Below are 111,704 nucleotides of genomic sequence, written 5' to 3'. Positions count from 1 at the left end.
GCGTAACTTGGTTTGTGAGATTGAAGTAAGGCCCTCGTTGCACTGGTTTCGACAGGGCCTTGGAACTTTCAGGAAACCAAGGGGATTTATCATGGGTAAACTCAAGTCTTATCAGGAACAGCTCCAGGAAATCGTGGACAAGGGTATCAACGCCGCTGAAGAGCAGCAGAAGAAGCTGGCTTCCAAGCCGTTCGATTACGCCGAGAAGCTCGAGTCTGAAGCGCGCGAATACAGCGTAAAGACCCTGCGCAAGCGTTACAACGGCTACAGTGACAGCCTGTTCGATCAGCTGCGCAACCTGAACAGCCGTTTTGGTAGCTTTGCTGGTGACCTGGTTGCCAAGCTGGAAAAAGAAGCAGCCGAAGGTGCTGACGCAGTCGCAGAAGTCGCAGAAGACGTGTCTGACGCAGCGCAGGATGTGAAGAAATCTGTTGAGCCGAAGAAGCCGGCTGCACGCAAGACTACTGCGCGCAAGACCACTTCTACTGCCAAGAAGACGACTGCTTCCGCCTGAATTGCGGATAGCGTCTCACCGATTGGTGAGTGAAACGAAAAGGCCGCTGGGTAACACCAGCGGCCTTTTTTTGCCTTAGGATTTCAGAGAAGAATTAATTTTCGGCCTCGGTGTGATCGAGTGGCAGGGTCCGTGCCTCGCCGGTAACCTCTTCCAGGCGCTCAATGTCGGCCTCGAAGGCCTTGCGCAGTTCTTCGATTTCCTGGGTCTGTGAGGTGATTTCCCGCTCAATGTCCCGTATCTGGGATTCCAGTCGCCGGATTTTTTCCAGCGTGCCCTCTGGAATCTCGCGGCCGGCCCGTTCCATGTTGGCGGCACGGCTCTGTTCGTTATCCAACTGGCTGGATATCACCGAGATGTTGCCTCGCTTGAGCTGTATCAGGCCCTCAAGCTCTCGGATTTTCCGGTGCATGGCTCTCACGGCCTGATCAGGATGGCTGAAGCGTTTCAGCAGCGCCCGGTCTTGCTCGCGCTGTTCTGCGAGTTCCTTCTGGCGCTGTTTTTCCGCTTCCCGGGCCGCAATTTCTTCTTCGGTGGGTGCCGGCGGAATGGTGTCAATCACGCGGCCGTTGTCGTTCAGGATGTCATAGCCACGTTTGGTGGCCTCCTGAGGAATAGTGCTGCTGATTACGATCTGACCGTTCTCATCCGTGTAACGGTACATATTGGCGGCGGCCTGGGCAGAAAACCCCAGGGCAAGCGCCAGCGCCGTTGTTTTAACAGAAAGTGCGGTCAGACGATTGGCCATCAATCAGACTCCGTAACGATCCCGATAACTGGCTACCTTTTCGGCATGCCCGGCAAACTCCGGGTTGGCTTTAAGATAGTCCAAAACCTGCTCGAGACGAATAATGCTCACCACCGGAATACCGAATTCCTTTTCCACTTCCTGGATGGCAGACAGTTCGCCATTGCCTTTTTCCTGGCGATCCAGAGCAATCAGCACGCCTGCGGGTTCAGCCCCGGCGGCCCGGATGATATCGATGGATTCCCGGATCGCGGTACCGGCGGTGATCACATCATCGACAATCAGTACTTTGCCCTGCAACGGTGCGCCAACAATGTTGCCGCCCTCACCATGATCTTTCTTTTCCTTGCGATTAAACGCAAAGGGTTTGCTGTTACCGTCTGTAGCCAGCGCCATTGCTGTGACGGTGGCCAACGGAATGCCCTTATAGGCAGGGCCGAAAATAATGTCATAATCCAGCCCGCTGCGCGCGATCGCGGCGGCATAGGCCTTGCTTAACTGAAGCAGGTCGTCCCCGGTATTGAAAAGTCCAGCATTGAAAAAGTAGGGGCTGGTTCGGCCCGACTTGAGCGTGAACTCACCAAAGCGAAGTACATTCCGGCGGATGGCAAATTCGATAAATTTTTGCTGATAGTCGTGCATGACAAGGCTTCTGGCGGGTGTTGATCTTTAATTAGCTCGTAAAAACGGTATCATACACACAAACCGAATCAGGGAACACGTATGCGGGTAGTATCAATCAGCGTCAATGGCCTCGCCCAGGCTGTTGAAAAAGGTTTTTTCGACTGGCTGGCGGAGCAGGACGCTGACGTTGTCTGCGTTCAGGACCATCGCATGCGGGCCTACGAGATTGAGGACTATAACCTGATTCCGGAAGGTTACGAGGCCTACTTTATTGATGGCGAAAAGAATGAAGATGGCGGTGTCGGTATATACACCCGTCATTTCCCGAAGGCCATCATGTATGGATTTGCCAACGAACAGGCCGATCGGGAAGGCCGGTTCATTCAAGCCGATTTTGACAAGGTCTCGGTTGCCTGCGTCCTGGCGCCCTGTGCGCTGGGTCGCGAGGACGAGCTGATTGGCGAGGACGACCTGACGGTTCTCGACCACAAGGACGAATTCATGGAGTCCTTCGGTCTGCACATGCAAAAGACCCTTCGTAAGCGCCGTCAGTTCATCTTCTGCGCGAACTTGCAGACTGCCCATCACGTAACCGACGCCAGCCCGCTGTACCACAAGCTGGATTTCTCCGGTTTCCTGCCCCACGAGCGTGCCTGGCTGGATCGTCTGTTCGATGAGATGGGCTGCGTTGACGGCTTCCGCGAAATTAACAAGCAGAGCAACCAGTTCACCTGGTGGCCCGAGCAGGCCGAAGGCTCCCGCAAGAACGCCGGTATCCGGGTGGATTACCAGCTGCTGACACCGGGAATCCGCAAGACCATCGAAGATGGCTGGATCGACGACTCAACCCGCTTCTCTGATCACGCCCCGGTGATCATGGATTACGACATCGAAATCGGCTTCTAAGCCCTGAGGAAGGCGCCTTCGTGGCAACGCTTTCCCAGACACGCGACAAGCACATCCGTGTGCGCTTGAATCGGGCCATCCCTGGCCCTCAACAGTCTGGGAAAGCGTTGCCGCGCAGGCGCCCCGGGTTTGTGAGGTTTTTCGAACAGTAGCGTGTCCCGGAAAGGTTTCCCCCTCCGGACACGCGGGCGACAAACTTAATCAGCCAGCGCTGCCTTCTGAATCTCGAACAACTGCTCGATACCCTGTTTGGCCAGAGTCAGCATGCTGTCCAGTTCTTCCTGAACAAAAGGCGCACCTTCCGCCGTTCCCTGTATCTCAATGAAACCGCCCTGGTCCGTCATGATCACATTCATGTCGGTTTCGGCTTCGGAGTCTTCCGGGTAGTCCAGATCCACCACCGGGGTGCCTTTGTAAACACCGACTGAAAGCGCGGCGACCATCTGCTTGAGGGGGGATTTCTTCAGGCGCTTTTCAGCGACCAGGTGGTTCAGGGCATCAACCAATGCTACGCAGCCGCCGGTGATGGCCGCGGTGCGGGTGCCGCCGTCGGCCTGGATGACGTCGCAATCAATGGTGATGGAGTGTTCGCCGAGGGCGGTCAGATCTACCGCTGCACGCAGGGAGCGACCAATCAGGCGCTGGATTTCGACGGTCCGGCCACCCTGTTTGCCGCGGGCGGCTTCACGGCCCATTCGGCTGCCGGTAGAGCGGGGCAGCATGCCGTATTCGGCGGTGATCCAGCCCTTGCCTTCACCCCTCAGAAACGGGGGGACCTTGTTTTCGACGGAGGCAGTGCAGATGACTTTTGTGTCCCCGAATTCCACCAGCACGGAGCCTTCGGCGTGACGGGTGTAGTTGCGGGTGATTCGAACATCTCTGGGTTGCTCGGGCGTTCTGCCGCTTGGACGCATAGTGTTTCCTGAAGTCAGTTTTGAATGTCCGGGAGCAAGCCCCGGGCGAACGTTTGTCGAAAAGGGCGGTCAGTATATCACGTTGGGGTTGGCCTTTTGTCCGGTTCGCCGTTGCTGTTAAGAGCCTGTTAAACTTCATCGATACACCTCTATGGAAGCGGAGCTGACATGATTCGAAGTATGACTGCATTTACCCGCAAGGACGTCCAGGGAGACTGGGGAACGTTGACCTGTGAAATTCGGACTGTGAATCACCGGTATCTCGAACCCTCCTTCCGTCTGCCGGAAGCGTTCCGTGAGCTGGAGAACAGGTTCCGGGAGGAGCTGAGAAAGCAGCTGAAACGGGGCAAGGTGGATGTCTCCATGCGCTTGCAGTCGGCAGAGAAAGGCTCGCAAAGTTTCGAGATCAGCGAAGACATGGCCCAGGCGGTGAATGAGGCGGCCAACCATATCAACCGGATTCTGGATAATCCGGCCCACATCAATGCCCTGGACATACTCAGGTGGCCGGGCGTGCTGTCAGTGCCGGAACAGGATTATAGCCCTGCAAAAGAGGCTGCCGTCGGACTGTTCAAGCAAACCGTGGCCGAACTTGCATTGGTGCGCGAACGGGAAGGGGAGCGCCTGCGGCCACTGTTCGAAGATCGCTTGAAAACCATGGGTGACCTCGTTGCCGACGTCCGTAGGCGTATGCCGGAATTGCTCGAGGCGCAGGAGAAAGCGCTGCGAGAGCGGTTCGAAAAAGCCAAAGTGGAACTGGATGCCGAGCGGGTTGCCCAGGAGATGGTGATGCTGGCCCAGAAAAGCGATGTGGCCGAGGAGCTGGACCGGCTGGATGCCCATATCGATGAGGTGTCCGATACTCTGAAAAGCGAAGATGCCATCGGTCGGCGGCTGGATTTTCTCATGCAGGAGCTGAATCGAGAGGCCAACACCCTGAGCAGCAAGAGCATTGATGCCGGCGTTACCCGTACTGCAGTGGATCTCAAGGTTCTGATCGAGCAGATGCGAGAGCAGGTTCAGAATCTGGAATAAGTCGGATCTCTACGCCGGTGGTCAATTCAGTGTGAGGTCGCTCAGTTCCGCCGGCAGTTCGAACATCATCTTGCGCTTGTTCAAAGGGCAGTCGAATTCCAGGTAAAAGGCAAGGAGCTGCAGGGGTGCGCCGGCCGGTCGCCCGTAAAGGCGATCACCGATGATCGGATGGCCGAGGCCCGCCAGATGCCGGCGAATCTGGTGTTTCCGTCCGGTTTCGATACTGACTTCCACCAGCGAAGTTTCCCCGGTTTCGTCCAGCTCGAGCGTTGATACACGACTGATGGCCGCCTTGCCCTCGACGGGCGCATCAACGAGCTGCTCCCGAGCGTTCAAAAGGCCGGCCACTCGCGCCTTGTAGTGTTTGGTCATGGTCCTCCCCGAAAAACACTGGGAAAGGGCGCCGGCCGCTTTCGAATCATGGGCGATCAGCATCAGTCCGGCAGCGTCGGCGTCGAGCCTGTGGATCAGATAGCATGGTTGCTCAAGCTGGATTTCGGCCAGGCGAAGCAAGCTGCAATGGTCGCCCCACTGGGAGCCCTGGGCCAGAAGTCCATGAGGTTTGAACCAGACGGTGTAGCGCCCCGCATTCTCCAGGAGAATCGGCTTTCCCGGTTTCCTCTCAAGCACCTTCTCATCGTAGTAAAGCTGTAATCGGATACCCGGTTTTAACTCCTTTGTGGCACGGCGTAGCCGGAGGCGTTTGCCTTTGTGAGTCCACCAGCAGGCGCCTTTGGTCATGGCGTCCTTGATTTTCTGACGCGAAAGCCCGGGGGCCGCCTCGCTCAGGGCGTCGATGGCTTTGCCTGGCTGCTTCACGGTGATGTCGATGGTGGTTCGCATGGGTTCTTGCAGTCGCTGAACAGTGGATAGGCAAATGGTATCAGCTGACGCCCTCGTGGGGTGCGGTGTTTTGCCAAAGTCCGTATAATTCCGTGCTTTACTGGCCGGAATACGCGGCCGCCGTGTCCAGGTTTGGAGTTCTCGGGTTATGAGTCAGGCAGTTGAGCAGGGTACTCTGTACGTTATTTCCGCGCCATCCGGTGCCGGCAAGACCAGCCTTGTGGCGGAAATGCTCCGCAACGACGAGAAGCTCGGTGTTTCCGTCTCGCACACGACCCGCTCAGTGCGGGAGGGCGAACAGAACGGGGTGAACTATCACTTTGTCAGCCGGACCGTGTTCGAGGCGATGATTGGCGAGGGCGACTTTCTGGAGCACGCCGATGTCTTCGGCAATTACTACGGCACTTCCCAGGCATGGGTTCGGGAAACTCTGGCAACAGGCCAGGATGTGATCCTGGAGATCGACTGGCAGGGTGCCGCACAGGTGCGACGGCTTATTCCCGAGTGTGTCAGTATTTTCATCGTGCCACCGTCGCCGGAAGTGCTGCGCGAGCGACTGGTCGGGCGTGGCACCGATGCGCCGGAGGTCGTGGAGCGGCGCCTGGCCGAGGCTGAAGAAGAGTGCCGTCACGCAGTGGAGTTCGACTTTCTGGTGGTCAATGACGACTTCGGAGCCGCCCTCGGAGATCTGCTCGCGATTGTCCGGGCCCAGCGCCTTCGCATGGAAGTGCAGCAGCCAAGGCATCGAGCGTTGCTGGCGGGATTGTCCGGCCCGTCGTGATACGGGGTTTTCCTGTATACAAATTGAACCGGCCACAGTAAACTGTGCGGTCTGCTGAAACAGTCATTTTATGAGTCGGGGAAGTTATGGCACGAGTTACCGTTGAAGATTGTCTGGAAAACGTTGATAACCGCTTCCAGCTGGTAATGCTGGCAACCAAGCGTGCCCGTCAGCTCGCTACCAAGGGTGCCGAGCCGATGGTGGCTGAAGAAAATGATAAGCCCACGGTTATCGCTCTGCGCGAAATTGCCGAAGGCAAGATTACTCGTGATCTCCTCAAGGAAGAAGACGACGAGTGACCCAGCTGCGGACCCGGGTATATAAGTACCTGTCCGCAAGCGAGAAGCATTGAAATCTGTCCCCGCGGTTTTATAGTGTAGCTATGGAACGTTGCTGGAAGGACTCTGGAAGGACCCGGATGCGTGCATTCGGGTTTTTTTGTCCCTGAATTTCATGAAGTCGTGGAGGCGCGGTGTCGGCAGAGGCTACGGTTGAAGGACTGGCTCAAGAGCTAAGTTCCTATCTTGATACCACTCGCATCAATCAGGTGCGACGCGCCTATTATTATGCCGAGCAGGCCCACGAGGGCCAGATGCGTAAAAGCGGCGACCGGTACATTACTCATCCCCTGGCTGTCGCCCATATTCTCGCCGATCTCCGGCTGGACCATCAGAGCCTGATGGCGGCGATGCTTCACGATGTGATCGAAGACACCGGCATTCCCAAGGATGCCCTGGCGGAGCAGTTTGGCGACGATGTTGCGGAGCTGGTGGATGGGGTCAGCAAGCTTACCCAGATCGAATTCCGGTCCCGGGCGGAAGCCCAGGCTGAAAACTTCCAGAAGATGACTCTGGCCATGGCCAGAGATATTCGGGTCATTCTGGTGAAGTTGGCGGACCGCCTCCACAATATGCGCACCCTTGGCCCCATGCCCTATGAGAAGCGGCAGCGCATTGCCACCGAGACCCTCGATATCTACGCCCCCATAGCGAACCGCCTGGGCATGCACTCGATCTGCACCGAACTCGAGGATCTGGGGTTCACTTCCCTGTATCCGATGCGTTCGAAGTACATTTCAAAAGCGGTGGACAAGCTCAGGGGCAGCCACCGCGAAATCATCGAGGATATTCGTGGCAAATTGCAGGAAAAGCTTGAAGAGCGCGGCCTGCCGGGGCGGATTCTGGGTCGGGAAAAGCACCTGAACAGCATCTACAACAAGATGAAGTTCAAGCAGAAATCCTTCCATGAAATCATGGATGTTTACGCGTTCCGGATCATCACCGATACCGAAGACGACTGCTATCGGATCCTTGGCGCCGTACACAGCCTCTACAAACCCCTCCCGGGCCGCTTCAAGGATTACATAGCCATGCCCAAGGCCAATGGCTATCAGTCCATCCACACCACTCTGTTCGGGATGCATGTGAACATCGAGATCCAGATCCGTACCGAGGAGATGGAGCATATCGCCAATAACGGGATTGCGGCGCACTGGATGTACAAGAATGAGCCCAGCAGCGTGACCAGCGCCAATCAGGCCCGGGTCGACCGCTGGGTGAAGGGGCTAATGGAAATGCGGGAACGGGCCGATGACTCGATGGAGTTTATCGAGCATGTGAAGGTAGACCTGTTCCCGGACGAGATATACGTTTTCACCCCGAAAGGCCGCATCATGGAGTTGCCAAGCGGGGCAACGCCGGTGGACTTTGCCTATGCCATCCACACGGACATCGGCAACGCCACTGTAGCCTGTCGAATCAACCGCAACCTGGGTTCCCTCAGCCAGCCTCTGCAAAGTGGCCAGACCGTGGAAATCATCACTGCGCCCGGCGCCCGGCCCAACCCGGCCTGGCTCAGTTTCGTGGTGACCGGCAAGGCCCGGAGCAGCATCCGGCACGTGCTCAAGAGCCAGAAGCGCGCGGAATCGCTGGAGCTCGGTCGCACCCTGCTGAAGAAATCCCTGAAGGGGTTTGGTGCGAAATTGTCCGAAATCAGCGAAGCCCAGAAGCAAGCGGTGGTGAACCACAATCAGGTGAACAGTTTTGATGATCTGATCAGTGACATCGGGCTCGGCAACCGGATGGCCTATCTGGTGGCTCGTCAGCTCGCGAGCGGCTCAGAGGTCGCCGAAGCCATTGAAGCCCCCAGGGATATAGAGGGTGGCAATCACAGCCCGGTGACCATTCGTGGCACGGAAGGCCTTCTGGTCCGGTTCGCCAGCTGTTGCAAGCCGATTCCGGGAGACCCGGTGGTTGGGGTGATGGATTCCGGCAAAGGTATGGTGATTCATTCCGATACCTGTTCCCGGTTGCCCGAGGACGATGAGGGGCGGGCTCGCCTCACGCATCTTAAATGGGCCAAGGACATTACCGACGAATTTTCCGTGGAGCTCCGGGTAGAGCTGGAGCGCCAGCGCGGTGTGATTGCCGAGATGGCCAATGCGGTTGCCATGGCGGACGGCAACATCGAGCGCATTAACGTGGAAGAGCAGAACGCCCGCTTTGGCGTTGTCAGTCTGGTGGTACACGTTAATGGTCGCCGGCACCTGGCCCGGGTGATGCGCCGGATCCGCAACATTCGTGCGATTACCCACATCAGCCGTGTGCGGCACTGACCCCGACCAAAGCCCGGTTGACAGGCGCGCCACGCAAGGGCGAGGATTGGCGTTTTGAAAGAGAGGAAACCAAGGGTCATGACCAACAAATCCGTAATTCAGACCGAGAATGCGCCCCAGGCGATCGGCACATACTCCCAGGCGGTAAAGGCAGGGGATACCGTGTACCTGTCTGGCCAGATTCCGCTGGTGCCGGAAACCATGGAAGTGGTCGCAGGCGATTTCTCTGCCAAGACCCGGCAGGTATTCGATAACCTCAAGGCTGTTTGCGAGGCCGCCGGTGGCGAGCTGAAGGACATTGTGAAACTGAACATCTACATGACGGACCTGGCCAATTTCGCCACGGTCAACGAGATCATGGCCACCTATTTCCAGGAGCCGTATCCGGCCCGAGCGGCGGTAGGTGTCGCAGCGCTGCCCAAGGGAGTGCCCATTGAAATGGAAGCGGTGATGGTGCTCAGCTAAGACCTGAAAACACCGGCATTGATAAAAGGCGGCCTTGGCCGCCTTTTTTAATGCCGGAGGCTTATCCCTGGTCAATCATGGCGCGGTAGCCGGCACGGAAATCCGGATAGCGGAACTGGAAGCCGGTGCCCAGCAGTCGCTTGTTGCTGCAGCGTTTGCTCCCGGCCCGGCCGCCTTTCCGGGCATCGGGCTGCGGATCGGCGCAGGGCGTTTGCTGCCGCACCCAATCTACTACCTCATCAAGTCTTACCGGCTCGCAATCGCTGGCAAGATAGCAGGTCTCGAGTGACGCCCCCGAAAGTGCCAGCTTCACAAGGTGGGCAGCCGCCTCCGCTGCATCCTCCTCGTGAATCCGGTTACTGAATGGTGCTGGCTTCGCCGGATTCATGCGCCCCTCCCGGACCTCCTCGAGAAAACGCCGCCGTGAAGGTCCGTAAATGCCGCTGTACCGAATGATTGTCGCTGGATGGCCGCTTTCCAATGCGGTCTGTTCACCGGCGAGGACCTGCTCTCCGCTGAACCGGGCCGGTTTTGTGGGGCTGGATTCATCCACCCAGCTGTCGTCATCCTGTGAATAGACACTGCTGCTGCTCACAAAGAACAGGTGCTTCAGAGACTGACTGCCGAGGGCCGCCAACAAATTTTCCAGGCCAGTCACATAGGCATCGCGATAGCCCTGTTGGTCGTAGCTGGAGGGCGTCAGGCAATAGAGGATGATATCGAGGTCAGCAGGAAGTCTGCGGGCCAGGGTCTCAGACCTGGTCAGATCGGCGCCAATGCCCTGAACGCCCTCGGGAACACGCCCGGGATTTCGCCGCAGGCCAAACACGGTGGCCGAGGTTGTCAGCCGACTGGCAATGGCGCCACCGAGTTTGCCGCAACCGGCAACGAGAATTCGGGGCGCCTTACGACTTTCAGTGATTGCCATAGACAATTTCAATCCTTATGCTTTACCTCATAAATTCGTGAAACTTCGACCCGCATCTATCTGACCGGAGCTCACCATGACTCTCACCGAGTTACGATACGTCGTTACGCTGGCCCGCGAAAGGCATTTTGGCCGGGCTGCAGAGCGTTGCCATGTCAGCCAGCCAACGCTCAGTGTTGCTGTGAAAAAGCTGGAAGACGAGCTCGGTATCCCTCTATTCGAGCGAAGCAAAAGCAGCATCCGCGTGACCGAAACCGGTCTGCGCATTATCGAGCAGGCCCAGCGGGTGCTCGATCAGGTCGGCCTGATCAAGGACATGGCGCAGGATGGCAAGAACCAGCTCAATTCGCCTCTGAAGGTCGGTGCGATCTACACCATCGGGCCCTATCTGTTCCCGCACTTGCTCCCGGAATTGAGGCGTGCGGCCCCGGAAATGCCGCTCTATATCGAAGAGAACTATACCGCCAACCTGAGGCAGAAACTCCGGCAGTCTGAGCTGGATGCCATTATTATTGCCCTGCCGTTCGAGGAGCCGGAAGTGGTTACCCTGCCGCTCTATGACGAACCGTTCGTAGTGTTGCTGCCCGCCGGACATCCGCTGGCCAGGAAGGAGCAGTTGACTGCCGACGAGCTGGCCAAGGAGCAATTGCTATTGCTCGGGCCCGGACACTGTTTCCGGGATCAGGTTCTGGAATCCTGCCCACCCCTGGTAGAGGCCGTAACACACCGGGCAAACAACGGCTCACCGGCGCTGGTGACCGAAGGCAGTTCCCTGGAAACCATTCGCCATATGGTCGCTTCCGGCCTGGGCATTACGGTGTTACCGCTCTCGGCCGCCACCGCCATGCAGTACCACGAGGACATTCTGGCCGTTCGACCGTTTGCGTCCCCGGTGCCGTTCCGCACGGTGGCTCTGGCCTGGCGGGTTACGTTCCCGCGGCCCAAGGCTATTGATGTGCTCTCCCTGGCTGCCAGCCAGTGCCGGGTAATCGAAAAGGCGAAAACAGACACACCGGTTGTGGCCGAAAGCGCCTGAGCCTGACTATGACGTCACTGGATGACATACCGGTCACCCAGCTCAAGGGCGTAGGAAACGCCCTGGCAGAAAAGCTCGCCAAGCTGGGTATTACCTCCCTGCAGGACCTGCTGTTTCACCTGCCTCACCGATACGAAGACAGAACCCGGGTAATACCCATGGGAAGTCTTCGCATCGGTGATGTGGCCGTGGTGGAAGGGGAGGTTATGAAAGCAGACCTGATCATGGGTCGCAGGCGCAGTTTGCAAGTAACTCTCCGGGATAACAGCGGGTTTCTGGTGATGCGCTTTTTTCATTTCAACGCGGCCCAGAAAAACCAGTTGAGCGAGGGCGCCAGGGTTCGCTGCTTTGGCGAAGTCCGGCCCGGGCGCGCAGGTTATGAGTTCTACCACCCGGAGTACCAGATCAATCCGCCGCCCATGCCTGCGGAAGGTGAGGCGACCCTGACCCCGGTTTACCCGCTGACAGAGGGCATCCAGCAGCCTCGCGTCCGCTCGCTCTGCCAGCAGGCTCTGGGCTATCTTGACCGGTTTCCGATCCGTGACTGGTTGCCCGGGAACCTGCTGGCCGAGTATCAGCTGCCCGCAATCACCGAAGCCGTCCAGCTGGTGCATTCCCCGCCAGCCAGCGCGCCGGTCAACCTGCTTATGGAAGGACGCCATCCGGCGCAACAGCGCCTGGTGATGGAAGAACTGCTGGCCCACCAGCTGAGCTTGCTCCAGGTACGTGAACAGATTCAGGCCCGTGAAGCGCTCCCGCTCCTGCCCACGGGAGATTTGCCCGAGCGTTTCCTGGATTCCCTGCCCTTTGCACTCACCGGTGCCCAGCGTCATGTACTGGCCGACATCCGTCAGGACCTGAGCCAGCCACTGCCGATGCTCCGGCTTGTTCAGGGCGATGTTGGCTCGGGCAAGACCGTCGTAGCGGCATTGGCGGCTTTGCAGGCTATTGGCGCCGGTGCACAAGTAGCCCTGATGGCGCCCACCGAAATCCTTGCCGAACAGCATTTTCAGAATTTCCGGGCATGGCTGGAGCCTTTGGGCATCCGTCTCGCGTGGCTATCCGGTAAGGTAAAGGGAAAGGCCCGGGCCGAAACGCTGGAAGCGGTCCAGTCAGGGGATGCCGCCGTGGTGATCGGCACCCATGCCCTGTTTCAGGACGATGTCAGGTTCCACCGTCTTGCCCTGGTGATCGTCGATGAACAGCATCGTTTTGGTGTCCACCAGAGGCTCGCCTTGCGGGAAAAGGGTGTCGGTGGCTCACTGGCACCTCACCAGTTGATTATGACCGCAACACCCATTCCCCGTACGCTTGCCATGAGCGCCTATGCCGATCTCGATACCTCGGTGATTGATGAGCTGCCTCCAGGACGGAAGCCGATCGAAACCATCGTGATTCCCGACAGCCGCAGGGAAGACGTGATTGAGCGGGTTCGGGGCGCCTGCCGGGAAGGTCGACAGGCCTATTGGGTCTGCACCCTGATCTCGGAATCCGAGGCTCTGCAGTGTCAAGCTGCGGAGGTGACTGCCCAGGAGCTTGCCGAGCGATTGCCGGATCTGAAAGTGGGGCTGGTGCATGGCCGGCTCAAGGCTCAGGAAAAGGCGGCGGTGATGGAGCAGTTCAAAGTTGGCGAGCTGGACCTGCTGGTGGCAACAACGGTCATTGAAGTGGGCGTTGACGTACCCAATGCCTCGCTGATCATCATTGAGAACCCTGAGCGCCTGGGCCTGGCCCAGTTGCATCAGCTTCGCGGTCGGGTTGGCCGGGGGGAGCAGGCGAGCTTTTGTGTGTTGATGTATCACCCGCCCCTGTCTGCCAATGGCAAGGCCCGCCTGCAGGCACTCAGGGACAGCCAGGATGGCTTCTTTATTGCCGAGAAAGACCTGGAGATTCGTGGGCCGGGCGAAGTCTTGGGTACCCGGCAAACCGGTATGATGCAGTTTCGTCTGGCGGACTTCGAACGCGACAAGGGCTGGATTGAGCCGGTTCGAAAAATGGCGCCGGGCCTGATGCTCCATCCGGAAGTTGTCCGGGCTCTGGTTCGCCGATGGCTCGGCGACCGGACGCGCTATGGCGACGTGTGAAGGCGTCCAATGAGCCTTCGAAAGCGTATGAGAGCGCTTTGGAAATAGAGTTCAGTCAACGTCAGGGCCCTTTCTTTGCCCTATACTGAACTTAATGTGATTTTCTCACTCGGATTATCCGATGGAAAACAGCAATATTCGGGAGAACTTTATGGAATTACCTGTCGCAGTTCAGCAGGCTCTGGGTGAGACCGCAGCGGGCGTATCCTTGAGGGATGTTAGCACCGCCAGCCGAAAAGAACTGTTACGCATGGTCCTGCTGACTGATGAGCAAGGAAACCTGCAGGTGATTTGTCGCAAGGACGATCTGATTGATTTAGAACAGATGAACAAGGAACTGGGGCGTGATCTGCGTCTGATGAAGCGCCGGGAGCAAGTGCGGGTGAGAGAGCGGGCCGGCCTCAAAGCGCTCCCGGCACTGCCGTCATTGACCGGCTGGCCAACGCTTGTTGATGAGCGTGTGGACCAACTTTCTGCGGTTGCTTTGGAGCTTGGCGAGCAAAATCTGGCGATGGTAATGCCCGCAGAGGACTTCCAGGCTCTGACAGCCAACGCCGATCGACACTCTCTTGCGGTCGCCCTGGAATCTATTTCGGTTAATTATGATGACCACGACAGAGATCGGGATCAATTCCATTCGGCCATCAAAAAATTCACCGGTTTAAGAATACAACAGCGACTTGAAGATACGCTTGAGTTACCACCTCTGCCTGAAACCGCGCAGAGAATCATCCATTTACGAGTAAACCCCAATGCTGTGATGGGGGACCTCGTCGATATCGTCGAGAGCGATCCAAGCTTGGCCGCGCAGGTAGTCAGCTGGGCGTCATCTTCGTTCTATGCCGCCGCCGGTCAGGTAAAGTCAGTGCATGATGCGGTGTCCCGAGTTCTCGGATTCGACCTTGTCATGAACCTGGCCATGGGCCTTTCGTTGGGGCGGGCATTAAAGCAGCCTCAGGATCATCCCGAAGGTTATGTGGATTACTGGCAGCAGGCTATCTGGCAAGCCCAGTCCGCCGGTATTTTGGCCAGCATGATGCCCCGCGGAGAGCGTCCTGTCTTTGGTCTAGCCTATCTGGGAGGGCTTCTACATAACTTTGGCCACCTGGTTTTGGCGCAAGTGTTTCCGCCACATTTCAAGCTGGTATGCCGTTCGCTTGAAGTGAATCCTGATATCGATTCTTCCGTTACTGAACACTATTTGCTTGGAATTACACGAGAACAGATTGCAGCCCAACTCATGGAAAACTGGGGCATGCCCGACGAGGTCACACTGGCAATCCGTTATCAAAAGAATCGCTTTTACAGTGGATCGAACAGCGTGTACGCCCGTTTGCTCTGGCTCGGCCGGCAGTTGCTAACGGCGCGAGGTGTAGCTCTCGGCGCTGGTGAAGAGATTGATCAGTCAGTCTTCGACGAGTTGGGGCTGAATCGGGAACAGGTTGAAGAGCAGTTCGACGAGCTGGTGAACAGCAAGGACAGCGTTATGGCCATAGCCGGCATGATGAGACAGTAAGGTCAGCACTCCCATATTTTGACTCAAAAAAAGCCGGCCCCGAGGCCGGCAAGCTCACCCGCTTTATTGCAGAGTCGTCCAAACTTATCAGGAGAAAACAACGTTAGGTGGCACCTGCCGCAGATAATAGGTGCCTCCCTGTTTTCAATTTAGACCCTGATAGAGAAAAGAAAAGTCAACAGTTGTAACCAGGAAGGAATGATCGCCGTGTCAGTTTTTCGCCGCGTCAGAACCTTTTGATTTGATGAGCTAAATTATCCTTTTTGCCGACCGTCTAGTTACAAATTGTTACAAAAATAAGGTCTGACCAGTTCTCTGGATGCTTGAACAGCTGACGCTAACCTTAAAAGGAATGGTGTCGGACAGCGGTTGCGGCTCGGCGAATCGCATCGGCATGCTTCTGTTCCACCTCGAAACGTTCCTTGTCCATCTTGTCTACGAACTTGGTCTCCGTTGCTTGCCGTGCCCGGTGCGTGGGCATGTGCTGCAACTGGTCATGCACTTCCTGGAATACTCTGAAAGGTGATTGCTCCAGCAACTCCGGAGCAATGTGATCGAGCAGGCCCTTGAGTCTCAGACAGGCTTCCGAGTATTCGATCTGATCCTCTTCAACCGCCATCGCAATAACATGAACACTGCGGATCATGTCTTGTCTGCGGTTGGTCTGGAACGCCTCGGCTTTGGCCTGCCGTTTGCGATTTTCCGAAAGCAACCCCATCTGACGCCGGATGAAGACCGCCAGCAGAACGATGGCGATGAGACCAGCAATAATCAGACTCCACTGCAGCCACTGGGGCATTTTCGGCTCCTTTTGTGAATCAGGCCCGTTTGCGTTGGCGCTCTGGGCGCCAGACTTTGACAGCAACGGGCTGTCCATTCAATACGGAAGTGCCAGAGAGCGGATCAATTCGACCGTCGCTGAGCAAGTCGTTGATGCTGGCACCGGCATGGGCAGCCGCCACTGACTGACCAGTGCCCTCGCGGTCATGGCCCCAGCCATGGGGAATGGATACCACGCCGGGCATGACATCTTCGGTAATCTCAACCGGCAAGACAATCTGCCTGGATTCCGAAGATATTTCTGCCGAGTCAGCGGCTTGCAAACCCAGGCGGCTGGCGTCTTTGGGATGAATCATCAGGGTGCACCGGTCCTTGCCTTTAACCAGCCGCTGACTGTTGTGCATCCACGAGTTGTTGCTCCGGACGTGGCGCCGGCCAATCAGTTGCAGGGAGTCGCCGGCCGGCGCAGCCAGGGCCTCATGGAGCCTGCCAAGGTCGTCCAGGTAGCGCCTTGGCGCAAGGTTGATCTTGCCATCGCGGGTAAACAGGCGTTCAGGCAGCGATGGCTGGAGAGGGCCCAGATCGACGCCGTTCGGGTTGTCCTTCAGGGCACTCAGGGAAAGCCCTTTCGGTAGCTCCTGCCAGTGGCGGTTCAGGGGGCTGAGCTTGGCCAGTCCTCGAAGCGGGTGTCGTTTCGGCAGGATATCCATCACCAGATCGACAGCAGGCTGCAACAAGCCCCGCGCACGCCCGGCATCGGCGCCATAGGGGCCGGATCGTAAGAGCAGATCAAGGATCGGGTCTGGCCCAATCTGCTTGAAGGCGCGCCAGCCGAGCTCCGCCCGTAGGGGCAGCTGTCCACCTTTCCGGAGCTTTTCCAGTCGGTGGGCCAGTTCCAGTAGAATTTGCCAGTCATGGCGGGCACCCGGGCCGGCATCGAACAGTGCTTCGCTGTACTTGGCGAAATTGCGCACCGCAAACATGCTGAAAATCAGATCGTAGTGACTGCGTTCCAGCGCCGCGGTCGGGGGCAGGATGATATCCGCATGCCGAGTTGTTTCGTTGAGGTAATAATCCACCGAGACCATGAAGTCGAGGCCGCCCAGGGCTTCTTCCAGGCGTCGGCCGTTGGGGCTGGAGAGAACGGGATTGCCGGCAACGGTGACAAAAGCCCTGATCTGCCCATCGCCGGGGGTTAACATCTCATCGGCCATGGTGCTGGCCGGGTATTCTCCGCCGAATTCAGGCAGTCCCTTCACGCGGCTGTGGCGCTTGCCGAAGTGACCTTTCTGACCGGCCATGGCGCCAAGCTCTACCAGATCAATCGCCGGCTGCGAGAACAGAACGCCGCCGGGCAGGTCCAGTTTCCCGGTCAGGATGTTGAGGCAATAGGCCAGCCAGGTTGCCACACCGCCAAAGGTCTGGGTGCTTGTTCCCATGCGCGTGTAAAGAGCCGCCTTTCGCGTGGTGGCGAGCTGTCGGGTGAGGGCGCGTATGTCCTCCGCGGAAATGCCGGTGTGTGCGCTGACCGCTTCCGGGGTGAAGCTGAGAGCGGCCAGGCGCAGAAGGTCTGCGTCTTTCACCAGCCTCTCCGCCGGGCCGGGATCCACCAGGTCTTCTTCAAACAATGTATGCACCATGGCCATCATCAGCAAGGCATCGCTTCCGGGCCGGACGAAGTGGAATTCGTCGGCCAGCTTTGCGGTCTCGGTGCGGCGGGGGTCTACCACAACCATCTTGCCGCCGCGCTGCTTCAGGGCCTTGAGTCGCCCGCGGAAGTCCGGAACCGTCATCAGGCTGCCATTGGACGCCATGGGATTGGCGCCAATGCAGATAAACAGATCCGTGTGATCGATATCGGGAATGGGAAACAGAACCTGATGCCCGAACATCTCGAGACTGGCGAGCATGTGAGGCAACTGATCGTTTGACGTTGCTGAAAACCGATTCTGGGTTCCGATGGCTCGCAGCAATGGCATGGTGGCGACCAGAGAACCATGGTTGTGTACGTTCGGGTTGCCGAGGTAAACGCCGACGCTGTTGCGGCCGTGGTCCTGGCGGGTCTGGTGGAGCTTTTCGGCGACCAGGTCAAACGCCTCCGCCCACTCCATTTCCTGCCAGCCGGTCCCGGTTTTGCGTATGGGCTTTTTCAGGCGGTCCGGATCTTCGTGCAGATCCTGAAGCGCAACCGCCTTCGGACAGATATGCCCCCGGCTGAGCGGATCATTCTCATCGCCCTTGATGGAAGCAATCCGGCCGTCCTTCATTTCGATCGCGACACCGCACATGGCCTCGCAAAGGTGACAGGTACGATAGTGCGTGCCATTTTCCATGAAGGGGCTCTCCTGAAGGGTTGTTGTTTTGTATAGCAGTTTCAATCTGCAACCAGATTAGCAGTAAATGGCTTGGATGGGGAAATAACCACCGCTTGTACCCTGTGCAAAAAGGGCCAACCCGAAGGCTGGACCTTTGCAGTGGTTTCAAAGCGTTTTACGGCTCAGCCGGGAGATCTTTGACCGGATTGGATATGAAGTTGAGGTAAACGCCCTGTTCGGGGATTTGTAGGGGCAGATTAATCGTCACGATTTCGCCGCCAGGCACCCCAAGCGCCCGCGCCCGGACATTAATGTCGACCAGGTTTGAGTTGCGTTGCTCAATCTGCATCCGACCGTCATCGAAGAAGGTGATATTGCCCTCCAGTTCAAGCACAAACTCCCGACCGTACAGGTCGTGGCGGCCCCCCAGCGGGATTTCCATATCGGGAGCATCGAGCATCAATTCGGCCCGGGTCTTGAAGACCGGCTGGCCATTTTCACCCTCGGTTATTACCCCAGGTATCAGGCCAGAGCGGCTGCAGCCCGGGCCGGAACACGCCGGGTCGTCCTTGGCATAGCGCATGCGGAGGACCTGGGTATTGGTAATGGACTCCTCCTGGAGTGGGATAAATCCAAAAACCCGAAGCTCTGTGAACACACTGATCGATGTGGTCGCCAACTGCGTGGGATACAGGTTCACCAGAATCCCCTCATCGCCGGTTGGCTCATAAACGCCAGGGCCAATAACTTCCGTGTTGAGGGCGTAGGTCTGGTAGATGAACTTATCTTTGGGGCAACGCTCGCCGGTCTCGCAGCCAACCCGCGCATCGGCGGTACTGGCTACAATCACGGGCGGAGAGGCTGATGCTTCGTTATTGCGAACCCTCAGTTTCGTTGAATTGGCTGAAGCGGCCCAGCCCTCAGCGTCGCTGCCCTGATGGTCAAACGGCTCAAGACAGTCCGGGTTGGTGTTGGAGTCACAGTCCACAATGAAGTTGGCATTGGTGTCGCGAACTGGCAGGTTTCGCAGAGGCGTGAAAACGCTGTCCAGAGGCTCGGTTCCGGTGAAATAGATCACCATGTCGTCCGGTCCGTTGTTGCCACCTCCGTCATCAAGCCCTTCAAGCAGGTCGGTTTTCAGCGCAAGGCCATCGGAATCGCAAACTGAGGTGTAGCTTCCAGTCGAGCAGCTTCCTGCATCCTCCGATGACTTCAGGGTGTACCGATAGTGTGCGTCGGCTTCCCAGGGCTGGTCCGGGTAGAACCGGATCCGCTGGAGATTCTTTTCAAGCCGGCCAGGTACGTTGCTTTCCACAACCGTGACCGAACCATTGGGCTCCTGCCTCACTTTCTCAACGATGAAGGTGTCGCCTTGAATAATGGAATTCAGGTCCATGGACTTGGAGAAGACAACGGTAATGGGACGATCTGACGGCATGGTGCTGACCGGTAGAGTGTCACCCACACCTCCATCGGAATAGCACTGTCCCAGTACGCCGGCGGAGAGATCCAGCAGACTATGATCGGTTTCGCAGGGGTAGCCCGGATAGGTGGTCAGGGCCAGGGCAGGGCGTCGGGTTACAGCGGAGCCGCCAATATCATCCAGTGAAAACTGTAACGGTGCCGTGGTGGCTGGGTTGCCGGCCAGATCGGTCAAACCATCGATGACGACTTCGTAGTCAACGCCATGGCGCAGGCCATCGCCCGGATTCACGATAACGGCAGTTCCGTCCAGTTGTGTCTCAAGTGTCTCAACAGGAACACCGTCCGCGAACAGTGAAATTCCGGTATCAATGGAGTCCGCAGCAAGGGGCTCATCAAAGAACAGAATGACCGGATCCCCGGGGCGCTGCATGGACTGACGCGTATCCGGAATGGCGTTGTCCGGTCCGGGCATCCAGCTGATCAGACTGGGGGCAGTGCTGTCCGGCTCGCGGAGTAGCTCGGCGTCGAGAACCGAGTCGGCATCGGTGGCCGCCTGAAGATGAAAGGCTATGGTCGAGTCGGTGTACTCCTGGCCGAGAAGGTTTGGTTCCACCATTCCGATGGCATCGATGGTCAATACGCCATCCTGCACCAGCGCGATGCCCCGCAACTCGACCCCCATCAGATCCTGGGAGAGCGCTGCGTTGGGCTGGGCATTTTCGGTGTTCATGGAAACATCCATAAACAGCGTGATATGTCTGGGCGCGTTAATGTCATTGGTGTAGGGGTTGGGGCTCAGGTAGCCGGATGCGTCTGACAACATGGTGACCTTGATGTTGCCGGTGGTCTGAAGTTGGCCGGTAGCGGCGTCCAGCACAGGAACCTCGCCGCCCACCAGAACATCCAGACTGGTACTGTTCAACACGCTGCCCCGGGCGATACGCAACGGAAGTGCCTCATCAGCCTCGAATGCCGGCGCATAAGCCAGCTCTGCAAACAGGTCGCCGGTCTGTTGGGAGGGGCCTGCTTCTCCCTGGAGCACCGAGTTGAGCGTGACGCCGTTAATGACCTGGCCGTTCAGGACGGATCGGGTGACGTCTTGCTCCGCAATACCTGCGGCCAGCCCGGAATCAACAGCAGACTGCTGAAGTACGACCGTCGGGCCTGTCTCGCGGGGCGTGAATGCGATCTCCTCACTGAACCGGTCCGCTTCGGGCGAAGTCAGGCTGGCCAGGTTTTCCAGACGCAGGGTATAGGTCTGGCTGGTGTCCAGGACATCGTCCTTGCTGCCACAGTCCCTGGGATCCTCGACCAGACATGGGTCCACCGTTATCCGGTTGTCTTTCACCAGAACCATCGCTGGAACAACCTCTCCGTTGCCATCCAGCAGCTGGATGGAGCCGCCGAGAGCCTTCCAGTCCGGATGGATCGGGTGGGTCATGGCCAGGCGGAACGTGGAGAAGTTCATGGCCTCGAACGGACTGTTGTTTGCCGGAACTTGCCAGGCGATACCAAAATCCGCGGCCGAGTTGATTATGCTTGCTGGTCCGGAGAAACTTCCCCGAGTCTCGAACTGGATGCCGGCATCGCCGACCGCGTTGGGGGTGTCGATCTGGCGACCGCCCTCCGCAGCCAGAGGTTCGCTGAACGTCACCGTGTAGCCGCCGAGGTTGTCGAGTTCCGACGAGGGCGACAGCTTCAGGCTTTTGCCGCCGTCAATCCGGCTGATCGAGAAGGGCAGTGGCTGTCCCTCCGATTGCAGCAGAATCTTGTCTTGGAGATCTGCATCCTCATCGGTCAAAGCATGGCTGAAGAGCAGAACAATGTCCGCTTTCGGGCTGACATCTGCCTGGCCATCAGCCGGGTAGGAATAAACCACCGAGCCGGGGGAGGTTTTCTCATTCATGGTCTGTTCGTCGCCACCACAGGCGGCCAGTAACAGGGCGGGTATCATTGCCAGTGTGTTGTTGTACTTCATGGCGTGCCCTCCTTAAAACTTCAGGGTGATGGAACCGCTGACAACGTGAACGTCGCCGTCTGCAGTAACCGGCGTTTCGTTGCCGTCAAAATCCACCAGTGTGAAATCGCGCTCCTGCAGTTGCTGGTACTGGTAACCGATGTCCAGGCGGACGGGGTAGGCCAGCAGACGGGTGCGGTCATACGTGGCGCTCAGGCCCAGGCCGACCACGATCTTGTCGGTATCGAGATAATTGATTTCCGGGTTGCGGGTAGACTTCAGTGGAGACTCTTCATAGGCAACGCCGCCGCGAACGGAAAAATTCTTGGTGAGGGTATATTCGGCACCGATTCTTGGAACGAGCACGTCGTCGAATTTGATCCGGCTGCCCGGTGCAACGGACTGCTGGTCCTTGATCGTATCGGAAGAAAATTCGTTTTCCAGCTCGGACCAGTTTTGCTGCTCCAAGCTGCCACCAATCCGCCAGTTTTCGCCCTTGTATTGAGCGCCAAAGCCGAAGGTTTCCGGCTGGAAGGAATCAATGGTCGATACCGCCAGGCTGAGGCCGGGATCAGGAATGGTCTGGGTAACAATGATGTTGGAGTCCACCGACGTGGAGGCTGCTGATTTGGTGCGATAGGTGAATGCCGTTTCCCAGCCGTTCAGGAAACAGTCGCTTTCAGGGCAGAACGTGCTTCCAAGATCGATGTTGGTGCCAAGAATCGTTTTGAGCGAAGGTTCGGCATTGACTGCAAGGCGCTCGCGGCTGGTTTCACCACCCAGAGTCGACACAGCGTCAAGATTTGCCTGGGCATCCAGTGTGACCCGCACCGACGCGCCGGCCGAGATTCCGCGCCAGAGTGGCGTTGCACCGCCAATGTTCAGGAACAATGGCTCCTTGCCATACTTGAGAAACTGCCCGTTCTCCGAGGTCTGGGAATCGAACGCCAGCATTTCCTTACCGTATTTTTCGACCCCGGCAATGAACCCCAGATAGATCGGATGCTTGAAACGAGTCAACGAACCCAGATTGGTTTTCATGCCGATCAGAACGTGCTGGCTGGGAGAGTTGGCAAGGATGTCGCCGTTGGCATTCGGATTCGCAGAACGCAGCTCCTGCTCGGAGTGCAGAATGCCCGCAGTCAGTTCCCCCCGCTCGTCTTTCGTGAGGTAGGCAGGGTTGTAATAGGTGGCTGACACCTGGTCATTGAACATGGACAGTGACTGGGCAGTAGCAACATCCACGGGCATTACGCCATAGGTGGTGCCGATGTTGCCCATGCTGGCATGAACGGAAACGGAGAAACCGACAGAGGCGGTGGCGATCGCAAGGGAAAGTGCCCTTGACCGGGAACGGGAGGAAAAAGCCATTGATACACTCCATTACTTCGTTGTTTTTATACTCGGGCCGCGAAAGGACGGCTGGTATTTTTGTTCAGGAGCTAGTGTATTCGGCTTGTCTTTGGGGGACGTTGGCTTTTTTGACGAAAATGAAGGGCGGCAGAACCATGTATCGACAAGCGATTGTCACGGCTTGACCATTTACTGGACTGAAAACAAACACAGGGAATGGTGGGCCCAGCTGGACTCGAACCAGCGACCAAGGGATTATGAGTCCCCTGCTCTAACCAACTGAGCTATAGGCCCGTTCAGCGAATGCTGTTTTGAAAGGTGTTTCCTGGGGGAAACAAAGCGGGCGCCATTATACCGGTGAGGTGTGGCGCCCGCTACTGTTTGGGAAATTATCCCTGATTGCCCTGATCGTCGATGAAGCCACGCAGGTGATCGGAGCGTGAAGGATGGCGCAGTTTGCGCAGGGCCTTGGCTTCGATCTGACGGATCCGCTCACGGGTAACGTCAAACTGTTTGCCGACTTCTTCCAGGGTGTGGTCGGTGTTCATCTCGATACCGAAGCGCATCCGGAGAACCTTGGACTCGCGGGCGGTGAGGCCGGCCAGTACCGAGCGGGTGGCTTCGCGCAGACCTTCGGCGGTGGCGGAATCCACCGGGGAGAGGGCCTGGATATCTTCGATGAAGTCGCCCAGATGGCTGTCTTCGTCGTCACCAATCGGAGTCTCCATGGAGATCGGCTCTTTGGCGATCTTCAATACCTTGCGGATCTTGTCCTCAGGCATTTCCATGCGCTCGCCCAGTTCTTCCGGCGTGGGTTCGCGACCCATCTCCTGCAACATCTGGCGGGAGATGCGGTTGAGCTTGTTGATGGTCTCGATCATGTGCACCGGAATACGGATGGTGCGGGCCTGGTCCGCGATAGAGCGGGTGATAGCCTGACGAATCCACCAGGTGGCGTAGGTCGAGAACTTGTAGCCCCGACGGTACTCGAACTTGTCGACGGCCTTCATCAGGCCGATATTGCCCTCCTGGATCAGGTCCAGGAACTGCAGGCCGCGATTGGTGTATTTCTTGGCAATGGAAATAACCAGACGCAGGTTGGCCTCAACCATCTCTTTCTTGGCGCGGCGAGCCTTGGCTTCACCGATGGAAACCCGACGGTTGATTTCCTTGATGTCGGCAACGTCCAGATCCACTTCAGTCTGTACGTTTTGGATGCGCTTCTGCAGGCGAACGACTTCGTCGATACGCTCGGCCAAGGGCGCTGCGTAAGGCTTCTTGCTCTTGGCAATTTTGTCGGCCCAGTCCAGGTTGGTCTCGTTGCCCGGGAACGACTTGATGAAGTCCTTGCGGGGCATTTTGCACTCGCGAACACAGATCTGCATGATCGCGCGTTCATTTTCACGAACCAGGTCGTTGGTGGAGCGAACCACGTTCACCAGCTCGTCAAAGGCCTTGTTGGCGAGTTTGAACGGTGCGAAAACCTGGCCCAGCTCGTTCAGGGCTTCCTGGGTTTTCTTGTCGGACCGACCGTGCTTGGCCAGGGCCTTGTTGGCGGCCTCCAGCTTTTCGTTGAGCAGTTCGAACCGGAGCCGGGTCTCTTCCGGATCCGGGCCGTTATCGGTTTCTTCTTCCGAGGAGTCGTCGTCATCGTCTGAATCCGAGTCGGAATCATCAGAGCTTTCGGGTGTGGTGTCTTCACCCATGAACGGCTCGGCGTCGTCCGGATCCAGGAAGCCGGTTACGATGTCGCTGATACGGCCTTCGTTTTCGAGAATGCGGTCGTAGGCCTGGATAACGGTGCCAGCCGTGCCCGGGAAGTGGGCAACGGCGGCCATCACATCGCGAATGCCTTCCTCGATGCGCTTGGCAATGACGATTTCGCCCTCGCGAGTCAGCAGTTCGACGGTGCCCATTTCGCGCATGTACATGCGGACGGGATCCGTAGTGCGGCCGGCGTCGGTCTCAACAGCGGCCAGAGCGGCAGCGGCTTCGGCTGCGGCGGCTTCGTCAGCGGTGGAGTCGCCCTCGGTCATCAGCAGGGTATCGGCGTCCGGTGTTTCTTCGCACACCTGGATACCCATGTCGTTAATCATGCGAATGATGTCTTCGACCTGATCCGGATCGGCGATGTCTTCCGGGAGGTGGTCGTTTACCTCGGCGTAAGTCAGGTAACCTTGTTCCTTGCCTCGTGCAATGAGGTCTTTCAAACGTGATTTTTGCGAATTGCCTGACATAGACACCCTGTAAACTCGCTTTTAGAAGGAAAAAAGTTAAACAGCTATTATAGCTGTCGCTTAGTTGCTCTGCCACCAAGGAGCCTAGGCTCAAAGGTTAGATGGTGATCAGTGCGTCAAGTTTCAAGTGCTGCTAGTCCCCGGTGCCGCTGCTCAGGGCTCTCAGCTCCTGTCGTTCCTCGCTTGTGAGGTTCGACAGATTTCTCAATAGTGTGGCAAGCCTCTGCTGGCGGGATGCCTCTTCGTTCGGACTCAGAAGCTCACGGGCGGCGGCCAGTGTGCTTTCCCGCGCAGGGATATGCTCGATCCCGTCAAACAGGTGGTAGAAGCGCTCACGAGCGCCCGTGTCCAGTGCCAGCGTGCGCACCAGGGTTTTCCTGTCCCGGATGTCGTTTTCCAGAATCCATTCGGCAAAACTCCGGGCCTGATTGAATTGCCGGGAACTGCGGGCCAGCTCGGTGACTTCGGTGGCCAGGTCCGGTGCTTCCAGCAGGGCAAGGCACAGAATGCTGTCCTTGCTGAGTTTCACATCGATCCGATCTTCGGAAACCCGATCCCGTCGCTCGCCGTTCCAGCGCCCTTTCTGCCCCTGTTGGCGGCTCTGCCACTGGCTCCGGCCACCACAAAGGCGGAGCATCTCGTGCCACATGGCATCCCGGAGGGTGCTTCTGGGCATCTTGTTGAGCAGCGGTTCGGCCCTGGCTCGCAATTCGCCCCGGTGCTCTGGCAGTTGCAGGTCCAGCCCTTCACTCTGCCGGTCAAACAGATAGCGGGACAGGGGCGTTGCCCCTTCAATGCGCTTCTGGAACGCTTCCGGCCCCTCCTTGCGCACGAGGGTGTCGGGGTCCTCGTCCTGCGGCAGCATCAGGAACTGGAGGTGAAGGCCATCGGCCATCAGTTCCAGTGCGTTTTCCATGGCCCTGTCCGCGGCCCGGAAGCCCGCCTGGTCGCCGTCAAAGCAGAACACGATGTGTCTGACCTGCTTCAATAGCGCTGTGAGGCTGTCCTGGTTCGTTGCTGTGCCCAGCGTCGCAACCGCATAGTGAATGCCGTGCTGGGCGAGGGCGATCACATCCATGTAGCCTTCAACCACCAGCAGCTTGTCCAGTTGCCGGATGGCCTGTTTGGCCTCGAAAAGCCCGTAAATCTCGCGGCTCTTGTGAAACACATCCGACTCCGGGGAGTTGATGTATTTCGCCTTGTCGTCGCCCAGGGTGCGGCCGCCGAATGCCACGGTTCTGCCCCGGCTATTGCGAATCGGGAACATCACCCGGTTGCGGAACAGGTCCCTGGGTTTGCCGTACTTGTCGGAAACCGTGCCGGTTTCAATCAGCGGACCCTGCAGGTCCTTGCTGGCAACATCAAACAGCGCCGTGCCGGTGGAGGGCGCATAGCCCACCTGGTACTGCTCGATGATGGCGTTATCCAGACCCCGTTGTTGCAGGTAGTCCCGGGCGTAGGCACCTTGCTGGCCTTTGAGTGCTGTTTGATAGAAGCGACTGGCAAAATCCAGTGCATCGGTCAGCGTTCGCGCCTGCTGGATTTCCTGTTTTGCGGCCCGGTCGTAGGGCACTTCGAGACCAACCCGCTTGGCAAGCTCCTCGACCGCCTCGGTGAAACCCAGGCCTTCAAACTCCCTGACAAAGCTGATGGCATCGCCATGGGCGCCGCACCCGAAACAATGATAGAAGCCTTTGTCCGGCCGAACGTTGAACGAGGGTGTTTTCTCGTCGTGGAACGGGCAACAGGCCTTGTAGTTAGCGCCGGCCTTCTTGAGCGTGATGCGTGAACCGATCAGTTCCGCCAGGTCGATACGATCCAGCAGGTTTTCAACAAACTGTTGAGGGATCAGTCCGCTCATGGGGGCTCCACATCAGGCCTTCATCGGAGTTGGCCAATAGCCAAAAATGCCGCCGAAGCCAGGCCTCGGCGGCATTTTTGAGTCGCTCTGTGCAGCCTGCGGCTGTACAGGCAATCAGTGCTTTGCAGTCAAGCGGCGTCAGATAAAACTTAGTACAGACGCTCGAACTTGCGCTGTTCCCGCTGAAGCTTCTTGAGATGACGCTTAACGGCAGCGGCTGCTTTGCGCTTACGAACAGCGGTCGGCTTCTCGTAGTGCTCACGACGACGTACTTCGGAAAGTACACCCGCTTTTTCGCAGGAACGCTTGAAGCGACGCAGTGCTACGTCAAACGGTTCATTCTCTTTCACTTTAACAGCTGGCATTCGAAAATCACCTACCTGATAGATTCGGTTTCAATTTTGTCCGTCTGGCGAGGCCAGACCGGTTCTCGATCCCTGGTCAGATTGGCTAAAACTCGACCAGTGCATATTTTAGGGCGGCAATGATAGCGCCTGCGTTATGGCAAGGTCAATGTTTGTTCGATGAATCTGCCAGTGGGTTTCGGCTTTCTGCTAAAATGCGCGTCGTTTTCATTTCCGCCAACCAATGTGGCCCGACATTATGCTGATTCTAGGTATCGAAACCTCTTGCGATGAGACTGGCGTAGCGCTTTACGACACCGAAGCGGGCCTGCTGGGGCACGCCCTGTTCAGCCAGATCGACATGCATGCCGATTACGGGGGTGTCGTCCCTGAACTGGCGTCCCGGGACCACGTTCGCAAGCTCCTGCCCCTGTGCGATCAGGTGCTTTCGGATGCTGGTAAAGGTCGTGCCGATATAGAGGGCATTGCCTACACTGCGGGTCCGGGCCTGGTCGGCGCGCTCATGGTTGGGGGCGCGGTTGCCCATTCACTGGGGTTTGCCCTGGGTGTGCCGGTGCTCGGTGTGCATCACATGGAGGGCCACCTTCTGGCGCCCATGCTGGAGGATAATCCACCTGCGTTTCCCTTCGTTGCACTACTTGTTTCGGGTGGCCATACCCAGTTGGTAAGGGTTGATGGCATTGGTGAATACGAAATGCTGGGAGAATCAGTAGACGACGCCGCTGGTGAGGCCTTCGACAAGACCGCCAAGATGCTCGGTCTGGACTACCCGGGTGGCCCGCGGGTGGCAGCGCTGGCGGCAAAAGGCACAGAGGGCCGTTATCGGTTCCCGAGGCCGATGACTGACCGTCCCGGCCTGGATTTCAGCTTCAGCGGCCTGAAAACCTTCACGCTCAATACCGTGAATGCTGCTCGTGAGGCGGAGGGGCTGACAGACCAGACCCGCGCGGATATTGCCCTGGCGTTCGAGGCCGCCGTGGTCGATACGCTCACTATCAAATGCCGCCGGGCCCTGGAACAGACAGGCTGCAAGCGGCTGGTCATAGCCGGGGGGGTGAGCGCCAATAAACGGTTACGGGCGGGCCTGGAAAAAATGGCCGACAAACTCAAAGCCCACGTTTTCTACGCCCGGCCGGAATTCTGTACGGATAACGGTGCAATGATCGCCTACGCCGGTGCCCAGCGCATGAAGGCCGGCCAGCAGGACGGCGAGCGGATTGTGGCAGTGCCCCGGTGGCCAATGAACACGCTGCCGCCCATTAACGAACCTCGTTCAACCGGTCTGGTGGACTGATCGTTAAAGTCCGGCTTCCCGTCCCTGGGCGAGCCGGATGAGGTTGTTGCGGTGGCGAACCACAATCAAAAGTGCGAGCAGGCCGAACAGTGGCAGGGTTTCCGGTTCAAGGAAGGCGCTGATCAGCGGGCCGCAGACAATGGCTATCAGTGAGGCGAGGGCGGATATTCGCCAGCGCCAGATCACCAGCATCCAGATAGCGGCCATCAGCAGCGTTGTGACCGGCGCCAGCGCAAGACCGGCCCCGAGCGCCGTCGCGACCCCTTTTCCACCCTTGAATCGATAGAAGATCGGGATCATGTGGCCGGTGACGGCGAACAGGGCAACGACAGCCTGAACCATTACGGAAAGACCGGCGGCATGGGCCAGCCAAACGGGTAACCAGCCTTTCGCCGCATCCAGCGCAAGCGTGAGTAGCGCTGGCGGCCACCCGCCGGTTCGGTAGACATTCGTGGCGCCGGGATTGCCCGAACCCTGCGCCCGTGGGTCCGGGAGTTTCAAAAGTTGGCAGACCGGCAGGGCAAACAGCACCGAGCCTGCCAGGTAAGCGGCGGCGCAGAGTAAAACCGTTAAAACCGGGTCACTGGGAAACATGCTGTGGGCTCGGAAGCAAAGACGTATACAACCAATATGTGCGAAAATGCTCGCCCTGAAAACGCGGGCCATGCTCTTCACAGTATCCCCTGGTTGTGCGTTATTCAATCACCAAAGAGTGGAAGAACTCCGGAGTACCCTTGGCAGACACTGTATTGATCGAAGGCCTCGTTGTGGAAACTGTGGTCGGCGTTTATGACTGGGAGCGGGAAGTCACCCAGAACCTGGTGATCGATCTGGAAATGGCCTGGGATAACCGGGTGCCGGGTCGAACAGACGATGTCGCCGATGCCCTGGATTATGCGGCCGTCAGTGCCCGGGTGGAGACCTGTCTGCAGGCACTCAGGCCGCAACTGCTTGAGCACGGCGCTGAGGTGCTCGCCAAAGCCTTGCAGGATGAATTTGGCATCACGTGGCTTCGGTTGGCGATACGCAAGCCGGGCGCCGTACCTGCGGCACAGGCGGTGGGTGTGCAAATCGAGAGGGGAGTCCGGTGATGGCAGCGACCGTTCGGGTTTATATCAGTATTGGCAGCAATGTCGACAGGGAACGCTACGTCAGGGCAGCGCTCGATGCACTGTCGGCATGGTTTGGCGAGCTGATCATCTCCCCGGTCTACGACAGCGAAGCGGTCGGGTTTGATGGCTCGCCCTTCCTGAACCTCGTAGTGGGCGTGGATACGTCCCTGTCGGTTGCCGAGCTTTCGAAGCGTTTCAAACAGTTGGAGGCGGATAACGGCCGGCGTCGGGATGTGCCTAAATTCAGTGCGCGAACGCTGGACCTCGATATTCTCACCTATGGCAGTGCCGTCGGGTGCATCGATGGCGTTGAACTGCCAAGGGGTGAAATCCTGAAAAACGCTTTCGTGCTTCGGCCACTGGCCGACATAGCGCCTGAAGCGCAGCACCCGGTGTGCGGCAAAACCTATGGCCAGCTATGGCGGGAGTATAATACCGGCCAGAAGCTCTGGCCGGTGGGCTTCAACTGGCAGGGTCGGCAGATTTCACACGCTGCCGGTTGAGCGGAACAGCTCAATGAGGTGATCGGTCGAGCTGTCGCAGGCCTGGGTGTCACCTCCCTCGCCCAATAGACGCGGCAGGATGCCTTTACCCAGTTGCTTGCCGAGTTCCACACCCCACTGGTCAAACGAATCCACGTCCCAGATAACCCCCTGCACAAAGGTTCTGTGCTCGTAGAGCGCGATCAACGCGCCCACAGTCTCCGGGGTTACCTTCTCCATGGTCAGGGTGTTGCTTGGCTTGTTGCCGGGGATCACCTTGTGTGGCGCAAGCTGGTCAATCTGGCTTTCATTCCGCCCTTCAGCTTTCAGTTCGGCCCTGGCTTCTTCCAGTGATTTCCCGGCCATCATGGCCCTGGACTGGCTTAGGCAGTTGGCAAACAGGTCGGCGTGATGGGTGGCCACCGGATTGTGGGTTTTCAGGGGTATGATGAAGTCTGCCGGAATCAGGCGGGTGCCCTGATGGATCAACTGGTGGTAGGCGTGCTGGCCATTGGCACCGACGCCGCCCCAGATGACCGGGCCGGACTGCCAGGCAAGTGGGGTGCCCGCTTGCGTAACGCTCTTGCCGTTGCTTTCCATATCCAGCTGCTGGAGGTGGTCTGGCAGGCTGCGCAGGTAGTGATCGTAGGGCAGGATCGCATGGGTCTCGGCACCCCAGAAATTGTTGTACCAGATGCCCAGCATGGCCATCACCACCGGCAGATTCGCCGCCAGCGGCGCTTCACGAAAGTGCTGGTCCATGGCATGGGCGCCGGCCAGCAGGGCCCGGAAGTTGGCCATGCCAACGCTGAAGGCAATGGGCAGGCCGATGGCTGACCACAGTGAATAACGGCCGCCGACCCAGTCCCACATCGGGAAGACGTTCTCCGGATCGATGCCGAAGTCCTGCGCCGCCGGCACATTGGCCGTCACGGCCATGAAATGCTGCGAAACCGCCTGTTCATTCCCGCAATGATCAAGAAACCACTGTTTCGCGACTTTGCTGTTCTCGAGGGTTTCCTGGGTGCGGAATGACTTGGACTGGATCAGGAACAGAGTGGTTTCCGGATTGACCTGGCGCAGTGCCTCGCAAATCTCGGTGCCGTCAATGTTGGCCACGTAATGGCAGCGAACGCCGGCCTGGGCGTAGGGTTGAAGCGCTTCGCCCACCAGCTTCGGGCCCAGGTAGGAGCCGCCGATACCGATGCTTACCACATCGGTGAAAGGCTTGCCGGTGTACCCGGTGCGGTGTTGGCCCAACACCTCCTCCACCAGGGTTTCCATGCGTTGCAGGGTGCGCTGCACCTCGGCGACCACGTCTTCGCCGTCAACGGTGATGGCGTCGGTTCCCGGGTTGCGCAATGCCGTGTGCAGGGCAGGGCGATCTTCGGTAACGTTGGCTCTCTTTCCGCTGAGCAAGGCCTCCCGCCTTGCTTCCAGGTTACAGCTGCTGGCCAGCGCCAGAAGCGCGTCGAGCACTTCGTCAGTGATCCGATTCTTGGAAAAATCCAGTGACAGCCCTGCGCCTTCAATGAAATAGCGCTTTGCCCGCCCGGGATCCCGATTGAACAGGTCCTTCATGAGAACGCCGTCCAGGCGTTGCCGTTGCTCCTTCAGTGTCTGCCATTCGGGTTTCGAGGTCAGTACTGCAGGATGTGCGGGCATCAGAGGTTCCTTGTCTGTTGGCTTATCGGGTCAGGGACAGGTTATCGATCAAGCGGGTGGTGCCCAGGAAAGCTGCCGTCAGGATGGTAATCTCCCGATCCTCAGCCGTCGCCGGTTTGAGTGTCTGACTGTTGACGATATTGAAGTAATCCGGCCTGAGCCCTGCGTCCCCGAGATTTTGCTCAGCTTCGCTTTCCAGGGCCTGGAAGTCTGTACGACCATCGGTGATCTTGGCCGCCGTGGCCTGCAGGGTCTGGTAGACCGCCGGCGCGATTTGCCGTTCCTGGGGCGTCAGGTAACCATTGCGCGAGCTTTTCGCCAGGCCGTCGTCCTCTCTCACCGTGGGGCCGCCCACCACATCCACGGGGATCATCAGATCCCGGACCATTTTCCGGATCACGGCCAGTTGCTGAAAATCCTTCTCGCCGAATACAGCAAAGTCCGGCTGAACCATATTGAACAGCATGGTGACCACCGTGGCTACGCCCTCGAAGTGACCCGGGCGACTGGCGCCACAGTGGCCATCGCTGACATCCGGCACAACCACCTGGGTCTGACTTGCCAGCCCTTCCGGATAGATTTCCTCTGCGGAGGGCGCGAATACCAGTGTGTTACCGGCCGAGGCGAGCTTGTCCTGGTCTTCAGCCAGGGTTCTCGGGTAGGTCTCAAGATCTTCGCCGGCCCCGAACTGCATCGGGTTCACGAAGATGCTGGTAACCACCACATCCGCCATTTCCGCTGCTTTGCGCACGAGGGAGATATGGCCCTCGTGCAGGTTGCCCATGGTGGGTACCAGACCGATGGTTTTGCCCTGCTGCCGGTAGCCGCGGAGGATGGTTCTCAATTCTTTTAAAGAATGTACGGTTCTCATGCCTTGAACGTATGCTCCTCAGCGGGGAATGAACGCTCGCCTACGGCTTTCACATAGGCCTGGAGGGCTTCCTGTACCGAATCTGTTTCAGCCAGGAAGTTCTTGACGAATCGTGGCTTACGGCCAGTGGTAATGCCCAGCATATCGTGCAACACCAGAATCTGTCCGTCGGTGTCTGGCCCGGCACCTATGCCGATGACCGGTGCTTTGACGGCCTGGGCGATGCGTGCCGCCAGCGGCGCGGGAACGCACTCCAGCAGTATGATATCGGCTCCGGCGGCTTCCAGCTCGCAGGCGTGCTCGATCATCATCTCCGCCGCTTTCTCGTCACGGCCCTGGACCTTGTAGCCGCCAAATTTATTGACGAACTGCGGCGTCAGGCCCAGGTGTGCGCATACGGGCACGGCGCGCTCGGTCAGAGCGGTAATGGTTTCTTTCATCCAGTCCGTACCCTCGAGTTTTACCATGTGTGCGCCCGCTCGCATCAGTTCCGCTGCGTTCTCCAGGGCAGACTCGACCGTGCCGTAGCTCATGAAGGGCATGTCGGCCATGATCAGGGACCCACGGTTTCCTTTGGCCACGCAGCTGACGTGATACACCATCTGGTCCATGGTCACCGGCAGGGTGCTGTCATGCCCCTGAAGCACCATCCCGAGGGAGTCGCCGATAAGGATTACGTGAACGCCCGCTTCACTGACCACCTGGGAAAAGGTGGCGTCATAGGAGGTAAGGGCAGCGAAGGCTTCGCCCTTCTGCTTGAACTCACGCAGGGTATTGATGGTAACAGCCATAGAATCCTTGCCTTTTGGGTGGATGGGCCTGGGCGTGCCGGGGTATCGGCATTGAAGTGTTAAGGGTAATCCGCCGGTGGAAGCTTGCGCAAGCCGTTGTCGGGGCATTGGCGACGCAGTTTGGCAATCGGTGTGCCGTCGGGCAGAGTCAGGCCGGCCTTCAGGTCCAGCAGGGGCTGGATTGCAAAGTCCCGGTTTCGAAGCTCCCGATGGGGGATGGTGAGGCGCTCATCGTCGAGTACCTGTTCGTCGTAGAGCAGTATATCCAGGTCGAGCGTGCGGGGACCCCAGTGTCTGAGCCGTTCCCGGCCATGCTTCTGTTCGATACTCTGCAGTTCGTCAAGGAGTTGGTGCGGTGGCAGGGAGGTTCTAAGCCACACGGCACCGTTGACGAAGTCCGGCTGGTCCTGGGGGCCGACCGGGCGGCTGGCATAAAACGGCGATTGGGCTACCAGAACTGTTTCCGGCAGGGTAGCCAGGGCGGAGACCGCCCTGGCAAGTTGATCAGCAGGGTCTTTCAGGTTGCTGCCAAGACCGATAAAGACGTCTGTCATCATTACTGAGCGGGGCGTTTGGCCGGTTTGCGGCGGCGACGACGCTTTTGGGGTGCATCGGTGCTCAGCTGTGACAGCATCCGTTCCTGGCCCCGTTCATCCTGTGCCTGGAACTCGGTCCACCATTGGCCAAGCCCGTGTTCAATCTCGCCGGACGCCTCGCGAACCAGCAGGAAATCGTAAGCCGCGCGGAACCGTGGATGAGTCATGGTGGCAAAGGCCCGTTTGCCCTGTCGGCGGGGCAGGCGCATCTGGAGTTCCCAGATTTCCTTCATGGGCCCGGAGAAACGTTTCGGAATCGAGGTTGCCTGCACCTGGCGGCCAATCACCTTTCCGATGGCGCCGTGCAGTGCCGGCTGGACCGGGTCACCGTTATCCTGCCTGCGATGCCACTCCGCCTGGAGTGCAGGCCAGAGCATGGCGGCAAACAGGAAGTAAGGCGTAACCGACTTGCCCTGGGCAATACGGGCATCTGTGTTTCTGAGAGCCTGCCGTATCAGTTCATCCGGTTCTCCGTTCTGGATAGCCCGGGCGGTCTCCGGAAACAGTGGTTCGAGAAGGTCATAACGGTTGAGCAGATCGTAGGTGGCCTCACCATGGCCGGCTGAAAACAGTTTGAGCACTTCTTCAAACAGTCGGGCCGGAGGGATATGGGTCAACAGTGGCGCCAGCTCCCCAATGGGGGCTTCAGTTTCGGGCTCAATGTCGAAGTCGAGCTTGGCCGCAAAGCGGATAGCGCGAAGCATCCGTACCGGGTCTTCCCGATAGCGGGTCTCCGGGTCGCCAATGAGACGCAGCTGGCGGTTGCGAAGATCCTCGATGCCATTGGCAAAATCGATCACGGTAAAATCGCGGATGCAGTAGTAAAGCGCATTGACGGTGAAGTCGCGACGCAGGGCGTCCTCTTCCTGGTTGCCGTAGACATTGTCTCGCAGCAGCAGGCCGTGTTCACTGGTCCTGCGATCGTCATCATCGGTGTCGGTATCGGCTTCCGCGGCGTTGCCCCGGAAAGTAGTCACCTCAATCACTTCGCGGCCAAAAACCACGTGGACAATCCGGAATCGCCGTCCGATCAACCGGGAGTTCCGGAACAGGTCGTGCACTTCCTCGGGGGTGGCATTGGTCGCAATGTCGAAATCCTTGGGCTTGCCGCCCAGCAGGATGTCTCTTACGCCGCCGCCCACGAGGTATGCTTCATAGCCTGATTTGTTCAGGCGATGCAGAACTTTCTTGGCGGGTTCGCTGATTACCGAGCGGGAGACGTTGTGCTGGTCCCTGGGAATTTCCCGTCGCTGGTAGGTGCGGGCTTTCTTTTTTCCGTTGCCGGGCATGAAGGAACGGAGTTTGTCGACGAGTCTTTTAGGCATTGAAATCCGTGGTTGCGATGAGCAAAAACCGAGAGTTTAACGGTTTGAGCAGGATTTGCACACGTTTGCCTTGGATTACAGTTCCGGAGCCCAGATAATCAAAAGGCGGATCCGTTCTCACGAATCCGCCCTCAAAGCGTTGACGATCTGCATTGTTTTTGTTTTTGCCGGGATTTTTCTTGGTTTTTGTACCCCACTGCATATCCCCATTGAGGGGCATCTCAGCAGTGCAAACGGAAAGCTTTGAATACACAGAGCGGTCAGAGACATCGAGCGGGTCCAGGGTAGCTGCAGCGTCACCTCTGAGGCGATTCTTCTCTACATCTACAACTCGCACGTGCCGTGGGACCACTAAAAAGCAAAGTACCCAAAACACTCAGTTCGCTTACGTTCTGTTGTTGTTTTTGTTACCGAACGCTTCCCGCAGCTTTTTGTTCTTGTTGTTGGCGCTGCTTTGTCACTCTTGTTTTTGTTGTTGTGCGCCAAATAGGTTGCAGTCCGTGTGCCAGTTTTTGAATTTCCTTGGTTAACAGAGTCTTACGATTTTTTAGGTCATAAGTGTTACCCCGTATTCATCCTAAGTGTTACTGAGATCACGTTACTTTAGTGAGGAGTGTTACCGACAGGAACATGGGGTAACAACTGAGCCTGGGTTCACACTATGCCAGGCTCAGTTGCCGGAGGATTTTTTCCGGGGGATGCCGAGACGCTGGCGACGTTCCCAGAGTGATTTTCGGCTGATGCCCAGTTTCTGGGCCAGTTCCGTCTCACTCATGCGATCCTGGTTCTCGAGAACAAAATGCTGGAAGTAATCTTCGAGGGAGAGATCGTTGGACGCATCCACCTCCCGGGTATGTGTCTGCTCGTTGTTGCCGTCCACGAGAGTCTCGGGGATGTATTCGTCGCTGCCTTCGCTGTCCAGGTCCAGCAATGAGGGCGTGATCACGTCGCCGTCACACAGGATGGTTGCGCGCTCAATGGCGTTCTCCAGTTCCCGTACGTTTCCCGGCCAGCGATGGCGTTCGAGGGCGCGCATGGCTTCGGGGCTGAGATTGAGATCGGGCTTGCCCATTCTCTCGCCCTGGCGCTTCAGGAAGCGGCGGGCCAGTCCCAGAATATCGCTCTGGCGCTCACGCAGCGGCGGGATACGGATCTGCATGACGTTCAACCGGTAGTAGAGGTCTTCCCGGAATTCCCCGGTACGCGTCATGGCCTTGAGGTTTCGGTGGGTGGCGGCAATCATCCGCACGTTGACGGTACGGCTCTGGGTGGAGCCGACTTTCCGGATCTCGCTCTCTTGCAGGACCCGTAGCAGGCGTGCCTGGGCTTCGGCCGGCAGTTCGCCGATTTCGTCCAGAAACAGGCTGCCGCCATCGGCGGCCTCGATCAGGCCGGTCCTGGCCGATACCGCACCGGTGAAAGCGCCCTTTTCATGGCCGAACAGTTCCGATTCAATCAGGCTTTCGGGGATGGCCGCGCAGTTGACCGAAATCAGCGGCTTGGCAGCGCGGGGGCTGAGCAGGTGCAGGGCGCGGGCCGCCAACTCCTTGCCGGTTCCTGATTCGCCCTGGATCAGGACCGTGGTTTCTGTCGGTGCTACTTTACGGATCAGCGTGAATACCCGCTGCATTGGCTCACACTGGCCGAACATGATGTTGGCAGGATCGCTGCTTTCCGGCGTTTCCAGGGCTGGTGCCGAGCCGTCACCCGAGTTCCGGTCAGCGGGTTTCCTGGCCAGAATGTTTTCGACCGCGGCCAGCATTTCATCGTGATCAAACGGTTTGGCGATGTACTCAACGGCGCCCATTTTCATGGAGTCCACTGCTGATCTCAGGCTGGCATAGCTGGTCATGATCAGCACCGGCGTGTTGGGTGCGCGATTGATCAGTTCGGTGCCCGCTGCGCCCGGCAGGCGCAGGTCGGAAATGATCAGATCGAACTGATCGGGTTCGTGGTTCTGTTCGGCTTCCTCAACGGAGGCGGCATCGGCGACCTCATAGCCGGCATGCAGCAACAGTTTGCGCACTGCCGAGCGAATAATGTCTTCGTCTTCCACGATCAGAATGCGAGGCATAACAGTTTCAAGACCTTTGGTTCTGGCTGATGGCAATAGTGCCGGTTTCCGGTTCGTAGGCTGGCAATCTCAGCCTCACGCAGGTTCCGCGGCCGGTGTCGGCATTAGCCGGGCTTTCCACCTGAACGTTGCCATAGTGCTCTTCAATAATGCTGTACACCAGCGACAGGCCAAGACCGGTTCCCTTGTTGGGGGCCTTGGTGGTGTAAAACGGCTCGAAGATATGATCGAGTTGATCTCCGGGAATACCGGAGCCCTCATCAACCACCTCGATGATAGCGGAGTAGCCATCGCCCTTTCCACTGACCCGGATGGTGCCGCCTTCCGGTGAGGCATCGCGGGCGTTTGCCAGCAGGTTGACGAATACCTGGACCAGGCGCTGCTCATCTCCCAGCACCTGCAAAGAGGGCGGGCAGTCGTTGACATAGTGAATGCCCAGGCCCTTGTCACTGAGAGACAGCAGGTTGATCGATTCTTCCACGCAGCGGTGAATCGTTATCGGCTCGTACCGGTTGGCCTGGGCATGGTTGCCGGTGCGGGCAAAGTTCATCAGCGACTGCAGGATGGTGGAGATTCGCCGTGTCTGCTGCTGTATCTGGTCCGCCGTGTCGAGAATATCCGGGTTGTCGGTTTCCAGTTTCAGGTTCTGGGCCAGGGAGGAGATACCGGTGACCGGGTTCCCGATCTCGTGGGCGACACCGGCGGCGAGTCTTCCCACCGATGCCAGCCGTTCGCTGTGCATCAGTTCGTCCTCAAGCAGCCGCGTTTCGGTCTGGTCCTCCACCAGGATAATGCTGCCACCTTCGGTGTGGTCCGGCCCGCTCAGGGCCGCTTTGTGAAGGTTCAGCCAGTGGGGTTTGCCTCGCAGGTCCAGCCGGTGCTTGTAGCGATGCAGGTCCGGGCCACGGTTGAAGTCATCAAGCAGCAGGTGCCAGTGCTCGGGCAGTGCCATCAGCCTGGCACCGACCACGTCATCAGCGGTGATGCCGGTGAGCGCCTCCATGGCGTGGTTCCACATCAGGATTTCACCGTCCTCGCCTACGGAGCAGGCAGGAATCGGCAGGTTCTGAAGGGTCTGGCGGTAATGCCGGCGCAGGTTGTCCAGCTCGCCGGCCAGGCCGGTCAATCGGTTCTGGTAGTCGCCGAGGGCGCGCTCCACATAGCGGATGTCCTGGGCGGTGCCGCCCTGGGCCATGGGCTTGAAGCCGAGATGGCGCTTGACCATGTCCCGGGCTACGGAGGGGCCGAGCAGGCCGGACAGGTTTATTTCCACCTGGTCGCGCAGTCGCCTGAGCTGGTACGGCCGATACTCCACATTGGGCAGTTTCAACTGGCCCAGTGCCCGCTCCACTTCTCGCCGCGCCACACCATAGCCCAGCGGCTCCGCTAACTGTCTCACAAAGTCACTGGAGGATGTGGCCAGCAATTCACGGCGTTGCGGGCGGGACAGTGCGCCCAGTGAGCAGGCCTGGGCTGCGCTGTTCTCCTCACTGGTGCTGGTGCTGAGGATGGAAATCAGCGCAAACACGGTAATGTTGGCACTCAGGCTGACGAACGTGAAGATATGCCAGTTGCTGTAGTCCGGTATCAGTGGCGCATCCAGCCAGGCCAGCAGATTGGCCGTGTGCGAGAATGGCAGCACGAGCGTCACCACCCAGATGGCCAGCCCGACAACAAGGCCGGCGATCAGGCCGCGGCGATTGCCCTCGGGCCAGTAAATCACGCCCAGGGCGCCGGGCAGCAGTTGCAAAGTGCCGGAGAGGGAAATGGCGCCGAGAATGGACAGGTCGAGGTTTTTGCCGACAACTTCATGAAACAGCAGCGCCAGGAAAATGATCACGGCGATGAGCAGGCGCTTGATCCACTGCAGCCATTGGTAGATATCGCCCTGGTCTTTCGGGGTTTTCAGGGGCAACACCACGTGGTTCAGGGCCATGCCCGCGAGTGCCAGGGTGCTGACGATCATCAGGCCGCTGGCCGCAGACAGGCCGGCAATGTACATGAGCAGCGTCAGTACGGGGCTTTCCAGCGCCTGTGCAACCCCGATGGCAAAGAAGCCGGGCCCGGTGGTCACTGCCAGTTCCTGGCCCCCCCATAGGATAAGGGGCACCGGCAGGCCGAGCAGTAACAGATAAAGCGGCAGACCCCAGCTGGCTTTGGCCAACGCCTTGGGAGAGGGGTTCTCGCTGAAGGTCATGTGATACATGTGTGGCAGCACCAGAGCACCGGCAAAGGACATCAGCATCAGTGCCCGCCAACTCCCATCGTCGATGCTCAGGGTCATGGTGGTGGCCGGCGACGTCCGGTTGTCCAGCCAGCTTTCCAGTCCGCTCATACCGTCAAAGACCCCAAACAGAATGACGCCCCCGAGCACCAGCAATGCCACAAGTTTAACCAGCGAATCAAAAGCAATGGCCAGCACCAGCCCCTGATGGTTTTCCGAGTTCTGGTCGCGCCTTGCCCCGAATAGCATGGCGAAAAGCACCACGATCAAGCTGAACATCACGCTGATTACCGCAGGCGATGTGTCCGGCGCGAGAATGCTCGCAGAGGTGGCGACGGCCTGTATCTGCATGCTCAGCAAGGCCAGAATGGCCCCGCCGGAGCAGAGGGTGACCAGGGTGCCAGCCCACTGGCTTCGGTAGCGGTAGGCAAACAGATCGGCGAGGGACGTGAGCTGATAGGCGCGTCCGATCCTCATGACCGGGTTCAGAAGCACGGGCGCCAGCAGGAAAGCGCCGCTGATGCCGAGATAGTAAGCCAGAAAGCCGTAGCCGGATTCGGCGGCCATACCAACCGCACCGTAGACGGCCCATATGCCGGCATAGACGCCCAGGCTGAGCACATAAACCAGGGGGTGGCGAACCCAGCGCCGGGGGACCATGCCTTTTTCGGTGAACCAGGCGATGCCGAACAGCAAAATCAGATACAGGAGGCTGGCGAGCAGCAGGCCGGAGGGACTAAAACTCATTGGGGTCTCGCCGCCATTCCAGCCAGAAACCGATGGCAATCAGCCCGGCCCAGATAAGGTAGGGGCTGTACCAGACGTTTCCCGGCGAAGTCCACCAGTCAAGGATGTTGGGCGAAAAGATATAGATGGCCAGTACCAACAGGAAGACCAGACGGTAGATATACATCAGGCATGCTATCCGCGCTGAGGTGTGAGAAGGGCTTTATACCATGTCCCTCACTGGGATGTCAGGTGGATGGCGCCCCGTCGCCAGTTACTCCGGCCCCACTCCAGCAGCGAATCCAGCGAACCGCTGGCCAGGTTGGCAGGCGGGTTCTGGCCAAGGGCAACGAGCGCCATGAACAGGTTGTCGACAGGCTTGTTATCATCAAGAGCTGGCGCATGGGTCTGCTTGCTCAGTTTCTGACCCTGCTCATTGAGTATGACCGGGATGTGAAGCCAGCGTGGAGGAAGAGCTCCCAGGGCCCGATAAATCTGTTGCTGCTGCGCCGTCATGTCCAGCAGATCCGAGCCACGCACCACGTCCGTGATGCCCTGATCAATGTCATCGACCACCACCGCCAACTGATAGGCGTAGAACCCCTCCTTGCGGAGGATGACCGGATCGTCAAGCTCTGCTTGCACCGTCTGGTGTTGTGGCCCCAGCAGCTGGTCGTGCCAGTGGCAGTCTTCGTCTTCGAGGGCAAAGCGGATCGCGAATGGCCGGTCACCGTCGATTTCTGTGCGAGTGCGACACTGGTTCGGGTGGCGCCCCTCATTGGCCTGCAATTCCTTGCGCGAGCACTGGCAACGATACGCGTAGCCGCTTTCAAGCAGCCGGTTAATGGCGTGCTGATAGGCGTCGTGACGTCTGGATTGAAAGCGTACCGGCTCGTCGGGAAACAGCCCGTGGGCGTCAAGGCTGGCAATGATCTGGCCGGTCGCTTCCGGCGGCTCTCTCAGAGGGTCCAGGTCTTCAATGCGGATAAACCACTGGCCGCCCTGGCTGCGGGCTTCCAGAAAGCTGGCAAGTGCGGTAACGAGGGAGCCAAAATGCAGCGGGCCTGTCGGAGAGGGCGCAAACCGGCCCCGGTAATGAGGGTTGTTCATGGCGGTAAGTCAGCCGGCGGGGCTGAGAAAAGCCCCAACCGGCAGCTGTTGCGTAGTAGGCTCAGATGCCGGTCTGGCGTTCGCGAATCTCGGCCAGTGTCTTGCAGTCGATGCACAGGGTGGCTGTTGGTCGAGCTTCCAGACGGCGGATACCGATTTCCACGCCACACTGATCGCAGAAGCCATAGTCGTCTTTGTCGATGCGGTCGATGGTCTGGTCAATCTTCTTGATCAGCTTCCGCTCGCGGTCGCGGGTACGCAGCTCCAGGCTGAATTCTTCCTCCTGGGTTGCGCGATCGCTGGGATCCGCGTAATTTGCGGCGTCTTCCTGCATGTGGTGCATGGTGCGGTCGACTTCTTCCATCAGCTCCTGCTTCCATTGCAGCAGCAGATCCTTGAAGTGCTGGAGCATTTCCGCACTCATGTACTCTTCACCCTTCTTCATTTCATAGGGGGTGAAGTTGGTAAAACGTTCGCGTGGTTGTTCTGCAGTAGTTGCCATTGAACCCGGCCTCTTGTTTGTACTTCACAAGAACGGTTTGCTTCCCTCCGCGTGAGCCCCCGTGGCTGCGCGGTTATACCCTGGATGAAGCATTCGTCCTGAAACGGGAATTTGCGGAAAATAGCAGATTAGTCACGGGGGTGCCAGCCTTGTGACATCGACTTTTGTACGGAGATCACATGAAGTTTCCAGAACCGCTGGTTGAAGGCCGGCTTATCCGCCGCTACAAACGCTTTCTGGCAGACGTGCGGCTGCCGGATGGTTCAGAAATTACGGCCCATTGTCCGAACACCGGCTCCATGCTGGGCTGTCAGCCGGAGGATGCCCGAGTCTGGCTTAGCTATAGCGATAACCCCAAGCGCAAACTCCAGTACACCTGGGAGTTGGTGGAAACCTCGCCCGGGCAACTGGCCTGTGTGAACACCGCCCGGCCGAACAGCCAGGCCCGGGCGGCTGTGCAGGCCGGCACCGTGGCGGAGCTGGCCGGCTATTCCGAGTGCCGCGCCGAGGTTAAGTATGGTTCGGAGAAAAGCCGGATCGACCTGCTGCTTTCCGGCCATGACACCGCGGCCGATGCCTGGGTGGAGGTCAAGAATGTCACGCTGGCGGAAGATGCTCAGGGTTTTTTCCCCGATGCGGTGACCGAGCGCGGCCAGAAGCATCTGCGGGAGCTGATTGCCCAGGTTGAGCAGGGCGATCGCGCAGTGCTGTTTTTCGTGGTGAATCACACCGGCATTCAAACCGTTCGCCCGGCGGACCATATTGATCGAAAATACGGTGAGTTGCTGCGGGAGGCCTGCGATGCTGGCGTGGAAGTGATTGCCTATCGTGCCGATCTGAGCGAGAGCGACGGCACGCCAACAGGTGTGTTGACCCTGACCGAATCGGTGCCCGTTATTCTGGAAGTCTGACCTCAATCTGGCCGTCCCGCTCCCGCAGGTCCAGCTGGGCGAGCGCATCGCCCTGGCAGGGCCCGGCAATGCATTCGCCGTCTGAGGGCTTGAACAGGGCGCCGTGGGTGGAACACTGGATAAACAGGTTGTCGGAATCCATGAACCGGCCGGGCATCCAGTTCAGTTCAACGCCCAGATGCGGACAGATGTTCAGGTAGGCGCGGGGCGTGCCACCATCCAGAAACAGGAACCCGGTCAGCGGCATGCCTGCCGGCTCCCGGGCCTTCTCCCGGAGCCGGAATTCCACGAATTGGCCCAATGCCAGCTCAGAGGCTGGACAGACGGGCTGCCAGGTATGCGGGACGCTGCTCATTTCGGCAAGATTGTGTATCGCATGCGGGTCCCGTGATTCAGGGACATGACGACCTCATCGGCGTCCAGGCGATGCGGAAAATAGCAGCCGGAAATCTTGGCGCTGGCAATACTGGAGCCTTCCATTCGGGATTTCGAGAAGTCGACACCTCGCAGGTCGGCGCCCCGGAAGTAGGCGTGGCGGAAATCCAGCCCCTTGGCATCCATTCCCCTGAGATCCAGACCCCGGAAATCGCCATGGGCGAAACTGGGGAACTCTGCAAGCTTTGCCTTTTCAGCATTGAACGCCTGCATGTCCTCGCTACGAAGAATATCGTAGAGCGGGTGACTGATCTGATGTACTTCGTGTTCGCTTTTATCGTCCATATCGAACCTCGCGCTCGCCAGTGGGAGCCAGTTGTTGTTCTTAGTCGGCCTTTCCGCCGGGGATGCCCAGGTGTTGGCGGATACGGTCGGCCACCGCCTCTGCCACATGCTCCTGGTCAGTGTGCAGGTGGATGGTGTGGCTCTTCTCTTCCACGGTTAACGGTTCAAACCAGGTTTGCTGGGCGTCCAGCAATTCCTCGGTTGCCTCGGAGGCATCGCCCTTGCGATTGCGGATCCACTCCCGGCGCAGATCTTCCGGCGCCTCGCAATGGATCAGGGCAAAGGGCACACCCTGATCTTCGGCTATCGATGCCAGCAGGGCCCGCTCTTTCTGTTTCAGGCTGGCGGCGTCCACAATCACCGGGAAACCGGCGGCCAGAACGTGACTGGCAAGCTCTGCCAGCCGCTGATAGGTTTTCTCTGTCGCTTCCTCGGTGTACAGATTGCCACCGGTCGGTGAGCGGGAGCTCTCCAGGGGTGCCAGTCCGTGCAGGCGCTTGCGTTCGACATCGGAGCGCAGGCGTATCAGCCCCAGTTCATTGGCCATGGCGGCGCTGACGCAGGTCTTGCCGCTGGCGGACAGCCCGGTGGTTGCCAGCAGATAGTGATTCGGAATAGTGCCGTAATCCTCGGCCAACTGGGCGTAGGCTCGATAGCGCTGCATCAGGTCGGCTTTTTCAGCATCAGTGAGCCCCGGGTTTCCCATGGTAAACAGGGCAATCTTGGCGCGCACCATAGCCCGGTATGCCTTATAAAGCGGCAACAAGGGCAGGGCTTCGAAGTCGTCGCGGTATTCCAGGTACGTATTGAGCACCTGGTTGGCAAGGGCGCTTTCCCCACGGGACTCCAGATCCATCAACAGGAACGCGAGATCGTTGATCACATCGATCCAGCGGAACGGTTCGTTGAATTCAATGCAGTCGAAAACCGTTACCTCATCCTCGAAGCGGGTGATATTGGCGAGATGGAGGTCGCCATGGCATTCCCGCACCATTCCGCTGTCGCGACGACGGGCAATCAACTCCCGGTGGCGTTCGAAGGTGGATTCGGTCCAGGCCTGGAGGTTGTCCAGCTGCATGAGCAGATCCGAATCGTCAATCATCGGCCGGATCTGGTCAAAATTTTCCTGCATGGCAGCGAACACGGCTTCCGGAGTGCCAAGCGGCTTGTCGTCCGGCACAGGCGGTAGCTGCTCATGGAAGGCAGCGACCTGACGGGCCAGGTCCGTGAGTGGTTCGGGCGTCAGCTTTCCCTGTTCCTGCAGGCGATCGAAGAGATGCTCCTGGCCGAACTGACGCATTTTGATCGCGTATTCGAAGGCTTCTCCCTCCCCACCGAGGATGGGGTTGTCGGGCGTGCCGGTGATGGGTACCACCTCCAGATACAGTTTGTCGGCCAGTCGCCGATTGAGCCTGAGCTCCTCCTCGCAGAAATGCTTTCGGCGATCGAGGGTGGAGAAGTTCAGGAAGCCGAAATCCATCGGCTTCTTGATCTTGTAGGCGTAGTCACCGGTCAGAACCACCTGTGAGATGTGAGTTTCGATAACCTGGAAACCATCGACAGGATGGTCGTACAGGTCTGGATTCTGCATGGCCAGAATCAGATTGCCTGGGGATGTCTCACTCACCGTGCTCTCCTCGCGTTCCCTGAACCTATTGATTTTTCTTGCTCTATCATAACGGGCAGATTACAGAAATAACACACGGATGGCCTGCCTTCCTCACCGCTCCCTTCGTTATAATCGCGGCATGAAAAAATCCAAAGCATCCTCCACCCCCAGGCGAAAGCCCTCCCGACGTTCCTCCAACAACGGTCGCCGGCCGTGGTTCTGGCGTTTTATGTTCCGGTTATGTGCCATCGGTCTCGTTTTGCTGGCTGGCTGGATGGTTTACCTCGATGCCGTGGTGACCTCCCGTTTCGAGGGCCGGCGTTTCGAGGTTCCGTCCCGGGTTTACGCGCGCCCTCTGGAGCTTTTCGATGGCGCCAGCGTCAGTGCCGGTGCCCTGGAGAGGGAACTGAGCCTCTCCGGTTTCCGTAAGGGTGACGGCAGGAAATCCGGCAGTTACCAGCGCACGGGCAATCGCTTTGTGATCAGTACCCGGGGCTTTTCCTTCCCGGACGGCGATGAACCCAGGCGCAGGATCTCATTGATGATATCTGGCGATCGGGTTCAGGGCTTTTCGGTGATTGAAGGCGATAATGCCCCGATTGTGCGGCTTGAGCCGGCGCAGATTGGCGGCATCTACCCGGCGCACAAGGAGGACCGGGTGCTGGTTCAGCTGGATGAAGTGCCGGCCCTGTTGCCCACCACTCTGATGGCGGTGGAGGATCGTAATTTCTACGACCATTTCGGCATCGCGCCACTTTCTATTGGCCGGGCCATGCTTGCCAACATCCAGGCCGGGCGCATCGTTCAGGGTGGCAGCACGCTGACCCAACAATTGGTGAAAAACTTCTTCCTGACTCGAGAGCAGACGCTGGTGAGAAAGGCCAACGAAGCCCTGATGTCGGTGCTCCTGGAGTTGCACTATGAAAAAGACGATATCCTCGAAACCTATCTGAACGAGGTCTACCTCGGACAAGCCGGTACGCGCAGCATTCATGGTTTCGGTCTTGCCAGCCAGTTCTATTTTGGCGAATCCCTCAAGGATCTGGATGTGCACCAGATCGCGTTGCTGGTGGGCATGGTCAAAGGCCCCAGTTACTACAATCCGCGCCGCCACCCGGAGCGCGCAACCGAGCGGCGGAATCTGGTGATTTCTGAAATGGAACAGGCCGGCCTCATTGAGCCGGGGCGCGCGTCCAGGGCTCGTGGATTGCCGCTGGGCGTCAGTGAGCGCCCGTCGTATTCGGAAAATCGGTACCCGGCCTATATCGATCTGGTCCGGCGACACCTTGCCCGCGATTACAAGGAAGAGGATCTGCGCAGTGAAGGTTTGCGGATTTTCACGACCCTGAACCCGGCGATTCAGTACGCGGCAGAGTATGCGGTAACCGATACCCTCCCGAGGTTGGGCGGTGGGCAGAATGCCGAGGCGCTGGAAGCCACCCTGGTAGTCACTGCGAAGGATTCCGGGGAAGTGCTGGCGCTTGTTGGTGGCCGGGACCCGCAATTTGCTGGATTCAACCGGGCACTGGATGCCAACCGTCCCATCGGGTCGTTGATCAAGCCGTTTATCTATCTGTCGGCGTTGCAGGAGCCGGAGAGGTATACCCTGACCACACCGGTGCTGGATAAGAGCTTTACCCTGGAATTCGACGATGGCAAACGCTGGCAGCCCAAGAACTACGATGGCGAGGAGCGGGGCGAAGTACCCCTGCACAAGGCCCTGTCCCACTCTTACAACCTGCCTGCCGTGCGTGTCGGGCTGGATATCGGAGTGGATCGGGTGCAGGAGACGCTGACAGCGTTCGGCGTCGACACCCCGATTTCCCGTTACCCGTCGATGCTTCTGGGCTCGGTTTCCATGAGCCCGGTGACCGTGGCGCAGATCTATCAGGGGCTGGCGACGTCCGGCTTCAATACGCCGCTGCGCACGATCCGTGAAGTCACGGACGCCGGCGGTGAGGCGCTATCCCGATACAGTCTTGAGGTTGAGCAAGTGGCCGATCCCGCCGCCGTGCACCTGGTGCAATACGCCATGCAGGAAACCATGCAGGAGGGGACAGGACGCTCTGCCTATTACACCGTGCCTGAAGAGCTCAGTCTTGCCGGCAAGACCGGCACCACCGATGATGGCCGGGACTCCTGGTTTGCCGGGTTCAGTGGTGACCTGCTTGCGGTGGCCTGGGTTGGGCGGGATGATAACGGGCCAACTTCACTGACCGGGGCCAGTGGCGCTCTGCCGGTGTGGTCGAGGTTTATGGCTCAGGTTCCCCAGCACGGCTTCTCGCCGGTGGTACCCGACGGGGTCAGTTATCACTGGGTGAATTCGGAGCGGCAGGCACTCACAGACGAATACTGCGACAATTCCCGTCTGCTGCCCTACATTGCTGGCAGTGAACCCACGCAGACAATTTCATGCTCCGGAACTCTGGAACGTCGAATCCGGGGTTGGTTTGAAGGACTGTTTCAATGATTGACCGACTTTCGTTAAGGACTGCCCTGATCGCCACGCTGCTGTCCGTGGCCGGTTGTGCTTCCGGGCCAGGAGGCGGAATCTACGTGCCGATCGGCAGTGAGCCGGCCAAGGCGCCGGAACCACCCAGAACCAGTACTGATAGCGAAGAAAGCGAAGCCCCCGTGTGGCGCAAGAGCGAACAGCCAGAGGCGGCTCCGGAAACCCGGGAACCGGCCCGTTCCAGCTCCCCTAGCTATCGGGAAACCGGGGATGGGCTCTCACCGGCGGCGCTCAGCCTGGTGCGTGAGGCCGATCAGCTGTTGGCGCAAGGCAATGTGCCTGGCGCTATTGCACGCCTGGAGCGCGCGCAGCGGATCGCCCCCCGATCTGCCGAGGTGTATTTCAAGCTGTCCGAAGCCTACGTGGCGGGCAATCAGTTGGGCTCTGCAGAGCAGTTCACTTTGAAGGGGTTGTCGCTGGCGGGCACTGATACACGGCTTCAGCGAGCAGGCTGGCTTCTGCTGGCGGATATTCGCCGGGCTCGAGGTAATGTGGCGGGTGCGGATCAGGCGGAGGCGAGGGCCGCCGCACTGTAACTCCCTTATGCCTGGCAGGCGGCCCCTTTCACTTTGCGACCGCCTGTCAGGTCAAAGGTTTATTCGACGAGTGGAATCAGCTCGGCTTCGGTTGTCTGGTTGGCAACAACTTCAAGGCTCTGTGTTCCCTCGAATTCGAGGTTATCATCCTGCTCGTTGTTATCTTCCTGGCAGCTGTAACTGATGGTGTAGTTACCCTCTGGAAGGAATGCCGCTGTGTAGCTGGAGAGGCTTGATTCATCGTCGAGCTCAACAGGTACAATCATCAGGGGATTGCCTTCCTCATTGTTGACGTTCAGATCCGATGTTTCGGCATTCTCACCGTAAAAGACGTAAACAGCACCGGTGTACTGACAGTCCGCCAGACTTTCATCCGCCATGCGGGTCGAACTTATCTGGGCAAAATCTACCTGGCCACTGATAAACCCAACCTGGAGATTGTTAACCAGTCTCAGGGACGGTTTCAGCATATAGTTAGCCAGGGCGTTACCCTGAGGGTCGACGATGGACTTGCGCACGTCAAAGTCGATGGTGAAGTTGGTGGTTGTGTCTGCGGCCACCAGGAATTCACCCTTAAGCTTGAGGCCACTTTGCTCGCCAGACGGAACTGCCAGTGAGTACTCGCTGTCGCCTGTAGATTCGCGCCTCACAAACGAGTTATCCGTGTCGACAATCAGGCGCAGTTCGGTGTAGGTGCCGGCAGGAACCTCCTCGTCGGTAATCAGTGGTTCGCTCAGGCCACCCTGGAGATCCAGCAGGTTTACCTGTTCGAATCCCGCGAGAGTAAACTCCACCCACGGACCGTTCTCGGGTTTCAGGCGAATTTCGGCGAACGCAATGGTGACATTGCTCAGGTCCATGGCCGGGGCGTCGGTAATGCCGAAGGACACCGTGCCCGTCCCTGAAGAGGCTGAGCTGTCACTGTCGCCGCCACTGCCACCACAGGCCGCGATGCCCGCAGCGAGAGTCGAAATGGCAAGAAGTTGTAGCGAACGTTTCATATAAACCTCCAAGGTTTATTTGCTGGAATCATAGCGAAGCAACATCGCTACCTGACTCCACCATCACGCTGCGGGGGAGGGCAGAGTTCCGGAAATTTTGTTAACGTTCCCTAATGTCTGGGCAACCGTTGAATCGGCAGATCGGGGACTCGGCCAATGCATCGGCTCGGCGACTTGAGATAGACTGCGCCGCTGGCATGAACCCACGCAGGTAAACAACGGCTTTGGCAATTTTTCCTTTCAAGCCCTCGAAGTCCCGGCGTTTTGACGCTCTGGTGCGGCCCCATCTGGATGCGATGTACCGGTTTGCTTACCGTCTGGCGGGTCAGCAACAGGATGCTGAGGATCTGGTTCAGGATGTCGTGGTCAAGCTATTCCCAAAGCTTGATGAGCTGGAAAGCGTTGACCAGCTAAGGCCCTGGCTGAATCGGGTGCTCTACAGGCAGTTTATTGATCAGGTGCGGCGTAAGAACCGGCAGAGTGACCGTCCGTTGACGGAGCTGGTCGGCAGTGAAAGCCAGGCCGATTGGCTGGACAGCCTCGAATCCGACAGTGTTGGCCCGGATCTGCAGCTCGAACACTCGCGCCTGGGACCGGCATTGGACCGGGTGATGATGACCTTGACGCCCGATCAGCGGACCCTTTTGTTTCTTCATGATGTGGACGGTTGGCGTCAGGAGGACATTGCGGAGGTGCTGGATATCCCGCTGGGGACTGTGAAATCGCGCTTACACAGGTGCCGGGCGGCCCTGCGAAAGAAATTGCAGCGGGAGCTGGAACCAACCGAGCCGGCTGGACGTGTGGGGGGATGAGGTGATGACAATGTCCTGCAACGAAATCCGGGTGGATCTGCCCGCCTACATTAACAATGAGCTTTCCGCCCCCGCCCGTGATCGGGTGCAGGAGCATATTGCTGGCTGCCCGGCGTGCAGTAAGTGGTTTGCTTCTGAGCGTGCTCTTAACCGGGCGTTGCAGGAGCAGTTCAGCGTCCCCGCGCCTTCCCCTGATTTTCAGAATCGTGTTCTGAGTTCGGCCCTGGGCGCGGGCAGTCCGCAGTCCGGATGGAGCCACGGGGCTCTGGGTGGTGCCATTGCGGCGGCCCTGGCGCTGGGTATTGGTCTTGGTGTCTTTTCAACGCCGGGTATTGTTACGGATGATGCAGACCCGACCGTTGCGTTGTCGGAGAATGCCGCTGAAGGGTTGGCAACCGGGATTGCCCACCCGGTTGAGAGAACTGTGCGTCTTGCCTTCCATTCCGGTGAAGCCCTGGAGAATGTCACGCTGACTCTGGAACTCCCGCCCAATGTGGAGGTGGCCTCCTGGCCGGGGCAGCGAGAGCTTAGCTGGCAGGTTAGCCTTGATGCGGGCGAGAACGTGCTGTCGTTGCCGTTGAACCTGCTTTTCCCGGGCTCTGGAGAGCTGGTGGCTCGACTGGACACCGGAGATCGCCATAAAACGTTCCGTGCCCCGATTCCAGAATACCCACAGAAGACCGTCGAGGGACCAGAATCATGATCAGAGAGAGACTTGCATTGAGCGCCAGGCTGGTCGGATTTCTGATGGTCGGATTCTTCATACCGGCAACAGCGCTGGCCAACGAGGGTCTGGATGTTACCATGCGCATGGTGACTGACGACGCAGAGCTCACCGATTCTGTGGTGCGGGAAATCGAGTTGCCCCGCGCTATCGAAAGACCCGAAAATCCAGGCAAATCTGGCTCCCGGGGTCTGGATGCGGCGAGTGAAGCCCGAGAAAGGGGGCGCGAGTTCGGTGAGTCCATGTCCGAAAAGGCCAGGCAATCCCGAGAACTGATCAAGGGTAAGCCAGAGCGGCCGGAGCGCCCAGAGCGCCCAGAACGCCCAGAACTGCCGGATGCACCAGGACTGGATCGCTGAAGCCGGGTACGTAACCGGGCCTCCCCTGCGTGGATTAACCCGGAGAGACCTGTTTGCTGGTATTTTGGCGCGCCCTGTTCCTGATTGTATCGTTGCTGCCCACGTCCCTTATTAAGGCGGCTGATTCGGAAGCCGGCATGGAGGATTTCCGGGCCGGCGTTGAAGCCTATGAAGCAGGCGAGCTGAACGCTGCGAAACGGCGCTTCCAGAGCGCTGTTGATGCTGGCCTGGTATCCCCCTCTCTTCTCTACAATCTTGGCGTTGTCTCGTATCAGCTGGGTGATTATGTCGCCGCTGAATCTGCTTTTCGTGCATTGCTGGACGGCGCGAACGGCGCCCTGGCGCGCTATAACCTTGGTCTGGTTGCGCTTGCACGCGGGGCGCCAGTCGAAGCGCGGCAATGGTTCGAGCAGGCCTCCGCTGAGAGCGCTCCGGACAAAATCCGGACTTTGGCCCGGGCTCAGCTGGATAAGTTCGATGGCGATATTCCGCCATCGGCCAGCCAGCCCTCCATTCGTGGCTATCTGGGTATCTCTGGCGGTTACGATTCCAACATTGCTGGCCTGCCCGAGGATACGGCGTCCAGTGAGGGTGGGGGCTTCCTTGAAGCACTGGCTGCGGGAACATACGAGCGACCAGTCGACACCCGCTCAAGAATCACACTCGATGTGGCCGCCTATTCCCGCGAACACCCATCCGATGAGGAATACGATACCCAGGTCTTGCAGGGAGGCTTGGGCTGGTCTCAGAGCCTGGCTGCGGGTGAGCGAGGAGCGCTGGTGTCGTTGGCGAAATCCTGGTTTGACAGCGAATCTCTTGAGACCCGATACGGCATCGAGGGCTTTCAGCGTTGGGGGGAGTGTCCGCTACCACTAGCCCCTGACCAGTGTGGAATATCCCTGGCAGCGGCAACTGTAAATGGTGGTTCAGGCTTCGAGGCCTATGACGGCCAGTGGTATCGGGCACGCTCTCATGCGCGGAAGTACCTGGGACCCTGGCGATTGGACGGCGAATACTCACTGGAAATCAATGATCGGCGGGATCTGCGAACAGCCGATGAATTTGTCAGTGTCTCACCTACCCACCACACACTGGAAATTGACGGTCGCTACCGCTGGCAGCCTGACCTGACTCTCGGAACAACCGGCTCGGTTCGCCACAGTCGATACCGGGATGCCCACCAGTTGGTCAATGCGACCGGCGAGAGCGGCCTCAGGGAGGATAACCGTCTGGAGATCGGGTTGCTGGCGGAGAAGTCCCTGGACAACCTTTGGCTGGTCCGGGGGGAGTGGCTGGTTCGGGACAACAGAAGCAGCCTGTCGCAGTATGATTATCAGCGCCAGACGCTGATGTTGACCCTGGAAGGGGCCTTCTAGCTCTGCAAGGCAAAGCCAGAAGACCGGCTACCCGTTACAGTCCTGCGTTTCTCAGGCGGTTGGCGTGTTGCTTGAAAACCGCTTTTGGATCAGTTTCGAAGAGGCTATGCAGGCCCAACGCCTGATTCACCTCGTCCAGGTGGTTCATGAAATAGTTGTCGCGTATAACCTTGCCAAACCGGCTGCTGCAGCGGCCTACCAGACCGTCGTTCTGGCTGAAGCCGAAAGCGAGGCTGGTGGTGCCCAACAACGCGTCGGACGGATCCAGTACGTTGGTCAGAACACCAGTGCCACCCCAGGAGTAGAAGCGTACGCCGTTAGCCGAGTAGGCGCCTTCACCGCAAGCGGTGGTTGGAATGCCGGCAGGGGCAAAGTTGTTGAATTCGGCGCTGCCCTGTGTGGTGAGGGATTCCAGGCTGGAGCGCAGGTCCTGGTTGTAGCCGCCGCCGGAGAGCAAATCGATCAGCCCACCCAATGCATTACCCAGGTTGGCGGCAAGGCTTTCCGCGGGAGAGCCGTAGATTAGGTCTGCGACCGGCGAGCCTTTATGGGGCGAGCCGACGGACGTCACTGAGGCGACCAGATCCGGCCGCACCCTGGCGATGTAACGGGCCGTGGGCCCCCCGTGACTGTGGCCAATCAGATTGACCTTGCCGTGCACCGCGGCTATGGCCTGCACCTGCGGCAGCAGCGCTTCGCCGCGAGCAATGGTGCTGTCCAGGGCGGGCACCTGAGTGGTGTAGACATCGGCGCCGTATTTGCGGAGATCCTCGGCGACGCCGTACCAGTAGTCCACGCCGGCAATGGAATCAAAGCCGAACATGCCATGCACCAGTACAACCGGGTAGCGAGTATCCGTATAGTTTGAAGGGGTAGAGTTCCACCACCAGGCGGCGGAGGGGGCCGACCAGGCCACAGTCAGGGCCAGGGCCATTGCTTGGATCCAGAGTTTCATTGTCGTTCCTACAGTTTGATGTTGTGTTTGTTATTCAAACTGCGGCTCAACCTAACGGGTTGCTCCAGAGACTTCCTGCTCGTACTGCATCTGCCTGTAGGCAGACCGAGTGCTTCCGTGCGCTGACTTGATTATTGTGTTTGTTAGATTGGTGCCGTCAGAGCATCTCGGTAGAGATTAGATCAAGATTTGATCAGGCGGAGTGGTAAGTCAACGGCACAAGAGGCCAGGCAGGGGTGTTCGCCGTGAAACTGTGATGCCCGTCACATCGGTGGCCCCGCAGGACATGTTTCGACCTGCGGGGCAGCGATGGGGACAGCGGAAATATCAGAGCGTGGCCATGACCTTTTTGGCCGCCGCTACCGTATCGGCGATGTCCTGTTCGGACAGTGCCGCTGTCGTAAAGCCTGCCTCAAAGGCGGATGGTGCCAGATATACGCCTTCTTTAAGCATGCCCTGGAAGAACTTCTTGAAGCGTTCGACATCACAGCCCATTACCTGGTCAAAGCGGGTAACAGAGCTTTCCTCGGTGAAGAAGAATCCGAACATGGCCCCGGCACTCTGGACCGTCAACGGGATGCCAGTGGCGTCAGCGGCTTCTTTCAGGCCGTCGCGAACGGCATTGGTTTTCTCGGTCAGCCGGTCGTGGAAACCCGGTTCGGAGATTGCGTTCAGGGTCGTCAGGCCGGCGCACATGGCCAGGGGGTTACCGCTCAGGGTGCCTGCCTGGTAAACCGGTCCCAGCGGTGAGATGTGTTCCATGATTTCCCGTTTGCCGCCAAAGGCGCCGACCGGAAGCCCGCCACCAATCACCTTGCCCAGTGCGGTGAGGTCCGGGGTTACGCCATACAGCCCCTGCGCGCCGCCGAGGGAAACCCGGAACCCGGTCATTACTTCGTCGAAGATCAGAACGGTGCCGTGCTCGTCGCACACTTCCCGCAACCCCTCAAGGAAGCCGGGGACCGGCGGGATACAGTTCATATTACCAGCGATCGGCTCAACGATAATGGCGGCGATCTGATCGCCCATTTCCCGGAAGCATTCCCGAACGCTGTCCATGTCGTTGTAGGTCAGCGTGATGGTGTGCTCGGCCAGGCTGGCGGGGATGCCCGGGGAGTTTGGTACGCCCAGGGTGAGGGCGCCGGAGCCAGCTTTGACCAGCAGTGAATCCACGTGGCCATGGTAGCAGCCCTCGAACTTCACGATCTTGTCACGACCGGTGTAGCCCCTCGCCAGACGGACAGTGCTCATGGTGGCCTCGGTACCCGAATTCACCATGCGGACCAGTTCGATGGATGGCACGAGTTCGCAGACTTTCTTGGCCATCTCGGTTTCGAGGGCCGTGGGGGCGCCATAGCCAATGCCCAGATCGACCTGCGCATGCAGGGCATCCTTGATACGCTGGTCACCGTGGCCAAGAATCATGGGGCCCCAGGAACCGATGTAATCGATGTAGCGCTGATCGTCTTCGTCGTAAAGATAGGCGCCCTGGGCGTGCTTGAAGAAGATCGGCGTGCCGCCAACGCCTCGAAAGGCCCGGACCGGAGAATTTACGCCACCGGGGATGTATTTCTGGGCCTGCTCGAACAGGGTTTCGGAGTGCGTCATGGATCTGGGCTCCTATTATTCCGGAAATGAAAAAAGTGGGTGATGGCTTGCGAACAGGCGCTCAAACGCTTTGGCTCGCAGCTCAATGTCATTTGTGTCGCCGCCAAAAAGGCCGCCTACTACGGCGAGCATGTCGGCCCCTGCACGGATAAGAGGTTCGCCGTTGTCTGTGGTTACCCCGCCGATGGCGGTGATCGGGAGGCCGAAAGGCTTCGCGTCGGTCAGAACATCGGGAGGCGCTGCCGGGGCGCCGGGTTTGGTCGACGACGTATAAAATCGCCCGAACGCCAGATAGTCCGCGCCCGCCCCCAGAGCAGCCTTTGCAAGTGCGAGATCGGCGTGACAGGTTATGCCGATTATGGCCTCATCACCGAGAAGGCGGCGGGCCGCTGCCACTGAGCCGTCCGTCTGACCCATGTGTACGCCGGCAGCCCCGACCCGTTTTGCGAGATCGGGATCGTCATTGATCAGCAACGGAACGCCCGCATTTCGGCATACAGCCTGCAAACTGACCGCCTGGGAAATCCGTTCAGCCATCGGCACGCTCTTTTCGCGGTATTGTACCATGACCGCGCCGCCCCGAAGCGCAGCCTCAACCGATTCGAACAGTGTTTCGGGTGGTGTCAGTACGCTGTCGGTAATGGCGTAGAGCCCCGGGCGCAGCCCTTTACTCATCGCTCCCACAGAATACCTCGATCCGGGACCGGCTGGCCTTTACCGACTTCCAGGGCGTGGAGTATGGCGCGATGAACGTAGTTCTGGGCCTGGGAAATGGCGGCGCGGGGAGACAACCCGGAGGCCCTGCCGGCAGAAATGGCCGCTGCCAGGGTACAGCCGGTGCCGTGGTACTCGCCGCCGATTCGTTCAATTTCCCAGCGCATGGGCTCAGGGGCGTGGTTATAGAGCGTGTTGATAATGTGAATGCCGGTGCCGTGTCCACCGGTGGCCAGCACGGATTCGCAGCCGCCCTTTAGCAGATTGTCGGCAGCCTGATCGGCGTCTTCACTGTTGCCGAGCATGGCCAGTTCGACGCCGTTGGGCGTGATCATTTCGGCCACGGGAAAGAGCTTCTCCTTCATGGCGCTGACCAGTTCGTCGTCGGCCAGATCACCGCCCCCTGCGGCCTTGATCACCGGGTCGGTAATCACGGGAATGCCCGGATGTTCACGGATGAAATCCACGAGCACATCCACCACTGCAGCATTGCCCAGGGCACCGGTTTTGATGGCGTGAATCGGGGAATCATCGGCGAGACACTGGAGTTGCTTTCGAATCAGGTCAGCCGATACGGGCTCGGCACCATATACGTTACGGGTGTCCTGCACCGTGAGGCAGGTAAGAACCGGCAAGGGATGACAGCCAAGGGAGGTGACGGCCTGGATGTCGGCCTGAATGCCGGCGCCGCCGGACGGATCAAGGCCGGAAAGAATCAGAACCTGTGGTCGGGTATAGCGTTTGATGACTCAGCTCCTCAAAACGGTTTGACGACAGCCAGGATAACAACGGCCAGAAGAATCAGCACCGGCAGTTCGTTGAACCACCGGTAAAACACGTGGCTTCTGGTGTTCCGATCGTCTCGGAAGACCTTTACAAGGTGCCCGCAGTAAAAATGGTAAATGATCAGAATGGCCACCAGAAACAGCTTGGCATGCATCCAGCCCTGGCTGAAATAGCCGGAGGCATTGTAACTGATCAGCCAGACACCGAAGACAACGGTGGCGACCATTGAGGGGGTGGTAATGCCACGGTAAAGCTTGCGTTCCATGATCTTGAAACGCTCACGACCGGGCTCGTCCTCGCAGGCCGCGTGGTAGACGAACAGTCTGGGCAGATAGAAAATGCCGGCAAACCAGCACACCAGTGAAATAATATGGAAGGCTTTCACCCACAGCATTCGTCAGCTCCGTCGGTATTGGTAGTAACTCTCTATATCGGCTTTCAGCACCACGCCGTAAACCCGCTGGATCATTGGCGCAACGTGACGTTGTACGTAGAGGGCCTCGGCATTGGTTGCATCGAACTCGTTTAATGCCTCCTCCAGGGTGGCCTGATATTGCACAGGGGCCACGTCGCGACGGTTCGCAGGTATGTCCATCAGGTCAATGGACTCCGGCGGTTCGATCTCTTCCCCGGACACCAGCTTCTCGGTGTCCTCCAGATATCTGGCGAGATCCACGGCCGGCAACAAGGCGGTCGGCCCGCTGCTGCCCTCAACCACCAGCCACTTTGGCTCGGATTTCAGTACTTTCCGCGCTTCTTCCACTGTCAGGTGCCGTTCGGTGCGCAATATGCTGCGATCCATGATTGCGCCAACCGATACCCGGCGCAGCGCCTGAATCACCGGGGAATTCTGATAGCTAAGCCCCTGGTTCTTGAGAATGGTCAGGAACAGTGACTTCTTCCCGAAAGCCTCGCTGGTGACCAGGCTTGAGGTGGTGATGATCAGCATGCCCGGTAGGATGATGTTGGGGTTTCGAGTGAGCTCCATCAATGCCATGAGCGCCGCGAGTGGCGCCTGTAGTACGGCGCCCATCATGGCTCCCATGCCGAGCATGGCGTAGAAACCAACAGAGGAAGCATGCTCCGGCATGATCTGGGCGCCAATCAGCCCCATGGCGCCGCCCAGGGTTGCCCCCATAAACAGGGTGGGGCCGATCACGCCACTTGGCATGCCCAGCCCTATGGAGAGCGATGTAATCACCAGTTTGGCGGCGCCGGCTCCGAGCAGCAGCCAGAACCCGAGTTCGCCGTTGATGGTTTCGTTGACGGTGTCGTAACCGATACCCATGGTTTCCGGAATAAAAATGGCGAATGGCACCATCAAAAGACCCGCAAACGTGATGCGCAACAGAACTGGGCGGTGGTGATGCTTGCCCATTGTGTCAACCAGCTGGATAAACAGCGCGGCCGAAATGCCGATAATCACCGCTATGGCGAGTATCCAGGGGATTTCCGTTAACGAGTTCATGGTCAGCGCCGGCACGCTGAAGGCCGGCTCCGTGCCATAGATCGCCTGGGTAACAATGGCAGCGCTGACAGCGGCCAGGATGATCGGTGTAAAACCCGCAATGGTGTATTCCATCATCACCACTTCCATGGCGAAGATGACGCCGGAGATCGGTGTGTTGAAAGAGGCTGAAATGGCGGCCGCACAACCGCAGGCCACCAGTGTCCGGATGCTGTTGTTCGGAAGCCGCATCCACTGGCCCATCAGGCTGGAAAAGGCCGCTCCCAGATGCACGGCAGGCCCTTCACGACCGGCCGACTGACCACTGACCACGGTGGCAACCCCCGAGATGAACTGCACGATCGCGCTGCGCATGGAAATGTAGCCCTGGTGGTAATTCAGGCGCTCCATTACGTGCACAATTCCGACCTTGCGGTCATGGGTGGCCAGACGATGCATCAGCAGCCCCAGACCGAGGGCGCCAGCCAGGGGCAGGAGTCCGCGGGTAAGCAGGTCCAATTGTTCGAAGGATTCGGAGCCATCCCCGGGCAGGAAATGCTCAAGCGGCCATTCGATAGCCAGCCGAAAAACCAGGATCACGCCCCCGGTTATCAAGCCGGACAGCAGGCCGAGCACGGCCAGTTGCGGCAAAGCATCAACACCGGAGAGTCTGCGCCGGAAAACAGGAATCAGATGCTCGGTAATCTGGTGCCAGATTTTCTGCATGAGGCCAGAGTTCCGGTGGATTTGAATGGTCTGCCAGAAGGATTCTGACAACATTGTAACGGTCGCCCTGAGGGCTGCAATAAGTCATTGGTTTATCATGGTAGACTACGACGTTAAAGCTCTTAATTCTGATACGAAGTCGCTGGAGAAAATGGTGATTAAAGTAGGCATCGTTGGTGGCACCGGCTACACCGGTGTGGAACTGCTGAGAATTCTTGCGGTTCACCCTGAAGTTTCGGTCAGTTGCATTACCTCCCGTTCCGAGGCGGGCATGCCGGTTGCGGAGATGTACCCCAATTTGCGAGGCCATTACGACCTCGCCTTCTCAGAGCCGGACGTCAATGTGCTTGGGGCCTGCGACCTGGTGTTTTTCGCCACGCCCCATGGCGTGGCCATGAGAATGGTGCCGGAATTGATGTCCGCCGGCGTGCGTGTAGTGGATCTGTCCGCCGATTTCCGTCTTAAAGATCTGGATGTCTGGGCCAACTGGTATGGCATGGCCCATGAGAGCCCGGAGTGGGCGGAGAAGGCGGTTTACGGTTTGCCGGAAGTGGTGCGCGATGAAATTCGCACTGCTCAACTGGTGGCCAATCCGGGTTGCTATCCGACTGCAGTTCAACTGGGATTCCTCCCGTTGCTGGAGCAGGGACTGGTGGATCCCAAACGCCTGATCGCCGATGCCAAATCCGGAGCCAGCGGCGCGGGCAGGCAGGGCAAGATCGGCATGCTCCACGGGGAGATCGGTGAAAGCTTCAAGGCCTACGGCGCCTCGGGGCATCGTCATCTGCCGGAAATCCGCCAGGGTTTGTGCGGTGCTGCTGGCGGGGATGTGGGTGTGACGTTCGTGCCCCACCTGATTCCAATGATCCGCGGCATCGAGGCGACGCTCTACGCCGAGCTGAAGAATCCGGCGGACTTTGATCGGCTCCAGACCCTGTTCGAGCAGCGTTTTGAGGTCGAGCCTTTTGTCGATGTGATGCCTTTCGGCAGCCATCCGGAAACCCGGAGCGTGCGCGGGGCGAACCAGTGTCGCATGGCACTGCACAGGCAGGAGCAGAGCAACATTGTTATTGTTTCTTCTGTCATTGATAACTTGGTTAAAGGTGCAGCCGGGCAGGCGGTCCAGAATATGAACATCATGTTTGGCCTGAAAGAAACCATGGGGCTTGAGGCTCCGGCGCTTTTGCCTTGATACCCAAGGGAAGATTGTGAGCGAACAGCGAAAGCCGGCTGAAGAGTATGTGGTCATCCGGCATCGACCGGGTTATCGCCTGCGCAGAACAGCCATCCTTCTGGTTTTTACCGTGGTAGCTGCGGTTGTGGGGTATGCCGCCGGGCTCGCCCAGGGCGGGTTCCGTTTTTCCAGCGCCGAGGAGTCGAACCAGGTGCTGGAAAACGAGGTCGAGAAGCTCCGGAATGATTATCGCAAGGCCCGGCAGAAGCTGATCAACCTTGAGCGTGGGCAGGCGATTGACGAGCAGGCCCTGAACCAGGCGCGAAAAACCATTGTGGATCTGGAAACCCGCATTGCGTCACTGCAATCGGACCTGACTTTCTATAAAAACATCATGGCTCCGTCGGAAACCAGCAAGGGGCTTCAGGTAGACAGCTTTTCACTGGTTCGAGCTCGCAATCAGGACAGTTATGACTTCAAGCTGGTGCTGACCCAGGTCGGCAACAACAAGAGCTACATTTCCGGTGTGGTGGCAGTCAATGTCATTGGTTTGCGTGATGAGGAAAAAGAGGTCATCGCCTTGCGTGACCTCTCGGAGGACATAGCCGATCTCGGTGTGAAATTCCGTTTCCGGTACTTTCAGGATGTCGAAGGCTCCCTGAAACTGCCGGAACAATTTGAGCCGCTTGAGATCCAGGTAGTTGCCCAGGCAGAGGGCAAAAAATCCTCGCAAGCCGAGCGCACCTTTAACTGGGACGATTTAACGGAGAACTGACATGCTTGGCAAAAAAAAGCAGAAGCCGCGCCGGCCCACGGGCCATTTTGACACCCTGATCTCTTCCCGTACGACGGTTGAAGGCGATGTGCATTTTAGCGGTGGGCTTCACGTGGATGGCCGGATTCGTGGCAAGGTCGTTGCCGATGAGGGCACCGACGCGGTACTGAGGATTTCAGAAGTTGGCGAAGTGACGGGTGATATCAATGCGCCCCACGTCATTATCAACGGAACCGTGAATGGTGATGTTTACGCCTCGGCACATCTTGAACTGGCGGAAAAAGCCTCTATCAATGGAAGCGTTTACTACAACCTCATTGAAATGGCGATGGGGGCGTCTGTAAACGGAAATCTGGTGCATCAGCGGGAGCCGGTCGGGTTGCTCTCCCAGGATTCCAAATCCGCCGGATCCGTTGAAAAGCAGGCTTCCGCTGGCGATTCGGCAGAGGAACCCAGCGCTGCGGGCGATGGTGGAAAGTCCGAATAGTTGATTGTTTTAGTCAGGAATACCATAATCGCCTGAGTTGTTCATAATTATCCGGAGGCGAACTTGAGCGCAGTTCAGCAACAAATAGCTACACCGCTGTTCTTCAGTGACAGTGCCGTTGCCAAAGTACGTGAGTTGATCGAGGAAGAAGAGAATCCCGAACTCAAACTCCGCGTCTTTGTGACGGGCGGGGGCTGCTCCGGATTTCAGTATGGTTTCTCGTTTGATGAAAGCCAGGATGAGGAGGATACCGTGATCGAGCGTGACGGCGTTTCTCTTCTGGTGGATCCGATGAGTTACCAGTATCTGGTGGGCGCTACCATTGATTATCAGGAAGGCCTGCAGGGCTCACAGTTCGTGGTTCAGAATCCCAATGCCAGCTCTACTTGCGGGTGTGGTAGCTCCTTCTCCATCTGATTGGCAGTGGCTTTCAGGCCGGGTAAATGGCACCCAGAATACGAGGGCCAGCTGCTCCGGTCACGTCCGGCAGGTTGCCGGGCTTCCCTTCCAGTGCCTGCTTTGCCAGCCAGGCAAAAGCAACAGGCTCCACCAGTTGAGGGTCTAATCCCAGCTCCGTTGTGAGTGAAAGCGAAACGCCGGGAAGCGCTTTGACGAACGCATCCATCAGCAGCGGATTGCGTGCCCCGCCACCACAAACGTAAATCCTGAGATCCGAGATCTCGGGCAGTTGCTGCACGACGCTTTTGACGGTTAATTCCAGCAGAGTCCTCTGAATATCTTCGGCTGGAATGTCCCGGTGGCGGCTTACCAGTGTTTTTACCCAATCAAGATTGAACCGCTCTTTGCCCGTGCTTTTCGGGGGTGCCTTCGAGAAATAGGCATCGGAAAGCATGTCATCAAGAAGTTCCTGGTTAACCGAGCCCTCCATGGCCCAATGACCGTCGCTGTCGAAAGGCAGCCCGGTCTGGTCGAGGCACCAGGCATCCATCAGCGCATTGGCAGGGCCCGTGTCAAAACCGGTTGCCGGTATCTCGTCACTGGCGGGGAGCCAGGTGATGTTGGCGATTCCCCCGAGGTTGAGAATGCAGCGGTTCTCCTCATCTGAGCTGAAAAAGGCCTTGTGGAAGGCCGGGACTAGCGGAGCGCCCTGGCCTCCGGCGGCCATGTCCCGTCGTCGGAAGTCCGCAACTGTTGTGATGTTGGTGGCTTCGGACAGCACGGAAGGGTTGCCGATCTGTATGGAGAAAGGTGCTGTGCCGGACGGCTGGTGTCGAATGGTTTGTCCATGGCTGCCAATGCCCCGAATCTTCGCTCGATCGAATTCCGATCTTTGGATGACCGAGTCCGCGGCCTGGGCAAACAGAGTGCCGACCAGAGTATCCAGTTCGCCGATTTCGTCGGGTTCGGCCTGGTTCTGGCTGGCGGCAATGAGTCGGTGGCGAATCTGATCGGGGTAGGGGATCGTGTGCGATGCGTGGATCTTTACGGCGCTGTGATCGAAAGACACCAGCACGGCATCAATGCCATCCATGCTGGTGCCTGACATCAATCCAATCCAGGCTTCCATTTGTTTCTCAGTCGTCTGAAGCCAGTGCGAGTTGCTGATAGCTCTCGCGGAACACGTCAAACTGCGCGATTCGCTGTTCGGTGAATTGTTTGAATCGGGCCATCTCGGAAGACGGAATGGGCTTGGCATCCGGTAATTTGACCGTGCGAGAGTTGCGCGGCGACCCGTTCAGCCTGAACTCGTAGTGCAGGTGAGGTCCGGTAACCATGCCCGATGAACCAACATGCCCGATGGTCTGGCCCTGCTTGACTCGGGTGCCATTCTTGATGCCTTTACCCAGGCGGCTCATGTGCGCGTACAGCGTGGTGATGTTGTCGCCGTGCTGGAGGATGACGGTTCGTCCGTAACCACCCTTCCAGCCTGCGAATTTAACCCGACCGGAACCGGCCGCCTTGATGGGAGTTCCGGGAGGCGCTGCGTAATCGGTGCCTTCATGCGGACGTACTACGTCCAGAACAGGATGGCGGCGCTGAAGGTTGAACGGAGAGGAAATCCGGGCATTGATGGGGGTTCGCAGGAATGCCTTGCGCATGCTTTTGCCACCGGGGGCGTAGTAATCGCTGTCGCCATTGCTGTCGGTATAAAGCAGTGCGAGGTTTTCTTCGCCGCGGTTAACAAATCGTGCAGACAGGATCCGGCCCGTGTCGAACTTTTCGCCGTCCAGGTAGAGCTCTTCGTAAACCACTTCGAACTGGTCGCCCTTCCGGACGTCGTAAACAAAGTCGATATCCCAGCCGAAGATGCCTGCCAGTTCCATGGTCAGGCTGTCGTTAAGGCCCGCGTCGCGCGCAGCCAGATAGAGGGAGCCGTCAATGGTGCCTGATGCAAAGGCTGGCCGCGCTTCTGGTTTGCGAACCTCGGTTTCGCCGGTAAAGCTTTCGCCCTCTTTGGTAATCTTCAGGGTTTCCAGGCGGTTTCTCTGCAGGTCGATGGCCGCAAGCCCGCCGTCTTCGGTTGTCGCAAAGCGTATGGTCTCCCCAGCGTACAGGCGCTGGAGTTTTTCGGCCTCACCGTTGCCATGAATAACCGAAAGCATGATGCCGTCATTGAAGCCAGCTTTTTTGAACAGAGAGGAGAGCGTGTCGCCAGACTTGATCGCGAAGGTTTGCCATTCGAGTTCCGGCAACTTCGGAGCGACAGGTTGCTCGGGAGCGGAAAGGCTCGCCTGCTGCGCGGCCTCTGTCGCGACATCGGATTCAGGCGCTTTCGGCTGGGTGTCCGCAACGGGAGCCTCTGTCTGTAGTGCTCGCTCGGGCGTTGCGCCGGTTTCGGAAACGGTGCCTTGCTCCAGATCGAGGGCATAGGACATACGCTTGGCTTCAACGTTGCTGCTGGGGCTCATAAGAATGGCAGCGGTAACAACAACGGTAGCCGCGGCAGCAATGGTAATGTGAGTTTTAGGAAACATTTTCAGCACGTATCGCACCCGTTTTAATCGGTATTACGGCAGCTTGTACTACCTAATTAAAGCTGTTGTTCAAGTATAGTCCAACAGATTACCGTATAAAATGCATGCGGAACAGCGTGGAACATTACGGTTGCTGCTCCATCCTCCGGATTTCTTTCGACAGCGTTGTTATAATACGTCGCCTTGCAAAGTCGGTGTTGGTCAAAATCCGGTCAGCATACTGTAGCAGGGGAACAGGTAACTCACAGATTTCTTTTGTTGAACTCTGTAACTGACAGAATCTTTCCAAGATCAAAGCGGGGACGTGTTGTTCATGGCATCCATTGATGAAGCGTTGGCGATAATCAAGCGAGGCGTAGACGAACTCATTCCGGAAGATGAGCTCATGGAAAAATTGAAGGAAGGTCGTCCGCTGCGGATTAAGGCGGGTTTCGACCCCACTGCGCCGGACCTTCATCTTGGGCACACCGTTCTTATTAATAAGCTGCGGCAGTTCCAGGATCTTGGTCACGAGGTTATGTTTCTGATTGGAGATTTCACCGGAATGATCGGTGATCCCACCGGTAAAAGCGCCACACGTCCTCCTCTAACAGAGCAACAGGTCGCCGAGAACGCGGTCAGCTATAAAGAGCAGGTGTTCAAGATTCTTGATCCCGCGAAAACGCGCGTCATGTTCAATTCCGACTGGATGGGCAAGATGAGCGCCGCCGATATGATCAAGCTGGCGGGACAATACACGGTTGCGCGCATGCTGGAGCGGGATGACTTCACCAAGCGCTACCGTGCCGAGCAGGCGATTGCGATTCACGAGTTTCTCTACCCTCTGGTCCAGGGGTATGACTCCGTGGCCATGGAGGCGGATGTTGAACTGGGCGGTACCGACCAGAAGTTCAATCTCCTGATGGGGCGCATTCTGCAGAAGCATTACGGTCAGTCGCCCCAGGTGATCCTCACCATGCCAATTCTGGAAGGGCTCGATGGTGTCCAGAAGATGTCCAAGTCTCTGGGGAACTATGTAGGTGTCAACGACTCGCCTGGCGAAATGTACACCAAGCTGCTCTCCATGCCGGATGATCTCCTGTGGCGTTACTTTGAACTACTGAGCTTCCGGCCGCTTGCCGAGGTAGACGAGTTCCGTAATGCGGTTGCTGGTGGCGCCAACCCCCAGGAGTATAAAAAGCTGCTCGCGGAAGAGATCATTACCCGCTTCCATGATGAAGAGGCGGCCCGTACCGCTCACAAGTCCGCCGGTAACCGAGTGGCGCTCGGCGAGATCCCGGACAATGTGCCAACTGTTGAGGTGCCTTTAGAAGGGCAGTCCGAGATTCCGATGGCGGCGGTGCTTCGCCTGGCCGGTTTGGTAAAGAACGGCGCGGCAGCCCGGGATGTCCTGGGGCGTGGTGCGGTCTTTGTTGATGGCCAGAAATTCGAGGGCGACCGGATGTTTGTGGAAGGCGATGATTGCGTCATCCAGGCTGGCAAGAAGAAGATCGCCCGGGTTCTGATTACTGCCTGATCGATTTTGGGCGATTTTGAGTTTTTTTCAGAATCGCCGTTGACACCCTCAGGCAGGTCTGTAGAATGCGCATCTCTTTCGAGGGGAGCACCGCTGAGGCGGCTCAGAAATCGAAAGATAACTGTTTGAAAGCGCTGAAGAAAATGAGTTTCAAAATTCTTCAGAAAGCAGTTGACAGGCAAGCGATTCACTGTAGAATGCGCGCCTCGAAACAAGCAGTAAGCCGGGTCATTTTTCGGCGCTTTCCGGAGACGGAAAACATCGAAAAATAAACGGTTGACAAGGCGGCGCTACGATGTAGAATACGCGGCCTTGATTGAGCAACAGCTCAAACGCTCTTTAAAAAGTTGACCAAGTAATTCGTGTGGGCGCTGGCCGAGGTATTTCGGATACGAAATATCAGGACAGTGACTCGTCGAAATTGAGTTTTGTCTTGAGCAAGAATAGAGAATCTTCGGATTCTTGTATGATTTAAACTGAAGAGTTTGATCATGGCTCAGATTGAACGCTGGCGGCAGGCTTAACACATGCAAGTCGAGCGGTAACAGATCTAGCTTGCTAGATGCTGACGAGCGGCGGACGGGTGAGTAATGCATAGGAAACTGCCCAGTAGTGGGGGATAGCCCGGGGAAACCCGGATTAATACCGCGTACGCCCTTCGGGGGAAAGCAGGGGATCTTCGGACCTTGCGCTATTGGATGTGCCTATGTCGGATTAGCTAGTTGGTAGGGTAAAGGCCTACCAAGGCGACGATCCGTAGCTGGTCTGAGAGGATGATCAGCCACATCGGGACTGAGACACGGCCCGAACTCCTACGGGAGGCAGCAGTGGGGAATATTGGACAATGGGGGCAACCCTGATCCAGCCATGCCGCGTGTGTGAAGAAGGCTTTCGGGTTGTAAAGCACTTTCAGTGAGGAGGAAAACTCTGCGACTAATACTCGTAGGGCTTGACGTTACTCACAGAAGAAGCACCGGCTAACTCCGTGCCAGCAGCCGCGGTAATACGGAGGGTGCAAGCGTTAATCGGAATTACTGGGCGTAAAGCGCGCGTAGGTGGTTTGATAAGCGAGATGTGAAAGCCCCGGGCTTAACCTGGGAACGGCATTTCGAACTGTCAGGCTAGAGTATGGTAGAGGGTAGTGGAATTTCCTGTGTAGCGGTGAAATGCGTAGATATAGGAAGGAACACCAGTGGCGAAGGCGGCTACCTGGACCAATACTGACACTGAGGTGCGAAAGCGTGGGGAGCAAACAGGATTAGATACCCTGGTAGTCCACGCCGTAAACGATGTCTACTAGCCGTTGGGACTCTTGAAGTCTTAGTGGCGCAGCTAACGCACTAAGTAGACCGCCTGGGGAGTACGGCCGCAAGGTTAAAACTCAAATGAATTGACGGGGGCCCGCACAAGCGGTGGAGCATGTGGTTTAATTCGACGCAACGCGAAGAACCTTACCTGGCCTTGACATGCAGAGAACTTTCCAGAGATGGATTGGTGCCTTCGGGAACTCTGACACAGGTGCTGCATGGCCGTCGTCAGCTCGTGTCGTGAGATGTTGGGTTAAGTCCCGTAACGAGCGCAACCCCTATCCCTAGTTGCTAGCAGTTCGGCTGAGAACTCTAGGGAGACTGCCGGTGACAAACCGGAGGAAGGTGGGGATGACGTCAGGTCATCATGGCCCTTACGGCCAGGGCTACACACGTGCTACAATGGTGCGCACAGAGGGCTGCAAACCCGCGAGGGGGAGCCAATCTCACAAAACGCATCGTAGTCCGGATCGCAGTCTGCAACTCGACTGCGTGAAGTCGGAATCGCTAGTAATCGTGAATCAGAATGTCACGGTGAATACGTTCCCGGGCCTTGTACACACCGCCCGTCACACCATGGGAGTGGATTGCACCAGAAGTGGTTAGTCTAACCTTCGGGAGGACGATCACCACGGTGTGGTTCATGACTGGGGTGAAGTCGTAACAAGGTAGCCGTAGGGGAACCTGCGGCTGGATCACCTCCTTAAACGAAGCCGAATGCTTCGGTCAGAGTCCACACGAATTACTTGGTTAGCTGAATAAAGAGAGCAGATGGGTCGTTGCAGGCCCGTGTTTTTGGGTCTGTAGCTCAGGTGGTTAGAGCGCACCCCTGATAAGGGTGAGGTCGGTGGTTCAAGTCCACCCAGACCCACCAGAATTATCCAGCTCGTCGTTGTCGAAGCACTTGCATAGCAGGCTATGCGGCGCACTTCGACGCCTAGATCTGAATAATTCCTGGCAGCTTAATTGGGGCTGTAGCTCAGTTGGGAGAGCGCCTGCCTTGCACGCAGGAGGTCAGCGGTTCGATCCCGCTCAGCTCCACCAAAAAAGCCTGAACGATCGATGCGTTTATAACTGACTAACTTCGGTTAGCAGTGTACAGAAACAAGCTTTTCAGTTGTGTGACTCGATTAAGAGTTGTCGCTGAAGATCTTCTTTCTGATCACTGGGTCAGATTTGCTCTTTAACAAATTGGACGAGATAGAACACGATTGATGGATTCCATTATCTCCGGAATTCATTGATCAGAGTGATAACGATTTCAAGCGTTATCCGGTGTTGTCGTTGAAGTGGTTGTTCTATTACTTCAAGTGGCTGTCTCGAAGAAACCTCTGAATCAGGCTTGCCTGGTGATGGGTGTTAATTCGTGATCAGTTGTCTTGGGGTTATATAGTCAAGCAACTAAGCGCATACGGTGGATGCCTTGGCAGTCAGAGGCGATGAAAGACGTGGAAGCCTGCGATAAGGTTCGGGGAGCTGGCAAACAAGCTGTGATCCGGGCATTTCTGAATGGGGAAACCCACCGACTTTCGGGTCGGTATCTTGCACTGAATACATAGGTGTAAGAGGCGAACCGGGGGAACTGAAACATCTAAGTACCCCGAGGAAAAGAAATCAACCGAGATTCCCTAAGTAGCGGCGAGCGAACGGGGATTAGCCCTTAAGCTAGACAACTGGTAGGAGAAGGCTCTGGAAAGTGCCGCCATAGTGGGTGATAGCCCCGTATCCGAAACCTGAGTTTAGTGAAATCGAGTAGGACGGGACACGTGATATCCTGTCTGAACATGGGGGGACCATCCTCCAAGGCTAAATACTCCTGACTGACCGATAGTGAACCAGTACCGTGAGGGAAAGGCGAAAAGAACCCCTGTGAGGGGAGTGAAATAGATCCTGAAACCGTATGCGTACAAGCAGTCGGAGCGGACTTGTTCCGTGACGGCGTACCTTTTGTATAATGGGTCAGCGACTTATGTTCAGTGGCGAGGTTAACCGTTTAGGGGAGCCGTAGGGAAACCGAGTCTGAATAGGGCGATTTAGTCGCTGGGCATAGACCCGAAACCGGGCGATCTATCCATGAGCAGGTTGAAGGTTGAGTAACATCAACTGGAGGACCGAACCCACTGTCGTTGAAAAGCCAGGGGATGACTTGTGGATCGGAGTGAAAGGCTAATCAAGCCCGGAGATAGCTGGTTCTCCCCGAAAGCTATTTAGGTAGCGCCTCGGACGAATACCACAGGGGGTAGAGCACTGTTTCGGCTAGGGGGTCATCCCGACTTACCAACCCGATGCAAACTCCGAATACCTGTGAGTACTATCCGGGAGACACACGGCGGGTGCTAACGTCCGTCGTGAAGAGGGAAACAACCCAGACCGCCAGCTAAGGTCCCCAAGTACCAGTTAAGTGGGAAACGATGTGGGAAGGCTCAGACAGCTAGGAGGTTGGCTTAGAAGCAGCCATCCTTTAAAGAAAGCGTAATAGCTCACTAGTCGAGTCGGCCTGCGCGGAAGATGTAACGGGGCTCAAACTGGTCACCGAAGCTGCGGCTGCATACTTTGTATGCGGGGTAGGGGAGCGTTCTGTAAGCCTGCGAAGGTGTGTTGAGAAGCATGCTGGAGGTATCAGAAGTGCGAATGCTGACATGAGTAACGACAATGCGGGTGAAAAACCCGCACGCCGGAAGACCAAGGGTTCCTGCGCAACGCTAATCGGCGCAGGGTGAGTCGGCCCCTAAGGCGAGACCGAAAGGTGTAGTCGATGGGAAACGGGTTAATATTCCCGTACCTTGGATAGCTGCGATGGAGAGACGGAGAAGGCTAGGTGAGCCGGGCGACGGTTGTCCCGGTTTAAGCGAGTAGGGAGTGGACTTAGGCAAATCCGGGTCCACAATCTCGAGACGCGACGACGACTGCTCCTAGAGCGGGAAGTCATTGATGCCATGCTTCCAGGAAAATCTTCTAAGCTTCAGGCTATTCGAGACCGTACCCCAAACCGACACAGGTGGTCAGGTAGAGAATACCAAGGCGCTTGAGAGAACTCGGGTAAAGGAACTAGGCAAAATGGTGCCGTAACTTCGGGAGAAGGCACGCTGGTGTTAGGTGATACCCCTGCGGGTGGAGCTGAAGCCAGTCGAAGATACCAGGCCCCTGCGACTGTTTATTAAAAACACAGCACTGTGCAAACACGAAAGTGGACGTATACGGTGTGACGCCTGCCCGGTGCCGGAAGGTTAATTGATGGGGTTAGCGCTTGCGCGAAGCTCTTGATCGAAGCCCCGGTAAACGGCGGCCGTAACTATAACGGTCCTAAGGTAGCGAAATTCCTTGTCGGGTAAGTTCCGACCTGCACGAATGGCGTAACGATGGGGGCGCTGTCTCTACCCGAGACTCAGTGAAATTGAAATCGCCGTGAAGATGCGGTGTATCCGCGGCTAGACGGAAAGACCCCGTGAACCTTTACTATAGCTTCACAGTGAACTTTGAGCATGTTTGTGTAGGATAGCTGGGAGGCTTTGAAGTGGGAACGCCAGTTCTCATGGAGCCAACCTTGAAATACCAGCCTGACATGTTTGAGGTTCTAACTTGGTCCCCTTATCGGGGATGAGGACACTGTGTGGTGGGTAGTTTGACTGGGGCGGTCTCCTCCCAAAGCGTAACGGAGGAGCACAAAGGTGGGCTAAGCATGGTCGGACATCATGCGGTTAGTGTAATGGCACAAGCCCGCTTAACTGCGAGACAGACACGTCGAGCAGGTACGAAAGTAGGTCATAGTGATCCGGTGGTTCTGTATGGAAGGGCCATCGCTCAACGGATAAAAGGTACTCCGGGGATAACAGGCTGATACCGCCCAAGAGTTCACATCGACGGCGGTGTTTGGCACCTCGATGTCGGCTCATCACATCCTGGGGCTGAAGCCGGTCCCAAGGGTATGGCTGTTCGCCATTTAAAGTGGTACGCGAGCTGGGTTTAGAACGTCGTGAGACAGTTCGGTCCCTATCTGCCGTGGACGTTGGAGATTTGAGGAAAGCTGCTCCTAGTACGAGAGGACCGGAGTGGACGAACCTCTGGTGTTCGGGTTGTCACGCCAGTGGCATTGCCCGGTAGCTATGTTCGGACAGGATAACCGCTGAAAGCATCTAAGCGGGAAGCCCCTTCCAAGATGAGATCTCCCTGGACCCTTGAGGTCCCTGAAGAGCCGTTCAAGACCAGGACGTTGATAGGTCGGGTGTGTAAGCGCTGCGAGGCGTTGAGCTAACCGATACTAATTGCTCGTGCGGCTTGACTATATAACACCCAAGACAATTGCGGATAACGCAGAGCCTAACCGCTCAAACGAAATCAACATCACTCAGTTCCTTCTCGTCCCCCAGTGATCAACCGTTTTGCCTGACGACCATAGCGGTCTGGAACCACCTGATCCCATCCCGAACTCAGAAGTGAAACAGACCAGCGCCGATGGTAGTGTGGCGTTGCCCATGTGAGAGTAGGTCATCGTCAGGCTCCTAATACCGAAAACCCCAGCATCCTCGATGTTGGGGTTTTTTATTGCCTGAAATTTGGCAAATGCCAAAACCATGACGCTGCGCACAGTGACAACATGTAACCGAGGTTACACTTCTGTAAAAGAACTGGCTAAAACAACATCAAAAATCCAAGCCAGCCTCAGAGACGCTCATCAGTCATCTTTAAATCAGCCGCCAATAACAAGAAGCGGCCGCGGTGAGATGTGACTATGAGTAAACCATTTTATACGCTTCTCCTCCTGCCTTTACTGGCCCCGGGGGTCAACGCCGAACTGCACCCGATTTCGGATCGACAGATGTCTGAAGTCACAGGGCAGGCCTTTGTATCGGTTGACCGCCAGTACCATCCTGATGCCAACAACAACACCGCCTATACCCGCGTCAATCTCGGAATGGACATTGAAATCCAGACCAATGTGGATGTGCTGGAAATGGGCCGTTACGACCGGGAAGGTGAGAAACCTGGCACTTCGGATGTCTATATTGAAGATTTTGCCCTTGGTTACATTAACAATCAGGCTTACTTTGACGCCAATCCCAAAGCTCCAAGACAGCGAAAGCCCGATGGCAGTGCCTATGCCGAGGGGGAAATCATTCCTTTCTTGATCCAGAATCCGTTTCTGGAGTTTGCCTTCGATGAACAAACCGAAGAAGTGGTCGGCTTCCGACTGGGTTTCGGTGAATCCATGGGTGTCCTGTCCGGCAAGATTGAAACGCTGACTGGCAATGTGAACGTGGACATCATTGACCGCGGTGAAGGGCTGAGCCAGGCCAGCTCAAGCGGTAACCTTTTTGACCAAATCATCGTGCTCCTCACCCCTCTACTCGAAGGCGGTAGTCCATTATCCACCAAGGCGGAGCTGGTTTACGGTGCGGAGGGTGATCCGAACATTGGCTCCCTGGACCCGGTAAGAGCGGAATACATCGGTATCCCGGATGGCGAACGGTTCATTCTCGAAGGCGCAAGCGGCTTTACTCGCTGGTCGGTAAAGAATCTGATCGGCTGGGGGTCGAGTTCCCGAATCGAGGTTCCGGATTGTTCCTTTTTCAGCTGTTCAGGCGGTGACATTTATGTTTACGCGGAGGACTGCCTGGTCCTTGGAATAGATTCCTGTTTCGACCTGGATATCTATAACAGCTTCCCGGTAGGCGAGGTTGGTGAGGTCAATGGCGAGCGACGTATCACGGGGCCGGCCGACGGTGCTTTTATCTCATTCCAGACCAAAGATCTTGATTGGCTGAAGGATGTAAACAAAACAGATTTCACGCCGGAAGATTTTATCAAGGCCACATCAGGTGCCTTCTTCAATATTCCCAACGGCGCTACTGAGGTGAATCTCAACGAGGCGCTCTATGGCACCCAGCGTTACCGCACCGAATACATCGACCGCGGCAAAGGTCTGTTTTGAGGAGCTTCGTATGAAATGGTTGAGTTTCAGTCAGCTTCCTGTTTTCGCGCGGCTCCTTCCGGTGATGGCGGCTGTTCTGACCGCCCCAGTGCCTGTTGAGGCGGAACTCCAGGGGCTTTCGGAAACTGAATTGTCCTCGATTGATGGAGCCGGGATCGGCCTTGTACTGGAGAATTTCAAATTCTCCCATGGAACGGACGAGCCGGATGCCGCGGGAGAGCAGGCACGCATTTTCCGGATTGGCGGGATCAAAAGCACCGATGGCCGTGATGTCGATATTACGGTAAACCATCTCTACATCGCCGGGGCCAATAGCAACTACGGAGAGACCCTGGGCCCGGTCAATCTCGGGAGACTTCTGAACCCGTGGAAAATTGATGTGGTGGATGGCAATGATATTGGTATCGCTAACAAGGCCGTGCTGGAGTTCGCAGCCAGTGCCATGGTCAATAGCGACCAGGGTTATGACTGCATGGACTCCGGGGCCGGTCCTGGCAGCGGCACCTGTTCGAGTCGCCCGGCGTCCGCTGGATACATCGGGGAGCGAGCGGACATCGGCATGCAGATGAACGTGGCAGTTGGTGACGACCGGTCTGCCAATATCAATATCCACGCAAAGAGTGCTGTCATCGATGGTAGCTATCTGCGCCTTTGGGGCGATAACGATCGGCGCCAGATGGTCGGCCAGTTCAAGCTGAATTTCTATTCCCCGGAACTTTCTATCAATGCCTGCGCACAGGACGGTTCCACCTGCGGATCACGAATACTGATGAGCAATTTTGCGCTCGAGCTGGCGATTGGCAACCAGCTTCAACCGGTATTCTTCGACGTTGATGGCAGTGGAAACTTTGTAGTGGAGGTTGCTGCAATTCGGCGCCCTCAGTCGGGCGAGATTGGTGCCGACGGTCTCCGCGGCAGCAGTGATGCGGACGCCTGGGATTTCTACGAGTCCTACTACACGAACCCGGAGTTTCGCAGCAATCTCAAGATCGGAAATTTCAGTGTTGGCGACCGCGATTTTGGTTCGGCCCGTGTACAGGGAATGCTGATACAACACTTGAACATTAAGACCAGGGATCTGAGCCAATGAAATCCTTTCTGCGCAGAACAATACTTGCTCTCCCTGTTTTTCTGTTTTCACTCCCCAGCCTTGCCGAACTCGCCCGCCTGGGAGATGAAGCTCTCTCGGGGATCTCCGGACAGGGTGGGATCTACCTGTCCGGCGACATCAGCATCAATGAAATGGGCGGTCCGGTTGAGAACAGTTATTTCGGACGTTGTGATGACGTGGACAAGAAGTGTGGCGCCCGTTTTGCTTACCGGCTGAAAGAAAACGGCGGATGGATGGTGCTCGATGATATTCGGGGCAATTTCGCGTTTGAGGGCCTGACACTGCGGGTCCGCAAAGTCGATTCGGGATTCAGTGGTGATGGCGAACTGTTCAATCGGGATGTGCTGGAGCTTGGGCTGCCCAATACTGTTCGGTTCAACGACGTTCAATTCAAGATTTCTTCCAGCAGCACGGCCCGGCCCACCGACCCCGGCTTTCAGCAAACCGACATATTCTCTGTTGATATGCGGGGGGACGTTGTGATGGAAGGAAACCTGCTCGTGTTTCCGGCGGGGAATCCCTGAGATTGAAGAGGTTAACGGTTATGGGCGCGCCAGACAGAATCAAACAACTTGCCCCGATTGCCACTGGGCTGTTTTATGTGGTCCTCGCCTCCCCGGTGGTCGCTGACATGAAAAGCCTGGACGATTCCACTCTGGCAAACATCAGCGGCCAGAGTGGTTTGTCCGTAGAGCTCGATCTAGGCCTGACGGCAGATCGGCTCTCTTATGTTGATGATGGCAACGGCATCCATCTGGACGGTTTTCGCATTGGTTCGGCCGTTGATCCTTCTGGTCAGGCATTCCACCTGATTCGCATCGATGTTGAGGAGGATGCATCCCTTAACCTCGATTACCTGGTGAAAGACCGACGGATTGAGTTCGGTGATATCCGGCTCGCCGGGGCCCCCGATGTCAGTATGGGGGGGATCTTTTTCGATCATTCTCTGGAAGGGTATTTAAATATAAGGCAGGGCAGCTCCGTTGGCGGGGCCGGATATACCTTTGACTCCGCCTACACGATGACTGGCGGCCGTCTGGGATATCGCACCAATGGCAATGAAGTTTTTCTGGACGATATCACCATGAATGTGGAGGCACTGGGAGTAACCCTGGATGTGGTCGGCGACACTCTGGCTCTGAATGCGCCCAGACTAACCGGGGATTGGGAGGTCGGCGCGATTCGTTACAGCAGCAACCCCCTGAATCATGGCGTATCCGTCGATTCCGGCAACGGACAGCCTCTGCCGAGCTATGGCAGCCTGAGTGGAAGTTACGAGCTTTCCTCCAGCACCAACCTGACTGCCGGCGGCCGATCCGGAGAGGGCCTGCGAATCGATAACGAGACCGTTATACGCTCGGCCTCTTTTCTATACAGGGATGACGGAAAGGCCCTCGCGCTTCGAGACATCACTGGCGTCTATCGGATTAACGACCTCCGGCTCGATGTGGCGACCGACTGGCAGAATAGATCGGCCCTGGCCCTCACCCTTGGTTCCATGGATGGTGAATTCAGCATTGGCGCTATTGAGGTGGGTGGCAATGGCAAGAGTATCGGTCAGGTGAATGTCAGCTTTTTGCTTGAAGATCAGGTTTTCAACGGCCGCAGCTATTCCAATGCGATTTATCTGCAGGGGGGTGGACACCCTGACGCCGGGCCGCAGGGCTTGCGACTTGCGACTGAATGGAGTCTTCGGCTTGCCGATTTCAGTTACACCGAAGACGGCAACCGGGTGATCTTCAGTGGCTTGCAGTCCTGGGGGCAGGGCGATGTAACGGTCAATGTAACTCGCGATGGAGTCGCCAACGGTACCGAGTTCTTCGATGGTCTGCGGATTGGTTTCGAGGACATGAGGGCCGGCTACCGGATCAACGGTCTGCGAGTAGGAAGTGATGACGCCCCCTTGCAGGGTGGCACAGAGCTGCTGCTGGCACTGGGGTTCTATCCGGCTTACGAATTCGAGCTTGATGGCCACGTGACGCTCGGTGCAGGAGGCGCATCCGGTGAGGGGATTACCATCAATTCCGATGTCAGCATCAGGAACGGCAAGGCGGCGATTATCGCGGTGCCGTACGATGAAGGTAATGGTGAGATTCCCCAGAAGGGCCTCTGGATTACCGAGCTGGATTATGACGCGCATGTGCGCGACATGACCGTTGATGTCAGCCAGGAGGGGCTTGCGGTTATCAAGGGCGAATCCTGGAGCACCATGGATATCGGCAATCTGAGAATCGGCGACAAGGAATCCGGTCAGAGTTTCGGGAGGTTCGTGATTCAGAAATACGAAACCGGCAGCAGCATGACCGTCGTCCCCGGCGGGGCCGGCGATGTCTGCGCCGGTGGCATGGGTGATAGTCCATCCGCCTGTGCGGCTTCCGGAGGCGTCTGGGAAACCCGGGGTGAGGAGGGGCTGACGGTCCGCCTGAAGCAGGTGCTTGCCAAGGCCATCAATGAAGCCCGGAAGAACTCGCTGACCTGGGAAACCAACCGGCAAAGCAGCGGTGTTGGTGAGGCCATGAACGGAACCGGGACGAGCCTCGTTCTGAACGATATCCATACCAGCGATGGTGGGGACTTCGATGGTGATGGCGTAGACGACAACTCGTTTGGGCTACGCACTGATCTTTCCGTGGATGTCTATCAAACCCGGGTTGTGAAGAAGGAGGACGGTCCGGATGCAATGGGAGTGACAGGCAACCGGGGCGATGAAAAAATCATGGATGGTTCGTCCGCTGCCGGCTACCGCTATGTCTCCAATCCAACCCTTGCCGAGGCCGACAACAGACCGCTCGGGTTTGCGGTGAAGGCGAGAAGCCGGTTCAAGGAACTCTCGATCAACAATATCGACCTGGTTCATCCCGTTGGTGGTGCTCAGACGGCCGTCTATGGCGTCAAAATGCAGAACCTTGATATCAAGGCCAATCTGACCGCAACCCCGATTCCCTGATCTTCCCGCAGGCGGTTCGCAAAGCGACACCGCCAACTTTGTCTTTTTCCCTTCCCTGGTGTTTAATCCGGCCTTACCCAATTTGATGGCTGGATGCACTTTATGAAATCCAAAGCACTTATAGAGCTGCTCAGTGACGGTCAGGTTCACTCCGGAGCCGCGCTGGCCGAAAAGCTCGGGGTTAGTCGTACCGCAATCTGGAAGCAGATTCGTCGCGCGATGGAGGAAGGTGCTGACATTGCCACGATTCGCGGACGTGGATATCAGCTGGTGTCCCGGGTCGACCTGCTCGATAGGGCGCGGGTGCTTCGTGAAATTGCCGCCGGCCGGGAACAGGAGCTTTCACTGACAGTCCTGGACGAGGTTGACTCGACTAATGCCGAGGTGATCAGGCAGATTACCGCCGGAAGCAAGGGTGTCCCGGTGGTTATCGCCGACTGTCAGACGTCCGGCCGAGGTCGACGGGGGCGTGTGTGGCAAAGCCCCCGGGGCGAAAACCTGTACCTGAGCATGGGGCTCACCTTCCACGGCGGCTTCAGTGTACTGGATGGGTTAAGTCTGGTGCTCGGCGTTGCGGTGGCCAATGCCCTGGAACGGCTGGGAGTGCCGGAGGTCGGACTCAAGTGGCCAAATGATATTTTTCTGCCGGACGGCAAGCTTGGCGGCATCCTGGTAGAGCTCCAGGGTGAGCTGGAGGAAGGCGTGGTGCAGGTAATTGCGGGTATCGGGCTGAATGTGCATATGTCCCGGGCTGATGGCGTCGATCAACCCTGGAGCAGCCTCGCCAGGGCCTGCCCTCAAGTCGAATGGTCGCGCAGCCAGATCGGCGGTGCAATCATCGATGCTGTATTCGATGCTGTCGCCCTGTTCTCGGATATCGGGTTTGCAGATTTTCGGGAGTCCTGGCAGCGTCGCGATGTGTTTATGGGAAAATCGCTCAAGGCCCGTGGCGGTGATGTCGAAGGTGTCGGTTGTGGCATTGATGACGCCGGCAACTATCAAATCCGGACCGAAAACGGGCTTGTTCCGGTGCGCGCAGGGGAAATCAGTCTGCGAGTGGCAAAATGAATCTGTTTATTGACGCGGGTAACACCCGGCTGAAGTGGTGTCTTGCAAACCAGGATGAGGTTCTGGCCTCAGGGACCGGCTCTCTCGAAGACGAGAACCCCCTGGGTGTGCCGGGAGAACTGATCGGAAAGGTGGTGTCTGTCGCCATATCCACCGTCGCGTCTGAAGAAAGGCGAACTCATTTGGCGGGCTCCGTCGAGAAGCTGTGTCAGGCGCCGGTTCGCTTTTACTGGTCGGAACGGTCCCGGAATGGCCTAATGAACGCCTACCAGAATGTCTCGAGAATGGGGGCCGATCGGTGGCATGGAATGTACGGTGCCTGGCTCGATCACAGGCAGGGCTTTGCGGTCCTGGATGCGGGAAGTGCCGTTACTGTCGATTATGTTGATCGGCATGGTCAGCATCTGGGTGGTTATATTCTTCCGGGCCTGCAGATGATGTTGCGCAGTCTCCGGACCGATGCCGCGCGGATCTGGTTCGACCCGGACCAGGGGCTGGCAACGGACCCTGGCAAGAGTACCGGGGAGTGCGTGAACCATGGTCTTGCCTGGCTGTCTGCTGCGATGATTGAGCGGGTGATCGCTGACGCCCGAAAACTGTCACTGTCTGAAATTCTGGTTACTGGCGGCGACGCTGACCGGCTTATCGGTCTTGGTCTGCCCGGTATTTCTCGCCCGGACCTTGTGTTGTCGGGCCTGCGTGCAATTCATGCGGAGGAAGCCTCCGGATGAGGTGGTTGGCGTTGGTGCTGGTGCTGGTGAGTATTGCCATCTATTACCTGCCGGACTTCGTGGGGCCATCGGGCGGCATGGCCAATGTTGCCAGTGGCAGCCTGCCAAGGGTGGCCAGCCTCAAATCGCCGGGGCCGGAAGACTCCGGTGTCGGGCCTGGTGCGCCCGCCGACGAATCAGAGATGTCCTGTGCCCGCCTTGGATGGATTGAAACCGCGGATCGCGCCCGACGCCTGGTGGACAGTCAACCTCTCGCGGAGGAGGCAGGTTTCAGGATTGAAGAAGTCGATAGAGAGCTGGCACCCCTGCACTGGGTTCTTATTCCGCCCCAGCCCGAGGCTGTCGCCTTGCGCCAGTTTCGTGACATTCAGAGGCAGGGAATCGACTCCTATCTGGTCACCGAGGGCGAAAACCGCAATGCCATTTCGCTGGGGCTGTTCGAGTCCCGCGAATCTGCAATTTCCGTGCTGGAAGAAAAAAAACGTCAGAATCTTAATGCGGTACTGGTCAACTTCCCCCGAAATCAGATAAGCTACGCGCTCTCTTTTGAGGCGGAACCAGAACTCGCTGAAGAACTGGTTCAGGCGGTGAAAGCGGATTACGGCAGCAATTTTGATTTCGTTGAAATCAGGCCTTGTGAAGGTGTTGCAACGCCAGAAAAAAATCCGTAGTATACCGCCCTCGCTGACGAGGCGAATGTGAGCTGGCGTAGCTCAGTTGGTAGAGCAGCTGACTTGTAATCAGCAGGTCGGGGGTTCGATTCCGTCCGCCAGCTCCACTTTAAGTTTTGACGGATTTGCTCACGCGAATCCGACTCGGAGGGGTTCCCGAGTGGCCAAAGGGATCAGACTGTAAATCTGACGGCATCGCCTTCGCAGGTTCGAATCCTGCCCCCTCCACCACTAAATTGCTCGCGGGCATCGTATAGTGGCTATTACCTCAGCCTTCCAAGCTGATGACGCGGGTTCGATTCCCGCTGCCCGCTCCAATTTGTTTTGCAATGCTCATGTAGCTCAGTTGGTAGAGCACACCCTTGGTAAGGGTGAGGTCGGCGGTTCAAATCCGCCCATGAGCTCCATTATTTATCCGGTCAACGTTACGATCCTGGTTGATTAGGGAGATTGGTCGAATGTCTAAGTCTAAGTTTGAACGTAATAAGCCGCACTTGAACGTAGGCACCATTGGTCACGTTGACCATGGTAAAACCACTTTGACTGCTGCCCTGACCCGTGTATGTCACGAAGTTTGGGGTACAGGCTCTGCGAGTGCCTTTGACCAGATCGATAACGCACCGGAAGAGCGTGCGCGTGGTATTACCATCGCGACCTCCCACGTTGAGTACGATTCCCCGAAGCGTCACTACGCTCACGTAGACTGCCCGGGCCACGCTGACTATGTGAAGAACATGATCACTGGTGCGGCGCAGATGGACGGCGCGATCCTGGTTTGCTCTGCAGCTGACGGCCCCATGCCGCAGACTCGTGAGCACATCCTGCTGTCCCGTCAGGTTGGCGTACCTTTCATCGTTGTGTTCCTGAACAAAGCGGACATGGTAGACGATGAAGAGCTGCTTGAGCTGGTTGAGATGGAAGTTCGCGACCTGCTGAGCCAGTACGACTTCCCGGGTGACGACACTCCGATCATCACCGGTTCTGCGCTGATGGCGCTGGAAGGCAAAGACGACAACGAGATGGGTACTACCGCTGTCAAGAAGCTGGTAGAAGCTCTGGATGACTACATCCCTGAGCCGGAGCGTGCGATCGATCAGCCGTTCCTGATGCCGATCGAGGACGTCTTCTCTATCTCTGGTCGTGGTACTGTTGTGACCGGCCGTGTTGAGCGTGGCGTTATCAAGACTGGTGACGAAGTGGAGATCGTTGGTATCAAGGATACCGTGAAGACCACGTGTACCGGCGTTGAGATGTTCCGCAAGCTGCTGGACGAAGGCCGTGCCGGTGAGAACATTGGTGCGCTGCTGCGTGGTACCAAGCGTGACGACGTTGAGCGTGGTCAGGTTCTGTGTGTGCCGGGCTCCATCAAGCCGCACACCAAGTTCGAGTGCGAAGTGTACGTACTGTCCAAAGAAGAAGGTGGTCGTCATACTCCGTTCTTCAAGGGCTACCGTCCGCAGTTTTACTTCCGTACCACCGACGTAACCGGTTCTTGCGAACTGCCGGAAGGTGTGGAAATGGTTATGCCGGGTGACAACGTCAAGATGAGTGTTACCCTGATTGCTCCGATCGCCATGGAAGATGGCCTGCGCTTCGCGATTCGTGAAGGCGGCCGTACCGTTGGTGCCGGCGTAGTCTCCAAGATCATCGAGTAATAGACTCGAGAGTAAGTGCACTGAGTTGTTTCGGTGCAGGCCAGTAGCTCAATTGGCAGAGCAGCGGTCTCCAAAACCGCAGGTTGGGGGTTCGATTCCCTCCTGGCCTGCCATTTTTTAACATCCGGATACATAAGTTGATTCCTATGGAGTCAAAAGCCGTTCAGTCAGCCAGCCGTTTCGATTTCGTGAAGTGGCTGGTTGTTTTCGTTCTGATCGCCATCGGTGTGGTGGGGAATCAGTATTATAGTGCCGAGTCTCTGCTGTATCGGGTTCTGGCTCTTGTAGGTCTCGCAATTGTGGCGGCGCTTGTTGCCCTCCAAACCGACCGTGGTCGTCGCTTCGCGACGCTGCTGAAGGAAGCGAGAGTCGAGATCCGGAAAGTGGTATGGCCCACCAGGCCCGAGCTCGTGCAGACGACAGCGATTGTTGTGGTGTTTGTGCTCGTTGTGGCTCTGTTGTTGTGGGGTATGGATTCGCTGATCAGCTGGCTGGTCGCCGGGTTTATCGGTTAACAGGAGTGGGCAATGGCTAAGCGCTGGTACGTCGTTCATGCGTATTCTGGCTTCGAAAAGCAGGTAATGCGCACTCTCAGGGAGCGCGTTGCGCTGCACGAGATGGAAGACCGTTTCGGCGAGATCCTGGTTCCGACCGAGGAAGTCGTCGAAATGCGAGAAGGGAAGAAGCGCAAGAGTGAGCGCAAATTCTATCCCGGGTACGTACTGGTCCAGATGGAAATGGACGATGCGACGTGGCACCTTGTGAAGAATACTCCGCGTGTTCTTGGTTTTATTGGTGGTACCAAGGATAAGCCTGCACCGATTACCGAAAAGGAAGCGGAAGCGATCCTTCGTCGAGTCGAAAGCGGTGCAGATAAGCCCAAGCCGAAGACACTGTTCGAGCCGGGTGAGGTTGTTCGCGTTGTTGAAGGTCCCTTTGCGGACTTCAATGGTGTGGTTGAGGAAGTTGACTACGACAAGAGTCGGGTCAAGGTTGCCGTTCTGATCTTTGGTCGTTCAACTCCGGTAGAGCTGGAGTTTGGGCAGGTCGAGAAAGACTGACCGGTAACGGGAAAGCTGAAAGCTCGCGCGCTCAAGCGACGCGGGCTTTTTGTGTCTGCTCTTAGCAGTTGTAAAAACGGGGAGCCGAGAGGCGCTTGAACCCACAGGAGATCTATCATGGCAAAGAAAATTGAAGCGTACATCAAGCTTCAGGTTGCTGCCGGCAAGGCCAACCCGAGTCCCCCCGTTGGTCCTGCACTGGGTCAGCGCGGCGTAAACATCATGGAATTCTGCAAGGCGTTCAACGCCCAGACTCAGGACATGGAGCCTGGTCTGCCGATTCCGACCGTGATCACCGTTTACAGTGATCGCAGCTTTACCTTTATTACAAAGACTCCGCCTGCACCGGTTCTTCTTCTGAAGGCCGCTGGCATCAAGAGCGGCTCCGGTCGTCCGAACACCGAGAAAGTCGGTACCGTGACCCGCGAGCAGCTTGAAGAAATTGCCAAGACCAAAGAGCCGGACCTGACTGCAGCCGATATGGATGCAGCGGTACGTACCATTGCAGGAACAGCCCGCAGCATGGGCCTGAACGTGGAGGGCCTGTAACATGGCGAAGCTGAGCAAGCGTCAGAAGCTTATTCGTGAAAAGGTAGACTCTACCCGTTCCTACTCTGTCGACGAAGCAGTTGCACTGCTGGTTGAGCTGGGCGCGAACGTGAAGTTCAAAGAGTCTGTCGACGTAGCCGTCAATCTGGGCGTTGACGCACGTAAATCCGACCAGGTTGTCCGTAGCAGCACTGTTCTGCCTCACGGCACCGGCAAAACCGTTCGCGTCGCCGTGTTTACCCAGGGCGCCAATGCCGAGAAAGCAACGGCTGCTGGTGCAGACGTTGTGGGCATGGACGATCTGGCGGACGAAGTTAAGAAAGGCAACATGGATTTCGATGTGGTTATCGCCACTCCGGACGCCATGCGTGTTGTTGGTCAGCTGGGCCAGATTCTTGGTCCTCGTGGCCTGATGCCGAACCCGAAGGTGGGTACCGTGACTCCTGACGTCGAGACTGCGGTCAAGAACGCCAAGGCCGGTCAGGTTCGTTACCGCACCGACAAGAACGGCATTATCCACGCTCCGCTGGGTAACGTTGAATTCTCTGCGCAGAACATCAAGGAAAACCTTGAAGCTCTGGTAGCAGATCTGAAAAAGGCCAAGCCGTCGTCGGCGAAAGGTGTGTATCTCAAGAAGATCACCATTTCCTCGACTATGGGTCCTGGCCTGACTATCGATCAGAGCGGTCTCGCTATTTGATCCTTTGATCGGTGGTTACTTTGTAGTCTGGGCGGAAGCCAAGGCTGTCAAAGACCGCAGGCCCCCGAAGCACTTTTGGTCTGACTGGAAGTGCTGCAAGGGTTAAAGCAACGCCTGCGCAGACGGTGTGAAGACGTTCTCTCTGAACCCAAACACCGTTAGGAGCCCCGCGAGGGGTATATGTGGGTTTGCCGGGAAGACCCGGCGAAATCGAGGAGAAATCCAGTGGCAATTAGACTCGAAGACAAGAAAGCGATCGTCGCTGAAGTCAACGAGACTGCCGGTGGTGCTCTGTCTGTGGTTATGGCTGACTACCGTGGTGTTACCTCTGGTGACATGACGGCGCTTCGTGCCAAGGCTCGTGCCGAAAACGTGCGTCTGAAGGTTGTTCGTAACAACCTTGCGAAGATTGCGATTCGCGGTACCGAGTTCGAGTGCATCGACGAAGCTCTGGTCGGCCCGACCATTCTGGCATTCTCAATGGAAGATCCGGGCGCGGCAGCGCGTCTGTTGAAGGATTTCGCCAAAGAGAAAGAAGCGTTCGAGATTAAGGGACTGGCCGTCGGCGGAGAGCTGATGGGTGCAGACCAGATCGACCGTCTTGCCAAGCTGCCAACACGTCACGAAGCGCTGACAATGCTGGCCGCTGTAACACAGGCACCGATCACCAAGCTGGCACGGACACTGAACGAAGTTCCTTCGAAAGTGACTCGTGCTGTAGCGGCAGTTCGCGACCAGAAGCAAGAAGCTGCTTGATTCTGTTGAACACCATTTTTTATATTTTTGGGAGAAAGTCATGGCTCTGTCTAACGAAGACATTTTGAACGCAATTGCTGAAATGAGCGTAATGGACGTTGTTGCGCTGGTTGAAGCAATGGAAGAGAAATTCGGTGTGTCTGCCGCTGCAGCCGTTGCTGCTGCGCCGGCCGCTGCTGGTGGTGGCGAAGCCGCTGCTGAAGAGCAGACCGAGTTTGACGTTGTACTTACCGGTCCTGGTGAGAAGAAAGTAAACGTAATCAAGGCCGTTCGTGAACTGACTGGCCTGGGTCTGAAAGAAGCCAAGGAAATGGTCGACAGCGCTCCTTCCGTTATCAAGGAAGCAGCTAGCAAAGGCGACGCTGAAGAAGCCAAGAAGAAGCTTGAGGAAGCAGGCGCTTCTGTTGAGCTCAAGTAAGAGTCGGCTGTTGATCGAAACCGTGCGATAAGCATGGATAGGCTGGTGGCTTTGGGCCACCGGCCTTTTTCTGTTGTATATGCTATAGAGTCTGGTGAGCAATTGCAGGTTGATGTCAGATCTATAACCTACAGCCAGGGTCTTGTTCAAGACGGCGCGATAAGCCGAGCAATTCGGCCCCGAAGCAGAACATTGGTTGCTTCTTGATACCAGGTATCAGGTCTAAAGCTGGGGAATGCAGATGACTTACTCCTACACTGAGAAAAAGCGGATTCGCAAAGATTTTAGTAAATTGCCTTCCGTGATGGACGTCCCCTATTTGCTGTCTATTCAGCTGGATTCGTTCCGGGACTTCCTCCAAATGGAAGCCGCTCCTGAAGACCGCCGGGAAACCGGTCTTCACGCAGCATTCAAATCCGTATTCCCGATTGTCAGTTACTCTGGCAATGCCGCGCTCGAATACGTGAGCTATCGTATTGGCGAGCCGGTTTTTGATGTCAAGGAATGCCAGCTTAGGGGCGTAACCTATGCAGCGCCGCTGCGGGTGAAGGTCCGCCTTATCATTTATGATAAGGAATCGTCCAACAAGGCGATCAAGGACATTAAAGAGCAGGAAGTCTACATGGGCGAGATGCCCCTGATGACCGAGAACGGTACCTTCGTTATCAACGGTACCGAGCGCGTTATTGTTTCCCAGCTCCACCGGTCTCCGGGTGTGTTCTTCGATCACGACAAGGGCAAGACTCATTCCTCCGGTAAGCTGCTGTATTCTGCCCGGGTGATTCCTTACCGTGGTTCCTGGCTGGACTTCGAGTTTGATCCGAAGGACTCCGTGTTCGTTCGTATCGACCGTCGTCGTAAGCTTCCCGCATCCATTCTGTTGCGTGGCCTGGGCTACACCTCCGAGCAGATGCTGGAGATGTTCTTCGAAACCAGTAAGTTCAGCCTTGGCGCCGAAGTGTGCAAGCTGGAGCTGGTGCCGAGCCGTCTGCGTGGCGACATCGCAACCTTCGATATCAAGGACAATGACGGCAACGTGATTGTCGAGGAAGGTCGCCGGATTACGGCCCGCCACATCAAGCAGCTGGAAAAAGCTGGTATCAACGAGCTCGAGGTGCCGACCGAGTACCTGTATGGCCGTGTGCTGGCGAAGGACATGATCGATCAGGCTTCCGGTGAAGTCCTGGTGGAGTGTAACTCCGAGCTGACCGAAGAGCTGGTCACCAAGATTCTCGACGCTGGCGTGAAGGATATCGAAACCCTTTACACCAACGATCTGGACTGCGGTCCGTTCATGTCTGACACCCTGCGCATCGATCCGACCCGCACGCCGCTCGAAGCGCTGGTTGAGATCTACCGGATGATGCGCCCGGGCGAGCCGCCCACGAAGGAGTCGGCAGAGAACCTGTTTAACAACCTGTTCTTCTCTGAAGAGCGCTATGACCTGTCTGCGGTTGGCCGGATGAAGCTGAACCGCCGCTTGCGCCGTGAAGAAAGCACAGGTGAGGGCACGCTGACCCACGAAGACATCATCGATGTCCTCAAGACCCTGATCGACATCCGTAATGGCCAGGGCAATGTTGACGATATTGATAACCTCGGTAACCGTCGTGTTCGCTGTGTTGGCGAGATGGCCGAAAACCAGTTCCGCGTTGGCCTGGTGAGGGTTGAACGCGCAGTTCGTGAGCGTCTGAGCCTTGCTGAAAGCGAAGGGCTGATGCCGCAGGACCTGATCAACGCCAAACCGGTAGCGGCCGCGGTTAAAGAATTCTTCGGCTCAAGCCAGCTGTCCCAGTTCATGGACCAGAACAACCCGCTGTCCGAGGTCACGCACAAGCGTCGTATCTCTGCGTTGGGCCCGGGTGGTCTGACCCGTGAGCGTGCGGGCTTTGAGGTTCGTGACGTACACCCGACCCACTACGGTCGCGTATGCCCGATCGAGACGCCGGAAGGTCCGAACATCGGTCTGATCAACTCGCTGGCGACCTACGCGCGTTCCAACTCCTACGGTTTCCTTGAGAGCCCGTACCGGAAGGTTGAGAACGGCGTGGTAACCGATGAAGTGGTTTACCTGTCCGCTATCGAGGAGAGCAACTACGTCATCGCCCAGGCCAGCGCCGCGATGGACGAGAAGACCAAGCGTCTGACCGACGAGCTGGTTACGGTTCGGCACCAGAACGAATTCACCGTTACTCCGCCGGAAAGCGTCAACTTCATGGACGTGTCTCCGCGTCAGGTTGTGTCGGTAGCGGCATCTTTGATTCCGTTCCTGGAGCACGACGATGCTAACCGGGCACTGATGGGTGCGAACATGCAACGTCAGGCGGTTCCGACGCTTAAAGCCCAGGTTCCGCTGGTCGGGACTGGTGTTGAGCGGACGGTAGCCCAAGACTCTGGCGTCTGTGTGTCGGCCCGTCGGGGCGGTGTCATCGAAAGCGTTGACGCGTCGCGCATCGTGGTTCGTGTCAACAACGAGGAAACTGAAGCGGGTGATGCAGGTGTGGATATCTACAACCTGACCAAATACACCCGCTCTAACCAGAACACCTGTATCAACCAGCGCTCCATCGTGCGTCAGGGCGACGTTATTGCCCGTGGCGACGTGCTGGCTGACGGCCCGTCCGTCGATCTGGGTGAGCTGGCCCTGGGGCAGAACATGCGCATCGCGTTTATGCCCTGGAACGGTTACAACTTTGAGGACTCCATCCTCATTTCCGAGAAAGTGGTGCAGGAAGATCGCCTGACCACCATCCACATTCAGGAACTGACCTGTGTGGCTCGGGACACCAAGCTGGGAAGCGAAGAAATCACCGCGGACATTCCGAACGTTGGTGAGAGTGCGCTGTCCAAGCTGGATGAGTCCGGTATTGTTTACATTGGTGCTGAAGTAGGCCCCGGTGACATTCTGGTAGGCAAGGTCACGCCAAAGGGTGAGACCCAGCTGACGCCGGAAGAGAAGCTGCTGCGTGCCATCTTCGGTGAGAAGGCGTCCGATGTTAAGGACACCTCGTCCCGTGTGCCGACTGGTACCCGCGGCACCGTTATCGACGTGCAGGTCTTTACCCGCGACGGTATTGAGAAGGATCAGCGTGCTCAGGCCATCGAGAAAGAGCAACTGGACCAGTATCGCAAGGATCTGAAAGACGAATACCGGATCGTTGAAGGTGCGACTTTCGAGCGTCTGAACAGTGCGTTGAAAGGGCAGGAAGTGATCAGTGGGCCGGGCCTGAAGAAAGGTGCCACCCTCGAAGAGAGCTACCTGGCCGAGCTGCCGCGTTCTGACTGGTTCAAGCTCCGGATGAAAGACGAGAGCCTGAACGAGCTGCTGGAGAAATCCGAGCAGGGTCTGGAAGACCGCAAGAAGGAACACGAAGCGCGCTTTGACGACAAGAAAGGCAAGCTTCAGCAGGGCGACGACCTCGCACCGGGCGTACTGAAGATCGTCAAGGTCTACCTGGCGATCAAGCGTCGTATCCAGCCAGGTGACAAGATGGCCGGTCGTCACGGTAACAAGGGTGTTATTTCCTCGGTGATGCCGATCGAAGACATGCCTTACGACGAGCATGGCAACACGGTTGACGTGGTTCTGAACCCGCTGGGTGTTCCCTCGCGGATGAACGTAGGTCAGGTGCTTGAGACTCACCTGGGTGCTGCAGCCAAGGGTCTGGGTGAGCGTATCAGCCAGATGCTGGACGAACAGCGCAAGGTGGCTGAATTACGCAAGCTGCTGGATGAGATCTACAATCACTCAGACGAAGTGTTCAAGGTGGATCTGGATTCCCTGTCCGACAAGGAAATCCTGGAAATGTGCCACAACCTTCGCGGCGGTGTACCCATGGCAACGCCGGTATTCGACGGTGCCAAGGAAGCCGAGGTCAAGCGCATGCTCGAGCTTGCGGGACTGAGCACCACCGGTCAGACCATGCTGTATGACGGTCGCACCGGTGATATGTTCGACCGCCCGGTGACGGTTGGCTACATGTACATCCTGAAGCTGAACCACCTGATCGACGACAAGATGCACGCTCGTTCCACCGGCTCTTACAGCCTGGTTACCCAGCAGCCGCTGGGTGGTAAGGCGCAGTTCGGTGGCCAGCGCTTCGGTGAGATGGAAGTGTGGGCTCTCGAGGCCTACGGTGCAGCTTACACGCTGCAGGAGATGCTCACCGTCAAGTCTGATGACGTGAACGGTCGGACCAAGATGTACAAGAACATTGTCGATGGCGATCATCGGATGGAGCCGGGCATGCCCGAATCCTTCAACGTTCTTGTCAAGGAAATCCGCTCGCTGGGTATCGACATCGAGCTGGAATCCGAGTGAGCCGAATTGTTTTTGGCAGCGTGAGCGGGCACGACCAGTGCCCGCCCGAGATTAACGCCATCCGGAGCTTTTACTGATGAAAGATTTGCTGAATCTTCTCAAGAGCCAGAACCAAAGCAAGGAATTCGACGCCATCCGCATTGGCCTGGCGTCGCCTGACATGATCCGTTCCTGGTCCTTTGGCGAAGTGAAGAAGCCTGAGACCATTAACTACCGTACCTTCAAGCCGGAGCGCGACGGTCTTTTCTGTGCCAAGATCTTCGGCCCGATCAAGGACTACGAGTGTCTGTGCGGTAAATACAAGCGCCTCAAGCATCGCGGTGTTATCTGCGAGAAGTGTGGCGTTGAGGTTGCGCTGGCCAGTGTCCGCCGTGAGCGGATGGGCCACATCGAGCTGGCCAGCCCGGTCGCGCACATCTGGTTCCTGAAGTCACTGCCGTCCCGTATCGGTCTGATGCTGGACATGACCCTGCGCGATATCGAGCGGGTCCTGTACTTCGAATCCTTTATTGTTATCGATCCGGGGATGACCACCCTGGAGAAGGGCCAGCTGCTGAACGATGAGCAGTACTATGAAGCCTTGGAAGAATTCGGTGACGAGTTCGACGCCCGCATGGGTGCCGAAGCGGTCAAGGAACTCCTCGAAGGTATTGACCTGCAGGAGGAGGTTGATGCCCTGCGTGAGGAGATTCCGCAGACCAACTCCGAAACCAAGATCAAGAAGTTCAGCAAGCGTCTGAAAATTCTTGAGGCGTTCCTGTATTCCGGCAACAAGCCAGGCGACATGGTCATGACCGTGCTGCCGGTGCTTCCGCCGGATCTGCGCCCGCTGGTACCGCTGGACGGTGGCCGCTTCGCGACCTCTGATCTGAACGATCTTTACCGTCGGGTGATCAACCGGAACAACCGTCTAAAGCGCCTGCTGGAACTGAACGCTCCGGATATCATCGTGCGCAACGAGAAGCGGATGCTGCAGGAAGCCGTTGACGCGCTGCTGGATAACGGACGCCGTGGCCGGGCCATTACCGGCACCAACAAGCGCCCGCTGAAGTCCCTGGCTGACATGATCAAGGGTAAGCAGGGTCGTTTCCGTCAGAACCTGCTTGGTAAGCGTGTGGACTACTCCGGTCGTTCAGTGATCGTGGTCGGTCCGTACCTGCGCCTGCACCAGTGTGGTCTGCCAAAGAAGATGGCACTGGAACTGTTCAAGCCGTTTATTTTCTCCAAGTTGGAGCACCGCGGCCTGGCGACCACCATCAAGGCCGCCAAGAAGATGGTCGAGCGCGAGGAAGGCGTGGTCTGGGATATCCTGGACGAAGTCATCCGTGAGCATCCGATCATGCTGAACCGCGCGCCGACCCTGCACCGTCTGGGTATCCAGGCGTTCGAGCCGGTTCTGATCGAAGGCAAGGCGATCCAGCTGCATCCGCTGGTGTGTGCGGCCTACAACGCCGACTTTGACGGTGACCAGATGGCGGTTCACGTACCGCTGACCCTGGAAGCCCAGCTTGAAGCTCGTGCGTTGATGATGTCCACCAACAACGTACTGTCGCCGGCCAACGGCGAGCCGATTATCGTGCCGTCTCAGGACGTGGTGCTCGGTCTGTACTACATGACCCGTGAGCGCAAGAGCGCCCTGGGCGAAGGTATGGTGTTTGCTGACGTCAAAGAGGCGCATCGTGCCTACGGCGCTGGCATGGTCGACCTTCAGGCGATTGTCAAGGTTCGCGTTAAGGAAGTTGCGATTGCCGAAGACGGTTCGCGCACAGAAGAATACAAGATCGTTGATACCACGGTTGGTCGGGCGCTGCTGTTCGACATCGTGCCTGATGGCCTGTCCTACGAGCTGGTCAACAAGCCGATGGTCAAGAAGGCAATCTCTAATCTGATCAACACCTGCTACCGTGATGCCGGTCTGAAAGACACCGTCATCTTCGCGGATCAGTTGATGTACATGGGTTATCACTACGCGACTGTTTCCGGTATCTCCATTGGTTTCAACGATTTCGAGATTCCGCCGGAGAAGTACGAGCTGGTTGATGCCGCATCCGCTGAGGTGAAGGATATCGAAACCCAGTACGCGTCCGGTCTGCTGACCCAGGGCGAGAAGTACAACAAGGTTATCGACATCTGGTCACGTGCCAACGATAAAGTTTCCAAAGCCATGATGGAGCGTCTGGCGAAGGAGCAGGTTATCGGGCCTGACGGCCAGCCGGTGAAGGGCGAGGACGGCGAATACCTGATGCAGGAGTCGTTCAACTCGGTTTACATGATGGCCGATTCCGGCGCCCGGGGTTCCGCGGCCCAGATCCGTCAGCTTGCTGGTATGCGTGGCCTTATGGCCAAGCCGGACGGCTCAATCATCGAAACGCCGATCACTGCGAACTTCCGTGAAGGTCTGAACGTACTCCAGTACTTCATCTCCACCCACGGTGCCCGTAAGGGTCTGGCGGATACCGCTCTGAAGACCGCAAACTCGGGTTACCTGACCCGTCGTCTGGTAGACGTCTCCCAGGATCTGGTAGTCACCGAGCCAGACTGTGGTACCGATGAAGGTCTGTTGATGACGCCGCACATCGAAGGCGGCGACGTTGTTGTGCCCCTGGGTGACCGGGTTCTGGGTCGTGTGACCGCCCGTGATGCGTTTACCCCGACTGACAAGGACAACGCCGTCATTGAAGCCGGCACCCTGCTGGACGAGAAGGCCGTTGAAACCCTCGAGCGGGCCGGTGTGGACGAAGTCTGGGTTCGCTCTGCGATCACCTGCGAAACCCGCCACGGTATCTGTTCCAAGTGCTACGGCCGTGATCTGGCCCGTGGCCATCAGGTCAACGTTGGTGAGGCTGTGGGCGTTATCGCCGCTCAGTCCATCGGTGAGCCGGGTACCCAGCTGACCATGCGTACCTTCCACATTGGTGGTGCCGCCAGCCGGGCGTCCGCGGTGGACAATATCCAGGTCAAGCATGGTGGTACGGTTCGTCTTCACAATATGAAGTCGATCGAGAAGGCCGATGGTTCTCTGGTGGTGATCTCCCGATCCTCTGCGCTGGCCATTGCCGATGACCAGGGTCGTGAGCGTGAGTGGTACAAGTTGCCATACGGTGCGGTTCTCTCCGTGAAGCACGGAGATGCCGTAGAAGCCGGCGTTGTGGTTGCCAAGTGGGATCCACACACTCACCCGATCATCGCCGAAGCCGGTGGTACCGCGAAATTCGTCAATATGGATCAGGGCATCACTGTCCGGACCCAGACTGACGAACTGACCGGCCTGTCCACCATGGAGGTCATTGATTCCAAAGAGCGTCCTGCAGCTGGCAAGGACATCCGTCCGGCGATCCAGCTCATTGACGAAAAGGGCGAAGAAGTGGAGCTGCCAGGCGGCGGTACCGCAATCTTCTTCCTGCCGGCGAATGCGCTGGTGACCATGGCCAATGGCGCGCGGGTTGAGCTAGGTGATGTTGTTGCGCGGATTCCGCAGGAAAGCTCCAAGACCCGGGATATCACCGGTGGTCTGCCGCGAGTTGCCGATCTGTTCGAGGCCCGTCGTCCGAAGGAATCGTCCATTCTGGCCGAAATCAGCGGTATGGTCTCATTCGGCAAGGAAACCAAGGGCAAGAAGCGTCTGGTGATCACGCCGAAGGATGCCGATCCGTACGAAGTGCTGATTCCGAAGCACCGTCAGCTTAACGTCTTCGAAGGTGAGACCGTTGAGAAGGGTGAGGTGATTTCGGATGGTCCGTCCAACCCACATGACATTTTGCGTCTGCTGGGTGTGGTGGAACTGGCCAAGTACATCACCAACGAAATCCAGGACGTTTACCGTCTGCAGGGCGTTGTCATCAACGATAAACACATTGAGGTTATCGTGCGTCAGATGCTGCGCAAGGTCGAAATCACCGATCCGGGTGATACGACTCTGCTGTCCGGTGATCAGGTGGAAATTACCCAGGTGCTGGAAGAAAACGAGAAGGCCGACGTGGCAGACAAAGAGCCGGCTAGGTTCGAGCGTCTGCTGCTGGGTATCACCAAGGCTTCCCTGGCCACCGAGTCGTTCATTTCTGCGGCTTCGTTCCAGGAAACCACCCGGGTACTCACCGAAGGTGCGGTTACCGGTAAGCGGGATTACCTGCGCGGCCTGAAAGAAAACGTTGTGGTTGGTCGACTGATTCCAGCCGGTACCGGTCTGGCATACCACAATGAGCGTCGTCGCAAGCGTGACCTGGAAGAGCAGGGCGTAACCGCGGCCGACGTGGAAGAAGCTCTGAGTGCCGAGCTCAACCGCGAAAGTTGAGTTGGGACGGCGCGCCGCCTCCGGGTAGTTACCTACCCGGGAGGTGGTCAAAAAGAGACCAGTCATCTTGACTGTCCGGGGGCGCAGGCTTACACTTGCGTCCCTTAAATTTTACCCCCTGCACAGGGGGTAAGTTTCATTGATATGGTTTTTTGGAGTTTGCTTACATGGCAACGATTAATCAGTTGGTGCGTAAGCCTCGTAAGCGCAAGGTAGCCAAGAGCGATGTTCCTGCTCTCCAGGCCTGCCCTCAGCGCCGTGGTGTGTGCACTCGTGTTTACACCACAACGCCGAAGAAGCCGAACTCAGCACTGCGTAAAGTGTGCCGTGTTCGTCTGACCAACGGCTACGAGGTTTCCTCATACATTGGTGGTGAAGGTCACAACCTTCAGGAGCACAGTGTTGTGCTTATCCGAGGCGGTCGAGTAAAAGACCTTCCGGGTGTGCGCTATCACACTGTTCGCGGAACGCTGGACACCCAGGGTGTACAGAACCGTAAGCAGGGCCGCTCCAAGTACGGTGCAAAACGACCCAAGTCCTGATGTCCCGAGCGGGTGTCTTTTATCGTTGCTTGTCAGAACGGTGAGAGTAAGGCTGAGTAGCATTTGCTATCTCAGGGGTTCCTGAAGACCTTTTAGATATATAAGGGCTTATCGATGCCTAGAAGAAGAGTTGCAGCTAAACGGGAAATTATCCCGGATCCGAAATTCGGCAGTGCACGTCTTGCCAAGTTCATTAACCACGTGATGGAAAGTGGCAAGAAGTCTACCGCAGAGCGCATTGTTTACGGCGCTCTTGAAATTGTTGCCGAGAAATCCAAAGAAGAGCCGATCGACATGTTCGAGAAGGCCCTGGAGAACATCCAGCCGATGGTTGAGGTTAAGTCCCGTCGTGTGGGTGGTGCTACTTACCAGGTGCCTGTCGAAGTACGGCCTTCCCGTCAGAACGCGCTGGCTATGCGCTGGCTCGTAGAATATTCACGGAAGCGCGGTGAGAAGTCCATGGCTCAGCGTCTGGCTGGTGAAATCCTGGACGCCGCTGACAGCAAAGGCTCCGCTGTTAAGAAGCGTGAAGATGTTCACCGCATGGCAGAAGCCAACAAGGCGTTCTCTCACTTCCGTTTCTAATCAGCCGAGGTTTATACAGTGGCACGCAAGACTCCTATCAAGCGTTACAGAAACATTGGTATTTGTGCGCACGTTGATGCGGGCAAAACCACGACCACCGAGCGGGTACTGTTCTATACAGGTATTTCCCACAAGATCGGTGAAGTTCATGATGGTGCAGCTACCATGGACTGGATGGAGCAGGAGCAGGAGCGTGGTATTACCATCACCTCTGCTGCGACTACGACATTCTGGCAGGGTATGGACAAGCAGTACCCGGAGCACCGGATCAACATCATCGACACCCCGGGGCACGTTGATTTCACTATCGAAGTAGAGCGCTCCCTGCGCGTACTCGACGGTGCGGTTGTCGTGTTCTGTGGTTCCTCCGGTGTTGAGCCGCAGTCCGAGACTGTATGGCGTCAGGCCAACAAGTACGAAGTTCCCCGCATGGTGTTCGTCAACAAGATGGACCGTGCCGGCGCAAACTTCCTGCGTGTTGTCGAGCAGATCAAGAAGCGTCTGGGCGCAAACTGCGTTCCCATTCAGCTGCCGATCGGCTCTGAAGACAATTTCGCCGGTATCGTTGATCTGATTCGTAACAAGGCCATCTACTGGAACGAAGCTGACTCTGGTGCGACCTACGAGCAGAAGGACGTTCCTGCGGAAATGGAAGAAGAAGTCGCCATGTACCGCGAGCAGATGGTTGAAGCTGCTGCAGAGGCCAACGAAGAACTGATGGAGAAGTACCTCGAAGAGGGTGAGCTGTCCATCGAAGAAATCAAGAAGGGTCTGCGGATGCGCACCCTGGCCAACGAAATCGTTGTTGCAACCTGTGGTTCTGCGTTCAAGAACAAGGGTGTTCAGGCGGTTCTTGACTCCGTTGTCGAGTTTCTGCCGGCGCCGGACGAAGTCAAGGCCATTCGTGGTGAAGTTGACGAAGATGGTACCGAAGAGCTTCGTGAGGCCGATGACGACGCGCCCTTCGCGGCACTGGCGTTCAAGATTGCTACTGACCCGTTTGTCGGTACGCTGACTTTCTTCCGGGTTTACTCCGGTAAGCTTGAGTCCGGTAATGCCGTTTACAACTCGGTCAAGGGGAAGAAAGAGCGCGTCGGCCGTATGGTTCAGATGCACTCCAAGGATCGTCAGGAAATCAAAGAGGTTCTGGCGGGCGACATCGCTGCAGCTATCGGTCTGAAAAGTGTGACTACCGGTGACACGCTGTGCGACGAGAATCACAAGATCATTCTCGAGCGCATGGAGTTCCCGGAGCCGGTTATCTCTGTTGCCGTTGAGCCGAAGTCCAAGGCGGACCAGGAAAAGATGGGTGTAGCTCTGGGCAAGCTGGCTCAGGAAGATCCGTCGTTCCGCGTGCGTACCGACGAGGAATCCGGTCAGACGATCATCTCTGGCATGGGTGAGCTTCACCTGGACATCATCGTTGACCGTATGCGTCGCGAGTTCAAGGTAGAGGCGAACATTGGTAAGCCGCAGGTTGCGTACCGCGAATGCATCCGCAAGCCGGTAGATGTCGAAGGCAAATTCGTGCGTCAGTCCGGTGGTCGTGGTCAGTACGGTCACGTCAAGCTGAAGCTTGAGCCGCTGCCGCTGGATGATGAAGATGGCGAAAACTTTATCTTCGTGAATGAAATTGTTGGTGGTGTTGTTCCCAAGGAATACATCCCGGCAGTTCAGCAGGGTATTGAAGAGCAGATGCAGAACGGCTGTCTGGCTGGTTATCCGCTGCTGCGTATCAAGGCAACCCTGTACGACGGTTCCTATCACGACGTCGACTCGAACGAGATGGCTTTCAAGGTCGCTGGTTCCATGGCAATGAAGAAGGGTGCCCTCGAGGCGAGCCCGGCACTGCTCGAGCCGATCATGCGTGTTGAAGTTGTGACGCCGGAAGATTACATGGGTGATGTTGTAGGCGACCTGAACCGTCGTCGTGGCGTTATCCAGGGCATGGACGAAGGTCCTGCCGGTAAGGTCATCCGTGCAGAGGTTCCGTTGTCGGAAATGTTCGGTTACGCCACCGACCTGCGTTCTGCAACGCAAGGCCGGGCGTCCTATGCGATGGAGTTCTCTGGTTATTCAGAGGCACCTTCGAACATTGCCGAAGCGATCATTAAAAAGGGTTGATCCCCAGGACTTAAGAAACAGGAAGAGGTGTAACCGTGTCTAAATCTAAATTTGAGCGTAATAAGCCGCACTTGAACGTAGGTACCATTGGTCACGTTGACCATGGTAAAACCACTTTGACTGCTGCCCTGACCCGTGTATGTCACGAAGTTTGGGGTACAGGCTCTGCGAGTGCCTTCGACCAGATCGATAACGCACCGGAAGAGCGTGCGCGTGGTATTACCATCGCGACCTCCCACGTTGAGTACGATTCCCCGAAGCGTCACTACGCTCACGTAGACTGCCCGGGCCACGCTGACTATGTGAAGAACATGATCACTGGTGCGGCGCAGATGGACGGCGCGATCCTGGTTTGCTCCGCAGCTGACGGCCCCATGCCGCAGACCCGTGAGCACATCCTGCTGTCCCGTCAGGTTGGCGTACCTTTCATCGTTGTGTTCCTGAACAAAGCGGACATGGTAGACGATGAAGAGCTGCTCGAGCTGGTTGAGATGGAAGTTCGTGACCTGCTGAGCCAGTACGACTTCCCGGGTGACGACACTCCGATCATCACCGGTTCTGCGCTGATGGCGCTGGAAGGCAAAGACGACAACGAGATGGGTACTACCGCTGTCAAGAAGCTGGTAGAAGCTCTGGATGACTACATCCCTGAGCCGGAGCGTGCGATCGATCAGCCGTTCCTGATGCCGATCGAGGACGTCTTCTCTATCTCTGGTCGTGGTACTGTTGTGACCGGCCGTGTTGAGCGTGGCGTTATCAAGACTGGTGACGAAGTGGAAATCGTTGGTATCAAGGATACCGTGAAGACCACTTGTACAGGTGTTGAGATGTTCCGCAAGCTGCTGGACGAAGGCCGTGCCGGTGAGAACATTGGTGCGCTGCTGCGTGGTACCAAGCGTGACGACGTTGAGCGTGGTCAGGTTCTGTGTGTGCCGGGCTCCATCAAGCCGCACACCAAGTTCGAGTGCGAAGTGTACGTACTGTCCAAAGAAGAAGGTGGTCGTCATACTCCGTTCTTCAAGGGCTACCGTCCGCAGTTTTACTTCCGTACCACCGACGTAACCGGTTCTTGCGAACTGCCGGAAGGTGTGGAAATGGTTATGCCGGGTGACAACGTCAAGATGAGTGTTACCCTGATTGCTCCGATCGCCATGGAAGATGGTCTGCGCTTCGCGATTCGTGAAGGCGGCCGTACCGTTGGTGCCGGCGTAGTCTCCAAGATCATCGAGTAATCTGCTCGTTTGATCAGGAAAAAAGGGGCTGATTCTTCAGCCCCTTTTTCTGTTTCAGCCGCAAAGCCAGCCTGACCCGGTCAACCAGTATTGCTGTTGACAGGGTTGGGTATTATGCATACAATGCGGCTCCTTTTTTTGAAGGTCGGCTAACTAGTAGCTGCTACGAGTGGAGTTTGGTGCATCATGCAAAGCCAAAAAATTCGAATCCGGTTGAAGGCGTTTGATTATCGCCTGATCGACCAGTCCACGCAGGAGATCGTCGATACCGCCAAGCGGACCGGCGCTCAGGTGCGTGGCCCTATCCCTCTGCCGACGCGGAAGGAAAAGTACACGATATTGATCTCTCCGCACGTCAACAAGGACGCGCGCGATCAGTATGAAATTCGTACGCATAAGCGTTTGCTCGACATCGTTGAGCCGACGGAAAAGACAGTAGATGCTCTGATGAAACTGGACCTGGCAGCAGGTGTAGACGTTCAGATCAGCCTCGGCTAATACCGCCCGGTATTAGTCTGTGTAACTGTCATAAGGCCATAGAGGGTGAGAGCCCCGTACACTTAAGAGGTGAAACATGGCAATTGGTGTTGTCGGTCGTAAGGCCGGTATGACCCGTATTTTTACGGAAGATGGGCAGGCGCTGCCCGTAACGGTAATTGAGGTTGAGCCCAACCGCATTACCCAACTGAAAACTCTTGAAAGCGATGGCTACCGTGCCGTTCAGGTGACTGTCGGTACTCGTCGTTCCTCTCGTGTTACCAAGAGCGAGGCGGGCCACTTTGCCAAGGCAGGTGTTGAAGCCGGTCGTGGTATGTGGGAATTCCGTCTTGCTGATGGCGAAGGTGAAGACCTGGCCGCCGGTGGCGAGATTACGGCTTCTGTATTCGAAGACGGTCAGGTGGTAGATGCCATCGGTCAGTCCAAGGGTAAGGGCTTCCAGGGCGGTGTTAAGCGCTGGAACTTCTCCATGCAGGATGCCACTCACGGTAACTCTCTGTCTCACCGTGCTCCGGGTTCCATTGGTCAGAACCAGACTCCGGGCAAGGTATTCAAGGGCAAAAAGATGGCGGGCCAGATGGGTAATGCTCAGGTGACTGTGCAGAACCTGAAAATCGTCCGTGTCGACGCCGAGCGCAACCTGCTGCTGGTAAGTGGTGCCGTTCCCGGCGCAACTGGCGGCGATGTTGTCATCAAGCCTGCAGTTAAAGCCTGAGGAGCGGTGCGATGGAATTGACTATTACAGGTAGCGGCAAGGGAATTTCTGTTTCCGACGCTGCATTCGCCAAAGATTTTAACGAGTCGCTGGTTCACCAGGTAGTGACTGCCTACATGGCAGGCGCCCGCCAGGGTACCAAGGCTCAGAAGACGCGTTCCGAAGTAAGCGGTGGCGGTAAGAAGCCATGGCGTCAGAAGGGCACCGGTCGTGCCCGTGCCGGTACTATCCGTAGTCCGATCTGGCGCTCCGGTGGCGTTACCTTTGCAGCCAAGCCTCGTGGCTTCGAGCAGAAGGTAAACCGCAAAATGTACCGCGCAGCGATGCGCTCCATTTTTTCCGAGCTGGTTCGCCAAGAGCGTCTGGTTGTTGTTGACGACATGAACGTTGACAGCCCGAAGACCAAGGCATTCAACGCCAAGCTGAAGGATATCGGTGTGACCAATGCGCTGATTCTGTCCGACAACGTCGAGCAGAACCTGCATCTGGCCTCGCGCAACATTCCGCACGTTGACGTGCGTGATATTGCCGGTCTGGATCCGGTTAGCCTGGTTGCCTTCGAGAAGGTCGTTGTGACCGTTCCCGCTCTGAAGAAGATCGAGGAGATGCTGGGATGAATCAGGAACGTATTTACAAGGTCCTGCTGGGGCCGCACGTATCGGAAAAAGCGTCTCTGGCAGCAGAGCGTGGCCAGGTAGTGTTTCGTGTAGCACCTGATGCCACCAAGCCCGAGATCAAAAAAGCCGTTGAGCAGCTGTTCAACGTCACCGTAGAAGGTGTTCAGGTTCTGAACCGTAAGGGTAAGCTCAAGCGCACTATCCGCGGGTTCGGCAAGCGTAATGACATTCGTAAGGCTTACGTAAAGCTGGCAGAAGGTCAGGACATCGATTTTCTGGATGTGGAATAAGGTAAAGGGGTCGTAATATGCCGATCGTCAAAACCAAACCAACATCTGCCGGACGCCGTCACGTTGTAAAGCTTTACAACCCGGATCTGCACACTGGGCGCCCCTACGAGCCGTTGGTAGAAAGAAAGAACAAGACGGGTGGTCGTAACAATGTAGGCCGCATCACAACCCGTCACACGGGTGGTGGCCACAAGAAGCACTACCGTGTCATCGATTTCAAGCGGACCAAAGATGGTATCCCGGCGGTCATTGAGCGCCTGGAGTACGATCCGAACCGCTCTGCGCACATCGCACTGCTGAAGTATGCCGATGGCGAGCGTCGTTACATTATCGCTCCCAAAGGTATGCAGATTGGTGACCCTGTGCGCTCCGGTATCGACGCGCCAATCAAAGTGGGTAGCACGCTTCCGCTCCGGAATATTCCGGTCGGTTCTGTGATCCACTGCGTCGAACTCAAGCCTGGCAAAGGTGCACAGCTGGCTCGCTCTGCGGGCGCATCCGTACAGCTGGTTGCCCGGGAAGGTGCATATGCCACCATCCGCCTGCGCTCAGGTGAAATGCGTAAGGTGCTTGTTGACTGTCGCGCAACGTTGGGTGAAGTGTCCAACAGCGAACACAGCCTCAAGCAGCTTGGTAAAGCGGGTGCATCACGTTGGCGCGGCAAACGGCCAACAGTACGTGGTGTTGCTATGAACCCAGTTGACCACCCACATGGTGGTGGTGAAGGGCGTACCTCTGGCGGGCGTCACCCGGTTACTCCGTGGGGTGTTCCGACCAAAGGGCATAAGACTCGTAAGAACAAGCGTACTGACAAGATGATAGTACGTCGTCGTTCGGCCAAGTAAACGACTACATAGAGGTAATTGCTGTGCCACGTTCTTTGAAGAAAGGTCCTTTTATAGACCTGCATCTGTTGAAGAAGGTCGAGGCAGCTCTGGAAGCTAACGACAAGCGGCCGATCAAAACCTGGTCCCGCCGGTCGACAGTCTTTCCGGAGATGGTAGGCCTGACCATTGCAGTCCACAACGGCAAGCAGCACGTGCCGGTTTATGTCACCGAAGATATGGTTGGACATAAGCTGGGTGAGTTCGCGGCAACGCGTACTTATCGTGGTCATGCGGCCGACAAGAAAGCTAAACGCTGATTCTGAGGTAATCAAAATGGAAGTAGCAGCCAAGTATAAGGGCGCTAACCTCTCAGCTCAGAAAGCACGTCTTGTCGCTGACCAAGTACGTGGCAAGGCTGTTGAGGATGCCCTGAACATTCTGACTTTCAGCCCGAAGAAGGCGGCGGTCGTGATCAAGAAAGCTCTTGAGTCCGCCATCGCCAACGCTGAGCACAACGAAGGTCTGGACGTTGACGAACTGCGGGTTTCCACCGTGATGGTGGATGAGGGTCCGACGCTCAAGCGAATCAAAGCTCGAGCCAAGGGGCGCGCTGACCGTATTTTCAAGCGCACCTGCCATATCACCGTCAAGGTCGCCGACAAGTAGGAGATGCTCAGATGGGTCATAAAGTAAATCCAACCGGCATTCGCCTGGGTGTGATCAAAGAGCACAACTCAGTCTGGTATGCCGACAAAAAGGAATACTCCAAGAACCTGCTTAATGATATTCAGGTTCGCGAGTTCCTCGACAAGCGTCTGGTTAAGGCGTCTGTCAGCAAGATTGTGATCGAGCGCCCTGCTCAGAACGCCCGTATCACGATCCATACTGCCCGTCCCGGTATTGTTATCGGTAAGAAGGGTGAAGATGTTGATCGTCTGCGTCGCGAAGTCAGCGACATGATGGGTGTGCCTGTGCACATCAACATCGAAGAAGTCCGCAAGCCGGACCTCGATGCCCGCCTGGTAGCGCAAAACGTTGCCGGCCAGCTGGAGCGTCGTGTGATGTTCCGTCGCGCTATGAAGCGTGCGGTCCAGAACGCCATGCGCCAGGGTGCCAAGGGTATCAAGATCCAGGTTGGCGGTCGTCTCGGGGGTGCTGAAATCGCGCGTTCCGAGTGGTATCGCGAAGGTCGTGTTCCGCTGCACACACTGCGTGCAGATATTGATTACGCAACCTACGAAGCGCATACCACTTACGGCGTAATCGGCGTCAAGGTATGGATCTTCAAAGGTGAGATTCTTGGTGGTATGGAGCAGGTCCGTGCTGACAAGAAAGCCTCTGGGAAGAAAGGTTCTAAGTAAAGGGGCACTCTTATGCTGCAACCAAAACGCACCAAATTCCGCAAGGTAATGAAAGGCCGTAACACCGGTCTTGCTCACCGCGCCAACAAGGTGAGCTTCGGTGAATACGGATTGAAGGCTACGAGCCGTGGGCGTATAACTGCGCGCCAGATTGAGGCAGCGCGTCGTACCATGACTCGTCGCATCAAGCGGGGCGGTAAGATCTGGATTCGGGTGTTCCCGGACAAGCCGATCACCGGTAAGCCGCTTGAAGTTCGAATGGGTAAAGGTAAGGGTTCTGTCGAGTATTGGGTGGCTGAAATCCAGCCTGGCCGCATGCTCTACGAGATGGAAGGTGTTTCCGAGGAAATCGCTCGTGACGCATTCACTCTCGCGGCGGCCAAACTGCCGGTACAGACCACCTTTGTAACGAGGACGGTGATGTGATGAAAGCAACAGAGCTGCGTGAAAAGTCAGTCGAGGAGCTGAACAAAGAGCTGATCGACCTCCTGAAGGAGCAGTTCAACCTGCGCATGCGCAAGGCGACAGGTCAGCTGAATCAGTCTCACCTTCTCGGCAAGGTGAAGCGCGACATCGCTCGCGTGAAAACAGTATTGAACGAAAAGGCAGGACAGTGACATGACCGAAGCTACCCAAACTGCCAGAACTCTGAGCGGCAAGGTCGTGAGCAACAAGATGGAGAAGTCCATCGTGGTGCTGGTCGAGCGTCAGGTGAAACACCCGCTGTACGGTAAGTACATGAAGCGTTCAACCAAGATCCACGCTCACGATGAGAGCAATCAGTGCAACATCGGTGACACTGTGACCATTCAGGAAACCCGTCCGGTCTCCAAGACCAAGAGTTGGGCCCTGGTGGAAGTTACCGAACGTGCATCCAAGGTGTAACGCCGGAGAACAACCATGATTCAGACTCAAACAATGCTTGAAGTCGCGGATAACAGCGGTGCGCGTCAGGTGATGTGCATCAAGGTCCTGGGCGGTTCACATCGGCGTTATGCCAGCGTAGGGGATATCATCAAGGTGACCGTCAAGGAAGCCATCCCCCGCGGTAAGGTGAAGAAAGGCCAGGTCCTGAAAGCTGTCGTGGTGCGCACTCGCAAGGGTGTTCGTCGTCCCGACGGTTCGCTGATCCGTTTCGACGGAAACGCGGCAGTACTTCTGAACAATCAGGACGCTCCTATTGGTACCCGTATCTTCGGACCGGTTACCCGTGAACTGCGTAATGAGAAGTTCATGAAAATTATCTCACTGGCACCCGAAGTACTTTAAAGGACCAGAGGCCGGTTATGAAAAAGATCAAACGAGATGACGAAGTAATCGTCACCACGGGGAAAGATAAGGGCAAACGTGGTAAAGTCCTGAAGGTTCAGGACGATGGCCGCATGGTGGTTTCTGGGATCAATATGATCAAGAAGCACACTAAGCCGAACCCGATGCTGGGCTCCCCAGGTGGCATCGTCGAAAAAGAAGCACCTATCCAGGCTTCCAACGTGGCTATTTTTAATCCGCAGACCGGCAAAGCCGATCGTGTAGGCTTCCAGATCAAGGAAGACGGCGCGAAAGTGCGGATCTTCAAGTCCACGAATGAAGCTGTCGATAACCAGTAAGCGGTGGTGGTTACGATGCTTAACATGAAAGAGCAGTACAGTAAGGAAGTGGTACCCGCCCTGCAGAAAGAGTTCAGCTACAAGAACATCATGCAGGTGCCGCGTATCGAAAAGATCACCCTTAACATGGGTGTCGGCGAAGCGGTTGGTGACAAGAAGCTGATTGAGAATGCTGTGGCGGATCTCGAGCGCCTGGCAGGTCAGAAAGCGGTTGTTACCAAGGCTCGTAAATCCGTCGCGGGTTTCAAAATCCGTGAAGGTTGGCCTATCGGTTGTAAAGTTACCCTGCGCGGCGAGCGCATGTGGGACTTCTTTGATCGTCTGGTTCACATTGCGGTTCCCCGCATTCGTGACTTCCGCGGTCTGAATCCCAAATCGTTCGACGGTCGCGGTAACTACAGCATGGGTGTGCGTGAGCAGATCATTTTCCCTGAGATCGAGTACGACAGAGTCGACAAGATCCGTGGTCTGGATATCACCATTACCACCACTGCCGGTACCGACGATGAAGGTCGCGAACTGTTGAAAGCCTTTGGCTTTCCGTTCAAGAAATAAGGAACGAGTGTAATGGCTAAGGTTTCCATGAAAAACCGTGAGCTCAAGCGCGAGAAGACCGTTGCGAAGTTTGCAGCGAAGCGTGCCGAGCTCAAGGCGATTATCAAGAACCCGAATACCAGCGATGATGACCGTTGGGACGCACAGATGAAGCTTCAGCAGCTTCCTCGCGATGCTTCTCCTTCGCGTCTTCGTAATCGTTGCCAGGTGACTGGTCGTCCCCACGGCGTTCTGCGCAAGTTTGAGCTGTCACGGATCAAACTCCGTGAATACGGCATGCGCGGTGACGTTCCGGGCCTGACCAAGGCAAGCTGGTAAGATAGGCACCCTGACCTCGGTCGGGTGCCTGTTGGTAAGCGGTGCGGCAAGCCGCTGCACAACTAAAAAGATCAGGAGCCTCATACCAATGAGTATGCAAGACACGCTTGCGGATATGTTTACCCGTATCCGTAATGCACAGATGGCATCGAAAGCAGACGTTACGATGCCGTCTTCAAAAATGAAGATCTCCGTAGCTCAGGTCCTTAAGGACGAAGGTTACGTCGACGATTTCTCCGTTTCAGCCGACGCGAAGCCCGAGCTGACGATTACTCTGAAATACTTCGGTGGCAAGCCGGTTATTGAAGAGATCAAGCGGGTCAGCCGTCCGAGTCTGCGCCAGTACAACGGCGCTGGGGAACTGCCGAAAGTATCCGGTGGTCTGGGAGTCGCGATTGTCTCAACGTCCAAGGGCGTTATGACAGACCGCGCCGCACGAGCTGCTGGCGTGGGTGGCGAAGTCATCTGCACCGTATTCTAGGAGATACACATGTCCAGGGTTGCCAATAATCCTGTCGTGCTGCCTTCCGGTGTTGAGGTTAAGCTGAACGGACAGGAAATTAGTGTGAAGGGTTCCAAGGGAGCGCTTCAAATCACCATTCACCAAGCGGTTGAAGTAAAGCAGGAAGAGAATGTTCTGCGCTTTGCTGCCCGCGATGGTGCTACCAAGTCCCGCGCTCTTGCTGGTACTACTCGTGCACTGGTCAACAACATGGTGACCGGTGTTTCCACAGGCTGGGAACGTAAGCTCCAGCTGACGGGCGTAGGTTACCGTGCCCAGGCGCAAGGTAAGAAGCTCAATCTGACTCTGGGTTTCTCACACCCGGTTGAGTATGAGCTGCCCGAGGGGATTACCGCAGAAACTCCGTCCAATACGGAAGTTGTGATTCGCGGTATCGACAAGCAACAGGTTGGCCAGGTCGCTGCGGAAGTCCGCGCGTTCCGTCCGCCCGAGCCTTATAAGGGTAAGGGTGTTCGTTATGCGGATGAGCAGGTCAGACGCAAAGAAGCCAAGAAGAAATAAGGCGGGACTATGAGCGCGAATAACGAAAGATTGCGTCGCGCACGCAAAGTGCGCATGAAGATCCGTGAACTGGGTACCAATCGTCTGTGCGTTCACCGCACACCGCGTCACATGTATGCCCAGGTCACAACTGCAGACGGCAGCAAGGTGCTGGCTTCTGCCTCCACGTTGGATAAGGAACTGCGCCAGGGTGCAACCGGTAACGTGGACGCTGCCAAAAAGGTCGGTCAGCTGATCGCTGAGCGTGCCAAGGCAGCAGGTGTTGAGCAGGTTGCTTTTGACCGCTCCGGTTACCGTTATCACGGCCGTATTCAGGCTCTGGCCGACGCAGCCCGTGAAGCTGGCTTGCAATTCTAAGAGGTGGAGAAGATGAGCGTTAACGAACAGAAGGCGCCTGAGCTCCAGGAAAAGCTGGTTCAGGTCAATCGTGTCGCCAAGGTTGTTAAAGGTGGCCGTATTTTCGCCTTCACCGCACTGACTGTAGTGGGTGATGGTAAAGGTCGCGTTGGTTTCGGTCGGGGCAAGGCGCGTGAAGTGCCGGTTGCCATCCAGAAGGCCATGGAAGCTGCACGCAAGAACATGGTAGAAGTTCCGCTTGACGGTACTACCCTGCAATACCCGGTCAAGGCTCAGCATGGCGGCTCCAAGGTCTACATGCAGCCTGCGTCCGAAGGTACTGGTATCATCGCCGGCGGTGCGATGCGCGCAGTACTGGAAGTGGCGGGTGTTCAGAACGTACTGTCCAAGTGTTACGGGTCTACCAACCCGGTGAACGTTGTACGTTCCACCATCAAGGGTCTCCAGGCAACTCAAGCGCCTGAAGATATTGCAGCCAAGCGCGGTAAGACCGTGGAAGAGATTCTGGGTTGAAGTCATGGCGAACGCAAAAACGATCAAAGTAACTCTGACCCGCAGCCCCATCGGCTGCCAGCCCAAGCACAAGTTGTGTGTGAAGGGCCTGGGTCTTCGTAAAATCGGTCACACCGTGGAAGTGGAAGATACCCCTTCCATCCGCGGCATGATCAACCGGGTAGATTACCTGGTTCGGGTTGAGGAGAACTAAGATGCGTCTGAACGAACTTAGTCCGGAACCCGGTTCACGCCAGGCCCCCAAGCGGGTCGGTCGTGGTATCGGTAGCGGTCTCGGTAAAACCGGCGGTCGTGGTCACAAGGGTCTGAAAGCCCGCTCTGGCGGCAGTGTAGCGCCCGGTTTCGAGGGTGGTCAGCAGCCGTTGGCCCGTCGTCTGCCGAAGTTTGGCTTCACTTCCCGTCAGCAGCGCTACGTTGCTGAAATTCGCCTGAACGAGTTGGCGAAGGTTGAAGGCGATGTGGTGGATCTGGAAGCCCTGAAAAAGGCGGACATTATTCGCGGGGAGATTCGCGAAGCCAAGGTTATCTTGTCCGGCGAACTGAGCCGTGCGGTAACTGTGAAGGGACTTCGGGTAACCAAAGGCGCGCGCGAGGCAATTTCTGCCGCGGGTGGTAAAGTCGAAGACTAAGGCGAGTCGAGGACTAAATGGCCAAGAACGCATCATTGCCTGCGGGCGCGGGTAAAGGACTGGCAGAGCTGCGATCGCGGCTCTGGTTTGTCTTCCTGGCATTGCTGGTGTACCGGATTGGTGCCCACATTCCGGTGCCGGGTATCAACCCCGACCGTCTGGCGGCACTGTTTGAACAGAACCAGGGCACAATCCTGAGCATGTTCAACATGTTTTCCGGTGGTGCGCTTGAGCGCATGAGTATCTTCGCTCTCGGTATCATGCCGTACATTTCGGCCTCTATCATCATGCAGCTCATGACTGCGGTTAGTCCGCAGCTTGAGCAGCTGAAGAAAGAAGGTGAGGCTGGCCGTCGAAAGATCAGCCAGTACACACGGTATGGTACGGTTATCCTGGCCCTGGTTCAGGGTTTTGGTATTTCTGTCGGTCTGGCATCTCAGGGTGTCACCTTCAATGACAGCTTCAGCTTCCACTTTGTAGCGGTTGTGTCATTCGTGAGTGGTGCCGTGTTTATGATGTGGCTTGGCGAGCAGATCACCGAGCGGGGTGTCGGTAACGGCATTTCGCTGCTGATCTTCGCCGGTATTGTCGCCGGGCTTCCCGGTGCGATCGGTCAGACGCTCGAGCAGGCCCGAAATGGTGAGATGAGCCTGCTGGTCGTGCTCGGTATTGGTGTTCTTGCGGTTGCTGTTATCGGCTTCGTGGTCTTCATGGAGCGCGGGCAGCGCAGGCTGACAATCAATTACGCCAAGCGGCAACAGGGTCGCCGGGTGTTCGCCCAGCAGTCCAGTCACCTTCCCCTGAAGGTAAATATGGCCGGTGTTATTCCGCCCATCTTTGCGTCTTCCATTCTGCTCTTCCCGGCATCGCTGGGGCAGTGGTTTGGTCAGGGTGAGGGTATGGAATGGCTGAGCGATGTATCCCAGGCCCTGGCGCCGAGCCAGCCGTTGTACATTATCCTGTTTGCGGCAGCAGTGGTCTTCTTCTGCTTCTTCTATACAGCCCTGATGTACAACCCGAAAGAAGTTGCGGATAACCTCAAGCGCTCTGGAGCGTTTATTCCGGGCATTCGTCCTGGTGATCAGACTGCCAAGTATATCGATGGTGTTCTGACCCGTCTGACGCTGTTCGGTGCAATGTACATTGCAGCAGTCTCCCTGTTCCCTCAGTTCCTGATGGTGGCGGGGAATGTACCGTTCTATCTGGGTGGTACGTCTCTGCTGATTGTTGTAGTCGTGGTGATGGATTTCATGGCTCAGGTTCAGTCGCACCTGATGTCCCATCAGTATGAATCACTGATGAAGAAGTCCAATCTCAAGGGCTATGGTCGGAACGGTTAATCCCGTTCCCCTTGAAAACTGGAGTCGACAATGAAAGTACGCGCTTCGGTAAAGAAAATTTGCCGTAACTGCAAAGTAATTCGTCGCAATGGCTCGGTACGAGTCATTTGCTCGGAGCCTCGTCACAAGCAACGCCAGGGTTGATTCCGAGAGGAATCGTTCCTGACATTGTAGGGTTTCGGAATGATGGCGCTTGACTCCGTGCGGGGTCAGGCGCTATTATTTCGCGCCCTTTTTGTGGCGGAAAATTCACACAGCAAAGCTTTGAACGCGGAGTAATTTGGATGGCACGTATAGCCGGTGTCAATATACCCGATCACAAACATGCTGTTGTCTCGCTGACCTACATCTTTGGTGTTGGCAAGACCACAGCCCAGAAGCTTTGCGACGCAACCGGTGTCAAGCCGGACCTTAAGGTCAAAGACCTGAGCGACGAGCAGCTTGAAGCACTTCGTACTGAAGTGGGCAAGGTGTCTGTCGAAGGCGATCTGCGTCGTGAAGTACAGATGAACATCAAGCGTTTGAAGGATCTCGGATGTCACCGTGGTCTGCGTCATCGTCATGGCCTTCCGGTCCGTGGCCAGCGCACCAAGACCAACGCACGCACCCGTAAAGGTCCACGCAAACCTATTCGTAAGTAACAGGTAGGCAAACATGGCAAAGCCAGGTACACGTACCCGTAAAAAGGTGAAAAAGACGGTTGTTGATGGCGTCGCGCACATTCACGCGTCCTTCAACAACACTATCGTGACCATTTCTGACCGTCAGGGCAACGTCCTGTCCTGGGCCACTTCTGGTGGTTCCGGTTTCCGTGGGTCACGCAAGAGTACACCTTTTGCTGCGCAGGTAGCAGCTGAAAGAGCCGGTAATGCGGCTGCTGAATACGGCCTTAAAAACCTGGACGTAGAGGTTAAGGGTCCTGGGCCCGGACGTGAATCTGCAGTTCGCGCGCTGAATGCGTGTGGCTACAAGATCACCAACATCACAGATGTGACGCCGATTCCCCACAACGGCTGTCGTCCGCCCAAGAAGCGCCGCGTCTAACACAGGAGACAGTGAATTATGGCTCGTTATATAGGCCCGAAGTGCAAGCTGTCTCGTCGTGAAGGGACAGATCTTTTTCTGAAGAGCGGTGTTCGCGCGCTCGATTCCAAGTGCAACATCGAGACTCCGCCGGGTATGCACGGCGCGCGTCGCGGTCGTCTGTCCGAGTACGGCGTACAGCTTCGTGAGAAACAGAAAGTTCGTCGTATCTACGGCGTTCTCGAGAAGCAGTTCCGCAACTATTACAAAGAGGCTGCCCGAGGCAAAGGTGCAACTGGTGAAAACCTGTTGCAGCTGCTGGAAGGTCGTCTCGATAACGTTGTATACCGCATGGGCTTTGGTTCTACCCGTGCAGAATCCCGTCAGCTCGTCTCTCACAAGGCGATCCTGGTGAATGATAAGCCGGTTAACATTCCGTCCTATCAGGTCCGTCCGGGTGATGTCGTGAGCGTGCGTGAAAAGGCGAAGAACCAGCTGCGTGTCAAGGGCGCGCTGGATCTGTCTGCAAGCCGTGCACCGGTGAGCTGGGTAGAGGTCGACGCCAGCAAGATGTCCGGCGTTTACAAGTCAGTACCCGAGCGTACTGAACTGCCGGCCGACATCAACGAGAACCTCATCGTCGAGCTTTACTCTAAGTAAAGCCCAGTTAGCAACGATAGCAGATAGGGGCGTCTATGCAGCGTTCAGTACATGAGTTATTGACACCTCGTACCATTGACGTGAAGGAATCAAGCGCCACACGTGCCAAGGTTACGCTTGAGCCTCTGGAAAGGGGCTTTGGCCATACCCTGGGCAGTGCACTGCGCCGGATTCTCTTGTCTTCGATGCCAGGCTGCGCTGTGACTGAAGCGCAGATTGACGGTGTCCTGCACGAGTACAGCGCCATTGAGGGTGTCCAGGAAGACGTCATTGAGATTCTCCTGAATCTTAAGGGCGTTGCCGTAAAAATGAACGGTCGGGACGATGCCGAGCTTACGCTCAGCAAGAAAGGCCCGGGCGTTGTGACAGCCGGTGATATCAAGCTGGATCATGACGTTGAGATTGCTAACCCGGAGCACGTGATCTGTCACCTTAGCGAGAATGGTGAAGTGAACATGCGTCTCCGTGTTGCACGCGGTCGCGGCTATGAGCCGGCGGACCAGCGCGGTCTTGACGAGGACGAAACTCGCGCCATCGGACGCCTGCAGCTGGATGCAACATTCAGCCCGGTTCGTCGTGTGGCCTACGCCGTGGAAAGTGCACGGGTAGAGCAGCGGACCGATCTGGACAAGCTGGTTATCGACCTGGAGACCAATGGCACCATCGACCCGGAAGAAGCAATTCGCCGGGCGGCCACCATCCTCCAGCAGCAACTGGCGGTGTTTGTCGATTTCGATCATGAGAAAGAGCCCGAGCGCGTTGAGGAAGAGGAAGAAATTGATCCGATCCTGCTGCGTCCGGTAGATGATCTGGAATTGACAGTGCGTTCAGCTAACTGCTTGAAGGCTGAGAACATTTACTACATCGGCGATCTTATCCAGCGCACAGAAGTTGAGCTGTTGAAGACGCCTAACCTTGGTAAAAAGTCGCTGACCGAGATCAAGGACGTTCTGGCGTCCCGTGGTCTGTCACTGGGCATGCGTCTTGATAACTGGCCGCCGGCTAGCCTTCGTGGCGACGACCGGGTTCTGGGCGGTTAATCGCCGATTAGTTTAAGGTAAGGAATCAGAGCAATGCGTCATCGTAAGAGTGGTCGTAAGTTCAGCAGGACCAGTGCGCATCGCAAGGCCATGTTCCGTAACATGACTGCGTCACTGGTTGAACACGAGCTGATCAAAACAACGCTGCCGAAAGCCAAAGAGCTTCGTCGGGTAGCTGAGCCTTTGATCACGCTTTCCAAGAATGATTCGGTCGCGAATCGTCGTCTGGCGTTCTCACGCCTGCGTGACGATGCAGCGGTTGCCAAGCTGTTTGACGAGCTTGGTCCCCGCTACAACGAGCGTCCGGGTGGATACCTTCGTATCCTGAAGTGTGGCTTCCGTGCCGGCGACAATGCCCCGATGGCATTTGTCGAGTTGGTTGGTCGCCCGCTGGATATCGAAGCGGAAGAGGTGGACGAAGACGAGGATTAATTTCTTCGGCTTTGGTCAACCAAAAAAAACCGGGTTCCGCGAGGTTCCCGGTTTTTTTGTGCCTCGTTTGTAGATAACTCGTAGCCTGGAAGTATGGGGGCTGGCAAGGGGGTGGAGGTTTATTTTCTTTGGAAAAATAACTC

General features: G+C 57.1%; 109 protein-coding genes, 8 tRNA genes and 3 rRNA genes. 83 read left to right on the top strand and 37 right to left on the bottom strand.

Annotation, left to right across the window (positions count from 1 at the left end; genetic code table 11):
• Positions 1–91 precede the first annotated feature (91 nt).
• Positions 92–514: a hypothetical protein gene (locus tag CFB02_RS12395; RefSeq protein ID WP_088558218.1), complete on the top strand. Its 423-nt coding sequence runs from the start codon at positions 92–94 to the stop codon at positions 512–514.
• A 94-nt stretch (positions 515–608) separates the two neighbouring features.
• On the opposite strand, the gene CFB02_RS12390 is transcribed toward CFB02_RS12395, so the two are convergent.
• Both CFB02_RS12390 and pyrE read right to left on the bottom strand, forming a co-directional pair.
• Positions 609–1,262, bottom strand: a complete 654-nt coding sequence (locus CFB02_RS12390; protein WP_088558217.1) for a DUF4124 domain-containing protein — start codon at positions 1,260–1,262, stop codon at positions 609–611.
• Positions 1,263–1,265: 3 nt separating this feature from the next.
• Entirely contained in the window at positions 1,266–1,904 is a 639-nt protein-coding gene (pyrE, locus tag CFB02_RS12385) for an orotate phosphoribosyltransferase (protein ID WP_008174208.1), read from the bottom strand.
• Between the two features lie 81 nt (positions 1,905–1,985).
• Between pyrE and CFB02_RS12380 the strand changes: the two genes are divergently transcribed.
• A complete protein-coding gene (locus CFB02_RS12380) occupies positions 1,986–2,792 on the top strand; it encodes an exodeoxyribonuclease III (RefSeq protein ID WP_008174210.1) in 807 nt (268 codons plus the stop codon).
• Between the two features lie 197 nt (positions 2,793–2,989).
• On the opposite strand, the gene rph is transcribed toward CFB02_RS12380, so the two are convergent.
• Positions 2,990–3,706: a ribonuclease PH gene (gene rph / locus CFB02_RS12375; protein ID WP_088558216.1), complete on the bottom strand. Its 717-nt coding sequence runs from the start codon at positions 3,704–3,706 to the stop codon at positions 2,990–2,992.
• Positions 3,707–3,874: 168 nt separating this feature from the next.
• Here rph and CFB02_RS12370 point away from each other — a divergent pair, with 168 nt between their 5' ends.
• Positions 3,875–4,741 carry a YicC/YloC family endoribonuclease gene (locus tag CFB02_RS12370; protein ID WP_088558215.1) on the top strand — a complete coding sequence of 289 codons (867 nt, stop codon included), beginning with the start codon at positions 3,875–3,877 and terminating at the stop codon, positions 4,739–4,741.
• A gap of 21 nt (positions 4,742–4,762) precedes the next feature.
• Here CFB02_RS12370 and CFB02_RS12365 read toward each other — a convergent pair whose 3' ends face one another.
• The gene (locus CFB02_RS12365) at positions 4,763–5,584 is read right to left on the bottom strand and encodes an RluA family pseudouridine synthase (protein WP_088558214.1); all 822 of its coding nucleotides are present in this window, start codon (positions 5,582–5,584) and stop codon (positions 4,763–4,765) included.
• A 148-nt stretch (positions 5,585–5,732) separates the two neighbouring features.
• Here CFB02_RS12365 and gmk point away from each other — a divergent pair, with 148 nt between their 5' ends.
• The 4 genes from gmk (at position 5,733) to CFB02_RS12345 (ending at position 9,444) form a co-directional block, all read left to right on the top strand.
• Positions 5,733–6,365 (top strand): guanylate kinase, encoded by a 633-nt coding sequence (gene gmk, locus CFB02_RS12360; RefSeq protein WP_088558213.1) that lies wholly within the window; start codon positions 5,733–5,735, stop codon positions 6,363–6,365.
• Between the two features lie 86 nt (positions 6,366–6,451).
• Complete coding sequence (rpoZ, locus tag CFB02_RS12355; RefSeq protein WP_008169593.1) at positions 6,452–6,664, top strand: DNA-directed RNA polymerase subunit omega; 213 nt, start codon at positions 6,452–6,454, stop codon at positions 6,662–6,664.
• A gap of 173 nt (positions 6,665–6,837) precedes the next feature.
• Positions 6,838–8,979, top strand: a complete 2,142-nt coding sequence (locus CFB02_RS12350) for a RelA/SpoT family protein (RefSeq protein ID WP_088558212.1) — start codon at positions 6,838–6,840, stop codon at positions 8,977–8,979.
• Positions 8,980–9,057: 78 nt separating this feature from the next.
• The gene (locus tag CFB02_RS12345; protein ID WP_008169589.1) at positions 9,058–9,444 is read left to right on the top strand and encodes a RidA family protein; all 387 of its coding nucleotides are present in this window, start codon (positions 9,058–9,060) and stop codon (positions 9,442–9,444) included.
• 61 nt (positions 9,445–9,505) lie between these two features.
• Here the strand turns inward: CFB02_RS12345 and CFB02_RS12340 are convergent, their stop codons facing one another.
• A complete protein-coding gene (locus tag CFB02_RS12340) occupies positions 9,506–10,372 on the bottom strand; it encodes an NAD-dependent epimerase/dehydratase family protein (RefSeq protein WP_088558211.1) in 867 nt (288 codons plus the stop codon).
• A 76-nt stretch (positions 10,373–10,448) separates the two neighbouring features.
• On the opposite strand from CFB02_RS12340, the gene CFB02_RS12335 reads away from it, so the two are divergent.
• The 3 genes from CFB02_RS12335 (at position 10,449) to CFB02_RS12325 (ending at position 15,008) form a co-directional block, all read left to right on the top strand.
• Positions 10,449–11,408: a hydrogen peroxide-inducible genes activator gene (locus tag CFB02_RS12335; RefSeq protein WP_088558210.1), complete on the top strand. Its 960-nt coding sequence runs from the start codon at positions 10,449–10,451 to the stop codon at positions 11,406–11,408.
• An 8-nt stretch (positions 11,409–11,416) separates the two neighbouring features.
• Positions 11,417–13,492, top strand: a complete 2,076-nt coding sequence (gene recG, locus CFB02_RS12330) for an ATP-dependent DNA helicase RecG (RefSeq protein ID WP_088558209.1) — start codon at positions 11,417–11,419, stop codon at positions 13,490–13,492.
• Between the two features lie 151 nt (positions 13,493–13,643).
• Positions 13,644–15,008 (top strand): HDOD domain-containing protein, encoded by a 1,365-nt coding sequence (locus CFB02_RS12325; protein ID WP_088559242.1) that lies wholly within the window; start codon positions 13,644–13,646, stop codon positions 15,006–15,008.
• A gap of 343 nt (positions 15,009–15,351) precedes the next feature.
• Here CFB02_RS12325 and CFB02_RS12320 read toward each other — a convergent pair whose 3' ends face one another.
• The 8 genes from CFB02_RS12320 to rpsU form a co-directional block, all read right to left on the bottom strand.
• Positions 15,352–15,807, bottom strand: coding sequence for a DUF2489 domain-containing protein (locus CFB02_RS12320; RefSeq protein ID WP_088558208.1), 456 nt, complete (start codon positions 15,805–15,807; stop codon positions 15,352–15,354).
• Between the two features lie 19 nt (positions 15,808–15,826).
• Positions 15,827–18,121 carry a molybdopterin-dependent oxidoreductase gene (locus tag CFB02_RS12315; protein ID WP_088558207.1) on the bottom strand — a complete coding sequence of 765 codons (2,295 nt, stop codon included), beginning with the start codon at positions 18,119–18,121 and terminating at the stop codon, positions 15,827–15,829.
• A 157-nt stretch (positions 18,122–18,278) separates the two neighbouring features.
• Complete coding sequence (locus tag CFB02_RS12310; RefSeq protein ID WP_088558206.1) at positions 18,279–21,506, bottom strand: Ig-like domain-containing protein; 3,228 nt, start codon at positions 21,504–21,506, stop codon at positions 18,279–18,281.
• A gap of 12 nt (positions 21,507–21,518) precedes the next feature.
• Complete coding sequence (aupA, locus tag CFB02_RS12305; RefSeq protein WP_088558205.1) at positions 21,519–22,856, bottom strand: alkane uptake protein AupA; 1,338 nt, start codon at positions 22,854–22,856, stop codon at positions 21,519–21,521.
• A gap of 199 nt (positions 22,857–23,055) precedes the next feature.
• Positions 23,056–23,132: transfer RNA gene (locus tag CFB02_RS12300), tRNA-Ile, on the bottom strand.
• A gap of 95 nt (positions 23,133–23,227) precedes the next feature.
• Positions 23,228–25,075 (bottom strand): RNA polymerase sigma factor RpoD, encoded by a 1,848-nt coding sequence (gene rpoD, locus CFB02_RS12295; RefSeq protein WP_008169681.1) that lies wholly within the window; start codon positions 25,073–25,075, stop codon positions 23,228–23,230.
• Between the two features lie 133 nt (positions 25,076–25,208).
• Positions 25,209–26,936: a DNA primase gene (dnaG, locus tag CFB02_RS12290; protein ID WP_088558204.1), complete on the bottom strand. Its 1,728-nt coding sequence runs from the start codon at positions 26,934–26,936 to the stop codon at positions 25,209–25,211.
• A gap of 149 nt (positions 26,937–27,085) precedes the next feature.
• Entirely contained in the window at positions 27,086–27,301 is a 216-nt protein-coding gene (gene rpsU / locus CFB02_RS12285; RefSeq protein WP_007153483.1) for a 30S ribosomal protein S21, read from the bottom strand.
• A 238-nt stretch (positions 27,302–27,539) separates the two neighbouring features.
• On the opposite strand from rpsU, the gene tsaD reads away from it, so the two are divergent.
• Entirely contained in the window at positions 27,540–28,595 is a 1,056-nt protein-coding gene (gene tsaD, locus CFB02_RS12280; RefSeq protein ID WP_088559241.1) for a tRNA (adenosine(37)-N6)-threonylcarbamoyltransferase complex transferase subunit TsaD, read from the top strand.
• A 3-nt stretch (positions 28,596–28,598) separates the two neighbouring features.
• Here the strand turns inward: tsaD and plsY are convergent, their stop codons facing one another.
• The gene (plsY, locus tag CFB02_RS12275; RefSeq protein WP_088558203.1) at positions 28,599–29,189 is read right to left on the bottom strand and encodes a glycerol-3-phosphate 1-O-acyltransferase PlsY; all 591 of its coding nucleotides are present in this window, start codon (positions 29,187–29,189) and stop codon (positions 28,599–28,601) included.
• A gap of 140 nt (positions 29,190–29,329) precedes the next feature.
• On the opposite strand from plsY, the gene folB reads away from it, so the two are divergent.
• Both folB and folK (CFB02_RS12265) read left to right on the top strand, forming a co-directional pair.
• Entirely contained in the window at positions 29,330–29,686 is a 357-nt protein-coding gene (gene folB / locus CFB02_RS12270) for a dihydroneopterin aldolase (protein WP_088558202.1), read from the top strand.
• Positions 29,686–30,210: a 2-amino-4-hydroxy-6-hydroxymethyldihydropteridine diphosphokinase gene (gene folK / locus CFB02_RS12265; RefSeq protein WP_088558201.1), complete on the top strand. Its 525-nt coding sequence runs from the start codon at positions 29,686–29,688 to the stop codon at positions 30,208–30,210. Before folB ends, folK (CFB02_RS12265) begins: the two co-directional genes overlap by 1 nt.
• On the opposite strand, the gene pgi is transcribed toward folK (CFB02_RS12265), so the two are convergent.
• The 11 genes from pgi to dksA all read right to left on the bottom strand — a co-directional run bounded on the left by pgi (position 30,193) and on the right by dksA (position 42,073).
• Positions 30,193–31,854 (bottom strand): glucose-6-phosphate isomerase, encoded by a 1,662-nt coding sequence (gene pgi / locus CFB02_RS12260; RefSeq protein WP_088558200.1) that lies wholly within the window; start codon positions 31,852–31,854, stop codon positions 30,193–30,195. The genes folK (CFB02_RS12265) and pgi overlap by 18 nt on opposite strands.
• Before the next feature lie 22 nt (positions 31,855–31,876).
• Positions 31,877–32,725 carry a pantoate--beta-alanine ligase gene (gene panC / locus CFB02_RS12255; RefSeq protein WP_088558199.1) on the bottom strand — a complete coding sequence of 283 codons (849 nt, stop codon included), beginning with the start codon at positions 32,723–32,725 and terminating at the stop codon, positions 31,877–31,879.
• Complete coding sequence (panB, locus tag CFB02_RS12250) at positions 32,722–33,516, bottom strand: 3-methyl-2-oxobutanoate hydroxymethyltransferase (RefSeq protein ID WP_088558198.1); 795 nt, start codon at positions 33,514–33,516, stop codon at positions 32,722–32,724. The genes panC and panB overlap by 4 nt, the downstream gene beginning before the upstream one ends.
• A 59-nt stretch (positions 33,517–33,575) precedes the next feature.
• Positions 33,576–34,073, bottom strand: a complete 498-nt coding sequence (folK, locus tag CFB02_RS12245) for a 2-amino-4-hydroxy-6-hydroxymethyldihydropteridine diphosphokinase (RefSeq protein WP_088558197.1) — start codon at positions 34,071–34,073, stop codon at positions 33,576–33,578.
• Complete coding sequence (pcnB, locus tag CFB02_RS12240; RefSeq protein ID WP_088558196.1) at positions 34,073–35,437, bottom strand: polynucleotide adenylyltransferase PcnB; 1,365 nt, start codon at positions 35,435–35,437, stop codon at positions 34,073–34,075. Before pcnB ends, folK (CFB02_RS12245) begins: the two co-directional genes overlap by 1 nt.
• A complete protein-coding gene (locus CFB02_RS18380; RefSeq protein WP_227519203.1) occupies positions 35,430–35,774 on the bottom strand; it encodes a hypothetical protein in 345 nt (114 codons plus the stop codon). The genes pcnB and CFB02_RS18380 overlap by 8 nt, the downstream gene beginning before the upstream one ends.
• 333 nt (positions 35,775–36,107) lie before the next feature.
• Positions 36,108–37,511 carry a sigma-54-dependent transcriptional regulator gene (locus CFB02_RS12230; RefSeq protein WP_088559240.1) on the bottom strand — a complete coding sequence of 468 codons (1,404 nt, stop codon included), beginning with the start codon at positions 37,509–37,511 and terminating at the stop codon, positions 36,108–36,110.
• A gap of 7 nt (positions 37,512–37,518) precedes the next feature.
• Positions 37,519–40,482 carry an ATP-binding protein gene (locus tag CFB02_RS12225; protein ID WP_088558194.1) on the bottom strand — a complete coding sequence of 988 codons (2,964 nt, stop codon included), beginning with the start codon at positions 40,480–40,482 and terminating at the stop codon, positions 37,519–37,521.
• Positions 40,472–40,648 carry a hypothetical protein gene (locus CFB02_RS18190; RefSeq protein WP_008173184.1) on the bottom strand — a complete coding sequence of 59 codons (177 nt, stop codon included), beginning with the start codon at positions 40,646–40,648 and terminating at the stop codon, positions 40,472–40,474. The genes CFB02_RS12225 and CFB02_RS18190 overlap by 11 nt, the downstream gene beginning before the upstream one ends.
• Before the next feature lie 50 nt (positions 40,649–40,698).
• Positions 40,699–41,571, bottom strand: coding sequence for a tRNA glutamyl-Q(34) synthetase GluQRS (gene gluQRS / locus CFB02_RS12220; protein ID WP_088558193.1), 873 nt, complete (start codon positions 41,569–41,571; stop codon positions 40,699–40,701).
• A gap of 61 nt (positions 41,572–41,632) precedes the next feature.
• Entirely contained in the window at positions 41,633–42,073 is a 441-nt protein-coding gene (gene dksA, locus CFB02_RS12215) for an RNA polymerase-binding protein DksA (RefSeq protein ID WP_008173182.1), read from the bottom strand.
• Between the two features lie 179 nt (positions 42,074–42,252).
• On the opposite strand from dksA, the gene sfsA reads away from it, so the two are divergent.
• Positions 42,253–42,984, top strand: a complete 732-nt coding sequence (gene sfsA / locus CFB02_RS12210; RefSeq protein WP_088558192.1) for a DNA/RNA nuclease SfsA — start codon at positions 42,253–42,255, stop codon at positions 42,982–42,984.
• On the opposite strand, the gene CFB02_RS12205 is transcribed toward sfsA, so the two are convergent.
• From CFB02_RS12205 to CFB02_RS12195, 3 genes are read right to left on the bottom strand one after another with little or no spacing between them, the layout of a single operon-like run.
• Positions 42,968–43,339: a Rieske (2Fe-2S) protein gene (locus tag CFB02_RS12205; protein ID WP_088558191.1), complete on the bottom strand. Its 372-nt coding sequence runs from the start codon at positions 43,337–43,339 to the stop codon at positions 42,968–42,970. The two genes, sfsA and CFB02_RS12205, sit on opposite strands and share 17 nt — an antisense overlap.
• The gene (locus CFB02_RS12200; protein WP_088558190.1) at positions 43,336–43,704 is read right to left on the bottom strand and encodes a pentapeptide repeat-containing protein; all 369 of its coding nucleotides are present in this window, start codon (positions 43,702–43,704) and stop codon (positions 43,336–43,338) included. The genes CFB02_RS12205 and CFB02_RS12200 overlap by 4 nt, the downstream gene beginning before the upstream one ends.
• Positions 43,705–43,744: 40 nt before the next feature.
• Positions 43,745–45,295 carry an AAA family ATPase gene (locus CFB02_RS12195; protein ID WP_413772096.1) on the bottom strand — a complete coding sequence of 517 codons (1,551 nt, stop codon included), beginning with the start codon at positions 45,293–45,295 and terminating at the stop codon, positions 43,745–43,747.
• A 157-nt stretch (positions 45,296–45,452) separates the two neighbouring features.
• On the opposite strand from CFB02_RS12195, the gene mrcB reads away from it, so the two are divergent.
• Both mrcB and CFB02_RS12185 read left to right on the top strand, forming a co-directional pair.
• The gene (mrcB, locus tag CFB02_RS12190) at positions 45,453–47,783 is read left to right on the top strand and encodes a penicillin-binding protein 1B (RefSeq protein ID WP_088559239.1); all 2,331 of its coding nucleotides are present in this window, start codon (positions 45,453–45,455) and stop codon (positions 47,781–47,783) included.
• A complete protein-coding gene (locus CFB02_RS12185) occupies positions 47,780–48,361 on the top strand; it encodes a tetratricopeptide repeat protein (RefSeq protein ID WP_088558188.1) in 582 nt (193 codons plus the stop codon). Before mrcB ends, CFB02_RS12185 begins: the two co-directional genes overlap by 4 nt.
• Positions 48,362–48,420: 59 nt before the next feature.
• Here the strand turns inward: CFB02_RS12185 and CFB02_RS12180 are convergent, their stop codons facing one another.
• Positions 48,421–49,362 carry a DUF4382 domain-containing protein gene (locus tag CFB02_RS12180; RefSeq protein WP_088558187.1) on the bottom strand — a complete coding sequence of 314 codons (942 nt, stop codon included), beginning with the start codon at positions 49,360–49,362 and terminating at the stop codon, positions 48,421–48,423.
• Between the two features lie 224 nt (positions 49,363–49,586).
• Between CFB02_RS12180 and CFB02_RS12175 the strand changes: the two genes are divergently transcribed.
• Genes CFB02_RS12175 through CFB02_RS12160 form a run of 4 tightly spaced genes read left to right on the top strand, consistent with a single transcriptional unit; the run spans position 49,587 to position 52,633 of the window.
• Positions 49,587–50,174, top strand: a complete 588-nt coding sequence (locus tag CFB02_RS12175; RefSeq protein WP_172835822.1) for an RNA polymerase sigma factor — start codon at positions 49,587–49,589, stop codon at positions 50,172–50,174.
• Positions 50,175–50,178: 4 nt separating this feature from the next.
• Positions 50,179–50,877 carry an anti-sigma factor family protein gene (locus tag CFB02_RS12170; RefSeq protein WP_227519202.1) on the top strand — a complete coding sequence of 233 codons (699 nt, stop codon included), beginning with the start codon at positions 50,179–50,181 and terminating at the stop codon, positions 50,875–50,877.
• Complete coding sequence (locus CFB02_RS12165) at positions 50,874–51,257, top strand: hypothetical protein (RefSeq protein ID WP_227519201.1); 384 nt, start codon at positions 50,874–50,876, stop codon at positions 51,255–51,257. The genes CFB02_RS12170 and CFB02_RS12165 overlap by 4 nt, the downstream gene beginning before the upstream one ends.
• Positions 51,258–51,310: 53 nt before the next feature.
• On the top strand, positions 51,311–52,633 hold the full coding sequence (locus CFB02_RS12160; RefSeq protein ID WP_088558185.1) for a tetratricopeptide repeat protein: 1,323 nt from the start codon (positions 51,311–51,313) through the stop codon (positions 52,631–52,633).
• Positions 52,634–52,667: 34 nt separating this feature from the next.
• On the opposite strand, the gene CFB02_RS12155 is transcribed toward CFB02_RS12160, so the two are convergent.
• The 6 genes from CFB02_RS12155 to CFB02_RS12130 form a co-directional block, all read right to left on the bottom strand.
• Positions 52,668–53,588: a lipase family alpha/beta hydrolase gene (locus CFB02_RS12155; RefSeq protein WP_088558184.1), complete on the bottom strand. Its 921-nt coding sequence runs from the start codon at positions 53,586–53,588 to the stop codon at positions 52,668–52,670.
• A gap of 327 nt (positions 53,589–53,915) precedes the next feature.
• The gene (gene hemL / locus CFB02_RS12150) at positions 53,916–55,196 is read right to left on the bottom strand and encodes a glutamate-1-semialdehyde 2,1-aminomutase (protein ID WP_088558183.1); all 1,281 of its coding nucleotides are present in this window, start codon (positions 55,194–55,196) and stop codon (positions 53,916–53,918) included.
• Between the two features lie 15 nt (positions 55,197–55,211).
• Positions 55,212–55,871 (bottom strand): thiamine phosphate synthase, encoded by a 660-nt coding sequence (thiE, locus tag CFB02_RS12145; protein WP_088558182.1) that lies wholly within the window; start codon positions 55,869–55,871, stop codon positions 55,212–55,214.
• Positions 55,868–56,626 carry a bifunctional hydroxymethylpyrimidine kinase/phosphomethylpyrimidine kinase gene (thiD, locus tag CFB02_RS12140; protein ID WP_081449807.1) on the bottom strand — a complete coding sequence of 253 codons (759 nt, stop codon included), beginning with the start codon at positions 56,624–56,626 and terminating at the stop codon, positions 55,868–55,870. The genes thiE and thiD overlap by 4 nt, the downstream gene beginning before the upstream one ends.
• 41 nt (positions 56,627–56,667) lie before the next feature.
• Positions 56,668–57,090, bottom strand: a complete 423-nt coding sequence (hemJ, locus tag CFB02_RS12135) for a protoporphyrinogen oxidase HemJ (RefSeq protein WP_088558181.1) — start codon at positions 57,088–57,090, stop codon at positions 56,668–56,670.
• Between the two features lie 3 nt (positions 57,091–57,093).
• Positions 57,094–58,869, bottom strand: a complete 1,776-nt coding sequence (locus CFB02_RS12130) for a chloride channel protein (RefSeq protein WP_088558180.1) — start codon at positions 58,867–58,869, stop codon at positions 57,094–57,096.
• A 154-nt stretch (positions 58,870–59,023) separates the two neighbouring features.
• On the opposite strand from CFB02_RS12130, the gene argC reads away from it, so the two are divergent.
• The 4 genes from argC (at position 59,024) to erpA (ending at position 61,722) form a co-directional block, all read left to right on the top strand.
• Positions 59,024–60,061, top strand: coding sequence for an N-acetyl-gamma-glutamyl-phosphate reductase (gene argC, locus CFB02_RS12125; protein ID WP_088559236.1), 1,038 nt, complete (start codon positions 59,024–59,026; stop codon positions 60,059–60,061).
• 16 nt (positions 60,062–60,077) lie between these two features.
• Complete coding sequence (locus tag CFB02_RS12120) at positions 60,078–60,818, top strand: DUF6776 family protein (protein WP_088558179.1); 741 nt, start codon at positions 60,078–60,080, stop codon at positions 60,816–60,818.
• Between the two features lies 1 nt (position 60,819).
• Positions 60,820–61,305 (top strand): bactofilin family protein, encoded by a 486-nt coding sequence (locus tag CFB02_RS12115; protein WP_088558178.1) that lies wholly within the window; start codon positions 60,820–60,822, stop codon positions 61,303–61,305.
• A 63-nt stretch (positions 61,306–61,368) separates the two neighbouring features.
• Positions 61,369–61,722 (top strand): iron-sulfur cluster insertion protein ErpA, encoded by a 354-nt coding sequence (gene erpA, locus CFB02_RS12110; RefSeq protein WP_008173146.1) that lies wholly within the window; start codon positions 61,369–61,371, stop codon positions 61,720–61,722.
• 13 nt (positions 61,723–61,735) lie between these two features.
• Here erpA and CFB02_RS12105 read toward each other — a convergent pair whose 3' ends face one another.
• Positions 61,736–62,833, bottom strand: coding sequence for an anhydro-N-acetylmuramic acid kinase (locus tag CFB02_RS12105; RefSeq protein WP_088558177.1), 1,098 nt, complete (start codon positions 62,831–62,833; stop codon positions 61,736–61,738).
• A 7-nt stretch (positions 62,834–62,840) separates the two neighbouring features.
• Complete coding sequence (locus CFB02_RS12100; RefSeq protein ID WP_088558176.1) at positions 62,841–64,250, bottom strand: peptidoglycan DD-metalloendopeptidase family protein; 1,410 nt, start codon at positions 64,248–64,250, stop codon at positions 62,841–62,843.
• A 304-nt stretch (positions 64,251–64,554) separates the two neighbouring features.
• Between CFB02_RS12100 and tyrS the strand changes: the two genes are divergently transcribed.
• From tyrS to rplQ, 59 genes are all read left to right on the top strand, one after another.
• The gene (gene tyrS / locus CFB02_RS12095) at positions 64,555–65,757 is read left to right on the top strand and encodes a tyrosine--tRNA ligase (RefSeq protein WP_088558175.1); all 1,203 of its coding nucleotides are present in this window, start codon (positions 64,555–64,557) and stop codon (positions 65,755–65,757) included.
• A gap of 473 nt (positions 65,758–66,230) precedes the next feature.
• Positions 66,231–67,770 (top strand): 16S ribosomal RNA (locus CFB02_RS12085).
• A gap of 91 nt (positions 67,771–67,861) precedes the next feature.
• Positions 67,862–67,938: transfer RNA gene (locus tag CFB02_RS12080), tRNA-Ile, on the top strand.
• Between the two features lie 94 nt (positions 67,939–68,032).
• Positions 68,033–68,108: transfer RNA gene (locus CFB02_RS12075), tRNA-Ala, on the top strand.
• Between the two features lie 347 nt (positions 68,109–68,455).
• Positions 68,456–71,347 (top strand): 23S ribosomal RNA (locus CFB02_RS12070).
• A 99-nt stretch (positions 71,348–71,446) separates the two neighbouring features.
• A 5S ribosomal RNA gene (rrf, locus tag CFB02_RS12065) occupies positions 71,447–71,561 on the top strand.
• Together the 16S, 23S and 5S rRNA genes with 2 tRNA genes alongside form the textbook arrangement of a ribosomal RNA operon.
• Positions 71,562–71,793: 232 nt before the next feature.
• Positions 71,794–72,993 carry a hypothetical protein gene (locus CFB02_RS12060; RefSeq protein ID WP_088558174.1) on the top strand — a complete coding sequence of 400 codons (1,200 nt, stop codon included), beginning with the start codon at positions 71,794–71,796 and terminating at the stop codon, positions 72,991–72,993.
• A 10-nt stretch (positions 72,994–73,003) separates the two neighbouring features.
• Positions 73,004–74,083, top strand: a complete 1,080-nt coding sequence (locus tag CFB02_RS12055; protein WP_088558173.1) for a hypothetical protein — start codon at positions 73,004–73,006, stop codon at positions 74,081–74,083.
• Positions 74,080–74,628, top strand: a complete 549-nt coding sequence (locus tag CFB02_RS12050; protein ID WP_088558172.1) for a hypothetical protein — start codon at positions 74,080–74,082, stop codon at positions 74,626–74,628. The genes CFB02_RS12055 and CFB02_RS12050 overlap by 4 nt, the downstream gene beginning before the upstream one ends.
• Positions 74,629–74,648: 20 nt before the next feature.
• Positions 74,649–77,051, top strand: coding sequence for a DUF6160 family protein (locus CFB02_RS12045; protein ID WP_088558171.1), 2,403 nt, complete (start codon positions 74,649–74,651; stop codon positions 77,049–77,051).
• A gap of 102 nt (positions 77,052–77,153) precedes the next feature.
• Positions 77,154–78,119 carry a biotin--[acetyl-CoA-carboxylase] ligase gene (locus CFB02_RS12040; RefSeq protein ID WP_088558170.1) on the top strand — a complete coding sequence of 322 codons (966 nt, stop codon included), beginning with the start codon at positions 77,154–77,156 and terminating at the stop codon, positions 78,117–78,119.
• On the top strand, positions 78,116–78,850 hold the full coding sequence (locus tag CFB02_RS12035) for a type III pantothenate kinase (protein WP_088558169.1): 735 nt from the start codon (positions 78,116–78,118) through the stop codon (positions 78,848–78,850). Before CFB02_RS12040 ends, CFB02_RS12035 begins: the two co-directional genes overlap by 4 nt.
• The gene (locus tag CFB02_RS12030; RefSeq protein WP_227519199.1) at positions 78,847–79,521 is read left to right on the top strand and encodes a hypothetical protein; all 675 of its coding nucleotides are present in this window, start codon (positions 78,847–78,849) and stop codon (positions 79,519–79,521) included. Before CFB02_RS12035 ends, CFB02_RS12030 begins: the two co-directional genes overlap by 4 nt.
• 31 nt (positions 79,522–79,552) lie before the next feature.
• Positions 79,553–79,628: transfer RNA gene (locus CFB02_RS12025), tRNA-Thr, on the top strand.
• Between the two features lie 39 nt (positions 79,629–79,667).
• Positions 79,668–79,752 (top strand) — tRNA-Tyr (locus CFB02_RS12020).
• An 11-nt stretch (positions 79,753–79,763) separates the two neighbouring features.
• A tRNA-Gly gene (locus CFB02_RS12015) sits at positions 79,764–79,838 on the top strand.
• Positions 79,839–79,852: 14 nt separating this feature from the next.
• Positions 79,853–79,928, top strand: a tRNA-Thr gene (locus CFB02_RS12010).
• Between the two features lie 51 nt (positions 79,929–79,979).
• Positions 79,980–81,176, top strand: coding sequence for an elongation factor Tu (tuf, locus tag CFB02_RS12005; RefSeq protein WP_088558162.1), 1,197 nt, complete (start codon positions 79,980–79,982; stop codon positions 81,174–81,176).
• Between the two features lie 37 nt (positions 81,177–81,213).
• Positions 81,214–81,289, top strand: a tRNA-Trp gene (locus tag CFB02_RS12000).
• A gap of 33 nt (positions 81,290–81,322) precedes the next feature.
• Complete coding sequence (gene secE, locus CFB02_RS11995) at positions 81,323–81,691, top strand: preprotein translocase subunit SecE (protein ID WP_008174826.1); 369 nt, start codon at positions 81,323–81,325, stop codon at positions 81,689–81,691.
• Between the two features lie 12 nt (positions 81,692–81,703).
• Positions 81,704–82,237: a transcription termination/antitermination protein NusG gene (gene nusG / locus CFB02_RS11990; RefSeq protein ID WP_088558168.1), complete on the top strand. Its 534-nt coding sequence runs from the start codon at positions 81,704–81,706 to the stop codon at positions 82,235–82,237.
• 117 nt (positions 82,238–82,354) lie between these two features.
• Positions 82,355–82,786: a 50S ribosomal protein L11 gene (rplK, locus tag CFB02_RS11985; protein ID WP_008174831.1), complete on the top strand. Its 432-nt coding sequence runs from the start codon at positions 82,355–82,357 to the stop codon at positions 82,784–82,786.
• Position 82,787: 1 nt separating this feature from the next.
• Complete coding sequence (rplA, locus tag CFB02_RS11980) at positions 82,788–83,486, top strand: 50S ribosomal protein L1 (protein ID WP_088558167.1); 699 nt, start codon at positions 82,788–82,790, stop codon at positions 83,484–83,486.
• A gap of 225 nt (positions 83,487–83,711) precedes the next feature.
• Positions 83,712–84,242, top strand: coding sequence for a 50S ribosomal protein L10 (gene rplJ, locus CFB02_RS11975; protein WP_064228578.1), 531 nt, complete (start codon positions 83,712–83,714; stop codon positions 84,240–84,242).
• 40 nt (positions 84,243–84,282) lie between these two features.
• A complete protein-coding gene (rplL, locus tag CFB02_RS11970; RefSeq protein ID WP_088558166.1) occupies positions 84,283–84,660 on the top strand; it encodes a 50S ribosomal protein L7/L12 in 378 nt (125 codons plus the stop codon).
• 241 nt (positions 84,661–84,901) lie between these two features.
• The gene (gene rpoB, locus CFB02_RS11965) at positions 84,902–88,981 is read left to right on the top strand and encodes a DNA-directed RNA polymerase subunit beta (RefSeq protein ID WP_088559235.1); all 4,080 of its coding nucleotides are present in this window, start codon (positions 84,902–84,904) and stop codon (positions 88,979–88,981) included.
• A gap of 76 nt (positions 88,982–89,057) precedes the next feature.
• On the top strand, positions 89,058–93,272 hold the full coding sequence (rpoC, locus tag CFB02_RS11960; RefSeq protein ID WP_088558165.1) for a DNA-directed RNA polymerase subunit beta': 4,215 nt from the start codon (positions 89,058–89,060) through the stop codon (positions 93,270–93,272).
• Positions 93,273–93,439: 167 nt separating this feature from the next.
• Positions 93,440–93,814 (top strand): 30S ribosomal protein S12, encoded by a 375-nt coding sequence (rpsL, locus tag CFB02_RS11955; protein ID WP_008174844.1) that lies wholly within the window; start codon positions 93,440–93,442, stop codon positions 93,812–93,814.
• A gap of 114 nt (positions 93,815–93,928) precedes the next feature.
• Positions 93,929–94,399 (top strand): 30S ribosomal protein S7, encoded by a 471-nt coding sequence (gene rpsG / locus CFB02_RS11950; protein WP_088558164.1) that lies wholly within the window; start codon positions 93,929–93,931, stop codon positions 94,397–94,399.
• 18 nt (positions 94,400–94,417) lie between these two features.
• On the top strand, positions 94,418–96,523 hold the full coding sequence (gene fusA, locus CFB02_RS11945) for an elongation factor G (RefSeq protein ID WP_088558163.1): 2,106 nt from the start codon (positions 94,418–94,420) through the stop codon (positions 96,521–96,523).
• 35 nt (positions 96,524–96,558) lie between these two features.
• Positions 96,559–97,755: an elongation factor Tu gene (gene tuf / locus CFB02_RS11940; protein ID WP_088558162.1), complete on the top strand. Its 1,197-nt coding sequence runs from the start codon at positions 96,559–96,561 to the stop codon at positions 97,753–97,755.
• Between the two features lie 186 nt (positions 97,756–97,941).
• Positions 97,942–98,253 (top strand): 30S ribosomal protein S10, encoded by a 312-nt coding sequence (rpsJ, locus tag CFB02_RS11935; RefSeq protein WP_077529290.1) that lies wholly within the window; start codon positions 97,942–97,944, stop codon positions 98,251–98,253.
• A gap of 76 nt (positions 98,254–98,329) precedes the next feature.
• Positions 98,330–98,968 carry a 50S ribosomal protein L3 gene (gene rplC, locus CFB02_RS11930; RefSeq protein ID WP_008174858.1) on the top strand — a complete coding sequence of 213 codons (639 nt, stop codon included), beginning with the start codon at positions 98,330–98,332 and terminating at the stop codon, positions 98,966–98,968.
• Between the two features lie 11 nt (positions 98,969–98,979).
• Positions 98,980–99,585: a 50S ribosomal protein L4 gene (gene rplD, locus CFB02_RS11925; protein WP_008174860.1), complete on the top strand. Its 606-nt coding sequence runs from the start codon at positions 98,980–98,982 to the stop codon at positions 99,583–99,585.
• On the top strand, positions 99,582–99,875 hold the full coding sequence (gene rplW, locus CFB02_RS11920) for a 50S ribosomal protein L23 (protein ID WP_008174862.1): 294 nt from the start codon (positions 99,582–99,584) through the stop codon (positions 99,873–99,875). Before rplD ends, rplW begins: the two co-directional genes overlap by 4 nt.
• Before the next feature lie 17 nt (positions 99,876–99,892).
• The gene (gene rplB, locus CFB02_RS11915; protein WP_069185080.1) at positions 99,893–100,720 is read left to right on the top strand and encodes a 50S ribosomal protein L2; all 828 of its coding nucleotides are present in this window, start codon (positions 99,893–99,895) and stop codon (positions 100,718–100,720) included.
• 23 nt (positions 100,721–100,743) lie between these two features.
• Positions 100,744–101,019: a 30S ribosomal protein S19 gene (gene rpsS / locus CFB02_RS11910; protein ID WP_007154011.1), complete on the top strand. Its 276-nt coding sequence runs from the start codon at positions 100,744–100,746 to the stop codon at positions 101,017–101,019.
• 16 nt (positions 101,020–101,035) lie between these two features.
• Positions 101,036–101,368 carry a 50S ribosomal protein L22 gene (gene rplV / locus CFB02_RS11905; protein ID WP_008174870.1) on the top strand — a complete coding sequence of 111 codons (333 nt, stop codon included), beginning with the start codon at positions 101,036–101,038 and terminating at the stop codon, positions 101,366–101,368.
• A gap of 11 nt (positions 101,369–101,379) precedes the next feature.
• A complete protein-coding gene (rpsC, locus tag CFB02_RS11900; protein ID WP_008174872.1) occupies positions 101,380–102,063 on the top strand; it encodes a 30S ribosomal protein S3 in 684 nt (227 codons plus the stop codon).
• A gap of 12 nt (positions 102,064–102,075) precedes the next feature.
• Entirely contained in the window at positions 102,076–102,489 is a 414-nt protein-coding gene (gene rplP, locus CFB02_RS11895; protein WP_008174875.1) for a 50S ribosomal protein L16, read from the top strand.
• On the top strand, positions 102,489–102,680 hold the full coding sequence (rpmC, locus tag CFB02_RS11890) for a 50S ribosomal protein L29 (RefSeq protein WP_008174877.1): 192 nt from the start codon (positions 102,489–102,491) through the stop codon (positions 102,678–102,680). The genes rplP and rpmC overlap by 1 nt, the downstream gene beginning before the upstream one ends.
• Position 102,681: 1 nt before the next feature.
• On the top strand, positions 102,682–102,948 hold the full coding sequence (gene rpsQ / locus CFB02_RS11885; protein WP_008174879.1) for a 30S ribosomal protein S17: 267 nt from the start codon (positions 102,682–102,684) through the stop codon (positions 102,946–102,948).
• Positions 102,949–102,963: 15 nt separating this feature from the next.
• Positions 102,964–103,332 (top strand): 50S ribosomal protein L14, encoded by a 369-nt coding sequence (gene rplN, locus CFB02_RS11880; protein ID WP_007154005.1) that lies wholly within the window; start codon positions 102,964–102,966, stop codon positions 103,330–103,332.
• A gap of 17 nt (positions 103,333–103,349) precedes the next feature.
• Positions 103,350–103,670, top strand: coding sequence for a 50S ribosomal protein L24 (rplX, locus tag CFB02_RS11875; RefSeq protein WP_008174881.1), 321 nt, complete (start codon positions 103,350–103,352; stop codon positions 103,668–103,670).
• A gap of 15 nt (positions 103,671–103,685) precedes the next feature.
• On the top strand, positions 103,686–104,225 hold the full coding sequence (rplE, locus tag CFB02_RS11870) for a 50S ribosomal protein L5 (protein WP_088558161.1): 540 nt from the start codon (positions 103,686–103,688) through the stop codon (positions 104,223–104,225).
• A gap of 12 nt (positions 104,226–104,237) precedes the next feature.
• Complete coding sequence (rpsN, locus tag CFB02_RS11865) at positions 104,238–104,543, top strand: 30S ribosomal protein S14 (protein ID WP_008174884.1); 306 nt, start codon at positions 104,238–104,240, stop codon at positions 104,541–104,543.
• An 88-nt stretch (positions 104,544–104,631) separates the two neighbouring features.
• Positions 104,632–105,024 carry a 30S ribosomal protein S8 gene (gene rpsH, locus CFB02_RS11860; RefSeq protein ID WP_008174886.1) on the top strand — a complete coding sequence of 131 codons (393 nt, stop codon included), beginning with the start codon at positions 104,632–104,634 and terminating at the stop codon, positions 105,022–105,024.
• Between the two features lie 9 nt (positions 105,025–105,033).
• A complete protein-coding gene (gene rplF / locus CFB02_RS11855) occupies positions 105,034–105,567 on the top strand; it encodes a 50S ribosomal protein L6 (RefSeq protein WP_008174888.1) in 534 nt (177 codons plus the stop codon).
• 9 nt (positions 105,568–105,576) lie between these two features.
• A complete protein-coding gene (gene rplR / locus CFB02_RS11850; RefSeq protein WP_041341459.1) occupies positions 105,577–105,924 on the top strand; it encodes a 50S ribosomal protein L18 in 348 nt (115 codons plus the stop codon).
• Between the two features lie 12 nt (positions 105,925–105,936).
• Positions 105,937–106,437, top strand: coding sequence for a 30S ribosomal protein S5 (gene rpsE, locus CFB02_RS11845; RefSeq protein ID WP_008174892.1), 501 nt, complete (start codon positions 105,937–105,939; stop codon positions 106,435–106,437).
• Positions 106,438–106,441: 4 nt separating this feature from the next.
• On the top strand, positions 106,442–106,630 hold the full coding sequence (gene rpmD, locus CFB02_RS11840) for a 50S ribosomal protein L30 (protein WP_012139786.1): 189 nt from the start codon (positions 106,442–106,444) through the stop codon (positions 106,628–106,630).
• Position 106,631: 1 nt separating this feature from the next.
• Positions 106,632–107,066: a 50S ribosomal protein L15 gene (gene rplO / locus CFB02_RS11835; protein ID WP_088558160.1), complete on the top strand. Its 435-nt coding sequence runs from the start codon at positions 106,632–106,634 to the stop codon at positions 107,064–107,066.
• A gap of 17 nt (positions 107,067–107,083) precedes the next feature.
• Complete coding sequence (gene secY / locus CFB02_RS11830) at positions 107,084–108,406, top strand: preprotein translocase subunit SecY (protein WP_008174899.1); 1,323 nt, start codon at positions 107,084–107,086, stop codon at positions 108,404–108,406.
• A 30-nt stretch (positions 108,407–108,436) separates the two neighbouring features.
• Positions 108,437–108,550, top strand: coding sequence for a 50S ribosomal protein L36 (rpmJ, locus tag CFB02_RS11825; RefSeq protein ID WP_008174902.1), 114 nt, complete (start codon positions 108,437–108,439; stop codon positions 108,548–108,550).
• A gap of 140 nt (positions 108,551–108,690) precedes the next feature.
• Entirely contained in the window at positions 108,691–109,047 is a 357-nt protein-coding gene (gene rpsM / locus CFB02_RS11820; protein ID WP_008174904.1) for a 30S ribosomal protein S13, read from the top strand.
• A 13-nt stretch (positions 109,048–109,060) separates the two neighbouring features.
• Positions 109,061–109,450: a 30S ribosomal protein S11 gene (gene rpsK, locus CFB02_RS11815; protein ID WP_007153992.1), complete on the top strand. Its 390-nt coding sequence runs from the start codon at positions 109,061–109,063 to the stop codon at positions 109,448–109,450.
• Positions 109,451–109,468: 18 nt separating this feature from the next.
• Positions 109,469–110,089 carry a 30S ribosomal protein S4 gene (rpsD, locus tag CFB02_RS11810; RefSeq protein ID WP_088558159.1) on the top strand — a complete coding sequence of 207 codons (621 nt, stop codon included), beginning with the start codon at positions 109,469–109,471 and terminating at the stop codon, positions 110,087–110,089.
• Between the two features lie 35 nt (positions 110,090–110,124).
• Positions 110,125–111,129 (top strand): DNA-directed RNA polymerase subunit alpha, encoded by a 1,005-nt coding sequence (locus CFB02_RS11805; RefSeq protein ID WP_008174911.1) that lies wholly within the window; start codon positions 110,125–110,127, stop codon positions 111,127–111,129.
• Positions 111,130–111,162: 33 nt separating this feature from the next.
• Positions 111,163–111,561, top strand: a complete 399-nt coding sequence (gene rplQ, locus CFB02_RS11800) for a 50S ribosomal protein L17 (protein ID WP_008174913.1) — start codon at positions 111,163–111,165, stop codon at positions 111,559–111,561.
• Positions 111,562–111,704 lie beyond the last annotated feature (143 nt).

Origin of the sequence: Marinobacter sp. es.042 (assembly GCF_900188315.1) — a bacterium.
Classification (GTDB): Bacteria; Pseudomonadota; Gammaproteobacteria; order Pseudomonadales; family Oleiphilaceae; genus Marinobacter.
The sequence above is the reverse complement of the archived record's forward strand: the minus strand, read 5'-3'. Positions and strand labels throughout refer to the sequence as shown.

What these genes read in the sequence shown, in the direction of transcription:
- CFB02_RS12395 (WP_088558218.1), top strand. Translation starts at nt 92, where the DNA reads ATGGGTAAACTCAAGTCTTATCAGGAACAGCTCCAGGAAATCGTGGAC.
- CFB02_RS12390 (WP_088558217.1), bottom strand. Translation starts at nt 1,262, where the DNA reads ATGGCCAATCGTCTGACCGCACTTTCTGTTAAAACAACGGCGCTGGCG.
- pyrE (WP_008174208.1), bottom strand. Translation starts at nt 1,904, where the DNA reads ATGCACGACTATCAGCAAAAATTTATCGAATTTGCCATCCGCCGGAAT.
- CFB02_RS12380 (WP_008174210.1), top strand. Translation starts at nt 1,986, where the DNA reads ATGCGGGTAGTATCAATCAGCGTCAATGGCCTCGCCCAGGCTGTTGAA.
- rph (WP_088558216.1), bottom strand. Translation starts at nt 3,706, where the DNA reads ATGCGTCCAAGCGGCAGAACGCCCGAGCAACCCAGAGATGTTCGAATC.
- CFB02_RS12370 (WP_088558215.1), top strand. Translation starts at nt 3,875, where the DNA reads ATGATTCGAAGTATGACTGCATTTACCCGCAAGGACGTCCAGGGAGAC.
- CFB02_RS12365 (WP_088558214.1), bottom strand. Translation starts at nt 5,584, where the DNA reads ATGCGAACCACCATCGACATCACCGTGAAGCAGCCAGGCAAAGCCATC.
- gmk (WP_088558213.1), top strand. Translation starts at nt 5,733, where the DNA reads ATGAGTCAGGCAGTTGAGCAGGGTACTCTGTACGTTATTTCCGCGCCA.
- rpoZ (WP_008169593.1), top strand. Translation starts at nt 6,452, where the DNA reads ATGGCACGAGTTACCGTTGAAGATTGTCTGGAAAACGTTGATAACCGC.
- CFB02_RS12345 (WP_008169589.1), top strand. Translation starts at nt 9,058, where the DNA reads ATGACCAACAAATCCGTAATTCAGACCGAGAATGCGCCCCAGGCGATC.
- CFB02_RS12340 (WP_088558211.1), bottom strand. Translation starts at nt 10,372, where the DNA reads ATGGCAATCACTGAAAGTCGTAAGGCGCCCCGAATTCTCGTTGCCGGT.
- CFB02_RS12335 (WP_088558210.1), top strand. Translation starts at nt 10,449, where the DNA reads ATGACTCTCACCGAGTTACGATACGTCGTTACGCTGGCCCGCGAAAGG.
- recG (WP_088558209.1), top strand. Translation starts at nt 11,417, where the DNA reads ATGACGTCACTGGATGACATACCGGTCACCCAGCTCAAGGGCGTAGGA.
- CFB02_RS12325 (WP_088559242.1), top strand. Translation starts at nt 13,644, where the DNA reads ATGGAATTACCTGTCGCAGTTCAGCAGGCTCTGGGTGAGACCGCAGCG.
- CFB02_RS12320 (WP_088558208.1), bottom strand. Translation starts at nt 15,807, where the DNA reads ATGCCCCAGTGGCTGCAGTGGAGTCTGATTATTGCTGGTCTCATCGCC.
- CFB02_RS12315 (WP_088558207.1), bottom strand. Translation starts at nt 18,121, where the DNA reads ATGGAAAATGGCACGCACTATCGTACCTGTCACCTTTGCGAGGCCATG.
- CFB02_RS12310 (WP_088558206.1), bottom strand. Translation starts at nt 21,506, where the DNA reads ATGAAGTACAACAACACACTGGCAATGATACCCGCCCTGTTACTGGCC.
- aupA (WP_088558205.1), bottom strand. Translation starts at nt 22,856, where the DNA reads ATGGCTTTTTCCTCCCGTTCCCGGTCAAGGGCACTTTCCCTTGCGATC.
- rpoD (WP_008169681.1), bottom strand. Translation starts at nt 25,075, where the DNA reads ATGTCAGGCAATTCGCAAAAATCACGTTTGAAAGACCTCATTGCACGA.
- dnaG (WP_088558204.1), bottom strand. Translation starts at nt 26,936, where the DNA reads ATGAGCGGACTGATCCCTCAACAGTTTGTTGAAAACCTGCTGGATCGT.
- rpsU (WP_007153483.1), bottom strand. Translation starts at nt 27,301, where the DNA reads ATGCCAGCTGTTAAAGTGAAAGAGAATGAACCGTTTGACGTAGCACTG.
- tsaD (WP_088559241.1), top strand. Translation starts at nt 27,540, where the DNA reads ATGCTGATTCTAGGTATCGAAACCTCTTGCGATGAGACTGGCGTAGCG.
- plsY (WP_088558203.1), bottom strand. Translation starts at nt 29,189, where the DNA reads ATGTTTCCCAGTGACCCGGTTTTAACGGTTTTACTCTGCGCCGCCGCT.
- folK (WP_088558201.1), top strand. Translation starts at nt 29,686, where the DNA reads ATGGCAGCGACCGTTCGGGTTTATATCAGTATTGGCAGCAATGTCGAC.
- pgi (WP_088558200.1), bottom strand. Translation starts at nt 31,854, where the DNA reads ATGCCCGCACATCCTGCAGTACTGACCTCGAAACCCGAATGGCAGACA.
- panC (WP_088558199.1), bottom strand. Translation starts at nt 32,725, where the DNA reads ATGAGAACCGTACATTCTTTAAAAGAATTGAGAACCATCCTCCGCGGC.
- panB (WP_088558198.1), bottom strand. Translation starts at nt 33,516, where the DNA reads ATGGCTGTTACCATCAATACCCTGCGTGAGTTCAAGCAGAAGGGCGAA.
- folK (WP_088558197.1), bottom strand. Translation starts at nt 34,073, where the DNA reads ATGATGACAGACGTCTTTATCGGTCTTGGCAGCAACCTGAAAGACCCT.
- pcnB (WP_088558196.1), bottom strand. Translation starts at nt 35,437, where the DNA reads ATGCCTAAAAGACTCGTCGACAAACTCCGTTCCTTCATGCCCGGCAAC.
- CFB02_RS12230 (WP_088559240.1), bottom strand. Translation starts at nt 37,511, where the DNA reads ATGCCTCGCATTCTGATCGTGGAAGACGAAGACATTATTCGCTCGGCA.
- CFB02_RS12225 (WP_088558194.1), bottom strand. Translation starts at nt 40,482, where the DNA reads ATGAGTTTTAGTCCCTCCGGCCTGCTGCTCGCCAGCCTCCTGTATCTG.
- CFB02_RS18190 (WP_008173184.1), bottom strand. Translation starts at nt 40,648, where the DNA reads ATGTATATCTACCGTCTGGTCTTCCTGTTGGTACTGGCCATCTATATC.
- gluQRS (WP_088558193.1), bottom strand. Translation starts at nt 41,571, where the DNA reads ATGAACAACCCTCATTACCGGGGCCGGTTTGCGCCCTCTCCGACAGGC.
- dksA (WP_008173182.1), bottom strand. Translation starts at nt 42,073, where the DNA reads ATGGCAACTACTGCAGAACAACCACGCGAACGTTTTACCAACTTCACC.
- sfsA (WP_088558192.1), top strand. Translation starts at nt 42,253, where the DNA reads ATGAAGTTTCCAGAACCGCTGGTTGAAGGCCGGCTTATCCGCCGCTAC.
- CFB02_RS12205 (WP_088558191.1), bottom strand. Translation starts at nt 43,339, where the DNA reads ATGAGCAGCGTCCCGCATACCTGGCAGCCCGTCTGTCCAGCCTCTGAG.
- CFB02_RS12200 (WP_088558190.1), bottom strand. Translation starts at nt 43,704, where the DNA reads ATGGACGATAAAAGCGAACACGAAGTACATCAGATCAGTCACCCGCTC.
- CFB02_RS12195 (WP_413772096.1), bottom strand. Translation starts at nt 45,295, where the DNA reads ATGCAGAATCCAGACCTGTACGACCATCCTGTCGATGGTTTCCAGGTT.
- mrcB (WP_088559239.1), top strand. Translation starts at nt 45,453, where the DNA reads ATGAAAAAATCCAAAGCATCCTCCACCCCCAGGCGAAAGCCCTCCCGA.
- CFB02_RS12185 (WP_088558188.1), top strand. Translation starts at nt 47,780, where the DNA reads ATGATTGACCGACTTTCGTTAAGGACTGCCCTGATCGCCACGCTGCTG.
- CFB02_RS12180 (WP_088558187.1), bottom strand. Translation starts at nt 49,362, where the DNA reads ATGAAACGTTCGCTACAACTTCTTGCCATTTCGACTCTCGCTGCGGGC.
- CFB02_RS12170 (WP_227519202.1), top strand. Translation starts at nt 50,179, where the DNA reads ATGACAATGTCCTGCAACGAAATCCGGGTGGATCTGCCCGCCTACATT.
- CFB02_RS12165 (WP_227519201.1), top strand. Translation starts at nt 50,874, where the DNA reads ATGATCAGAGAGAGACTTGCATTGAGCGCCAGGCTGGTCGGATTTCTG.
- CFB02_RS12155 (WP_088558184.1), bottom strand. Translation starts at nt 53,588, where the DNA reads ATGAAACTCTGGATCCAAGCAATGGCCCTGGCCCTGACTGTGGCCTGG.
- hemL (WP_088558183.1), bottom strand. Translation starts at nt 55,196, where the DNA reads ATGACGCACTCCGAAACCCTGTTCGAGCAGGCCCAGAAATACATCCCC.
- thiE (WP_088558182.1), bottom strand. Translation starts at nt 55,871, where the DNA reads ATGAGTAAAGGGCTGCGCCCGGGGCTCTACGCCATTACCGACAGCGTA.
- hemJ (WP_088558181.1), bottom strand. Translation starts at nt 57,090, where the DNA reads ATGCTGTGGGTGAAAGCCTTCCATATTATTTCACTGGTGTGCTGGTTT.
- CFB02_RS12130 (WP_088558180.1), bottom strand. Translation starts at nt 58,869, where the DNA reads ATGCAGAAAATCTGGCACCAGATTACCGAGCATCTGATTCCTGTTTTC.
- CFB02_RS12115 (WP_088558178.1), top strand. Translation starts at nt 60,820, where the DNA reads ATGCTTGGCAAAAAAAAGCAGAAGCCGCGCCGGCCCACGGGCCATTTT.
- CFB02_RS12105 (WP_088558177.1), bottom strand. Translation starts at nt 62,833, where the DNA reads ATGGAAGCCTGGATTGGATTGATGTCAGGCACCAGCATGGATGGCATT.
- tyrS (WP_088558175.1), top strand. Translation starts at nt 64,555, where the DNA reads ATGGCATCCATTGATGAAGCGTTGGCGATAATCAAGCGAGGCGTAGAC.
- CFB02_RS12060 (WP_088558174.1), top strand. Translation starts at nt 71,794, where the DNA reads ATGAGTAAACCATTTTATACGCTTCTCCTCCTGCCTTTACTGGCCCCG.
- CFB02_RS12055 (WP_088558173.1), top strand. Translation starts at nt 73,004, where the DNA reads ATGAAATGGTTGAGTTTCAGTCAGCTTCCTGTTTTCGCGCGGCTCCTT.
- CFB02_RS12050 (WP_088558172.1), top strand. Translation starts at nt 74,080, where the DNA reads ATGAAATCCTTTCTGCGCAGAACAATACTTGCTCTCCCTGTTTTTCTG.
- CFB02_RS12045 (WP_088558171.1), top strand. Translation starts at nt 74,649, where the DNA reads ATGGGCGCGCCAGACAGAATCAAACAACTTGCCCCGATTGCCACTGGG.
- CFB02_RS12040 (WP_088558170.1), top strand. Translation starts at nt 77,154, where the DNA reads ATGAAATCCAAAGCACTTATAGAGCTGCTCAGTGACGGTCAGGTTCAC.
- CFB02_RS12035 (WP_088558169.1), top strand. Translation starts at nt 78,116, where the DNA reads ATGAATCTGTTTATTGACGCGGGTAACACCCGGCTGAAGTGGTGTCTT.
- CFB02_RS12030 (WP_227519199.1), top strand. Translation starts at nt 78,847, where the DNA reads ATGAGGTGGTTGGCGTTGGTGCTGGTGCTGGTGAGTATTGCCATCTAT.
- tuf (WP_088558162.1), top strand. Translation starts at nt 79,980, where the DNA reads ATGTCTAAGTCTAAGTTTGAACGTAATAAGCCGCACTTGAACGTAGGC.
- secE (WP_008174826.1), top strand. Translation starts at nt 81,323, where the DNA reads ATGGAGTCAAAAGCCGTTCAGTCAGCCAGCCGTTTCGATTTCGTGAAG.
- nusG (WP_088558168.1), top strand. Translation starts at nt 81,704, where the DNA reads ATGGCTAAGCGCTGGTACGTCGTTCATGCGTATTCTGGCTTCGAAAAG.
- rplK (WP_008174831.1), top strand. Translation starts at nt 82,355, where the DNA reads ATGGCAAAGAAAATTGAAGCGTACATCAAGCTTCAGGTTGCTGCCGGC.
- rplA (WP_088558167.1), top strand. Translation starts at nt 82,788, where the DNA reads ATGGCGAAGCTGAGCAAGCGTCAGAAGCTTATTCGTGAAAAGGTAGAC.
- rplL (WP_088558166.1), top strand. Translation starts at nt 84,283, where the DNA reads ATGGCTCTGTCTAACGAAGACATTTTGAACGCAATTGCTGAAATGAGC.
- rpoB (WP_088559235.1), top strand. Translation starts at nt 84,902, where the DNA reads ATGACTTACTCCTACACTGAGAAAAAGCGGATTCGCAAAGATTTTAGT.
- rpoC (WP_088558165.1), top strand. Translation starts at nt 89,058, where the DNA reads ATGAAAGATTTGCTGAATCTTCTCAAGAGCCAGAACCAAAGCAAGGAA.
- rpsL (WP_008174844.1), top strand. Translation starts at nt 93,440, where the DNA reads ATGGCAACGATTAATCAGTTGGTGCGTAAGCCTCGTAAGCGCAAGGTA.
- rpsG (WP_088558164.1), top strand. Translation starts at nt 93,929, where the DNA reads ATGCCTAGAAGAAGAGTTGCAGCTAAACGGGAAATTATCCCGGATCCG.
- rpsJ (WP_077529290.1), top strand. Translation starts at nt 97,942, where the DNA reads ATGCAAAGCCAAAAAATTCGAATCCGGTTGAAGGCGTTTGATTATCGC.
- rplC (WP_008174858.1), top strand. Translation starts at nt 98,330, where the DNA reads ATGGCAATTGGTGTTGTCGGTCGTAAGGCCGGTATGACCCGTATTTTT.
- rplD (WP_008174860.1), top strand. Translation starts at nt 98,980, where the DNA reads ATGGAATTGACTATTACAGGTAGCGGCAAGGGAATTTCTGTTTCCGAC.
- rplW (WP_008174862.1), top strand. Translation starts at nt 99,582, where the DNA reads ATGAATCAGGAACGTATTTACAAGGTCCTGCTGGGGCCGCACGTATCG.
- rplB (WP_069185080.1), top strand. Translation starts at nt 99,893, where the DNA reads ATGCCGATCGTCAAAACCAAACCAACATCTGCCGGACGCCGTCACGTT.
- rplV (WP_008174870.1), top strand. Translation starts at nt 101,036, where the DNA reads ATGGAAGTAGCAGCCAAGTATAAGGGCGCTAACCTCTCAGCTCAGAAA.
- rpsC (WP_008174872.1), top strand. Translation starts at nt 101,380, where the DNA reads ATGGGTCATAAAGTAAATCCAACCGGCATTCGCCTGGGTGTGATCAAA.
- rplP (WP_008174875.1), top strand. Translation starts at nt 102,076, where the DNA reads ATGCTGCAACCAAAACGCACCAAATTCCGCAAGGTAATGAAAGGCCGT.
- rpmC (WP_008174877.1), top strand. Translation starts at nt 102,489, where the DNA reads ATGAAAGCAACAGAGCTGCGTGAAAAGTCAGTCGAGGAGCTGAACAAA.
- rpsQ (WP_008174879.1), top strand. Translation starts at nt 102,682, where the DNA reads ATGACCGAAGCTACCCAAACTGCCAGAACTCTGAGCGGCAAGGTCGTG.
- rplN (WP_007154005.1), top strand. Translation starts at nt 102,964, where the DNA reads ATGATTCAGACTCAAACAATGCTTGAAGTCGCGGATAACAGCGGTGCG.
- rplX (WP_008174881.1), top strand. Translation starts at nt 103,350, where the DNA reads ATGAAAAAGATCAAACGAGATGACGAAGTAATCGTCACCACGGGGAAA.
- rplE (WP_088558161.1), top strand. Translation starts at nt 103,686, where the DNA reads ATGCTTAACATGAAAGAGCAGTACAGTAAGGAAGTGGTACCCGCCCTG.
- rpsN (WP_008174884.1), top strand. Translation starts at nt 104,238, where the DNA reads ATGGCTAAGGTTTCCATGAAAAACCGTGAGCTCAAGCGCGAGAAGACC.
- rpsH (WP_008174886.1), top strand. Translation starts at nt 104,632, where the DNA reads ATGAGTATGCAAGACACGCTTGCGGATATGTTTACCCGTATCCGTAAT.
- rplF (WP_008174888.1), top strand. Translation starts at nt 105,034, where the DNA reads ATGTCCAGGGTTGCCAATAATCCTGTCGTGCTGCCTTCCGGTGTTGAG.
- rplR (WP_041341459.1), top strand. Translation starts at nt 105,577, where the DNA reads ATGAGCGCGAATAACGAAAGATTGCGTCGCGCACGCAAAGTGCGCATG.
- rpsE (WP_008174892.1), top strand. Translation starts at nt 105,937, where the DNA reads ATGAGCGTTAACGAACAGAAGGCGCCTGAGCTCCAGGAAAAGCTGGTT.
- rpmD (WP_012139786.1), top strand. Translation starts at nt 106,442, where the DNA reads ATGGCGAACGCAAAAACGATCAAAGTAACTCTGACCCGCAGCCCCATC.
- rplO (WP_088558160.1), top strand. Translation starts at nt 106,632, where the DNA reads ATGCGTCTGAACGAACTTAGTCCGGAACCCGGTTCACGCCAGGCCCCC.
- secY (WP_008174899.1), top strand. Translation starts at nt 107,084, where the DNA reads ATGGCCAAGAACGCATCATTGCCTGCGGGCGCGGGTAAAGGACTGGCA.
- rpmJ (WP_008174902.1), top strand. Translation starts at nt 108,437, where the DNA reads ATGAAAGTACGCGCTTCGGTAAAGAAAATTTGCCGTAACTGCAAAGTA.
- rpsM (WP_008174904.1), top strand. Translation starts at nt 108,691, where the DNA reads ATGGCACGTATAGCCGGTGTCAATATACCCGATCACAAACATGCTGTT.
- rpsK (WP_007153992.1), top strand. Translation starts at nt 109,061, where the DNA reads ATGGCAAAGCCAGGTACACGTACCCGTAAAAAGGTGAAAAAGACGGTT.
- rpsD (WP_088558159.1), top strand. Translation starts at nt 109,469, where the DNA reads ATGGCTCGTTATATAGGCCCGAAGTGCAAGCTGTCTCGTCGTGAAGGG.
- CFB02_RS11805 (WP_008174911.1), top strand. Translation starts at nt 110,125, where the DNA reads ATGCAGCGTTCAGTACATGAGTTATTGACACCTCGTACCATTGACGTG.
- rplQ (WP_008174913.1), top strand. Translation starts at nt 111,163, where the DNA reads ATGCGTCATCGTAAGAGTGGTCGTAAGTTCAGCAGGACCAGTGCGCAT.